The organism is Salmonella sp. 741265050_HSA, from assembly GCF_046569445.1.
In the GTDB taxonomy this organism is placed as follows: Bacteria; Pseudomonadota; Gammaproteobacteria; order Enterobacterales; family Enterobacteriaceae; genus Salmonella; species Salmonella enterica.
In genome coordinates this window covers 230,687-345,295 of sequence record NZ_JBKFSV010000002.1, presented here as the reverse complement: position 1 = coordinate 345,295, position 114,609 = coordinate 230,687, and the positions used below count along the sequence as shown (strand labels likewise).

Annotated in this window: 108 protein-coding genes, 1 tRNA gene and 2 pseudogenes (2 of these 111 only partly in view); 83 read left to right on the top strand and 28 right to left on the bottom strand. The window is 53.7% G+C overall.

All coding sequences use genetic code 11. The features are described 5' to 3' along the window. A protein-coding gene (locus ACLD4F_RS07290; protein ID WP_000468920.1) for an ion channel protein crosses the window boundary here: on the bottom strand, positions 1-540 show its 5' portion. Its footprint begins 696 nt before the window's first position; 540 of the gene's 1,236 nt are visible here — the first part of the coding sequence; its start codon is at positions 538-540; its stop codon lies beyond the left edge, outside the window. Positions 541-743: 203 nt separating this feature from the next. Between ACLD4F_RS07290 and glk the strand changes: the two genes are divergently transcribed. From glk to ACLD4F_RS07255, 7 genes and pseudogenes are all read left to right on the top strand, one after another. Continuing rightward, the gene (glk, locus tag ACLD4F_RS07285) at positions 744-1,709 is read left to right on the top strand and encodes a glucokinase (RefSeq protein ID WP_079944968.1); all 966 of its coding nucleotides are present in this window, start codon (positions 744-746) and stop codon (positions 1,707-1,709) included. 275 nt (positions 1,710-1,984) lie between these two features. Continuing rightward, entirely contained in the window at positions 1,985-2,311 is a 327-nt protein-coding gene (locus ACLD4F_RS07280; RefSeq protein WP_000162759.1) for a PTS fructose transporter subunit IIB, read from the top strand. A 20-nt stretch (positions 2,312-2,331) separates the two neighbouring features. Then, the gene (locus ACLD4F_RS07275; protein WP_001528423.1) at positions 2,332-3,579 is read left to right on the top strand and encodes a PTS fructose transporter subunit IIC; all 1,248 of its coding nucleotides are present in this window, start codon (positions 2,332-2,334) and stop codon (positions 3,577-3,579) included. 16 nt (positions 3,580-3,595) lie between these two features. Next, complete coding sequence (gene ypdF / locus ACLD4F_RS07270) at positions 3,596-4,678, top strand: aminopeptidase (RefSeq protein WP_172496999.1); 1,083 nt, start codon at positions 3,596-3,598, stop codon at positions 4,676-4,678. Next, a complete protein-coding gene (gene ypdE, locus ACLD4F_RS07265; protein WP_172497062.1) occupies positions 4,678-5,718 on the top strand; it encodes an aminopeptidase in 1,041 nt (346 codons plus the stop codon). The genes ypdF and ypdE overlap by 1 nt, the downstream gene beginning before the upstream one ends. A gap of 21 nt (positions 5,719-5,739) precedes the next feature. After that, positions 5,740-8,235 carry a phosphoenolpyruvate--protein phosphotransferase gene (ptsP, locus tag ACLD4F_RS07260; protein WP_411010752.1) on the top strand — a complete coding sequence of 832 codons (2,496 nt, stop codon included), beginning with the start codon at positions 5,740-5,742 and terminating at the stop codon, positions 8,233-8,235. Between the two features lie 13 nt (positions 8,236-8,248). Further along, positions 8,249-8,329, top strand: a pseudogene (locus tag ACLD4F_RS07255) (hypothetical protein); the annotation flags it as partial. Positions 8,330-8,336: 7 nt separating this feature from the next. Here the strand turns inward: ACLD4F_RS07255 and ACLD4F_RS07250 are convergent. Beyond that, the gene (locus ACLD4F_RS07250; protein ID WP_001528431.1) at positions 8,337-9,191 is read right to left on the bottom strand and encodes an AraC family transcriptional regulator; all 855 of its coding nucleotides are present in this window, start codon (positions 9,189-9,191) and stop codon (positions 8,337-8,339) included. 585 nt (positions 9,192-9,776) lie between these two features. Here ACLD4F_RS07250 and alaC point away from each other — a divergent pair. Next, on the top strand, positions 9,777-11,015 hold the full coding sequence (gene alaC / locus ACLD4F_RS07245) for an alanine transaminase (protein ID WP_000763118.1): 1,239 nt from the start codon (positions 9,777-9,779) through the stop codon (positions 11,013-11,015). Positions 11,016-11,064: 49 nt separating this feature from the next. On the opposite strand, the gene ypdK is transcribed toward alaC, so the two are convergent. Next, positions 11,065-11,136, bottom strand: a complete 72-nt coding sequence (ypdK, locus tag ACLD4F_RS07240; RefSeq protein WP_010723117.1) for a membrane protein YpdK — start codon at positions 11,134-11,136, stop codon at positions 11,065-11,067. 402 nt (positions 11,137-11,538) lie between these two features. Continuing rightward, the gene (lpxP, locus tag ACLD4F_RS07235) at positions 11,539-12,459 is read right to left on the bottom strand and encodes a kdo(2)-lipid IV(A) palmitoleoyltransferase (RefSeq protein ID WP_000484431.1); all 921 of its coding nucleotides are present in this window, start codon (positions 12,457-12,459) and stop codon (positions 11,539-11,541) included. 521 nt (positions 12,460-12,980) lie between these two features. On the opposite strand from lpxP, the gene ACLD4F_RS07230 reads away from it, so the two are divergent. After that, the gene (locus ACLD4F_RS07230) at positions 12,981-13,223 is read left to right on the top strand and encodes a YfdY family protein (protein WP_000639889.1); all 243 of its coding nucleotides are present in this window, start codon (positions 12,981-12,983) and stop codon (positions 13,221-13,223) included. A 274-nt stretch (positions 13,224-13,497) separates the two neighbouring features. Here the strand turns inward: ACLD4F_RS07230 and pgtP are convergent, their stop codons facing one another. After that, positions 13,498-14,889, bottom strand: a complete 1,392-nt coding sequence (pgtP, locus tag ACLD4F_RS07225) for a phosphoglycerate transporter PgtP (protein ID WP_000955747.1) — start codon at positions 14,887-14,889, stop codon at positions 13,498-13,500. A gap of 435 nt (positions 14,890-15,324) precedes the next feature. On the opposite strand from pgtP, the gene pgtC reads away from it, so the two are divergent. From pgtC to pgtE, 4 genes are all read left to right on the top strand, one after another. Further along, entirely contained in the window at positions 15,325-16,518 is a 1,194-nt protein-coding gene (gene pgtC, locus ACLD4F_RS07220; protein WP_000467983.1) for a phosphoglycerate transport regulator PgtC, read from the top strand. Next, positions 16,515-18,521, top strand: a complete 2,007-nt coding sequence (pgtB, locus tag ACLD4F_RS07215; protein ID WP_000678493.1) for a two-component system sensor histidine kinase PgtB — start codon at positions 16,515-16,517, stop codon at positions 18,519-18,521. Before pgtC ends, pgtB begins: the two co-directional genes overlap by 4 nt. Beyond that, on the top strand, positions 18,511-19,758 hold the full coding sequence (gene pgtA, locus ACLD4F_RS07210; RefSeq protein WP_000930836.1) for a two-component system response regulator PgtA: 1,248 nt from the start codon (positions 18,511-18,513) through the stop codon (positions 19,756-19,758). The genes pgtB and pgtA overlap by 11 nt, the downstream gene beginning before the upstream one ends. Positions 19,759-20,025: 267 nt before the next feature. Next, complete coding sequence (gene pgtE, locus ACLD4F_RS07205) at positions 20,026-20,964, top strand: omptin family outer membrane protease PgtE (protein WP_000716011.1); 939 nt, start codon at positions 20,026-20,028, stop codon at positions 20,962-20,964. A 156-nt stretch (positions 20,965-21,120) separates the two neighbouring features. Here pgtE and ACLD4F_RS07200 read toward each other — a convergent pair. Both ACLD4F_RS07200 and ACLD4F_RS07195 read right to left on the bottom strand, forming a co-directional pair. Next, positions 21,121-21,195 (bottom strand) — tRNA-Arg (locus ACLD4F_RS07200). A gap of 75 nt (positions 21,196-21,270) precedes the next feature. Then, the gene (locus ACLD4F_RS07195) at positions 21,271-22,212 is read right to left on the bottom strand and encodes a formate/nitrite transporter family protein (protein WP_000377772.1); all 942 of its coding nucleotides are present in this window, start codon (positions 22,210-22,212) and stop codon (positions 21,271-21,273) included. Positions 22,213-22,500: 288 nt separating this feature from the next. Between ACLD4F_RS07195 and mlaA the strand changes: the two genes are divergently transcribed. Continuing rightward, entirely contained in the window at positions 22,501-23,256 is a 756-nt protein-coding gene (mlaA, locus tag ACLD4F_RS07190; RefSeq protein ID WP_000776787.1) for a phospholipid-binding lipoprotein MlaA, read from the top strand. A 60-nt stretch (positions 23,257-23,316) separates the two neighbouring features. Here mlaA and fadL read toward each other — a convergent pair whose 3' ends face one another. After that, positions 23,317-24,624: a long-chain fatty acid transporter FadL gene (gene fadL / locus ACLD4F_RS07185; protein ID WP_111771840.1), complete on the bottom strand. Its 1,308-nt coding sequence runs from the start codon at positions 24,622-24,624 to the stop codon at positions 23,317-23,319. A gap of 370 nt (positions 24,625-24,994) precedes the next feature. Between fadL and ACLD4F_RS07180 the strand changes: the two genes are divergently transcribed. The 4 genes from ACLD4F_RS07180 to sixA all read left to right on the top strand — a co-directional run bounded on the left by ACLD4F_RS07180 (position 24,995) and on the right by sixA (position 29,608). Then, positions 24,995-25,279 (top strand): YfcZ/YiiS family protein, encoded by a 285-nt coding sequence (locus ACLD4F_RS07180; RefSeq protein WP_000030904.1) that lies wholly within the window; start codon positions 24,995-24,997, stop codon positions 25,277-25,279. 177 nt (positions 25,280-25,456) lie between these two features. Further along, a complete protein-coding gene (gene fadI / locus ACLD4F_RS07175; protein WP_076935002.1) occupies positions 25,457-26,767 on the top strand; it encodes an acetyl-CoA C-acyltransferase FadI in 1,311 nt (436 codons plus the stop codon). Further along, the gene (fadJ, locus tag ACLD4F_RS07170; RefSeq protein WP_079944056.1) at positions 26,767-28,914 is read left to right on the top strand and encodes a fatty acid oxidation complex subunit alpha FadJ; all 2,148 of its coding nucleotides are present in this window, start codon (positions 26,767-26,769) and stop codon (positions 28,912-28,914) included. The genes fadI and fadJ overlap by 1 nt, the downstream gene beginning before the upstream one ends. Positions 28,915-29,122: 208 nt before the next feature. After that, positions 29,123-29,608: a phosphohistidine phosphatase SixA gene (gene sixA / locus ACLD4F_RS07165; RefSeq protein ID WP_001195800.1), complete on the top strand. Its 486-nt coding sequence runs from the start codon at positions 29,123-29,125 to the stop codon at positions 29,606-29,608. Positions 29,609-29,707: 99 nt separating this feature from the next. Here the strand turns inward: sixA and smrB are convergent, their stop codons facing one another. Next, the gene (gene smrB / locus ACLD4F_RS07160) at positions 29,708-30,259 is read right to left on the bottom strand and encodes an endonuclease SmrB (protein ID WP_000730794.1); all 552 of its coding nucleotides are present in this window, start codon (positions 30,257-30,259) and stop codon (positions 29,708-29,710) included. A 165-nt stretch (positions 30,260-30,424) separates the two neighbouring features. Here smrB and prmB point away from each other — a divergent pair, with 165 nt between their 5' ends. Genes prmB through ACLD4F_RS07130 form a run of 6 tightly spaced genes read left to right on the top strand, consistent with a single transcriptional unit; the run spans position 30,425 to position 34,971 of the window. Further along, positions 30,425-31,357 carry a 50S ribosomal protein L3 N(5)-glutamine methyltransferase gene (gene prmB, locus ACLD4F_RS07155; protein WP_001542329.1) on the top strand — a complete coding sequence of 311 codons (933 nt, stop codon included), beginning with the start codon at positions 30,425-30,427 and terminating at the stop codon, positions 31,355-31,357. A gap of 35 nt (positions 31,358-31,392) precedes the next feature. Beyond that, a complete protein-coding gene (aroC, locus tag ACLD4F_RS07150; protein ID WP_000918457.1) occupies positions 31,393-32,478 on the top strand; it encodes a chorismate synthase in 1,086 nt (361 codons plus the stop codon). Between the two features lie 3 nt (positions 32,479-32,481). After that, positions 32,482-33,306, top strand: coding sequence for a penicillin-insensitive murein endopeptidase (gene mepA, locus ACLD4F_RS07145; protein WP_023206598.1), 825 nt, complete (start codon positions 32,482-32,484; stop codon positions 33,304-33,306). Then, the gene (locus ACLD4F_RS07140; RefSeq protein WP_000368599.1) at positions 33,306-34,115 is read left to right on the top strand and encodes a sulfite exporter TauE/SafE family protein; all 810 of its coding nucleotides are present in this window, start codon (positions 33,306-33,308) and stop codon (positions 34,113-34,115) included. The genes mepA and ACLD4F_RS07140 overlap by 1 nt, the downstream gene beginning before the upstream one ends. Further along, positions 34,115-34,663: an elongation factor P hydroxylase gene (locus ACLD4F_RS07135; protein ID WP_001066345.1), complete on the top strand. Its 549-nt coding sequence runs from the start codon at positions 34,115-34,117 to the stop codon at positions 34,661-34,663. Before ACLD4F_RS07140 ends, ACLD4F_RS07135 begins: the two co-directional genes overlap by 1 nt. Before the next feature lie 32 nt (positions 34,664-34,695). Continuing rightward, a complete protein-coding gene (locus ACLD4F_RS07130) occupies positions 34,696-34,971 on the top strand; it encodes a YfcL family protein (protein WP_000559749.1) in 276 nt (91 codons plus the stop codon). 51 nt (positions 34,972-35,022) lie between these two features. Here ACLD4F_RS07130 and mnmC read toward each other — a convergent pair whose 3' ends face one another. Further along, positions 35,023-37,023: a bifunctional tRNA (5-methylaminomethyl-2-thiouridine)(34)-methyltransferase MnmD/FAD-dependent 5-carboxymethylaminomethyl-2-thiouridine(34) oxidoreductase MnmC gene (mnmC, locus tag ACLD4F_RS07125; RefSeq protein ID WP_181388929.1), complete on the bottom strand. Its 2,001-nt coding sequence runs from the start codon at positions 37,021-37,023 to the stop codon at positions 35,023-35,025. A 159-nt stretch (positions 37,024-37,182) separates the two neighbouring features. On the opposite strand from mnmC, the gene fabB reads away from it, so the two are divergent. Beyond that, a complete protein-coding gene (gene fabB, locus ACLD4F_RS07120) occupies positions 37,183-38,397 on the top strand; it encodes a beta-ketoacyl-ACP synthase I (RefSeq protein ID WP_000817161.1) in 1,215 nt (404 codons plus the stop codon). A 97-nt stretch (positions 38,398-38,494) separates the two neighbouring features. Beyond that, positions 38,495-39,151: pseudogene (locus ACLD4F_RS07115) on the top strand (CPBP family intramembrane glutamic endopeptidase). Between the two features lie 66 nt (positions 39,152-39,217). On the opposite strand, the gene ACLD4F_RS07110 reads toward ACLD4F_RS07115, so the two are convergent. From ACLD4F_RS07110 to ACLD4F_RS07100, 3 genes are all read right to left on the bottom strand, one after another. Next, positions 39,218-39,736: a YbjP/YqhG family protein gene (locus tag ACLD4F_RS07110; RefSeq protein ID WP_023218363.1), complete on the bottom strand. Its 519-nt coding sequence runs from the start codon at positions 39,734-39,736 to the stop codon at positions 39,218-39,220. After that, on the bottom strand, positions 39,736-40,104 hold the full coding sequence (locus ACLD4F_RS07105) for an NlpC/P60 family protein (RefSeq protein WP_000118256.1): 369 nt from the start codon (positions 40,102-40,104) through the stop codon (positions 39,736-39,738). The genes ACLD4F_RS07110 and ACLD4F_RS07105 overlap by 1 nt, the downstream gene beginning before the upstream one ends. Before the next feature lie 168 nt (positions 40,105-40,272). Further along, complete coding sequence (locus tag ACLD4F_RS07100) at positions 40,273-40,521, bottom strand: transcriptional regulator (protein ID WP_076726948.1); 249 nt, start codon at positions 40,519-40,521, stop codon at positions 40,273-40,275. Between the two features lie 172 nt (positions 40,522-40,693). Between ACLD4F_RS07100 and ACLD4F_RS07095 the strand changes: the two genes are divergently transcribed. Continuing rightward, a complete protein-coding gene (locus tag ACLD4F_RS07095) occupies positions 40,694-41,068 on the top strand; it encodes a hypothetical protein (RefSeq protein WP_001051266.1) in 375 nt (124 codons plus the stop codon). A gap of 179 nt (positions 41,069-41,247) precedes the next feature. Beyond that, on the top strand, positions 41,248-42,426 hold the full coding sequence (locus ACLD4F_RS07090) for an MFS transporter (RefSeq protein ID WP_079944059.1): 1,179 nt from the start codon (positions 41,248-41,250) through the stop codon (positions 42,424-42,426). Here the strand turns inward: ACLD4F_RS07090 and flk are convergent. Further along, positions 42,423-43,424: a flagella biosynthesis regulator Flk gene (gene flk, locus ACLD4F_RS07085; protein ID WP_023219862.1), complete on the bottom strand. Its 1,002-nt coding sequence runs from the start codon at positions 43,422-43,424 to the stop codon at positions 42,423-42,425. The genes ACLD4F_RS07090 and flk overlap by 4 nt on opposite strands. A gap of 103 nt (positions 43,425-43,527) precedes the next feature. On the opposite strand from flk, the gene pdxB reads away from it, so the two are divergent. The 9 genes from pdxB (at position 43,528) to purF (ending at position 52,683) form a co-directional block, all read left to right on the top strand. Further along, on the top strand, positions 43,528-44,664 hold the full coding sequence (gene pdxB, locus ACLD4F_RS07080) for a 4-phosphoerythronate dehydrogenase PdxB (protein ID WP_000699176.1): 1,137 nt from the start codon (positions 43,528-43,530) through the stop codon (positions 44,662-44,664). A 67-nt stretch (positions 44,665-44,731) separates the two neighbouring features. Further along, positions 44,732-45,745, top strand: coding sequence for an aspartate-semialdehyde dehydrogenase (locus tag ACLD4F_RS07075; RefSeq protein ID WP_411010751.1), 1,014 nt, complete (start codon positions 44,732-44,734; stop codon positions 45,743-45,745). Then, positions 45,745-46,557 carry a tRNA pseudouridine(38-40) synthase TruA gene (gene truA, locus ACLD4F_RS07070; protein ID WP_079981406.1) on the top strand — a complete coding sequence of 271 codons (813 nt, stop codon included), beginning with the start codon at positions 45,745-45,747 and terminating at the stop codon, positions 46,555-46,557. The genes ACLD4F_RS07075 and truA overlap by 1 nt, the downstream gene beginning before the upstream one ends. A 48-nt stretch (positions 46,558-46,605) precedes the next feature. After that, positions 46,606-47,265, top strand: a complete 660-nt coding sequence (locus tag ACLD4F_RS07065; protein ID WP_000364317.1) for a DedA family protein — start codon at positions 46,606-46,608, stop codon at positions 47,263-47,265. 149 nt (positions 47,266-47,414) lie between these two features. Beyond that, positions 47,415-48,329, top strand: coding sequence for an acetyl-CoA carboxylase, carboxyltransferase subunit beta (gene accD, locus ACLD4F_RS07060; RefSeq protein WP_000118383.1), 915 nt, complete (start codon positions 47,415-47,417; stop codon positions 48,327-48,329). A gap of 67 nt (positions 48,330-48,396) precedes the next feature. Further along, complete coding sequence (gene folC / locus ACLD4F_RS07055) at positions 48,397-49,665, top strand: bifunctional tetrahydrofolate synthase/dihydrofolate synthase (protein WP_079944963.1); 1,269 nt, start codon at positions 48,397-48,399, stop codon at positions 49,663-49,665. Continuing rightward, complete coding sequence (gene dedD / locus ACLD4F_RS07050) at positions 49,655-50,329, top strand: cell division protein DedD (protein ID WP_000157037.1); 675 nt, start codon at positions 49,655-49,657, stop codon at positions 50,327-50,329. Before folC ends, dedD begins: the two co-directional genes overlap by 11 nt. Before the next feature lie 310 nt (positions 50,330-50,639). Then, positions 50,640-51,128, top strand: coding sequence for a colicin V production protein (cvpA, locus tag ACLD4F_RS07045; protein WP_000262102.1), 489 nt, complete (start codon positions 50,640-50,642; stop codon positions 51,126-51,128). A 37-nt stretch (positions 51,129-51,165) separates the two neighbouring features. Further along, positions 51,166-52,683 carry an amidophosphoribosyltransferase gene (purF, locus tag ACLD4F_RS07040; protein WP_000334205.1) on the top strand — a complete coding sequence of 506 codons (1,518 nt, stop codon included), beginning with the start codon at positions 51,166-51,168 and terminating at the stop codon, positions 52,681-52,683. Between the two features lie 35 nt (positions 52,684-52,718). On the opposite strand, the gene ACLD4F_RS07035 is transcribed toward purF, so the two are convergent. Next, positions 52,719-54,146, bottom strand: coding sequence for a sigma-54 interaction domain-containing protein (locus tag ACLD4F_RS07035; RefSeq protein WP_000168925.1), 1,428 nt, complete (start codon positions 54,144-54,146; stop codon positions 52,719-52,721). A gap of 210 nt (positions 54,147-54,356) precedes the next feature. Between ACLD4F_RS07035 and ACLD4F_RS07030 the strand changes: the two genes are divergently transcribed. The 10 genes from ACLD4F_RS07030 to hisP all read left to right on the top strand — a co-directional run bounded on the left by ACLD4F_RS07030 (position 54,357) and on the right by hisP (position 64,886). Further along, positions 54,357-55,754, top strand: coding sequence for a diaminopimelate decarboxylase family protein (locus ACLD4F_RS07030; RefSeq protein WP_000132306.1), 1,398 nt, complete (start codon positions 54,357-54,359; stop codon positions 55,752-55,754). Between the two features lie 90 nt (positions 55,755-55,844). Beyond that, positions 55,845-57,266 carry an APC family permease gene (locus tag ACLD4F_RS07025; RefSeq protein WP_000072512.1) on the top strand — a complete coding sequence of 474 codons (1,422 nt, stop codon included), beginning with the start codon at positions 55,845-55,847 and terminating at the stop codon, positions 57,264-57,266. A gap of 1 nt (position 57,267) precedes the next feature. Continuing rightward, entirely contained in the window at positions 57,268-58,371 is a 1,104-nt protein-coding gene (locus ACLD4F_RS07020) for an alanine/ornithine racemase family PLP-dependent enzyme (RefSeq protein WP_000281907.1), read from the top strand. A gap of 63 nt (positions 58,372-58,434) precedes the next feature. Continuing rightward, a complete protein-coding gene (locus ACLD4F_RS07015) occupies positions 58,435-59,841 on the top strand; it encodes an amino acid permease (protein WP_000380350.1) in 1,407 nt (468 codons plus the stop codon). Positions 59,842-59,867: 26 nt separating this feature from the next. Continuing rightward, positions 59,868-60,437, top strand: a complete 570-nt coding sequence (locus ACLD4F_RS07010) for a UbiX family flavin prenyltransferase (protein WP_000825682.1) — start codon at positions 59,868-59,870, stop codon at positions 60,435-60,437. A 288-nt stretch (positions 60,438-60,725) separates the two neighbouring features. Continuing rightward, entirely contained in the window at positions 60,726-61,508 is a 783-nt protein-coding gene (argT, locus tag ACLD4F_RS07005) for a lysine/arginine/ornithine ABC transporter substrate-binding protein ArgT (protein WP_000754423.1), read from the top strand. 237 nt (positions 61,509-61,745) lie between these two features. After that, complete coding sequence (gene hisJ / locus ACLD4F_RS07000) at positions 61,746-62,528, top strand: histidine ABC transporter substrate-binding protein HisJ (protein ID WP_000731868.1); 783 nt, start codon at positions 61,746-61,748, stop codon at positions 62,526-62,528. A gap of 180 nt (positions 62,529-62,708) precedes the next feature. After that, entirely contained in the window at positions 62,709-63,395 is a 687-nt protein-coding gene (locus ACLD4F_RS06995) for a histidine ABC transporter permease HisQ (RefSeq protein WP_000965498.1), read from the top strand. Then, positions 63,392-64,099 carry a histidine ABC transporter permease HisM gene (hisM, locus tag ACLD4F_RS06990; protein ID WP_000569771.1) on the top strand — a complete coding sequence of 236 codons (708 nt, stop codon included), beginning with the start codon at positions 63,392-63,394 and terminating at the stop codon, positions 64,097-64,099. Before ACLD4F_RS06995 ends, hisM begins: the two co-directional genes overlap by 4 nt. A 13-nt stretch (positions 64,100-64,112) precedes the next feature. After that, the gene (hisP, locus tag ACLD4F_RS06985) at positions 64,113-64,886 is read left to right on the top strand and encodes a histidine ABC transporter ATP-binding protein HisP (RefSeq protein WP_001293591.1); all 774 of its coding nucleotides are present in this window, start codon (positions 64,113-64,115) and stop codon (positions 64,884-64,886) included. A 51-nt stretch (positions 64,887-64,937) separates the two neighbouring features. Here the strand turns inward: hisP and ACLD4F_RS06980 are convergent, their stop codons facing one another. Continuing rightward, the gene (locus tag ACLD4F_RS06980; protein WP_001166274.1) at positions 64,938-65,831 is read right to left on the bottom strand and encodes a TIGR01777 family oxidoreductase; all 894 of its coding nucleotides are present in this window, start codon (positions 65,829-65,831) and stop codon (positions 64,938-64,940) included. A 125-nt stretch (positions 65,832-65,956) separates the two neighbouring features. Then, a complete protein-coding gene (gene yfcG / locus ACLD4F_RS06975) occupies positions 65,957-66,604 on the bottom strand; it encodes a GSH-dependent disulfide bond oxidoreductase (RefSeq protein WP_000566561.1) in 648 nt (215 codons plus the stop codon). A 142-nt stretch (positions 66,605-66,746) separates the two neighbouring features. On the opposite strand from yfcG, the gene yfcF reads away from it, so the two are divergent. From yfcF to yfcD, 3 genes are read left to right on the top strand one after another with little or no spacing between them, the layout of a single operon-like run. Further along, complete coding sequence (gene yfcF, locus ACLD4F_RS06970; RefSeq protein ID WP_000043010.1) at positions 66,747-67,391, top strand: glutathione transferase; 645 nt, start codon at positions 66,747-66,749, stop codon at positions 67,389-67,391. 55 nt (positions 67,392-67,446) lie between these two features. After that, positions 67,447-67,998, top strand: a complete 552-nt coding sequence (gene yfcE / locus ACLD4F_RS06965; RefSeq protein ID WP_000772458.1) for a phosphodiesterase — start codon at positions 67,447-67,449, stop codon at positions 67,996-67,998. Between the two features lie 56 nt (positions 67,999-68,054). Continuing rightward, positions 68,055-68,609 carry an NUDIX hydrolase YfcD gene (gene yfcD / locus ACLD4F_RS06960; RefSeq protein WP_000230215.1) on the top strand — a complete coding sequence of 185 codons (555 nt, stop codon included), beginning with the start codon at positions 68,055-68,057 and terminating at the stop codon, positions 68,607-68,609. A 5-nt stretch (positions 68,610-68,614) separates the two neighbouring features. Here the strand turns inward: yfcD and ACLD4F_RS06955 are convergent, their stop codons facing one another. Beyond that, complete coding sequence (locus ACLD4F_RS06955) at positions 68,615-69,634, bottom strand: LacI family DNA-binding transcriptional regulator (RefSeq protein ID WP_000026949.1); 1,020 nt, start codon at positions 69,632-69,634, stop codon at positions 68,615-68,617. A gap of 252 nt (positions 69,635-69,886) precedes the next feature. Between ACLD4F_RS06955 and ACLD4F_RS06950 the strand changes: the two genes are divergently transcribed. The 5 genes from ACLD4F_RS06950 to ACLD4F_RS06930 all read left to right on the top strand — a co-directional run bounded on the left by ACLD4F_RS06950 (position 69,887) and on the right by ACLD4F_RS06930 (position 73,868). Then, on the top strand, positions 69,887-70,330 hold the full coding sequence (locus ACLD4F_RS06950; protein WP_000901810.1) for a PTS sugar transporter subunit IIA: 444 nt from the start codon (positions 69,887-69,889) through the stop codon (positions 70,328-70,330). A gap of 80 nt (positions 70,331-70,410) precedes the next feature. Then, positions 70,411-70,683, top strand: coding sequence for a PTS sugar transporter subunit IIB (locus ACLD4F_RS06945; RefSeq protein ID WP_000699818.1), 273 nt, complete (start codon positions 70,411-70,413; stop codon positions 70,681-70,683). A 20-nt stretch (positions 70,684-70,703) separates the two neighbouring features. Further along, positions 70,704-72,095 (top strand): PTS ascorbate transporter subunit IIC, encoded by a 1,392-nt coding sequence (locus ACLD4F_RS06940; protein ID WP_001522266.1) that lies wholly within the window; start codon positions 70,704-70,706, stop codon positions 72,093-72,095. After that, positions 72,092-72,922, top strand: a complete 831-nt coding sequence (locus ACLD4F_RS06935) for a transketolase (RefSeq protein ID WP_350388249.1) — start codon at positions 72,092-72,094, stop codon at positions 72,920-72,922. Before ACLD4F_RS06940 ends, ACLD4F_RS06935 begins: the two co-directional genes overlap by 4 nt. Next, positions 72,915-73,868 carry a transketolase family protein gene (locus ACLD4F_RS06930; RefSeq protein ID WP_000593035.1) on the top strand — a complete coding sequence of 318 codons (954 nt, stop codon included), beginning with the start codon at positions 72,915-72,917 and terminating at the stop codon, positions 73,866-73,868. Before ACLD4F_RS06935 ends, ACLD4F_RS06930 begins: the two co-directional genes overlap by 8 nt. Before the next feature lie 48 nt (positions 73,869-73,916). On the opposite strand, the gene yfcC is transcribed toward ACLD4F_RS06930, so the two are convergent. The 3 genes from yfcC to ackA all read right to left on the bottom strand — a co-directional run bounded on the left by yfcC (position 73,917) and on the right by ackA (position 79,078). After that, positions 73,917-75,437, bottom strand: a complete 1,521-nt coding sequence (gene yfcC, locus ACLD4F_RS06925; protein ID WP_031607580.1) for a putative basic amino acid antiporter YfcC — start codon at positions 75,435-75,437, stop codon at positions 73,917-73,919. Between the two features lie 217 nt (positions 75,438-75,654). Beyond that, positions 75,655-77,799, bottom strand: a complete 2,145-nt coding sequence (gene pta, locus ACLD4F_RS06920; protein WP_000086692.1) for a phosphate acetyltransferase — start codon at positions 77,797-77,799, stop codon at positions 75,655-75,657. 76 nt (positions 77,800-77,875) lie between these two features. Next, positions 77,876-79,078, bottom strand: coding sequence for an acetate kinase (gene ackA, locus ACLD4F_RS06915; protein ID WP_000095689.1), 1,203 nt, complete (start codon positions 79,076-79,078; stop codon positions 77,876-77,878). 339 nt (positions 79,079-79,417) lie between these two features. On the opposite strand from ackA, the gene yfbV reads away from it, so the two are divergent. The 4 genes from yfbV to ACLD4F_RS06895 all read left to right on the top strand — a co-directional run bounded on the left by yfbV (position 79,418) and on the right by ACLD4F_RS06895 (position 83,023). Next, positions 79,418-79,873 (top strand): terminus macrodomain insulation protein YfbV, encoded by a 456-nt coding sequence (yfbV, locus tag ACLD4F_RS06910; RefSeq protein WP_000106617.1) that lies wholly within the window; start codon positions 79,418-79,420, stop codon positions 79,871-79,873. A gap of 82 nt (positions 79,874-79,955) precedes the next feature. Further along, complete coding sequence (locus tag ACLD4F_RS06905; RefSeq protein WP_000426135.1) at positions 79,956-80,450, top strand: YfbU family protein; 495 nt, start codon at positions 79,956-79,958, stop codon at positions 80,448-80,450. Next, positions 80,443-81,120, top strand: a complete 678-nt coding sequence (locus ACLD4F_RS06900; protein ID WP_001555201.1) for a sugar phosphatase — start codon at positions 80,443-80,445, stop codon at positions 81,118-81,120. The genes ACLD4F_RS06905 and ACLD4F_RS06900 overlap by 8 nt, the downstream gene beginning before the upstream one ends. 76 nt (positions 81,121-81,196) lie before the next feature. Then, complete coding sequence (locus ACLD4F_RS06895; RefSeq protein ID WP_080095243.1) at positions 81,197-83,023, top strand: SLC13 family permease; 1,827 nt, start codon at positions 81,197-81,199, stop codon at positions 83,021-83,023. Between the two features lie 90 nt (positions 83,024-83,113). Here the strand turns inward: ACLD4F_RS06895 and yfbR are convergent, their stop codons facing one another. Further along, a complete protein-coding gene (gene yfbR, locus ACLD4F_RS06890) occupies positions 83,114-83,713 on the bottom strand; it encodes a 5'-deoxynucleotidase (protein ID WP_000813882.1) in 600 nt (199 codons plus the stop codon). A 93-nt stretch (positions 83,714-83,806) separates the two neighbouring features. Continuing rightward, positions 83,807-85,021 carry an alanine transaminase AlaA gene (gene alaA / locus ACLD4F_RS06885; RefSeq protein WP_000074540.1) on the bottom strand — a complete coding sequence of 405 codons (1,215 nt, stop codon included), beginning with the start codon at positions 85,019-85,021 and terminating at the stop codon, positions 83,807-83,809. Between the two features lie 931 nt (positions 85,022-85,952). On the opposite strand from alaA, the gene lrhA reads away from it, so the two are divergent. The 15 genes from lrhA to nuoN all read left to right on the top strand — a co-directional run bounded on the left by lrhA (position 85,953) and on the right by nuoN (position 102,424). Next, positions 85,953-86,891: a transcriptional regulator LrhA gene (gene lrhA, locus ACLD4F_RS06880; protein ID WP_023210387.1), complete on the top strand. Its 939-nt coding sequence runs from the start codon at positions 85,953-85,955 to the stop codon at positions 86,889-86,891. Positions 86,892-86,970: 79 nt separating this feature from the next. Beyond that, positions 86,971-87,123, top strand: coding sequence for a hypothetical protein (locus ACLD4F_RS06875; RefSeq protein ID WP_080203483.1), 153 nt, complete (start codon positions 86,971-86,973; stop codon positions 87,121-87,123). 393 nt (positions 87,124-87,516) lie between these two features. Further along, complete coding sequence (gene nuoA / locus ACLD4F_RS06870; RefSeq protein WP_000062993.1) at positions 87,517-87,960, top strand: NADH-quinone oxidoreductase subunit NuoA; 444 nt, start codon at positions 87,517-87,519, stop codon at positions 87,958-87,960. Between the two features lie 15 nt (positions 87,961-87,975). Next, the gene (gene nuoB, locus ACLD4F_RS06865; protein ID WP_000386728.1) at positions 87,976-88,638 is read left to right on the top strand and encodes an NADH-quinone oxidoreductase subunit NuoB; all 663 of its coding nucleotides are present in this window, start codon (positions 87,976-87,978) and stop codon (positions 88,636-88,638) included. A gap of 86 nt (positions 88,639-88,724) precedes the next feature. Continuing rightward, positions 88,725-90,527 carry an NADH-quinone oxidoreductase subunit C/D gene (nuoC, locus tag ACLD4F_RS06860; RefSeq protein WP_000247855.1) on the top strand — a complete coding sequence of 601 codons (1,803 nt, stop codon included), beginning with the start codon at positions 88,725-88,727 and terminating at the stop codon, positions 90,525-90,527. Positions 90,528-90,529: 2 nt separating this feature from the next. Further along, complete coding sequence (gene nuoE / locus ACLD4F_RS06855) at positions 90,530-91,030, top strand: NADH-quinone oxidoreductase subunit NuoE (protein ID WP_000545038.1); 501 nt, start codon at positions 90,530-90,532, stop codon at positions 91,028-91,030. After that, entirely contained in the window at positions 91,027-92,364 is a 1,338-nt protein-coding gene (gene nuoF, locus ACLD4F_RS06850; RefSeq protein ID WP_023218371.1) for an NADH-quinone oxidoreductase subunit NuoF, read from the top strand. The genes nuoE and nuoF overlap by 4 nt, the downstream gene beginning before the upstream one ends. 30 nt (positions 92,365-92,394) lie before the next feature. Next, a complete protein-coding gene (gene nuoG / locus ACLD4F_RS06845) occupies positions 92,395-95,121 on the top strand; it encodes an NADH-quinone oxidoreductase subunit NuoG (protein ID WP_001518099.1) in 2,727 nt (908 codons plus the stop codon). Then, entirely contained in the window at positions 95,118-96,095 is a 978-nt protein-coding gene (gene nuoH, locus ACLD4F_RS06840) for an NADH-quinone oxidoreductase subunit NuoH (RefSeq protein WP_000118515.1), read from the top strand. The genes nuoG and nuoH overlap by 4 nt, the downstream gene beginning before the upstream one ends. A 14-nt stretch (positions 96,096-96,109) precedes the next feature. Then, complete coding sequence (gene nuoI / locus ACLD4F_RS06835; protein ID WP_000172747.1) at positions 96,110-96,652, top strand: NADH-quinone oxidoreductase subunit NuoI; 543 nt, start codon at positions 96,110-96,112, stop codon at positions 96,650-96,652. A 10-nt stretch (positions 96,653-96,662) separates the two neighbouring features. Continuing rightward, on the top strand, positions 96,663-97,217 hold the full coding sequence (gene nuoJ / locus ACLD4F_RS06830) for an NADH-quinone oxidoreductase subunit J (RefSeq protein ID WP_000393522.1): 555 nt from the start codon (positions 96,663-96,665) through the stop codon (positions 97,215-97,217). Then, positions 97,214-97,516, top strand: coding sequence for an NADH-quinone oxidoreductase subunit NuoK (gene nuoK, locus ACLD4F_RS06825; RefSeq protein ID WP_000612687.1), 303 nt, complete (start codon positions 97,214-97,216; stop codon positions 97,514-97,516). The genes nuoJ and nuoK overlap by 4 nt, the downstream gene beginning before the upstream one ends. Beyond that, positions 97,513-99,354: an NADH-quinone oxidoreductase subunit L gene (nuoL, locus tag ACLD4F_RS06820; RefSeq protein ID WP_001056577.1), complete on the top strand. Its 1,842-nt coding sequence runs from the start codon at positions 97,513-97,515 to the stop codon at positions 99,352-99,354. The genes nuoK and nuoL overlap by 4 nt, the downstream gene beginning before the upstream one ends. A 76-nt stretch (positions 99,355-99,430) precedes the next feature. Continuing rightward, the gene (nuoM, locus tag ACLD4F_RS06815) at positions 99,431-100,960 is read left to right on the top strand and encodes an NADH-quinone oxidoreductase subunit M (RefSeq protein ID WP_000926428.1); all 1,530 of its coding nucleotides are present in this window, start codon (positions 99,431-99,433) and stop codon (positions 100,958-100,960) included. Between the two features lie 6 nt (positions 100,961-100,966). Then, a complete protein-coding gene (gene nuoN, locus ACLD4F_RS06810) occupies positions 100,967-102,424 on the top strand; it encodes an NADH-quinone oxidoreductase subunit NuoN (RefSeq protein WP_411010750.1) in 1,458 nt (485 codons plus the stop codon). A 140-nt stretch (positions 102,425-102,564) separates the two neighbouring features. On the opposite strand, the gene ACLD4F_RS06805 is transcribed toward nuoN, so the two are convergent. Next, positions 102,565-103,569 carry a chemotaxis protein gene (locus ACLD4F_RS06805; protein ID WP_411010749.1) on the bottom strand — a complete coding sequence of 335 codons (1,005 nt, stop codon included), beginning with the start codon at positions 103,567-103,569 and terminating at the stop codon, positions 102,565-102,567. 65 nt (positions 103,570-103,634) lie between these two features. Then, complete coding sequence (rbn, locus tag ACLD4F_RS06800; RefSeq protein WP_411010748.1) at positions 103,635-104,552, bottom strand: ribonuclease BN; 918 nt, start codon at positions 104,550-104,552, stop codon at positions 103,635-103,637. 60 nt (positions 104,553-104,612) lie between these two features. On the opposite strand from rbn, the gene ACLD4F_RS06795 reads away from it, so the two are divergent. The 9 genes from ACLD4F_RS06795 (at position 104,613) to pmrD (ending at position 112,895) form a co-directional block, all read left to right on the top strand. Further along, positions 104,613-105,074: a GNAT family N-acetyltransferase gene (locus ACLD4F_RS06795; RefSeq protein WP_411010747.1), complete on the top strand. Its 462-nt coding sequence runs from the start codon at positions 104,613-104,615 to the stop codon at positions 105,072-105,074. A 54-nt stretch (positions 105,075-105,128) separates the two neighbouring features. Next, complete coding sequence (gene elaB, locus ACLD4F_RS06790; protein ID WP_411010746.1) at positions 105,129-105,434, top strand: stress response protein ElaB; 306 nt, start codon at positions 105,129-105,131, stop codon at positions 105,432-105,434. A 101-nt stretch (positions 105,435-105,535) separates the two neighbouring features. Further along, on the top strand, positions 105,536-106,831 hold the full coding sequence (menF, locus tag ACLD4F_RS06785) for an isochorismate synthase MenF (protein ID WP_000555675.1): 1,296 nt from the start codon (positions 105,536-105,538) through the stop codon (positions 106,829-106,831). An 85-nt stretch (positions 106,832-106,916) separates the two neighbouring features. After that, positions 106,917-108,587, top strand: a complete 1,671-nt coding sequence (menD, locus tag ACLD4F_RS06780) for a 2-succinyl-5-enolpyruvyl-6-hydroxy-3-cyclohexene-1-carboxylic-acid synthase (RefSeq protein ID WP_411010745.1) — start codon at positions 106,917-106,919, stop codon at positions 108,585-108,587. Beyond that, complete coding sequence (gene menH / locus ACLD4F_RS06775) at positions 108,584-109,342, top strand: 2-succinyl-6-hydroxy-2,4-cyclohexadiene-1-carboxylate synthase (protein ID WP_000979134.1); 759 nt, start codon at positions 108,584-108,586, stop codon at positions 109,340-109,342. Before menD ends, menH begins: the two co-directional genes overlap by 4 nt. Before the next feature lie 14 nt (positions 109,343-109,356). Then, on the top strand, positions 109,357-110,214 hold the full coding sequence (menB, locus tag ACLD4F_RS06770) for a 1,4-dihydroxy-2-naphthoyl-CoA synthase (RefSeq protein WP_000640013.1): 858 nt from the start codon (positions 109,357-109,359) through the stop codon (positions 110,212-110,214). Further along, positions 110,214-111,176 carry an o-succinylbenzoate synthase gene (gene menC, locus ACLD4F_RS06765; protein WP_411010744.1) on the top strand — a complete coding sequence of 321 codons (963 nt, stop codon included), beginning with the start codon at positions 110,214-110,216 and terminating at the stop codon, positions 111,174-111,176. The genes menB and menC overlap by 1 nt, the downstream gene beginning before the upstream one ends. After that, a complete protein-coding gene (gene menE / locus ACLD4F_RS06760; RefSeq protein ID WP_000144658.1) occupies positions 111,173-112,540 on the top strand; it encodes an o-succinylbenzoate--CoA ligase in 1,368 nt (455 codons plus the stop codon). The genes menC and menE overlap by 4 nt, the downstream gene beginning before the upstream one ends. A 97-nt stretch (positions 112,541-112,637) precedes the next feature. Then, a complete protein-coding gene (pmrD, locus tag ACLD4F_RS06755) occupies positions 112,638-112,895 on the top strand; it encodes a signal transduction protein PmrD (protein ID WP_000455132.1) in 258 nt (85 codons plus the stop codon). On the opposite strand, the gene arnF is transcribed toward pmrD, so the two are convergent. The 3 genes in view from arnF to arnT are tightly spaced (each overlapping or abutting the next) and all read right to left on the bottom strand, a layout consistent with a single transcriptional unit that may run on beyond the window. Then, on the bottom strand, positions 112,890-113,267 hold the full coding sequence (gene arnF, locus ACLD4F_RS06750; protein ID WP_000538692.1) for a 4-amino-4-deoxy-L-arabinose-phosphoundecaprenol flippase subunit ArnF: 378 nt from the start codon (positions 113,265-113,267) through the stop codon (positions 112,890-112,892). The two genes, pmrD and arnF, sit on opposite strands and share 6 nt — an antisense overlap. Continuing rightward, complete coding sequence (gene arnE, locus ACLD4F_RS06745) at positions 113,267-113,602, bottom strand: 4-amino-4-deoxy-L-arabinose-phosphoundecaprenol flippase subunit ArnE (RefSeq protein WP_001634832.1); 336 nt, start codon at positions 113,600-113,602, stop codon at positions 113,267-113,269. The genes arnF and arnE overlap by 1 nt, the downstream gene beginning before the upstream one ends. Continuing rightward, positions 113,599-114,609: the 3' portion of a lipid IV(A) 4-amino-4-deoxy-L-arabinosyltransferase gene (gene arnT, locus ACLD4F_RS06740; RefSeq protein WP_000978056.1), read on the bottom strand. It continues 636 nt past the right edge of the window; the window shows 1,011 of its 1,647 coding nt (coding positions 637-1,647); its start codon lies off the right edge, out of view; the stop codon is at positions 113,599-113,601. The genes arnE and arnT overlap by 4 nt, the downstream gene beginning before the upstream one ends.

Here is a 114,609-nt window from a genome sequence, read left to right as displayed (position 1 = left end):
AATATCGTTAGAGCCGCTAAGCGTTTGCGAAAAAATCAGCGCTGCGGCGACGGGCGTGCCGAATAGCGCGCCGATGGTGCCCGCTGAGGCCAGAATCGTCCAGTCTAACGCCGTGATACGCGGAAACAGGCGGGAGCCGAAAGCCGCCGCCAGCGCGATATTTATTGTCATTATCGGATGCTCTGGCCCCAAACTTACCCCACCAGCAAGGCCGATGATTAAGGCGAGAAGCAGCCCGGGCAGCGCAGATGGCGAGACCGGCATACTGATTAACGGTTCGATGGCCGGATCGGGGCCAGCGTGTCCGGGACTGTAACGGATAATCAAACCCACCACGATCCCGGTTAGCGTGAGCATACCCACTATCCAGAACGGCGAATCATAAGCGATGCCGATGCTGGTGGGCAGTCGTTGCCAAAGAAATTGCTGAAAAACCGACGCGACTTTCATCGCCGCGATTAAAACCAGGCTTGACGCTACGCCAATAATCAGCGCGGGGAGCGACAGCAGCAGCATCGTTCGGGCACGCGGGTGGAACATAATCTCTTCCTTACACGGGGTCGTATACCTATTTTGCACAGCCTGCCCGACGGCATTGCTGCAATTGGTGCTGAAACAAGAAAGTAATTCTGTGATGAAGATCTATATTTATAGGCAGTCAGCCTGATGGCCGTTGTTGTTATGCCCCCATGAATTTACAGTGTGACAAAGACTTATTTTGACTTTAGCGGAGCAGTAGAAGAATGACAAAGTATGCTTTAGTAGGAGATGTAGGCGGCACGAATGCGCGTCTTGCCCTGTGTGATATCGCCAGTGGAGAAATCTCGCAGGCCAAAACGTATTCCGGCCTGGATTATCCCAGTCTTGAGGCCGTGGTGCGCGTTTATCTTGATGAGCATAGCGTCAGAGTGGAAGATGGTTGTATCGCCATAGCCTGCCCGATTACCGGTGACTGGGTAGCGATGACTAACCATACCTGGGCTTTTTCTATTGCGGAAATGAAAAAAAATCTCGGCTTTAGCCATCTGGAAATCATCAACGATTTCACCGCCGTGTCGATGGCGATCCCGATGCTGAAAAAAGAGCATTTAATTCAGTTCGGCGGCGGCGAACCGGTAGACGGCAAACCTATTGCGGTGTATGGCGCGGGAACCGGCTTGGGCGTGGCGCATCTGGTGCATGTGGATAAGCGTTGGATTAGCCTTCCGGGCGAAGGCGGGCATGTCGATTTTGCGCCTAATAGCGAAGAAGAAGCTATGATTCTGGAAATATTGCGCGCCGAAATTGGCCACGTTTCCGCCGAGCGCGTGCTGTCTGGCCCGGGGCTGGTGAATCTTTACCGGGCGATTGTTAAGTCCGACAACCGTCTGCCGGAAAATCTGCGCCCGAAAGATATTACCGAACGCGCCCTGGCGGATAGCTGTATCGATTGTCGCCGCGCGTTGTCGCTCTTTTGCGTCATCATGGGGCGATTTGGCGGCGATCTGGCGTTAACCATGGGAACATTTGGCGGCGTTTATATCGCTGGCGGTATTGTCCCGCGCTTCCTGGAATTTTTTAAAGCGTCCGGCTTCCGTGGTGGCTTTGAAGATAAAGGCCGCTTTAAAGATTATGTACACGGTATTCCGGTCTATCTGATTGTCCATGATAACCCTGGCTTGTTAGGTTCCGGCGCGCATCTGCGCCAGACATTAGGTCATATTCTATAAGCCAGATGGTGGCATAAACGCCTTATCCGGCCTACAAAAGTGTGTCATCTGTAGGCCTGATAAGCGCAGCGTCATCAGGCAATTAATCATTCTCTTGCCAGTCTCAAACCGCGTGCCTCACGCGGTTTTTTTTCGCCTGTTACCGGCCATGCCGACACGCGTCACATTTCTGCTTAGCAGAATTACTTATCCAGTAAAAGCATTATTCATCTGGTAACAAGCGTAGGCTTCTCACCGTCATAATTTCCCTCGTTAACTATTACGAGGAAAACGTTATGACTAAAAAACTGATTGCCGTTTGTGCGTGTCCGATGGGCCTGGCTCACACCTTTATGGCGGCGCAGGCGCTGGAAGAGGCGGCGGTAGAAGCGGGATACGAAGTCAAAATCGAAACCCAGGGCGCTGATGGTATTCAAAACCGTCTCACGGCGCAGGACATTGCCGAAGCGACGTTAATTATCCATTCCGTAGCAGTAACGCCGGAGGATAACGAGCGTTTTGAATCACGCGATGTATACGAGATCACGCTTCAGGATGCCATTAAAAATGCTGCGGGCATTATCAAAGAAATTGAAGAGATGATTGCCGCCGAACAACCGTAATTCTCGACAGGGATACAGATATGGCCATTAAAAAACGCAGTGCGACTGTTGTACCCGGCGCATCCGGCGCGGCAGCGGCAGTCAAGAAACCGCAGGCCTCTGGTAATAGCTTCTGGGGCGAACTACCGCAGCATGTGATGTCCGGAATTTCACGCATGGTGCCGACGTTAATTATGGGCGGGGTGATCCTCGCTTTCTCGCAGTTGATTGCCTATAGCTGGCTGGACATTCCCGCGGATACCGGCATCATGGACGCGTTGAACAGCGGAAAATTCGCTGGTTTTAATCTCTCCTTGTTGAAGTTCGCCTGGTTATCGCAATCTTTCGGCGGCGTGTTATTTGGTTTCGCCATCCCGATGTTCGCTGCCTTTGTGGCGAACTCCATCGGCGGCAAACTGGCGTTTCCGGCTGGTTTTATCGGCGGTTTGATGTCCACTCAGCCAACGCAGGTGCTGAATTTTGATCCGGCCAGCCTGCATTGGGTGACCACCGCGCCAGTCCCGTCAACCTTTATCGGCGCGCTGATTATTTCTATCGTCGCGGGATATCTGGTGAAGTGGATGAACCAAAAAATCCAGTTGCCTGACTTTCTGCTGGCCTTTAAGACCACCTTTTTACTGCCGATTCTCTCCGCCATTTTTGTGATGCTGGCGATGTACTACGTGATTACGCCCTTTGGCGGCTGGATTAATGGCGGAATTCGCACGTTGCTCACCGCGGCGGGTGAAAAGGGGGCATTAATGTACGCGATGGGAATCGCCGCCGCGACTGCCATCGACCTCGGCGGTCCCATTAACAAAGCCGCAGGATTTGTTGCCTTTAGTTTTACCACTGACCATGTGTTGCCGGTGACGGCGCGTTCCATCGCGATTGTCATCCCGCCGATTGGTCTGGGGCTGGCGACGCTGCTCGACCGTCGTCTGACCGGTAAACGTCTGTTCAACGCGCAGCTTTATCCGCAGGGTAAGACGGCGATGTTCCTGGCGTTTATGGGGATCAGCGAAGGGGCGATTCCCTTTGCGCTGGAAAGCCCGATCACCGCCATCCCGTCTTACATGGTCGGCGCCATCGTGGGGTCGACGTTCGCCGTCTGGCTGGGCGCGGTGCAGTGGTTCCCGGAGTCGGCAATCTGGGCGTGGCCGCTGGTAAGCCATCTCGGCGTCTATATCGCGGGTATTTTACTGGGCGCGGTGATAACGGCGCTGATGGTGATCTTCTTGCGCCATATGATGTACCGCCGGGGTAAATTGCTGATTGAAAGTCTGTGAAATAAGGACTGATAACATGACGCGACTGACATCGCTTCGCCAATGGCTCACCGAGCGCCAATTAGATGCGGTACTGATCTCCTCGCGCCCGAACAAGCAGCCGCATCTGGGCATTTCCAGCAGCTCAGGATTTGTCCTGATCAGCCGCCAACATGCGCATATTTTGGTTGATGCCCGTTATTACGCCGATGTGAAAGCGCGCGCGAACGGATATTGCATACATCTGCTTGGCGGGCAACAGACGCTGGTGTCGCTGGTGAATCAGATTATCGCTGCGGAAAATCTGCAAACGCTTGGCTTTGAAGGCGCGCAGGTCAGTTGGGAGACGGCGCGTCGCTGGCAGACAGAACTGCAGGCCACCATGATCAGCGTCTCCATTGACGCGCTGCGGCAGGTTAAAACGGCGGTGGAAATCGACCGTATTCGTGAAGCATGTCGCATTGCTGATGCGGGTGCGGAACACATTCGCCGCTTTATCGCGCCAGGCCAGAGCGAGCGGGAAATCGCCGCTGAACTGGAGTGGTTTATGCGCCAGCGCGGCGCGGAGAAAGCCTCCTTCGATACTATTGTCGCCAGCGGCTGGCGTGGCGCGCTGCCGCACGGCAAAGCCAGCGATAAAATCGTGGCGGCGGGGGAATGGATAACTCTCGATTTCGGCGCGCTGTATCAGGGATATTGTTCCGATATGACCCGAACTTTTCTGGTGCCCGGCGCGGGCGCGCCGCAGGAGCATCCGCTGTTTCCCGTCTATCACATTGTCCTTGAGGCACAGCTTGCCGCCATTGCGGCTATTCGTCCGGGCGCGCGCTGTCTGACGGTGGATGCCGCCGCGCGCGACGTTATCGACCGGGCGGGATATGGCGAGTTTTTCGCTCATAACACCGGCCATTCTATCGGCATTGAGGTACATGAAGATCCCCGCTTTTCGCCTGATGACCACACAGTACTTGCACCGGGAATGCTACTGACCGTGGAGCCGGGCATTTATCTGCCGGAGCTGGGCGGGGTACGCATCGAAGATGTTGTACTGGTCACGTCGGAAGGCGCGGAAGTGCTCTATTCCATGCCGAAAATCGTATTACTGACAGGAGCCGCATGATGGATTTATCGCTACTGAAAGCGCTGTGCGAGGCGGATGCTATCGCCGCGTCAGAACAGGAGGTTCGCCAGATCTTACTCGACGAAGCGGATCGCCTGCATAAAGAGGTGCGCTTCGATGGCTTAGGATCGGTATTGATCCGACTTAATGCCTCGGATGGCCCGAAAGTCATGATCTGCGCGCACATGGATGAAGTGGGATTTATGGTGCGCAGTATTTCCGGCGAGGGGGCGATTGATGTGCTGCCGGTGGGCAATGTGCGAATGGCGGCGCGTCAGCTCCAGCCGGTCCGCATCACCACGCGGGAGGAATGTAAAATTCCCGGCCTGCTTGATGGTGAGCGCAGCGGCAACGAGGTGAGCGGACTGCGGGTCGATATTGGCGCGCGTTCTTATGACGAGGTGATACAGGCGGGGATTCGTCCCGGCGATCGTGTGACTTTTGATAGCGCGTTTCAGGTGTTGCCGCATCAGCGGGTGATGGGTAAAGCCTTTGATGATCGGCTCGGTTGCTATCTGCTGATAGCGTTGCTGCGTGAATGGCACGATGCGGAATTAGCGGCGGAAATCTGGCTGGTGGCCAGTTCCAGCGAAGAGGTGGGATTACGCGGCGGTCAAACGGCGGCCCGCGCCGTTGCGCCGGATTTAGCCATCGTACTGGATACCGCCTGCTGGGCGAAAAACTTTGATTATGGCGCGGCGAATCATCGGCAAATCGGTCAGGGACCGATGCTGGTGCTGAGCGATAAGTCGCTGATTGCGCCGCCAAAACTAACCGCCTGGGTTGAGAGCATCGCAGCGCAAGCGGAAATACCGCTACAGTTGGATATGTTCAGCAACGGCGGAACGGACGGCGGGGCGGTGCATCTGAGCGGAACGGGCATCCCGACGGTGGTGCTTGGTCCGGCAACCCGCCACGGACATTGTGCCGCCTCGATTGCCGACTGTCGCGACATTCTGCAGACACAGCAGTTGCTATCGGCGCTGATGACCGGTTTTACGCGCGATACTGTGGCTCGCCTGACGGATTTCAGGTGCTGATTTCGCGCTAAAGGAGTAGTTATGTTAACGATAGAGTTTCTCTGCCCGCTGCCTAACGGTATTCATGCGCGTCCCGCGTGGGAGCTGAAAGAACAGTGCAGCCAGTGGCAAAGTGATATTACTTTTATTAATCATCGTCAGAATACGCGGGCGGACGCGAAAAGTTCGCTGGCGCTTATCGGCACCAGTACGCTGTTCAATGATAGCTGCGTTCTGAATATCAGCGGGCGTGATGAAGAACAGGCTAAACGATCGCTGGAGGCCTGGCTTGCGCACCATTTTATCGACAGCGATAGCGTTCAGCCAGGGCCAGCCGAACTAGCGGCGCATCCGTTGCCGCGATCGCTGCTTCGCCTGAATCCGGATTTGCTGTACGGCGATGTGCTGGCAAGCGGCGTGGGCGAGGGGATTCTGACGCTGTGGCAGAGCGATAATCTGGAGGGCTACCGTACTATTCCCGCGAGCGCTGAAGATCTTACCCGCCTTGAAAATAGCCTGGCGACGCTGGCGGAACAGCTTAATCAACAGCTTCGCGAGCGTGACGGCGAGAGTAAAACTATTTTAAGCGCTCATCTGTCGCTGATTCAGGATGATGAGTTTGTGGGGAACATTCGTCGCTTAATGGTTGAACGCCATCTGGCGCTGGGAGCGGCGATTATTGCCAATATGGAACAGGTTTGTCGCCAGCTTTCAGCCTCGGCAAGTGATTATCTGCGCGAGCGGGTGAGCGATATTCGCGATATCACCGAGCAGTTGTTGCACATTACCTGGCCTGAAAAACAGCCGCGTAATGCGCTGGTGCTAACGCGTCCCACCCTTCTGGTGGCGGAAGACTTAACGCCCAGCCAGTTTTTAAGCCTCGATTTACAGTATCTGTCCGGTATGATCCTCGAAAAGACCGGGCGGACGTCACATACTTTGATTCTGGCGCGCGCTTCCGCGATCCCGGTGCTTAGCGGGCTCTCTGCCGAGGCCATTGGTCGTTATGCGACCCGGCCTGCGGTGCTGGACGCGCAGTGCGGCGTACTGGCGATTAGTCCGGATACCTCGGTGCGCGGCTATTATGCCGTGGCGCAGAAGCTGGCGGATAAACGACAACAGCGGCAGGCGTGCGATGCGGCGTTGCTTGCCTGTACGCAGGACAACCAGCGTATCGATATTGCGGCGAATATTGGCACCGCGCTGGAGGCGCCTGGCGCGTTTTCTAACGGCGCGGAAGGCATTGGCCTGTTTCGTACCGAAATGCTGTTTATGGATCGCGACAGCGCGCCGGATGAGCAGGAGCAGTTTGAAGCCTACCAACAGGTTTTGCTGGCGGCGGGCGAAAAGCCGGTGATTTTCCGCACCATGGATATTGGCGGCGATAAACATATCCGCTATTTCAATATTCCGCAGGAAGAGAACCCTTTTCTTGGCTACCGTGCGGTGCGCATCTACCCTGAGTTTGCCGGGCTTTTTCGCACCCAGCTTCGCGCAATTTTGCGGGCTGCTGTTTTCGGTCATGCGCAGTTGATGATTCCGATGGTGCATAGTCTTGACCAGATTTTATGGGTAAAAAGTGAGCTGAAAAAGGCGGTTGCGGAGCTGCATGGGGAAAGGCTGCGACACGCGCAGGATATTCCGTTGGGGATTATGGTTGAGGTGCCGTCGGTCTGTTACATCATCGATCATTTCTGCGATGAGGTGGATTTCTTTAGCATCGGTTCGAACGATATGACGCAATATCTGTACGCGGTCGATCGCAATAATCCGCGCGTCTCGCCGCTGTATAATCCGATTACGCCATCGTTTTTACGCATGTTGCGGCAGATTATCCACACTGCCCATGAGCGAGGTAAATGGGTCGGCATTTGCGGCGAACTGGGCGGAGAAAGCCGCTATTTACCGCTACTTTTGGGACTGGGGCTGGATGAGCTAAGTATGAGCAGTCCACGTATTCCGGCGGTAAAAAGTCAGTTACGTCATCTGGATAGTCAGGCGTGTCGGGCGCTGGCAAGTCAGGCTTGCGAGTGTCGCAGCGCCCAGGAGATAGAAGCTCTGCTGAATCAGTTCGCGCCAGAAAAAGAGGTACGACCGCTGTTGGCGCTGGAAAATATCTTTGTCGGCGAGCCGCTCAGTAATAAGGAACAGGTTATCCAGTTTCTGTGCGGTAATCTTGGCGTTAACGGGCGTACCGAACATCCGTTCGAACTGGAAGAGGACGTCTGGCAGCGTGAGGAGATTGTGACCACCGCCGTCGGTTTTGGCGTGGCGATCCCCCATACCAAATCGCAATGGATTCGCCACTCGTCGATCAGTATTGCGCGTCTCGCACAGCCCGTAGACTGGCAGTCGGAGATGGGTGACGTAGAGTTGGTGATTATGCTGACGCTTGGGGCGGATGAAGGGATAAATCATGTGAAGGTTTTTTCACAGCTCGCCCGTAAGCTGGTAAATAAAAACTTCCGTCAGTCGCTGTTTGCCGCCAATGATGCCGACAGTATTCTGGCGTTGCTGAAGGCGGAGTTAACGTTTTAGCATGGGATAACCGCCTGATGGCGCTGCGCTTATCAGGCCTACGTCCGTGAGTGATGGTAGGCCAGATAAGGCGTTTACGCCGCCATCGGGCGAGCGGTTTGTTACTGAAACCGCGCGCTGTAATCCCCTGGCGTCAGGCCAAACTGACGTCGGAACAGACGGCAAAAATAATCGCTATCCTGATACCCGCAACGCAGCGCGACTTCGTTAATCGGCAAGTGGTATTTCTGCAACATAATACGCGCTTTCGCCATTCGCACCCAGCGAACATACTCCACAAAACTCATGGTGCCATGCTGAGTAAATAGCCTGGACAGGTGGTTGGCGGTGATGTTAAAGAACTGTGCAACGCTTTCTCTGTTTAACGGCTGGGCGTAGTTATCCTGTACCCAGTTACAGATACTGTGATAGAGAAATTCAGTGCGTGGACGGCAGATATCGGGGGGCGTATTCACCACGTTCCGGCACAAATGCAGGAGGCTGAGCACCAGCGGCTGGATAATATTTTGTTCCTGAGGCGAACGGCTTAAATGGGTAAGCGCGGTCAGCATTGCTTCGCCTTCGCCACGTTGCAAATGTGGCAATTCGATACGGCGCGTCGGACGTAAAAGCGATGCTGTACGGTTTTCGTAAAACAATAAACCCAGCCAGGAGGGCGCGAATACCAGACTAAGCAGCATCACCGGTTTATCGCTAACCGCCAGGTTCGCCGCACGGGCAGGGATAAACAACATTTCGCCTTCCGTCAGCCGACGCTGCGTTTTTTCCAGTTGATTACCGTATTCTCCGCGCAAGACGATATCCAGCCGCGGGAGGTCGATACATAAGCTGCCGGAGGGCAGGGAGGGTGGTTGGCTGGCAAACCATACGCGTCCTAATCGGTGTGGATTCAGCACCAGGCCGCTAAACAGATCGGCAAAAAATTGTTGGTCTGCCGGTAAGTCTGTTTTTTTCATTGCCTTTCCTGTGCATGAATGCTTCAACTTTCTGAATTATTTCACTTTACTCTTGCTGAGCGAAAGGTCAAACACCAGTGCGTTGAGTCATCACGTCATGGCGGTTAGTCAGGCGAAAACAGGGATTTATTTTACTATACGTATCCGGTTCGCTGCCTTATTTACGCTTTCATCGCGGCAGCTTGCCGGAAAGGATCCTCATTTTCGGGGAAATGTCCCTGAAAAACACCGCAATATGACATGATCGAATACCATTATCATTAGTAAGGATTTTGGTTAAAGAGGAAAAACCACAAAATCAAAAGGGGATTATTTGAGATAAGGTTTATTGACAGGAAATTATCGTCGGCTGCGCCACGTTACGTAAATTCAATGATATCAATTTGTTAATAATATGATTTATTTGATGTTATAACTGACACGCTTAAAAAGTAAGTTTTTACGCTTGTTCCTCTTTTTTGTCGCTAAAAATATTTTCATTAGCCTCTCGACAGGAAGAAAATTTTCAGGCTATTTTCTAAAGGAGCCACCATCGTGGCAGCGTCGCTCGGACGGTCCGGGCGCTAACGTTAATCTGAGGATATTATGGCTGACTTCCGCCCTGAACGTCGCTTTACGCGTATCGATCGCCTTCCGCCCTATGTTTTTAACATCACCGCTGAACTCAAAATGGCTGCGCGTCGGCGCGGCGAAGATATTATTGATTTCAGTATGGGTAATCCTGATGGCGCAACCCCTCCCCACATTGTCGAAAAACTTTGCACCGTCGCGCAGCGTCCGGATACGCACGGTTATTCCACGTCTCGCGGCATACCGCGCTTACGCCGCGCGATTTCTCACTGGTATCAGGAACGTTATGATGTCGATATCGATCCGGAAACCGAAGCGATTGTGACCATCGGTTCCAAAGAGGGACTGGCGCATTTAATGCTGGCGACGCTGGATCATGGCGATACGGTTCTGGTGCCGAACCCCAGTTACCCGATTCATATCTATGGCGCCGTTATCGCCGGGGCGCAGGTGCGTTCGGTTCCACTGGTAGAGGGGGTGGATTTCTTCAACGAGCTGGAGCGCGCTATTCGCGAAAGTTATCCGAAACCGAAAATGATGATTTTGGGTTTTCCATCTAACCCTACGGCCCAGTGCGTCGAACTGGAATTTTTTGAAAAAGTGGTCGCTCTGGCTAAACGTTATGATGTGCTGGTGGTGCACGATCTGGCGTATGCCGATATCGTGTACGACGGCTGGAAAGCGCCATCCATTATGCAGGTGCCCGGCGCGCGCGACGTGGCGGTTGAATTTTTCACACTGTCGAAAAGCTATAATATGGCGGGCTGGCGTATTGGGTTTATGGTGGGCAATAAAACCCTGGTCAGCGCGCTGGCGCGCATTAAAAGTTATCACGATTATGGCACCTTTACCCCGCTTCAGGTGGCGGCTATCGCCGCTCTGGAAGGCGATCAGCAGTGCGTGCGCGATATCGCCGAGCAGTATAAACGTCGTCGCGATGTGCTGGTGAAGGGGCTGCATGAGGCGGGCTGGATGGTTGAAATGCCGAAAGCCTCAATGTACGTCTGGGCGAAAATCCCGGAGCAATATGCGGCGATGGGGTCGCTTGAGTTTGCCAAGAAGCTGCTGAATGAGGCGAAGGTTTGCGTTTCTCCAGGGATAGGCTTTGGTGATTATGGCGACACCCATGTACGCTTTGCATTAATAGAGAATCGCGACCGCATTCGCCAGGCCGTCAGAGGGATTAAAGCGATGTTCCGCGCCGATGGCGTGCTGCCGTCACATCCAAAACCCGTTGAGGCGAGCACGGAGTAGAAAAGCAAACAGGAGCCCCATGGCTCCTGTTTTTCTTTGCATTGTACTTTTAAATCATCAGGGCGAAAGTACCGGCCCAAACGATGACCATAAATGAAATGCCCATAAAGAAATATTTCACGTTTCATCTCTCCGCGTACCTGTCGTACGCCTAAATGAACTTACACTTACCTGATTATAGAGAGTTGATGCCGGACAATACGAAATTGAGAATTATTCGTGTTTCGACCGCCTGCATCACCTCAGAATTCTGCGCGTCATCGCTCCAGACGGCGCTAATGTACGCCTAAAAATGAGGTGAAACAAGAGGCATTTTCTTATTTACTTTTAGTAACTTACAAGTGTCGGGAATCGGCGACAGTTTAATTTCTGACAGTGATGAATCGCTATTGAGCGACGCCGCCGACACAGTAAAAAATCGCCTGTAAACAGGAGACTTATCGCTAAAAGCAGGAATGAGTAATTTACGATATGAATATTATGGCAATGCGAAATGACAAAATAAAAGGCCTTGCGGCCTTTTTCAGATGTAGAGTGACGCTTCCCCCAACGGGCGAGTCTTGAAACGGCGATGGATCCAGAGATATTGCTCCGGGGCGCGCATGATCTCTTTCTCTATAATTTTATTCATATAGGCAGCGGCTTGATTTTCATCTGCCGGGTAACCTTCCATTTCAGGGGTAATATACAGACGATAACCCGAATTATCGGATTTCCTGACCATTGTAACGGTCAACATGGCGGCGCCGGACAGCCTGGACAGTACATAGGTGCCGTTGGTGGTGGCGACGTTTTCAACCGCGAAAAATGGCGCAAAGGAGCTACCTTTAGGGCCGTAGTCCTGGTCGGGAGCAAACCAAACGGCTTCCCCTTTTTTTAGCGCGCCCACAATGCCGCGCAGATTGTTTCTGCCGATCATCGCTTTATTTGAGCGCATACGACCGCGCGTCTGCACCCACTCCATGAGCGGGTTGTTATGCGGACGATAGGTCGCCATCATCGGCTGGCAGAGACCCATTACCCGGCCTCCCAATTCCAGCGACATAAAATGCACGCCAACGACCATTACGCCGCGATTTTGCGCCTGCGCACGGGTAAGGTTGTCCAGCCCGTCCACATCAAACCATTTACGAACCCGGCTATCAGGCCAGAACCAGGCCATGCCCGTTTCAAGCAGCGCCATGCCAAGAGAGTGGAAATTCTCGGCGATCAGTTTTTCCCTTTCTTCCCGGGAGAGGGTCGGAAAACAGAGTTCAATATTTTTCTGGGCGATCGACTCACGTCGCTTCAGGAAGGGGCGCGCCAGCTTACCGGTGCGGGTGCCCAGAAAACGCAAAACCGGGTAGGGAAGCTGCACCAGTAACCAGAGGACGCCAACGCCAAACCACGTCAGCCAGTAGCGCGGGTGCAAAAACGCGCGTGAAAATTTGCTTTGAGGAAACATAAAATACCTTCTGTAGATACGAAAATAATGTATCGCAGAAGAGTCATTATCCGCAGCGGTACACTCTGAAATACGCATCATCCTTCAAGTTGCGTTCGCTTATCCGAAGCACTTACTTGAGTAAGCTCATCAGGGTAACTTGAATGATTTACGTATAGTTAGGCCATCATGTACGACAATGGTTCCCGTAAGGAGTGTAAAACTAAGTCAGTACTAAACCACGAGGGCATGAACGCCAGGCAGGCTAATGTACCACCAGTTATTTACTCGCGCCCAGAAATTCTTTATCAAGAAGCGTAAATATTTCTTCCGTAGCAAAAATAAGCTAATCATTATTTTTAATGCATTGTTTTTACAGTGATAATTTTATTTCAGACGAAGGTTATTGAAAAATGATTAGAAAAATAAAATGTGAGATAAATGTTATGGAAATGACGTGCTGATAAGGTTTATCTTAAAGGAGAAGTGAGAGGGACCGTAAGGCTATATGGAAGCCTTGCCATAGACAGGAGGTATTATAGATGATCTATTTATGGACATTTCTTGCAATAAGTATACTTGCCGTGAGTGGCTATATCGGTCAGGTGATGGGGGCTTTTTCTGCGGTTTCTTCTTTTACGGGAATGGTTATCCTTGCCGCGCTGATTTATTTACTTAATGTATGGCTGCAGGATGGCGATGACATCGTTAGCGGATTATTGCTTTTTCTCGCACCGGCATGTGGGTTAATTATTCGCTTTATGGTGGGATACGGTAAGCGTTAGTCAGTACATACCCTTCATACTTCAAGTTGCTGATGTGTTGGCTACGGATTACTCGGCCCATCGATGGGCCTCGCCCTGACGGGCCGTCGCACGCGACGTTCAAATCTGCTCCCGGCAGATTTGTTGTTCACCCCAGTCATATCGTTATCTATGCTCCTGGGACTCACTCCCTTGCCGCTTTTAAGCAACTCGAATTATTTTTGGTATACACGATGTCAGCGAATAGATAGCGCCGACAATGTCGGCGCTTCTGTTCCCCGGGAAGGCTAATCGTTTATTGCGCGTCCGCAAGCTGCAGTGAGTCCTGATTATGTAACGCATTCTGGCGCTGGCGTTCCAGTTCCAGCGCGCCGCGATGGGAGAGGTAACAGAATAGAATGCAGCACACGATGCCGCCCATCAGAAGATAAAATCCGCCGTACCAGCCCAGTTTATCCACCATGACGCCAAACAGGCTGGTGCCCAACGAGGCGCCGAAAATATAGCTCATGAACCCACGTAATCCGACGGCGGAACCTACGGCAAAGCTGGGGACTATCTCCATTGTCTGTACGGACGCGAGGAACTGCGGGACGTAAATCAGACAACCTACAATGGCGGCGAAAATCGTTACCATTAGCAAAGATTCACTTTTCCAGTATCCGATCAGACAGACAAAAATCAGCGCCATGCAAATCATGGCTAACGGCATTCTGCGGCCCTTAAACAGTTTATCTGACAGCCAGCCTGCCAGTAGCGTGGAGGGAATCGCCGCCCACTCGAAAAAGAGAAACGCGACGCTCATCTGTTCTTTTGAAAAGTGTTTTACTGTCAACAGATAGATAGGCAACCAGCTAATCATGCCAAACCGCACCATATAGACGAAGACATCCACCAGCGAAATATACCAGGCATTTTTATTGCGCAGCACATAAGTACAGAAGATTTGCCATGCGCTCATATTTTCCGGCGCTTTTGCCGTATTCTTCGTTTTCAGTACGACTTTTTCTTCCGGCATCATCTGTTCCAGGGAGGGAAGACCTTCTTCGCGCGGCGAACCTTTTCCCAAGACCAGAACAATTAAGGCAAAAATGACGGCGACGCAGGCCGGAACGATATAACTGGCGCTTTGCCAGTGTTCGCTGCCCAATATCGCAAAAGCCGCACCGACGATAGGCGCGACGATCCCGCCGCCAACGTTATGCGAGATATTCCAGAAGGCGCCTACGCGTCCGCGCTCCCGACGAGGGAACCAGTTTGCAATAGTAATAAACGAGGGGCCGACGCCCATGCCCTGAAAAAGGCCATTGAAGACCACCAGAGCGGCAAATATCCAGAATGCGCTACTGAATCCCAGCCCAACGTTAACAATCGCGCAGAGTACCAGACCGCACGCCATGAAGACTTTTGGGCTGGCTTTATCCGCCAGACTGCTCATTACGCCTTTACTGATTCCGTAAGCAATAAGCATACAGCTACTCAGCAGGCCGATTTGCGTAGCGCTGAGATCCAATTGCTCTTTTAAATAAGGCGTCGATAATGTGAAATTGTTTCTGACTATATAGTAAGCGAGATATCCCAGAAATACGCTTAACAATGCCTGTATACGATATCGACCATACGTAGCCTGGACTTTTTCCGGTGGGACTTTATGCGCCGATTGCCCTGTTTTTAATATTGTTAACATGGAGTCACCTGTATTTAATAGTGAGATGAACATCAGGAGGTTTTGTCGGTAGAGTGAAAGGAGTGACAATAAAATTCAAGTCGAAGAAATGTGTCAAAATTGACTCAATTGGGTGAATTTAAAGGTTATTTTTGACTCATCCTGAAGGGTGTGGTGAAACTTTAATTATTGGCATGGCCGTTTTATCGTTAGCATGTGCGGATATTAACAAATTTGCTGCCAGTGATCTGATACGCTTTATTGATGTTTTCGGGCGACGGACCCGTTATTATTCAAATAACGCTGTTCTGGATGCCAACAGAAATAAAAGGGTAAGTTTTGTCTCAATATTTTCTTTATGTGATATCGATATTTATGAACGGGATCACAAATCGACTTTTCTCATGCTGTAGTCGTTTCGCCAGAGTGGGCGCTTTTACGCTATGGCTGGCGGCGATGTTCGGTTCTTGCCAGGCGTACAGCCGCGAGCTGGTGATGGCAACGACCTTTTCACCCAGCGCGACCGCCTGGATTATCCAGCGCTGGCAGACGGAGCCGGGTTCCGTCATGATTCGTACGCTCAACCGTACCAGCGGTTCTTTAGAGCAATTACTTGATACGGCGAATGCGGAAAATGTCGATCTGATCCTGACGTCATCCCCCATGCTGTTGCAACACCTTCAGGAGCACCAAAAGCTGGCGCTATTGGATAGCGCGCCTGCCGCCAGCCAGAAGCTGGTGCCGCGTTCTATCCGCTCAACTTCAGTGGCGGTAGCGGTATCCGGATTTGGGCTATTGATCAATCGTTCAGCGCTCGCTGCGCGCCATCTTCCGCCGCCTGCCGACTGGCAGGATATGGGCCTGCCCAGTTACCAGGGCGCTCTATTAATGAGCAGTCCGTCACGCTCAGACACCAATCATTTGATGGTGGAGTCGCTGTTGCAGCAAAAAGGCTGGACGGCAGGGTGGGCGACGCTGCTGGCAATCTCGGGTAATCTGGTCACGATTTCCTCTCGCAGTTTCGGCGTAGCGGATAAAATCAAAAGCGGGCTTGGCGTTGCCGGGCCGGTCATTGATAACTATGCTAATTTGCTACTTAACGATCCTAATCTTGCTTTTACCTATTTCCCGTATTCTGCGGTGTCGCCCACTTACGTCGCGGTGTTGAAAAACAGCCGTCATGCAGACGAAGCGCGTGCTTTTATTCATTACTTATTAAGTCCGAAAGGGCAAAGGATACTGGCTGACGCGAATACCGGTAAGTATCCCGTCGCACCGCTTAGCGCCGATAATCCTCGCGCCGCGCAACAACAGCGTTTGATGGCCCAGCCGCCGTTGAACTATCGTCTGATCCTGAAGCGTCAGCAACTGGTACAACGCATGTTTGATACCGCGATCAGTTTTCGTCTCGCGCAGCTTAAAGATGCATGGCGAGCGTTGCACAGCGCAGAAACGCGGCTTAAACGCCCCTTACCTGAAATCAGAGCCTTATTGACCAGCGTCCCGGTGGATGCGGCAAGCAGCGAAGATGAAACCTGGCTGGCGCAGTTTGATAATAAAAGCTTTGCCGAACAAAAAATGATGGAGTGGCAGATCTGGTTTCTGAACAATCAGCGGCTGGCGATTCACAAACTGGAAGAGCTGAAATGAAGGGGAGATTATTGCAACGGCTTCGTCAGCTCAGTATCAGCAACAGTTTACGGGGTGCATTTTTAACGGGCGCATTACTGACGCTGATTGTCAGTATGGTCAGCCTTTATTCCTGGCATGAGCAAAGTTCGCAGGTTCGCTATTCGCTTGATGAATATTTTCCTCGCATCCACTCCGCTTTTTTAATTGAGGGGAACCTGAATCTGGCCGTGGATCAGCTCAATGAATTTTTGCTGGCGCCGAACACGACGGTACGTTTGCAGTTACGTACGCAGATTATTCAGCATCTGGATAAGATTGAGCGTCTCAGTCAGGGGCTTCAGCTTGCTGAACGCCGGCAACTGGCCGTCATTTTACAGGATAGCCGGACCTTGCTGGCGGAGCTGGACAACGCCCTCTACAACATGTTTTTGGTGCGGGAGAAAGTCAGCGAGCTTTCCGCTCGTATTGACTGGCTCCATGATGATTTCACCACGGAGCTAAATTCGCTGGTACAGGATTTTACCTGGCAGCAGGGGACACTGCTCGATCAAATTGAGGCGAATCAGGGCGATGCAGCGCAGTACTTGCAACGTTCGCGCGAGGTGCAGAACGAGCAGCAGCAGGTATATACCCTGGCGCGAATTGAAAATCAGATTGTTGACGACCTGCGCGACAGATTGAATGAGCTCAAGTCCGGCAATAATGACGGGATGCTGGTGGAGACCCATATTCGCTATCTGGAAAACCTAAAAAAAACGGCGGATGAGAATATTCGTGCGCTGGATGACTGGCCCAGTACAATCACGCTGCGGCAAACCATCGACGAACTATTGGAAATCGGGATGGTAAAAAATAAGATGCCCGATACCATGCGCGATTATGTTGCGGCGCAAAAAGCCTTACTGGACGCCAGCCGCGCCAGAGAGGCTACGCTAGGGCGCTTTCGCACGCTGCTTGAGGCGCAGTTAGGTAGTAGTCACCAGCAAATGCAGACGTTCAATCAACGCCTGGAACAGATTGTCCGCGTTAGCGGCGGGCTTATTTTAGTGGCGACGCTCCTGGCGTTGCTGCTGGCCTGGGGACTCAACCACTATTTTATCCGTTCCCGGCTGGTAAAGCGTTTTACCGCGCTTAATCAGGCTGTGGTACAGATAGGGCTGGGGAGAACCGACTCGACTATCCCGGTTTACGGGCGCGATGAGCTAGGACGGATAGCCCGTTTGCTACGTCATACGCTGGGCCAGCTCAATATGCAACGCAGACAGCTTGAACAAGAGGTTGCCGAGCGCAAAGAGATAGAAGCCGACCTGCGCGCCATGCAGGATGAGTTGATTCAGACGGCGAAACTGGCGGTAGTCGGCCAGACCATGACCACGCTGGCGCATGAAATTAACCAGCCGCTGAATGCGCTTTCAATGTATTTATTTACGGCGGGACGCGCGATTGAACAAGGTCAGAGCGGACAGGCGAGAAATACGCTCACCAAAGCGGAAGGGCTCATTAACCGGATTGACGCCATTATCCGTTCGCTGCGGCAGTTTACCCGTCGGGCGGAGCTGGAAACGCCATTGTATCCCGTTGATCTGCGCCAAACCTTTGTGGCGGCATGGGAGTTATTAGCCATGCGCCACCAATCCCGGCAGGGAGCGCTTTCACTGCCAACCGACACCGTATGGGTTAGCGGCGATGAAGTGCGTATTCAGCAGGTTCTGGTGAATGTGCTGGCGAATGCGCTTGACGCCTGTTCGCATGATGCGGCTATCGCGGTGACGTGGCAGACGCAGGGAGAGGCGCTGGAGGTTTATATTGCAGATAACGGCCCTGGCTGGCCTGTGGCGTTGTTGCCCTCTTTACTCAAGCCGTTTACCACCAGTAAAGCTGTCGGGTTGGGTATTGGGCTGTCGATTAGCGTGTCGCTGATGGCGCAAATGAAGGGCGATCTGCGTCTGGCGTCGACGCTGACGCGTAACGCTTGCGTAGTGCTGCAATTCTCGGTAACGGATGTCGATGATGTTGAATGATGAATGTTCTATTTTGCTGATTGATGATGACGTTGATGTACTTGACGCCTACACCCAAATGCTTGAGCAGGCAGGCTACCGCGTGCGTGGCTTTACCCATCCTTTCGAGGCCAAAGAGTGGGTAGAAGCGGATTGGGAGGGGATCGTTTTGAGCGATGTGTGTATGCCGGGGTGTTCCGGTATCGATCTTATGACGCTGTTTCATCAGGATGACGATCAACTGCCAATCTTATTGATTACCGGACATGGCGATGTACCGATGGCGGTTGATGCGGTGAAAAAGGGCGCCTGGGATTTTCTGCAAAAACCCGTCGATCCGGGCAAGCTGTTGATATTAATTGAAGACGCGCTACGCCAGCGCCGGTCGGTCATTGCACGGCGGCAATATTGCCAGCAGACGTTACAGGTTGAACTGATTGGGCGCAGCGAGTGGATGAATCAGTTTCGACAACGGTTACAACAACTGGCGGAAACGGACATTGCCGTATGGTTTTATGGTGAGCATGGCACTGGACGTATGACTGGCGCCCGTTATCTCCATCAACTGGGGCGTAACGCGAAAGGGCCGTTTGTACGCTATGAACTTACGCCGGAGAATGCCGGGCAGTTGGAGACATTCATCGACCAGGCGCAAGGAGGTACGCTGGTGTTGAGTCATCCCGAATATCTGACACGCGAACAGCAGCACCATCTGGCGCGTTTACAAAGCCTGGAGCATCGGCCTTTTCGTTTGGTGGGCGTTGGCAGCGCTTCGCTGGTGGAGCAGGCGGCAGCTAACCAGATTGCGGCCGAGCTTTACTACTGTTTCGCCATGACCCAAATCGCCTGCCAGTCTCTTTCTCAGCGACCGGATGATATCGAGCCGTTATTTCGCCATTATCTTCGAAAAGCCTGCCTGCGACTCAATCATCCAGTGCCGGAAATAGCGGGGGAATTACTGAAAGGAATAATGCGACGCGCCTGGCCAAGCAATGTGCGCGAACTGGCTAATGCGGCAGAGCTTTTTGCTGTTGGCGTGCTGCCGCTGGCGGAAACGGTCAACCCGCAGTTGCTTCTGCAGGAGCCGACCCCGCTTGACCGGCGCGTTGAAGAGTATGAGCGACAAATTATTACCGAAGCATTAAATATTCATCAGGGACGAATTAATGAAGTGGCGGAGTACCTGCAAATTCCCCGTAAAAAACTTTATCTGCGCATGAAAAAATATGGTCTAAGTAAAGAGCATTATAAATTCTGATATTACAGTTACTTTCAATCTGGCTGGCAACATCAGCAACGATGTCGTTAGCCAGATAACGTCGCATCACCGTAATGGTAAATCATTCCATCATGATTATAGATTGCTTATTATTCACCTGAGCATCAAATTCTATTTCTTAACTTCAATATAAGGTAAAAATGCGTCAAGTTCTCTGGCGTAATAAATGTACTCTTGTCCGACGATTTGACAAGATGAAAACTTCATCACCTCTCCAGATTACATCTGAATATGAGGACAAGAGAAATGAAAAAACATGCTATTGCAGTAATGATGATCGCCGTATTTTCTGAGTCGGTTTATGCGGAGTCTACCTTATTTATTCCGGACGTCTCTCCTGATAGCGTCACGACATCCCTTTCCGTGGGAGTGTTAAATGGTAAATCCAGGGAGCTGGTTTATGATACCGACACCGGGCGGAAGCTGAGTCAACTGGACTGGAAAATAAAAAATGTCGCCACGTTGCAGGGGGATTTATCATGGGAGCCCTATTCGTTCATGACGCTGGACGCCCGCGGCTGGACGTCTTTGGCGTCGGGATCGGGTCATATGGTTGACCATGACTGGATGAGCAGTGAGCAGCCAGGCTGGACCGATCGTTCAATTCATCCGGACACCAGCGCCAACTATGCTAATGAATACGATTTGAACGTGAAAGGTTGGTTATTGCAGGGCGATAACTACAAGGCGGGCGTGACAGCGGGCTATCAGGAAACCCGTTTTAGCTGGACGGCAAGAGGCGGGTCTTATATTTATGATAATGGTCGGTATATTGGTAACTTTCCTCATGGCGTGCGCGGCATAGGTTATAGCCAGCGTTTCGAAATGCCCTATATCGGGCTGGCGGGTGATTATCGTATTAATGACTTTGAGTGTAATGTACTGTTTAAATACAGCGACTGGGTAAATGCGCATGATAATGACGAACACTACATGCGCAAACTTACCTTCCGCGAAAAAACGGAAAATTCACGATATTATGGCGCTTCTATTGACGCCGGATATTATATTACCAGTAATGCAAAAATCTTTGCTGAGTTCGCTTACAGTAAATATGAAGAAGGTAAGGGCGGTACGCAAATCATAGATAAAACCAGCGGTGATACGGCGTATTTTGGTGGCGATGCCGCAGGTATAGCTAATAATAACTATACGGTTACCGCGGGGTTGCAGTACCGCTTCTAGACCACATCAGCATGTCATCGGTCATAACCGGCCGATGACGACTTTTTGCTGAACGTGTGGCATGTCCGGTGATATTGCATAGGGGCAATAAAAGCAACATGAAAGGGGAACCGCTCGAAAGACTATGCAGCAAGAAGAGAATTTCCTGGGTATCAATGGTGTCCCCTGCAGGAATCGAACCTGCAACTAGCCCTTAGGAGGGGCTCGTTATATCCATTTAACTAAGGGGACAACGCGGCGCCAGTATAGCGTTTTTTATTCGCCGGAGTAAGTGTAGCGCCGCCTGACTGGTTAAACCGTCGCCACTCAGCGCTGTTTTTCCGCTTTTTTCCGCTCCCGTTCCAGGCGCTCGCCGCGTAGCCTCGCTTCTTCCTTACGTTTATTGCTCATATCGTTGCGGATCTGCGCGTGGCTCATTAATGCGAAAATAAAGGTGCCGCCGCAGATATTTCCGGCAAGTGTGGGAAGGGCGAAGGGCCAGAGAAAGTCGCTCCAGGGCAGTGTGCCGTTGAAAACCAGATACAAAATTTCAACGGAACCGACGACAATATGGGTGGTATCGCCCAGCGCGATAAGCCAGGTCATCAAAATAATGACCACAATTTTTGCCCCGCCTGCAGCAGGAAACATCCATACCATTGTGGCGATGATCCAGCCAGAGATAATCGCGTTGGCAAACATCTCCGTTGGGCTATTTTTCATGACCTCCATACCAATTTTGACAAAGGCGTCGCGGGTCTCTTCATCAAATATAGGCATATATTCAAATGCCCACGCCGCAACCCCGGTGCCAATAAGGTTGCCCAATAAGACTACGCCCCATAAGCGCATCAGCAGGCCAACGTTACTCAGAGTGGGATTTTGCATTACCGGCAATACGGCGGTAACGGTATTTTCAGTAAATAATTGCTGGCGGGCCATGATGACAATGATAAAACCAAAGGTATAGCCGAGATTTTCCAGTAAAAAGCCGCCGGGAACGCCTTCAAGCTGCACGTGGAAAATCCCTTTCGCCAGGAGTGATGCCCCCATAGAAAGTCCTGCGGCAATGGCTGACCAGAGCAAAGCCATCGCATCGCGTTCCATCTCTTTTTCACCATCCTGGCGAATATGTTCATGAATCGCCATGGCGCGGGAAGGAAGACGATCTTCATCCACCTCAATCTCTTTACCGCTTTGTTTTTCTTCGCTTTCAACTTCCAGGTCACTGCTGTGCCGGTTAATTTTATCGTCGTTAAGGCTATCCATGATGATCCCTGCTGATTAACACATATTAATAAAGCGTAGCGGTTTTTCATTTACCCAGGCCGGGGCATTCTCCGAAAAAATAAAAATGATCACGCTCGTTTTTATCTGTTTCGTTAGAATAGGGCCGTCACGTTGTTGCGTTACCAGGCTATGCTCAGAGCAATGAGATCGCGCATATAGACATCGTTTGACGTGCTGTTAAAATCGCTCACACCTAAACAGGCGGATACGGTAGCGTTCCGTCATGGATGGCAATCAGCGATAGCCATAATTCACAGGGAGACATCTATGAAGCTTCGCCTGTCGGCGCTGGCGCTGGGAACCACACTGCTGGTCGGGTGTGCGAGTTCCGGTACAGAACAGCAGGGGCGTTCAGACCCATTTGAAGGGTTTAACCGCACCATGTACAACTTCAACTTTAATGTGCTGGACCCGTATGTTGTTCGGCCGGTCGCGGTCGCCTGGCGTGATTATGTTCCACAGCCTGCGCGTAACGGTTTAAGTAATTTCACCGGCAACCTCGAAGAACCGGCGATCATGGTGAACTATTTCCTGCAGGGCGATCCTTATCAGGGTATGGTGCATTTCACTCGTTTCTTCCTGAACACCTTATTAGGGATGGGCGGCTTTATTGACGTCGCGGGAATGGCGAATCCTAAGCTGCAGCGCGTTGAACCGCATCGCTTTGGCAGTACGCTGGGCCATTATGGCGTGGGGTATGGGCCTTATATGCAACTTCCGTTCTACGGCAGCTTCACGCTGCGTGAAGATGGCGGGGATATGGCGGATACCTTGTATCCGGTGCTCTCGTGGTTGACCTGGCCAATGTCCATAGGAAAATGGACTATCGAAGGGATAGAAACTCGCGCGCAGTTGCTGGACTCCGATGGTTTGCTGCGCCAGTCTTCCGATCCTTATATTATGGTGCGCGAGGCGTACTTCCAGCGTCATGACTTTATCGCCAATGGCGGAAAACTCAAGCCGCAGGAAAACCCGAACGCGCAGGCGATTCAGGACGAACTCAAAGAGATAGACTCAGAATAAACGGCAGTAAATAAAAAGGTGAGCGAAATGCTCACCTTTTTGATCCGTTTCAGAAAGAGATTAGAACGCGTAGTTAAAGTTAGTACCGAACAGCCAGGCTTTCCCTTCAGATTCAAACTGATAAGGGCCTTCATTAATTTTCACGCTCTGACCATGCATATAAGAGACGCCAACGTCGACAGACGCATCTTTGTTAAAGGCGTAAGTCGTACCGGCGCTCAGCCAGAAACGGTCCTGGTCCGGAATAGAGATAGAACGGTTTTGCGCTGGTACCGGGCTGTCATCGAAGGCGATACCGGTACGGAACGTCCAGTTGTCATCGTAGTAATAGGTGGTACCCAACGCAATGCGGTAAGCGTCTTTAAAGCCTTCATGCTTCTCAAAGAGCGTATCGCCGGCGGTCGATTTTGCCTTCAATTCCTGGAACTGACTCCAGCTGGTATAGGCCAGGCTATAGTGGATGGCCCACTGTGGCGCCACACGGTTATAACCGGACACTTCCCACATTTCCGGCAGATTCAGCGTCAGGTAGCCTGACTGCGTCGCGCCGCCGGTTGCCGTTGGGATAGGCAGATTAAATTGGTTTATAGCGATGGGAAGATCGCTACTGTAGTTGCCTTTAAAGTCAATTTTGACTTCCGAGCGGTAGGTCAGCGCGTAGCGGTTATTTTTATCCAGTTCATAAAGGATACCGGCATTCCAGCCAAAGCCCCACTGATTACCGTTCAGGTGGGCAATCTTGGTGTCGCTGGGAATCTGACCCGCGACCGGCGCCAGCGCCGGATTCTGTGCCGCGACCAACTGGCCTAAATCGCCCGCAAAACGTTCGATTTTCGCACGCGCGTATACCGCATCAAAGCCGAGGCCGAAGCTCCAGGCCTCATTTAAGCGATAAGCACCGCTTAAATTCAGGTTCATGGTTTCAAGATCGGTCGTACCGCCTACCGAGCCGCCGGCGTATGTGTCGTTAAACTCTGTCGCCAGACCATAGTTAGAGGTAATAGAAGCCCCCCAGCCAAACTGATCGTTAATCGGGGCGACAAAATGGACGTTCGGCACCCAGGCCGTCGGCGCGATGTTATCCGCATCTAACGTCCGACGAGATGGCGATGTCCCGCTAATATTAACATCAGGATCAATATAAACCGCGCCCGCTGAAAACGTCGGGCGGTCAAACATAGTAATTAACGCCGGGTTGCGGCTAACGTTACCCGCATCATCTGCGATTGCGCCTTCACCCGAATAGGCCCGGCCAAGGCCAGAGGAAGAAAATTCGTTTAACTGAAAGCCTGCAGACCAGGCTTGGGTGGAGATGATTGCCACTGCGACTGCGAGAGCAGACTTTGTAAACAGGGTTTTCTGGCTCATGACCATAACCTCATTGATTATTTTTATACAAACTATGTTACATGCTGTAACAGGAGCGCGAAGTGTAGGGTCTGCGGTACGACTTAGAAATCAGACCAGTGGCGAGAGTATAGGTCTGACCAGCTAGAATGTTGCAAGTATGTTTATAAGTTTTTTCAATTGTGATCTTAGAAACGAGATCTGGCTGGCAAAATCGGCGGGCTTAACGGTCTCCCGATCGCGCGATTTTTGTTTTAGATCATTTTTAAGTGTGATTTCGGTCACTTAACGCGTTTCCCACCATTAACGACTGGAGAGGCGAATGCCGGGAGCGTAAAATATCCCCATCGTTTATCTGGCACCCTGGGTGCAAATACAGAGGAAATCTACAATGAGTAAATGCAGTGCTGATGAAACCCCGGTTTGCTGCTGTATGGACGTTGGAACCATCATGGACAACTCCGATTGCACCGCGTCATACAGCCGCGTATTCGCTACCCGCGCAGAGGCTGAAGAGACGCTGGCGGCGTTAACCGAAAAAGCGCGTAGCGTGGAGTCTGAACCTTGCCAAATTACGCCAACCTTTACCGAGGAATCCGAAGGCGTTCGTCTGGATATTGATTTTGTTTTCGCCTGCGAAGCAGAAACGCTGATCTTCCAGCTCGGCCTGCGTTAATCCGTTCATTCACGACGCCTCCGTCATCATCTGGCGGAGGCGTTTTCTTTTTTTGTCGCTTCCCTTCACTGTGCCTTAGCTCCCACTTTCTTTTCTCTCTGCTTGGCTAAATGTAAAAAATTGGTTAAGACTGTGATCAGGTCAGACCACTAATTTATTTTTTTACAGGGGAGTACTATGCGTCAGGCTTTACCGTTGGTCACCCGCCAGGGCGATCGCATTGCTATTGTCAGTGGGTTACGAACCCCCTTCGCTCGTCAGGCCACTGCATTTCATGGTATTCCCGCTGTTGATCTCGGCAAGATGGTGGTAGGCGAGCTGCTGGCGCGCAGTGAAATTCCAGCCGATGCCATTGAGCAACTGGTTTTTGGTCAGGTAGTACAAATGCCGGAAGCCCCCAATATTGCGCGCGAAATTGTGCTGGGTACGGGAATGAATGTTCATACCGATGCCTATAGCGTAAGCCGCGCCTGCGCCACCAGTTTTCAGGCGGTAGCGAATGTGGCGGAAAGCCTGATGGCCGGCACGATACGCGCGGGTATCGCTGGCGGCGCAGATTCGTCGTCGGTACTGCCAATAGGCGTGAGTAAAGCCCTGGCGCGGGTACTGGTTGATGTCAATAAAGCCCGGACGACCCGCCAACGGCTGACGCTTTTTTCTCGTCTGCGCTTACGCGACCTGCTGCCCGTTCCTCCCGCCGTTGCTGAGTATTCCACCGGTCTGCGCATGGGCGATACCGCCGAACAGATGGCGAAAACGTATGGTATTACGCGTGAACAGCAGGACGCTCTGGCGCATCGTTCACATCAGCGCGCCGCGCAGGCATGGGCGGATGGCAAACTGGCGGAAGAAGTGATGACGACCTATGTGCCGCCGTATAAAAACCCCTTTGCAGAAGACAACAACATTCGCGGCACCTCCACGCTGGCGGACTACGCTAAACTGCGTCCCGCTTTTGACAGAAAACATGGCTCCGTGACCGCCGCCAATAGTACACCGCTGACCGACGGCGCTGCCGCCGTTATTCTGATGACCGAATCCCGCGCTAAAGAGCTGGGGCTGCACCCGCTTGGTTATCTGCGCAGCTACGCCTTTACCGCTATTGATGTCTGGCAGGACATGCTATTGGGGCCGGCCTGGTCAACGCCGCTGGCGCTGGAGCGGGCCGGGTTGACGATGGCCGATCTGACGCTTTTTGACATGCATGAAGCGTTTGCCGCTCAGACTCTGGCGAACTTACAACTGCTGGGCAGCGAACGATTTGCCCGTGAGGTGCTTGGTCGTGCGCAGGCGACAGGGGAGGTGGATGACGCTAAATTCAACGTGCTCGGCGGCTCAATCGCCTACGGGCATCCTTTTGCCGCAACGGGCGCGCGGATGATAACCCAAACGTTGCACGAATTACGGCGTCGGGGCGGAGGTTTTGGCCTGGTCACGGCCTGCGCGGCTGGCGGTCTTGGCGCGGCGATGGTTCTGGAGGCGGAATAATGACTACCACATCAGCTTTTATGCTTAACGTGCGTCTGGATAATGTCGCGGTTGTCGCTATTGATGTCCCTGGAGAAAAGGTGAACACCCTGAAAGCGGAGTTTGCCGCGCAGGTACGCGCCATCCTGAAGCAAATCCGGGAAAATAAAGCGTTGCAGGGCGTTGTTTTTATCTCAGCCAAAGCAGATAACTTTATTGCTGGCGCTGATATCAACATGATAGGCCACTGCCAAAACGCGCAGGAAGCGGAAACGCTGGCGCGTCAGGGGCAACAACTGATGGCGGAGATCCAGGCATTGCCTGTTCCGGTTATCGCCGCCATTCACGGCGCCTGTCTGGGGGGCGGCCTTGAAATGGCGCTGGCCTGCCATCGGCGCATCTGTACCGACGACGTTAAAACCGTTCTCGGACTGCCGGAGGTACAGTTAGGGCTTTTACCGGGATCGGGCGGAACGCAGCGACTTCCACGGCTGGTGGGGGTCAGTACCGCGCTGGATATGATCCTGACAGGTAAACAGCTTCGCGCCAGACAGGCGCTTAAAGCCGGGCTGGTTGATGATGTGGTGCCGCAAACTATTTTACTGGAAGCGGCTGTCGAGCTGGCTAAAAAAGAACGCCTGGCGCAACGGACATTGCCGGTCCGGGAACGTATCCTGGCGGGGCCGCTGGGGCGCGCGCTGTTATTTCGCCTGGTGCGTAAAAAGACGGCGCAAAAAACGCAGGGTAATTATCCGGCGACGGAGCGGATCATTGATGTGATTGAAACTGGACTGGCGCAGGGCAGCAGTAGCGGCTATGACGCGGAAGCGCGCGCTTTCGGCGAGCTGGCGATGACGCCTCAATCGCAGGCGCTGCGCGCTATTTTCTTTGCCAGTACCGAGGTGAAAAAAGATCCCGGTAGCGATGCGCCGCCCGGCCCGCTGAACAGCGTGGGCATCTTAGGCGGCGGGTTAATGGGTGGCGGTATCGCCTGGGTTACGGCCTGTAAAGGCGGATTGCCAGTACGAATTAAGGATATAAATACTCAGGGGATCAATCATGCTCTGAAGTACAGCTGGGATCTGCTTGAAACAAAAGTACGCCGCCGCCATATCAAAGCCAGCGAACGCGATAAACAATTGGCGTTGATATCAGGTTCGACAGATTATCGTGGTTTCAGTCATCGTGATCTGGTCATTGAAGCGGTGTTTGAAGATCTGCCGTTAAAACAACAGATGGTGGCGGAAGTGGAACAAAATTGCGCTGCTCACACCATTTTTGCCTCCAATACTTCTTCCCTGCCGATTGGCGATATTGCGGCGAATGCGGCCAGACCGGAACAGGTGATTGGATTGCACTTTTTTAGCCCGGTCGAGAAAATGCCGCTGGTTGAGGTCATTCCTCACGCGTCTACTTCCGCGCAGACCATCGCCACGACCGTTAAGCTGGCGAAAAAACAGGGTAAAACCCCGATAGTCGTCAGCGATAAAGCCGGGTTTTATGTTAACCGAATTCTTGCGCCATATATCAATGAGGCGATTCGGATGCTGACTGAAGGCGCACGTGTCGAACATATTGACGCCGCCCTGGTAAAATTTGGTTTTCCGGTGGGGCCAATCCAACTTTTGGATGAGGTAGGAATCGACACGGGCACTAAAATTATTCCTGTGCTTGAGGCGGCGTATGGAGAACGTTTTAGCGCGCCTGCAAATGTTGTCGCTTCAATTTTGAATGACGATCGCAAAGGTAGAAAAAATGGTCGCGGTTTCTATCTTTATGGCGAAAAAGGGCGTAAAAGCAAAAAACAGGTTGACCCTGCTATTTATAAGCTTATTGGCGTGCAAGGGCAGAGTCGACTGTCTGCGCAGCAGGTGGCAGAGCGCTGTGTCATGTTAATGCTTAACGAAGCGGCGCGCTGTTTCGACGAAAAAGTGATTCGCAGCGCGCGCGATGGCGATATCGGCGCCGTGTTTGGTATCGGTTTTCCGCCGTTTCTCGGTGGCCCGTTCCGCTATATGGATGCTCTCGGGCCGGGTGAAATGGTGGCGACATTACAGCGCCTGGCCGCACTTTACGGTCCTCGTTACGCGCCTTGTGAACAATTAGTGCGCATGGCGGAGCGCAGGGAGCATTTCTGGACGAATGGGGAAACTGACCAGGGAAATTGAGGTCAAAGAGAATATGAATCCGCACTGAATGCCTCCTTAGTGGCGAAATAATAATCAAGGATTGACTATACTTACGCCATTGAGGTAAAAAACAGCGTTTCATTCAGTGAATGGATAAGGCACAATGCCGGCCACCGCATTTTTGCCGCAGCCAATAGGGGCATGTGGTAAGCGTGTTGGTGAAACTGGTTAACAAAAGCGGTGCAATATGCAAGTTTTTATCATGCGTCACGGCGACGCAGCCCTCGATGCCGCCAGTGATTCGGTTCGTCCCTTGACCCCTTGTGGGTGTGACGAGTCTCGCCTGATGGCGAACTGGCTGAAAGGTCAAAAAGTGGATATCGAACGTGTTCTGGTGAGTCCGTTTCTTCGGGCCGAACAGACGTTAGATGTGGTCGGCGATTGTATGAATCTGCCGGCTCAGGTGGATGTCCTGCCGGAGCTAACGCCCTGTGGCGATGTCGGTCTGGTCAGCGCCTACCTCCAGGCGCTGGCCAATGAAGAGATCGGATCGGTGCTGGTGATCTCTCACTTACCTCTGGTCGGATACCTGGTATCTGAGCTTTGTCCGGGCGAAACGCCGCCGATGTTCACGACGTCCGCAATTGCCAACGTTACGCTTGATGAAAGCGGCAAGGGGACATTCAACTGGCAAATGAGTCCCTGCAATCTGAAAATGGCGAAAGCGATTTAATCTTTGCTGCCTGATGGCGCTTCGCTTATCAGGCCTACGACAGCGCTGGCTGTTCGTAGGCTGGATAAGGCGCTTGCGCCGCCATCCGGCAATTCCGCATCAGGGTAATTCGGGCGGTTGCCACTCTTCCACTTCAATCAACACCAGCAGCGCGGCGTCGCCGCCGTACTCTTTTGGTGCCTGATGAAAGGCCATCACATGCGGATGCTGCGCCAGCCATAACGGCGTTTGCTGTTTCAGAATATGTTTACCGTGTCCATGCATGACGCAGGCGCAAAAAATATGTTCCCGACGGCAGGCGGCAATCAGCGCCCCCAGTTCCTGCTTGGCCTGAAGCTGCGTTAAGCCGTGTAAATCCAGAAACAGTTCCGGCGAATAGTCGCCGCGGCGCATTTTTTTTAGCTCGAAATGGCTGACATCTTCACGGACATACTTTACCGGCCCTTCCGTATTGAGCAGCGGCTGGAACTCATCGGAAAAATAGTGGCTGGCGTCCGCCTGTTCCTGAATTAACCTTCGGGTAGGGACTTCCGTGATTTTCTTGCGCAGTGGCCGATGGACGATAGTATCCTGTTTAATCTTTCGGGTGCCGACCATCAGCTGACGGAACAGCGCCTGGTCCTCCTCGCTGAGCGATGTTTTCTTTTTCATTCGTGGGTCTCGTCTGATCTTTTGCCTTAGTTTACCCGACCCGGAGGATATCCGAACGGTCAAAACGGATTTTTCGTATTCTCCCGCCGCGTCAATGCTGATTTATCCCTGTCTTCGTGGCAAACTAGCCGCCGAATTTAATGCGAGCATGCCCTGGAGGAATACGTGGATAAAATTTTCGTCGATGAAGCAGTAAGTGAACTGCATACCATTCAGGACATGTTGCGCTGGGCGGTAAGCCGCTTTAGCGCGGCGAATATCTGGTATGGACACGGTACCGATAACCCGTGGGATGAAGCGGTACAACTGGTGTTGCCGTCTCTTTATCTGCCGCTGGATATTCCGGAAGATATGCGGACCGCGCGGCTGACGTCCAGCGAAAAACACCGCATTGTCGAGCGAGTGATTCGTCGCATTAACGAACGTATCCCGGTCGCCTACCTGACCAATAAAGCCTGGTTCTGCGGCCACGAATTTTATGTCGATGAGCGCGTGCTGGTGCCGCGTTCGCCCATTGGCGAGCTGATTAATAACCACTTCGCCGGCCTTATTAGCCAACAGCCGAAATATATTCTGGATATGTGTACCGGTAGCGGCTGCATCGCCATCGCCTGTGCTTATGCTTTCCCGGACGCAGAGGTTGATGCGGTCGATATTTCGCCGGATGCGCTGGCTGTCGCCGAGCATAACATTGAAGAACACGGTCTTATCCATCACGTGACGCCAATCCGTTCCGATCTGTTCCGCGATCTGCCGAAAGTTCAGTACGATCTGATTGTCACTAACCCGCCTTATGTCGATGCGGAGGATATGTCCGATCTGCCGAACGAATATCGCCACGAACCTGAGCTGGGGCTGGCGTCCGGCACTGACGGCCTCAAATTGACCCGCCGTATCCTGGGGAATGCGCCGGATTATCTGTCCGATGACGGCGTTCTGATTTGTGAAGTCGGAAACAGCATGGTACATCTGATGGAGCAGTATCCGGATGTGCCGTTCACCTGGCTGGAGTTTGACAACGGCGGCGATGGCGTCTTTATGTTGACCAAAGCGCAGTTGCTCGCGGCCCGTGAACATTTCAATATTTATAAAGATTAAAACACGCAAACGACAACAACGATAACGGAGCCGTGATGGCAGGAAACACAATTGGACAACTCTTTCGCGTAACCACTTTCGGCGAATCACACGGGCTGGCGCTTGGGTGTATCGTCGATGGCGTGCCGCCCGGCATCCCGTTGACGGAGGCCGATCTGCAGCACGATCTCGACAGACGTCGCCCCGGCACCTCGCGCTATACTACCCAGCGCCGCGAACCGGACCAGGTAAAAATTCTCTCCGGCGTGTTTGATGGCGTGACGACCGGCACCAGCATTGGCCTGCTGATTGAAAACACCGATCAGCGCTCGCAGGACTACAGCGCGATTAAAGATGTTTTTCGTCCGGGGCACGCGGATTACACCTATGAGCAGAAATACGGCCTGCGCGATTACCGTGGCGGTGGACGTTCTTCCGCGCGTGAAACCGCGATGCGCGTAGCGGCAGGGGCGATCGCCAAGAAATACCTGGCGGAAAAGTTCGGTATCGAAATCCGCGGCTGCCTGACCCAGATGGGCGACATTCCGCTGGAGATTAAAGACTGGCGTCAGGTTGAGCTTAATCCGTTCTTTTGTCCCGATGCGGACAAACTTGACGCGCTGGACGAACTGATGCGCGCGCTGAAAAAAGAGGGCGACTCCATCGGCGCGAAAGTGACGGTGATGGCGAGCGGCGTGCCGGCAGGGCTTGGCGAACCGGTATTTGACCGACTGGATGCGGACATCGCCCATGCGCTGATGAGCATCAATGCGGTGAAAGGCGTGGAGATCGGCGAAGGATTTAACGTGGTGGCGCTGCGCGGCAGCCAGAATCGCGATGAAATCACGGCGCAGGGTTTTCAGAGCAACCACGCTGGCGGCATCCTCGGTGGCATCAGTAGCGGGCAACACATTGTGGCGCATATGGCGCTGAAACCTACCTCCAGCATTACCGTGCCGGGACGTACGATCAACCGGATGGGTGAAGAAGTCGAGATGATCACCAAAGGGCGCCACGATCCGTGTGTGGGGATTCGCGCAGTGCCGATCGCAGAGGCCATGCTGGCGATCGTGCTGATGGATCACCTGCTGCGCCATCGGGCACAGAATGCGGATGTAAAGACAGAGATTCCACGCTGGTAAGAAATGAAAAAAACCGCGATTGCGCTGCTGGCATGGTTTGTCAGTAGCGCCAGCCTGGCGGCGACGCCGTGGCAGAAAATAACTCATCCTGTCCCCGGCGCAGCCCAGTCTATCGGTAGCTTTGCCAACGGATGCATCATTGGCGCCGACACGTTGCCGGTACAGTCCGATAATTATCAGGTGATGCGCACCGATCAGCGCCGTTATTTCGGCCACCCGGACTTGGTCATGTTTATCCAGCGGTTGAGTCATCAGGTGCAGCAACGGGGGCTCGGAACCGTCCTGATAGGCGACATGGGGATGCCTGCCGGAGGCCGCTTTAATGGCGGACACGCCAGTCATCAGACCGGGCTTGATGTGGATATTTTCTTGCAGTTGCCGAAAACGCGCTGGAGCCAGGCGCAGCTATTGCGCCCGCAGGCGTTAGATCTGGTGTCCCGCGACGGTAAACATGTCGTGCCGTCGCGCTGGTCGTCGGATATCGCCAGTCTGATCAAACTGGCGGCACAAGACAATGACGTCACCCGTATTTTCGTCAATCCGGCTATTAAACAACAGCTTTGCCTCGATGCCGGAAACGATCGTGACTGGCTACGTAAAGTACGCCCCTGGTTCCAGCATCGCGCACATATGCACGTGCGTTTACGCTGCCCTGCCGACAGCCTGGAGTGCGAAGATCAACCTTTACCCCCGCCGGGCGATGGATGCGGCGCTGAACTGCAAAGCTGGTTCGAACCGCCAAAACCTGGCACCACAAAGCCTGAGAAGAAGACACCGCCGCCGTTGCCGCCTTCCTGCCAGGCGCTACTGGATGAGCATGTACTCTGATGGACAATTTTTATGATCTGTTTATGGTCTCCCCGCTGCTGCTGGTGGTGCTGTTTTTTGTCGCCGTACTGGCAGGATTTATCGATTCTATCGCCGGGGGCGGAGGGCTGCTCACTATCCCTGCGCTGATGGCCGCCGGGATGTCGCCGGCAAACGCGCTGGCGACCAATAAATTACAGGCGTGCGGCGGCTCCCTCTCGTCTTCGCTCTATTTTATTCGCCGTAAAGTGGTAAACCTGGCCGAGCAAAAGCTCAATATTCTGATGACGTTCATTGGCTCGATGAGCGGCGCGCTGCTGGTGCAGCACGTGCAGGCGGATATTTTGCGTCAGATCTTGCCCATCCTGGTGATTTTCATCGGCCTCTATTTTTTATTGATGCCGAAGCTGGGCGAGGAAGATCGCCAGCGCCGCCTGTATGGATTACCGTTCGCGCTGATAGCCGGGGGATGCGTCGGGTTTTACGACGGCTTTTTCGGGCCTGCCGCCGGGTCGTTTTACGCTCTGGCGTTTGTCACCTTATGTGGCTATAACCTGGCGAAATCCACGGCACATGCCAAAGTGCTTAACGCTACCTCCAACGTTGGCGGCCTGCTGTTATTTATCATCGGCGGCAAAGTGATCTGGGCGACGGGCTTCGTGATGCTGGTTGGTCAGTTTTTAGGGGCGCGAATGGGGTCGCGTCTGGTGTTGAGCAAAGGCCAAAAACTTATCAGACCGATGATCGTTATTGTCTCGGCGGTAATGAGCGCCAGGTTACTTTATGATAGCCACGGACAGGAGATCCTCCACTGGTTGGGGATGAATTAATGAACAATACGCACCATTACGAACAGTTAATTGAGATTTTTAACGGCTGCTTTGCCGAAGAATTTAATACCCGTCTGATTAAAGGCGACGACGAACCGATCTATCTTCCTGCTGACGCGCAGGTACCGTACCACCGCATCGTCTTTGCGCATGGGTTTTACGCCAGCGCTCTGCATGAGATTTCTCACTGGTGTATCGCCGGCAAGGCACGCCGCGAACTGGTTGACTTTGGTTACTGGTACTGCCCGGACGGACGCGACGCGCAGACCCAAAGTCAATTCGAAGACGTTGAGGTGAAGCCACAGGCTTTCGACTGGTTGTTTTGCGTGGCGGCGGGGTATCCCTTTAACGTCAGTTGCGACAATCTGGAAGGCGATATTGAGCCGGATCGCGTGGCGTTTCAGCGCCGGGTTCATGCGCAGGTAATGGCGTATCTGGAGCAGGGCATTCCTGAACGTCCGGCCCGCTTCATCAAAGCGCTACAGAATTACTATCACACGCCCGAACTTAAGGCGGAACAGTTCCCGTGGCCGGAAGCGCTTAATTAAAGCCAGCGCCACGTTTACAATGAGGAAAGAAGATGATCGCGGAGTTTGAATCACGCATTCTGGCATTAATTGACGATATGGTAGAGCACGCCAGCGACGATGAGCTTTTTGCCAGTGGATACCTGCGTGGCCACCTGACGTTAGCCATTGCCGAGCTGGAGAGCGGTGATGACCACTCCGTCGAGGCGGTCTATGCCAACGTTAGCCAAAGTCTGGAAAAAGCGATCGGCGCCGGTGAACTGTCGCCGCGCGATCAGGCGTTAGTCAAAGCGATGTGGGACAATTTGTTCGACAAGGCAAAACAATAACGCCGAGGGCCGGAAGGCGACGCTTGCCGCCTTCCGCTATTGACTGGCCCATTACTTCACCGCTTTTCCCTTCAATAACTTTCTCACCCATAACCGATTCGGATTTAACGCCGCCAGCGTACTGGCATCCAGTGGAATCGGCTCGTTACTCATCTGCGCCGCCAGAATTTCTGCGCATAATGGCGCTGAGCACAAACCGCGCGATCCCAGCGCGCCGAGCATAAATAAACCCGGATACACAGGCGCAGGCGCCGCCGACGTTTTATTATCGGCTAAATCGGCGTAATGCGTCAGCGTGGCGTGGTAATCCGGGACATTGCCCACCATCGGCAGGTGGTCGCGGGTGGCGCAACGCACGCCGCAACGGGCGCTGTTGCCGCTAACGTCAACCTCTGTGGCCCATTTCGCATCCGGAAAACAGTCAAGCAGACGCTGTCGGTTCTGACGCTGATCTTCTTCGCGCCAGACGGTGCTTTCGTCGCCCCGGTGATAGCTGGCGCCAATACAGTGCTGCTGATTATGCGGATTTTGCGGCGTCAGATAGCCGTCGTAGCATAACACCTGACGCAACGCCGAGAGGGCGGGGGTGGTGGGAATATGACTGACCTGCCCCCCGACGGCATACACCGGCAGCGGCTGGGTCTGATCAAAACGGTTAATCTGATGGCCGTTCGCCAGAACGACGGTCTCATGGCTGGCGGTTTCACCTGACGTAAAGCGCAGTTGCCAGCGCGACTCCTGCGCAACGAGCGACGTGAGCGTATGGCGAAAGCGCGTTTGTAAACCCTGTTCGGTCGCCAGTGCGATGACTGCGCGAGTTAATTGTTCCGGGCACAGCCAGCCGCCTGCCGGATAGGTAATTCCTCCGCAGCGTGTCGTCACGCCAACCGCCTGTTCCGCCTCTTCGGCATTGAGCGCCGAGGCCAGTCCGGCGGGCAGCGCCAGGGACAGCATCTGGGCAATTTTCTGCTGGCTTTTCTCATCCCATCCGAGCTGCGTCACGCCGCACCAGCCATGATCAAAAGAGACGGGCAGGGCATCATACAGGCGACGGGCAAAGGTGAATGCGGTCGGGAAAAAGCGATTAATGGCGGCGTCATGTTTGCTAAGGAGCGGATAAAGCGCGCCCTGTCGATTACCGGAGGCGCCCTGGGCGGGCTGGTCGTCCGCGCAATAGAGCGTCACCTGCCAGCCGCGACGCAGTAACGCCAGTGATAACAGCGCGCTGGCGATGCCGCCGCCAATGATCGCCGTTTCACGTTTTTCGCTTCCGCTGCGGTAAAACCAGGGCGCGGAAAGGGTCGGCATGAGGTGTTGTTCCATCACTCCACAAAGCATCTCGCGTTTACGTCCGAAGCCTTTGCGTTTTTGCATGGTAAAACCGGCTTCCTGTAATCCCCGACGAACGAAACCCGCCGAGGTAAACGTCGCCAGCGTTGCGCCGGGCCGCGCCAGCCGCGCCATCGCGTTAAACAGGTTTGGCGTCCACATATCCGGATTTTTCGCCGGGGCAAAACCGTCGAGGAACCAGGCGTCGACTGTTTGATTCAGCGTGGCGTCCAGTTGGTCGGTCAGTTCATTAATATCGCCAAACCACAAATCCAGCGTCACCCGACCCCGATCCAGCAATAGGCGGTGGCATCCCGGGAGCGGCAGCGGCCATTGCGCCTGCAGCTGCTCTGCCCAGGGCGCGAGCTCCGGCCAGTGTTGGTGCGCCAGCGCCAGATCGCCGCGCGTTAACGGGAATTTCTCAAAACTGATGAAATGTAACCTTTGCAGCGTCGCCTGTGGATGCTCAGAACGAAAGCCGTCAAACGCCTGCCACAGCGTCAGGAAGTTGAGTCCGGTGCCAAAACCGCTTTCCGCGACTATAAATAATGGATGTGAATGTACGGGAAATCGCTCCGCAAGACGATTGCCGCCAAGAAAAACGTAGCGTGTCTCTTCGAGTCCATTGTCATTAGAAAAATAGACATCATCAAAATCTCGGGAAACAGGTGTACCCTCAGCGTTAAATTCGAGTGTGGCGGGTTGTATGGCGTATTGTTTCACGTAAGTTACTCGTCTGACGGGCGGTATCGCGATCTTAACGATGTGTGCCTGACGGCGCAAATTTCCGTACTAAATGGCTGATCGGACTTGTTCGGCGTACAAGTGTACGCTATTGTGCCAATCGAAACTTAAAAATAGTGCGAATTACAGAGGTATTGAATGAAACGTGCAGTGATTACTGGCCTGGGCATCGTTTCCAGCATCGGTAATAACCAGCAGGAAGTCCTGGCATCTCTGCGTGAAGGACGTTCAGGGATCACTTTCTCTCAGGAGCTGAAGGACGCCGGCATGCGTAGCCAGGTATGGGGCAACGTAAAACTGGATACCACTGGCCTCATTGACCGCAAAGTCGTGCGCTTTATGAGCGACGCCTCCATCTATGCTTATCTGTCTATGGAGCAGGCAGTGGCCGACGCCGGTCTGGCGCCGGAAGTCTATCAGAATAACCCGCGTGTCGGCCTGATTGCAGGTTCCGGCGGCGGCTCCCCGAAATTCCAGGTCTTTGGCGCAGACGCCATGCGTAGCCCGCGTGGTCTGAAAGCCGTGGGCCCGTATGTGGTGACGAAAGCAATGGCATCCGGCGTTTCCGCCTGCCTCGCTACGCCGTTTAAAATTTATGGCGTGAACTACTCCATTAGCTCCGCTTGCGCGACCTCCGCACACTGTATTGGCAATGCGGTTGAACAGATCCAACTGGGCAAACAGGACATCGTTTTTGCTGGCGGCGGCGAAGAGCTGTGCTGGGAAATGGCCTGTGAGTTCGACGCGATGGGGGCACTGTCCACCAAATATAACGATACGCCTGAAAAAGCGTCCCGTACCTATGATGCGCACCGTGATGGGTTTGTCATCGCGGGCGGTGGCGGTATGGTTGTTGTCGAAGAGCTGGAACACGCTCTGGCGCGCGGCGCGCATATCTATGCGGAAATCGTCGGTTACGGCGCAACATCCGATGGCGCAGACATGGTTGCTCCGTCTGGTGAAGGCGCAGTACGTTGCATGCAGATGGCGATGCACGGCGTAGACACGCCGATCGACTACCTGAACTCTCACGGTACCTCTACTCCGGTAGGCGACGTGAAAGAACTGGGTGCAATCCGTGAAGTGTTTGGCGATAACAGCCCGGCAATTTCTGCAACCAAAGCGATGACCGGCCACTCGCTGGGTGCCGCAGGCGTGCAGGAAGCTATCTACTCTCTGCTGATGCTGGAGCACGGTTTTATCGCGCCGAGTATCAACATCGAAGAGCTGGATGAGCAGGCTGCGGGTCTGAACATCGTGACCGAAACGACCGAGCGTGAACTGACTACCGTAATGTCTAACAGCTTCGGTTTTGGCGGCACCAACGCCACGCTGGTGATGCGTAAGTTGTAAGCCTGACTATTACGTTGTAGTATCAATAATGAAACAGGTCGCTAATGCGACCTGTTTTTTCATTCAGGGAACAACAAATTATATGGATATTCTATAAATGCCAACTAATACATTAGATAAAATTAGGCATAGTTTGAGTTGTGTGGCTGTTTTATTTGGTTTGCTTGGCATTTTTGTTTTTGCCTCATTTTCGCCTTCCTATGCCTGGCTTTATTTGGGAGGCCTGGCTGCGCCTTTTATATATAGTATTGTTTTTGTCTATGCGATTGCCGCCTAGAGTATTTATTCAAAGTATTATCCGTTTTTATCATTGGGCCGCTTATCATTTGTGGAATGTTTTTTTCCGGCGCTGGCCCTGGTGTGCCTTACCGTTCTCTACAATGCTTTTAGTGGCCCGGAACCCTGGATGGCCGAGTTATCAAGGCAATTTTTTCTTCATAAATTTCTTAACACGCTGGCGATGTGCTTTCTGGCTCCTGTGGCGGAGGAAATTATATTCAGAGGGTTTTTATTAAACAGCAGTATCGGTTGGGGTCGGTACTCAAGAGTTTCCGGTATTATTATTACCTCACTCGCTTTTGCATTTATGCATACACAATATCTCTTTGCGGTGACTTTTGTTTATCTGTTTGTTTTTTCATCTATATTATGCGTTGTTCGAATGAGAAGTCGTGGGTTAATGATACCGATAATACTTCATGTTTTAAATAATGCCTGGGTTATTTTCGGCTTACTGTTTTCAGCGACGGAATAAGCGCCTGATGCAATAGGCGCTTTAACCTCTTCGGTACGAACAAGAGACCGATGGCGGTTCCCTTTTTTAATGCTTCTTATATTCCGGCGCGACTTTCGCTGACCAGGCCTCAGCCTGGGTGATGGCGCCTGCGTCATAAATCGGCTGTTCATAACCCTTATCAGCATCCCGAACGCGGTAAATTTTCCAGCGTCCCTCTTCCCAACGGGTATAAACTTCCAGGTGGATGGGCGTTGACTCTGTAGCCAACAGAACATCCACTTTTTCTCCGCCGAGGAAAGGGTGTGCCTTCCCAACCCGTAACTGTGGAATCCACTCTGGCGCATAGTCCTGCGCATACATAAAATAATCAGCCCCCACAATCTCCTGTTCATAAAGGGACTGTATTAGCGCCAGGCGATGAATAACCTCTTTAGCGACGTAACGTTGCATTAAGGCGGTGGTGTCGTCAGGGGGATTCACATCGTTCGTGAACGTCGTCATCCATGAGGTATAGAACTGCTTCACGGCCTGCGTACTGTCGTAATGAGGCGCAGAGCAACTACAAAGCAACAGGATAAGCGCGACAAGGGAGAACGTTTTCATTAATTCTTCCTGTAGATGGTATATGAGGGCCTGGCTGCCCGGTAGCCCGGGCCGGCCCACATATCGCGTTGTTTAAAATCTGAATACCACTCTGTGCCATCATATATCGCCATGTGACCGCTCGGGTTTCCGCCAGCGTAAGGTTGAATAATGATGACGTCACCCTCGCGCGGCATTTCATAGGTACCAATAGCGGTGAATCCGGCGCTTCTTAACATTGGGCCATAATCTTTTGCATGATATGTATGCCCCAGCGTGATACCGCCCGCCTGAATTGCCTTTCGGGTAAATTCCGCACACCGGCCTTGAGAATGAGAACCTGCATGCGTTTTGGCATAATTAACCGCCATTCTTTTATCCCAACTCATAATGATTCCTGTTAATAAAATACGTAATAGCAATGACGTAATGCTTTAACAGTATTTGATTCGGGAAGCATGACAAATAGTGCTATTACTATTTTCAATAGAATAAGTTTAAATATTTATTAATTGTTGAGATTGATAAGTTAGGGCCAATTTATTCAACATTAACTATTATTCTGCGGTATTGGCATCATTTTTTATTTGCATATCGCCATAGCGCGACGGCCAGATCTCCTGCGGCGTGATGCTAAGCGCGTCCGCAATAATCCGTTCGGCTCTCGGCCAGGAGCGGGTAAAGACATTGCGTAGTGAATCAGGGGATAAACCGGCCTGACGAGAAAGATCTCTGAGCGTAATACCTCTTTTTTCCAGTGCACTTTTAATATCTGCACGATGCCAGTCTTGGCTTTTTGGTTCCATTCTGTAATCCTAAGAAGATGCGTTATCGGCGCCGATATTTTTAAGGTAAAAATTAGCGTGAGAAAAAGAAAGTTACTTTCTTTTTCACTCTAAGAATAGTGCCAGAAAGAAAGCAAAATTTCGCGCAAAAGAAGAAATATTTTTATTTCATCAGAGGAAAGGAAAGAAACCGATGGCAAAGGAATGGTTCACGGTTAAGGAATGTCTTGGCTTACCGGGGTTTCCGGGAAGCGAGCCTGCGGTTCGCGAACGTTTGTATAAGTACAGCGAAGGGAAAGAGGGTGTCAGGCGTAAGCGTGTTAAATCAAAGGCCGAGGAGTTTCATATATCTGTTTTCCCTCTTTATGTTCATCGTTATCTGGACGACAGCGGAGAGGAACCGACGCCAGAACCCATTTCCTTACAGGAAGCGGAGCCTGAAGATATCTGGGAGATGATGTTCAGGTTACTGACGCCAGAACAGCGCAAGCAGGTGACCGGACGGTTTAAGGTGAGAGGGATGAAAGCGGTCTTTCCCTTTCTGTTTGATGACACGCCGCCGCGTTGATACCCTGGCTGCAATTTCAAGGTTGACAAGTTTCGCGTCTCACAGGCAGACTTCACTCTCTACATTATCCTTCCGATAATGCGTAAGCGTTTAACGTTATCCAACGCACCTTAATCCTGACGTTCAGGTAGAGGGGGGCGTGGCATTTCCCCGCCTTACTCTGCATTCTGGAGTAATGCATGACAGCAGTTAGCCAAAAAACAACGACCCCGTCTGCGAATTTTTCGCTGTTCCGCATCGCCTTTGCGGTTTTTCTAACCTATATGACGGTCGGCCTGCCGTTACCCGTCATCCCGCTTTTTGTCCATCACGAACTGGGCTATAGCAATACGATGGTTGGGATCGCCGTGGGCATTCAGTTTTTTGCGACGGTACTGACGCGCGGCTATGCCGGACGGCTGGCGGATCAATATGGCGCTAAACGATCGGCGTTACAGGGGATGTTTGCCTGCGGGCTGGCGGGCGCCGCCTGGCTCCTGGCCGCGCTGTTGCCGGTTTCCGCGCCGGTAAAATTCGCGCTGCTTATTGTCGGGCGTTTGATCCTCGGATTTGGCGAAAGCCAGCTGCTGACCGGAACCCTGACCTGGGGATTGGGGCTGGTTGGCCCAACGCGTTCCGGTAAGGTGATGTCGTGGAACGGGATGGCGATTTACGGCGCGCTGGCGGCCGGTGCGCCGTTGGGCTTGCTGATCCATAGCCACTTTGGCTTCGCGGCGCTGGCGGGGACGACGATGGTTTTACCTCTGCTGGCCTGGGCATTCAACGGCACCGTGCGTAAAGTACCTGCGCATGAGGGGGAGCGACCTTCACTGTGGAGCGTGGTCGGGCTTATCTGGAAACCGGGCCTGGGTCTGGCATTGCAGGGCGTGGGTTTTGCCGTCATCGGTACGTTTATTTCACTTTATTTTGTCAGCAATGGCTGGACGATGGCGGGATTCACCCTGACCGCGTTTGGCGGTGCGTTTGTACTGATGCGCATAGTGTTCGGTTGGATGCCGGACCGCTTTGGCGGCGTGAAGGTCGCCGTTGTCTCATTGCTGGTTGAGACGGCAGGACTGCTGCTCTTGTGGCTGGCGCCGACGGCCTGGATAGCGCTGGTAGGCGCGGCGCTCACCGGGGCAGGGTGTTCATTGATTTTCCCGGCGCTGGGCGTGGAGGTTGTGAAACGCGTACCTGCACAGGTACGCGGTACGGCGCTCGGCGGCTACGCCGCGTTTCAGGATATCTCCTACGGTGTTACCGGCCCGCTGGCGGGCGTGCTGGCCACGTCATGCGGCTATCCTTCCGTATTCCTCGCGGGAGCGATCTCCGCGGTGGTTGGTATTCTGGTGACGATTTTATCGTTCCGGCGCGGCTAAGAAACCAGCCAGAAAAGCGCCAGTACAATCAACAGCGCAATAAACAACAGGCCTGGTCGCGCTGACAGATTTTTCACGGTTTCAATCATCGGCGCGAACGGGCGGTAGATGGGTTGAATGGAGAGCGGTTCCAGCTCATCAGCCTCCCGCTCTACGCGACGCAGGAAAATATGGTTAAGTAAATCCTGCACCTGGGCGGTTGTCAGCACCGTTTGCGGCTGAATTTGATAAGTGTGTTGGGCATACTCTTTGATCGCCGTGAGCTCGTCCGGCTCCAGCGGTTGTTTTAACGCAGCCTGCAGCGTATGTAGCGTAGGCGCGTGTTGTAGTGACAGCGTCTGCCGCGCCTGTAGCCATGTCGCCAGATGAGTAAACTGCTTTGCCGGAATGAGCTCGCCGCTTTTCACGCCGGAGAGTTCCAGCATTGATTGCCAGATAAGTTTGTTTGACTCGCCGGTCGCGGCCGCCAGCTTCGTCACCAACTGATTCAACGTATTATGTTCAGCAGGCAATAATGGCCGATCCGTTGCCGGACGTTGCTGCGGCTGCGGAATGGAAAGCTGTCCCTGTTGCAGGAGCGTCAGCACGTTTTTGAGTTGATCGGGCGTAAGCTGGCTAAGCGCGGTTTGACCGTATTGCTGACGGATAAAATCGCTGACGGCCTGACGATTATTCCCGACGCCAAGCAGCTCTGTTAGCTGTGAAAGCACCTGACGATTGGCGTGATTTTGCTGCGCTACGCCCAGACGCTGGGTAAGATTCTGTTCAGCGGCGGGGAAGTGGCGCGACAGTAGCGGCGCGTCATTTTTTATCCCCAGATCGTGTTTCATTCCGGCCCATACTTCCGCGCTTTGCTGCTGGGTCAGTGAAATCAGGCGCGTGATCAGCCTTTCCAGTACCGTACGCTGTTGCATGGAAAGCGGCTGCTCGCTCGCAGCGGAAAGAGGATTACGCCCTTCGCCTGGAGGCTGTGCGGGGGCGCCGGAGATGGGATGCATAATTAATTATCCTTTAACCATAAATCTGAGCAATATATGCCTGGCGGCCAGATTATGGCACACTTGTCCGGTTAACTCTCGTTCTCAAACAGGTACGACAGTCGTGAAAATTCTCGTTGATGAAAATATGCCTTACGCCCGCGAATTATTTAGCCGCCTGGGTGAGGTAAAGGCAGTGCCGGGTCGCCCGATCCCCGTTGAAGAATTGAACCATGCCGATGCGTTAATGGTGCGTTCGGTCACGAAAGTGAATGAATCGCTGCTGAGCGGCACGCCGATTAACTTCGTTGGTACTGCTACGGCAGGCACCGATCATGTGGATGAGGCATGGCTGAAGCAGGCGGGCATCGGTTTTTCAGCCGCGCCCGGCTGTAATGCTATCGCCGTGGTGGAGTATGTGTTTTCCGCGCTGTTGATGCTGGCCGAACGTGACGGCTTTTCGTTACGCGATCGCACTATAGGGATTGTCGGCGTGGGTAACGTCGGAAGCCGGCTACAGACCAGGCTTGAAGCGTTGGGTATCCGCACGTTGCTGTGCGATCCGCCACGCGCCGCACGCGGGGACGAGGGTGATTTTCGTACGCTGGATGAGCTGGTGCAGGAAGCGGATGTCCTGACTTTCCATACGCCGCTCTATAAAGACGGACCGTACAAAACGCTGCATCTGGCCGATGAGACGCTGATCCGTCGACTGAAACCCGGCGCCATTCTCATTAACGCCTGCCGCGGTCCGGTGGTGGATAACGCCGCGTTGCTGGCGCGACTTAATGCCGGGCAGCCGCTGAGCGTGGTGCTTGATGTGTGGGAGGGCGAACCGGATCTTAACGTCGCGCTACTGGAAGCCGTGGATATCGGCACGTCGCATATTGCCGGCTATACGCTGGAAGGCAAAGCGCGCGGCACCACCCAGGTCTTTGAGGCCTATAGCGCGTTTATCGGCCGCGAGCAGCATGTCGCGCTGGAGACATTACTGCCTGCGCCTGAGTTTGGTCGTATTACGCTTCATGGCCCGCTGGATCAACCGACGCTGAAAAGACTGGCGCATTTGGTGTATGATGTGCGCCGCGACGATGCGCCGCTGCGTAAAGTCGCTGGAATTCCGGGTGAATTTGATAAATTGCGTAAAAATTATCTTGAGCGCCGTGAATGGTCGTCTTTATACGTGATGTGTGACGACGAAACGGCAGCCGCCTTGCTGTGTAAGCTAGGTTTTAACGCTGTTCATCACCCGGCACATTAATGTCTTCTTAATGCTCCCTGTCGAATAATGCGACAGGGACGCTTATGTATTTCTGGAGTAAATCACCATGTCTGAAGGCTGGAACATTGCCATTCTGGGCGCAACGGGCGCCGTAGGCGAAGCCCTGCTTGAAACACTGGCTGAACGCCAGTTCCCGGTCGGTGAAATTTATGCGTTGGCGCGTCATGAAAGCGCGGGCGAGCACCTCCGTTTTGGTGGCAATTCGGTCATTGTCCAGGATGCCGCGGACTTTGACTGGACGCAGGCGCAGTTGGCGTTTTTCGTTGCCGGCGCAGAGGCATCGGCTGCCTGGATAGACGACGCGACCAATGCAGGCTGCCTGGTGATAGATTCCAGCGGTCTGTTCGCGCTGGAGCCTGATGTGCCGCTGGTCGTGCCGGAAGTTAACCCGTATGTACTGGCGGATTACCGTAACCGTAACGTGATTGCGGTCGCCGATAGTCTGACCAGTCAACTGCTCGCGGCGCTCAAGCCGTTAATCGATCAGGGGGGACTGTCGCGTATCGCCGTCACCAGTATGTTATCAGCGTCCGCACAGGGGAAAAAAGCGGTCGATGCGCTGGCCGGACAGAGTGCGAAGCTGCTTAACGGCATACCGATTGATGAAGATGATTTCTTTGGCCGCCAGTTGGCGTTCAATATGCTGCCGCTGCTGCCGGATCGTGAAGGCAGCGTGCGCCAGGAACGTCGTATCGTCGATGAAGTGCGTAAAATTTTGCAGGACGATGGCGTGATGATCTCCGCCAGTGTCGTGCAGTCGCCGGTGTTCTATGGCCATGCGCAGATGGTGAGCTTTGAAGCGCTCCGTCCGCTGGCGGCGGAAGAGGCGCGCGAGGCGTTTTCCCGCGGTGAAGATATCGTACTGTCAGAAGAGACGGATTACCCGACGCAGGTGGGCGACGCTTCCGGCAATCCACAGCTTTCTATTGGCTGCGTGCATAATGATTACGGTATGCCGGAACAAATTCAGTTCTGGTCAGTGGCGGACAACGTGCGTTTCGGCGGCGCGCTGATGGCCGTTAAAATTGCGGAGAAGCTGGTGCAGGAGTATCTGTACTGATGACCGGACAGCAATCATCGCCGGTCTATAAAATTGCGCTGGGTATTGAGTACGACGGCAGCAAGTATTATGGCTGGCAGCGTCAGAATGAAGTGCGCAGCGTGCAGGAAAAGCTGGAAAAAGCGCTCTCGCAGGTGGCAAATGAACCTATTAACGTGTTCTGCGCCGGGCGCACCGATGCCGGCGTTCACGGCACCGGGCAGGTTGTCCATTTCGAAACGACCGCATTGCGCAAAGATGCGGCATGGACGCTGGGGGTAAATGCGAATTTGCCTGGTGACATTGCCGTGCGCTGGGTGAAAACTGTACCGGATGATTTTCACGCGCGATTTAGCGCTACGGCTCGCCGTTATCGCTATATCATCTACAATCATCGACTGCGTCCTGCGGTATTAGCAAAAGGCGTGACGCATTACTATGAGCCGCTGGATGCAGAGCGGATGCATCGCGCGGCGCAGAGTCTGCTTGGCGAAAATGATTTTACCTCGTTTCGCGCGGTGCAGTGCCAGTCGCGCACGCCGTGGCGTAATGTGATGCACATCAACGTTACCCGCCACGGCCCTTATGTGGTGGTCGATATCAAAGCGAATGCCTTTGTTCATCATATGGTCAGGAATATTGTCGGCAGCCTGCTGGAAGTAGGCGCTCACAACCAGCCGGAGAGCTGGATCGCAGAGCTGTTAGCGGCCAGGGACAGAACGCTGGCGGCGGCAACGGCGAAGGCGGAGGGGCTATATTTGGTTGCGGTGGATTACCCTGACCGGTTTGACCTTCCAAAACCGCCAATGGGCCCGCTATTTCTGGCGGACTAATCCGAATCGTACACCCGAAACGTGTCGGGTAGAAAGGCAAAGACAAATATGGACCTGATCTACTTTATTATTGATTTTATTCTGCACATCGATGTGCATCTGGCGGAGCTGGTCGCGGAGTACGGCGTCTGGGTGTACGCTATTTTGTTTTTGATTCTGTTTTGTGAAACCGGCCTGGTCGTCACGCCGTTCCTGCCGGGCGACTCGCTGCTGTTTGTCGCCGGGGCGCTGGCTTCGCTGGAAACCAACGATCTCAATGTGCATGTCATGGTGGCGTTAATGCTGATCGCCGCAATTGTCGGCGATGCGGTAAATTACACGATTGGTCGACTGTTCGGCGAAAAACTGTTCAGTAATCCGAATTCGAAAATTTTCCGCCGCAGTTATCTGGATAAAACCCACCAGTTTTATGAAAAACACGGCGGTAAAACTATCATTCTCGCTCGCTTCGTGCCGATCGTCAGAACCTTTGCGCCGTTTGTGGCAGGGATGGGGCACATGTCCTATCGGCATTTTGCCGCCTATAACGTCATCGGCGCGCTGCTGTGGGTGCTGCTCTTTACCTACGCCGGTTATTTCTTCGGTACGATACCGTTGATTCAGGATAACCTTAAGCTGCTGATTGTGGGGATTATCGTGGTTTCGATATTACCTGGCGTCATCGAGATTATTCGGCATAAGCGCGCTGCGTCGCGTGCCGCAAAATAGAAAGTAACTCAGCGGTTCGACCACTTTTTTATCCAAAGTTTCGGGCTGTTATGTTTTAATGTGCAACATTCATGGTCTGTTGGGGGCAAAAATGGCATTATGCGCCCCTTATAATAAAGCTGACTAAGGTTCAGGCAGAAAGGTCACCAATGAGCTGGATTGAACGAATTAAAAGCAACATTACTCCCACCCGCAAGGCAAGCATTCCTGAAGGGGTGTGGACCAAGTGTGATAGCTGCGGTCAGGTTTTATACCGCGCTGAGCTGGAACGTAATCTTGAGGTCTGTCCTAAGTGTGACCATCATATGCGCATGTCGGCGCGCAATCGCCTGCATAGCCTGTTAGATGAAGGTTCCCTTGTGGAGTTGGGTAGCGAGCTGGAGCCAAAAGACGTGCTCAAGTTCCGCGACTCCAAAAAATATAAAGACAGACTGGCGTCCGCGCAGAAAGAAACCGGCGAGAAAGACGCGCTGGTGGTCATGAAAGGGACGCTTCACGGTATGCCGGTTGTCGCCGCCGCGTTTGAATTCGCGTTCATGGGCGGCTCAATGGGGTCTGTCGTTGGCGCACGCTTCGTTCGTGCCGTTGAACAGGCGCTGGAAGACAACTGTCCGTTAGTGTGTTTCTCTGCTTCCGGCGGCGCGCGTATGCAAGAAGCGCTGATGTCGCTGATGCAGATGGCGAAAACCTCGGCGGCGCTGGCTAAAATGCAGGAACGTGGTCTGCCCTACATCTCGGTATTGACCGATCCGACAATGGGCGGCGTTTCCGCCAGTTTTGCGATGCTGGGCGATCTCAACATCGCCGAGCCAAAAGCCCTGATTGGCTTCGCCGGCCCGCGCGTTATCGAACAAACCGTTCGCGAAAAACTGCCGCCGGGATTCCAGCGCAGTGAGTTCCTGATCGAAAAAGGCGCTATTGATATGATCGTCCGCCGCCCGGAAATGCGCCTGAAGCTGGCGAGCATTCTGGCGAAGCTGATGAATCTGCCCGCGCCGAACCCGGACGCCCCGCGTGAAGGCGTGGTGGTGCCTCCGGCGCCGGATCAGGAGTCTGAGGCCTGATAACTGAAAAGGGCAGGGCCGCAGGCTCTGCCCTTTTGCTTTTCACCGTAAAGAAGCAGCGGAATCAATGAAAAACAAATCTATACCTCAAGCTGCGTCGCCCCTGGCCTCGTGGCTTTCTTATCTGGAAAACCTGCACAGCAAGAGTATCGATTTAGGCCTTGAGCGCGTAAGCCAGGTGGCAGCGCGTCTGGACATCCTCAAGCCTGCGCCGTTCGTTTTTACCGTTGCGGGAACCAACGGTAAAGGTACGACCTGTCGAACGCTGGAGTCGGTGTTAATCGCGGCGGGATACCGTGTGGGCGTCTATAGTTCGCCTCATCTGGTACGTTACACCGAGCGCGTGCGCGTGCAGGGGAAAGAATTAGCGGAATCCGCGCATACCGCGTCCTTTGCGGAAATAGAAGCGGCGCGCGGCGATATTTCATTGACCTATTTTGAATATGGTACGTTGTCGGCATTGTGGCTGTTTAAACAGGCTAACCTTGACGTGGTGATTCTGGAGGTCGGGTTGGGCGGGCGCCTGGACGCCACGAACATTGTGGATGCCGATGTAGCGGTAATTACCAGCATCGCGCTTGACCATACTGACTGGCTGGGGCCGGATCGCGAAAGTATCGGCCGCGAGAAGGCCGGGATTTTTCGCGCGGAAAAACCCGCTATTGTCGGCGAACCGGAAATGCCGGCAACCATCGCGGATGTCGCGCAGGAGACCGGCGCGCTGTTGCGGCGTCGCGGCGTTGACTGGCGTTATGAGGTGACAGCGACCCACTGGGCGTTTACCGATGGCGACGGTACGCTTGCCGGACTGCCTTTGCCGCAGGTTCCCCAGCCGAATGCCGCCACCGCTCTGGCCGCGCTGCGCGCCAGCAGGTTGAACATTGACGAGCAGGCGATTCGCGACGGTATTGCGCAGGCTACTTTGCCGGGACGTTTTCAAATCGTGAGTGAGTTGCCGCGCGTTATCTTTGATGTCGCCCACAATCCCCACGCGGCGGAATACCTGACGGGTCGTCTGAAAATGTTGCCGAAACGCGGGCGCGTGCTTGCGGTGATTGGTATGCTGCATGATAAAGATATCGCTGGCACGTTAGCTTGGTTGAAAAGCGTGGTTGACGACTGGTATTGTGCTCCGTTAGAGGGGCCGCGCGGCGCGACGGCGGAACAACTTCTGGAACATCTGGGGAAAGGGAATGTCTATGATAGCGTCGCGCAGGCATGGCAGGCCGCTATCGACGCGGCGCAGCCAGAAGATACCGTGCTGGTGTGCGGATCGTTCCACACCGTCGCACATGTTATGGAAGTGATAGACGCGGGGAGAATCGGTGGCGAGTAAGTTTCAGAATCGTTTAGTCGGCACGATTGTGTTAGTCGCGCTGGGGGTTATTGTGCTTCCCGGTCTGTTGGACGGACAGAAAAAGCATTATCAGGATGAATTTGCTGCGATTCCACTGGTACCGAAGCCTGGCGACCGCGATGAGCCGGATATGATGCCTGCCGCAACGCAGGCGCTGCCGACACAGCCGCCGGAAGGGGCGGCTGAAGAGGTGCGGGCGGGAGATGCGGCAGCGCCATCGCTGGACCCGTCGCGCATGGCGTCTAACAATGTTGAGCTTGATCCGATACCGGTGGAGACGCCTAAACCGAAGCCGGTTGAAAAGCCGAAGCCGCAGCCTAAACCGCAACAGCCGGTTGTCGCCGCTTCCACGCCGACGCCAGCGCCGCAACCAGTCGCCGACGATAAACCTGCGCCGACCGGCAAAGCCTATGTCGTACAGTTGGGCGCGCTGAAAAACGCGGATAAAGTCAACGAGATAGTCGGCAAGCTTCGTTCCGCCGGGTTCCGGGTTTATACTTCCCCCTCAACGCCGGTACAGGGTAAAATAACCCGTATTCTCGTCGGGCCGGATGCGTCGAAAGATAAGATGAAAGGATCGCTTGGCGAGCTCAAGCAGATTTCCGGGTTAAGCGGCGTGGTGATGGGATATAGCCCGAACTAAGGCGCGTTTTGCCCGACTGCGCAGCGTTAAGGCCTACGGTGTTCATCTGGTAATAGCCGAAGTCCTGTAGGCTGGATAAGGCGTTTACGCCGCCATCCGGCAGAAGGAATAAACCTGGTATCCTGCGCTTATCAGGCCGATGGCAGCTCTTCTGGTCGTGCCCGAAGAGATAAAAAGTGTGATGGCGTTGAATATTTTTTCAGCGCCATTTTTATTTACGCGTGGGAAGGAAATCCCTACGCAAACGTTTTCTTTTTCTGTTAGAATGCGCCCCGAACAGGACGACAGGGCGTAAAATCGTGGGACATCTATGGTCTGGATTGATTACGCCATTATCGCGGTGATTGCTTTTTCCTGTCTGGTTAGCCTAATCCGCGGCTTTGTTCGTGAAGCGTTATCGCTGGTGACGTGGGGTTGTGCTTTCTTTGTCGCCAGTCACTACTACACTTACCTGTCTGTCTGGTTTACGGGCTTTGAAGACGAACTGGTTCGTAATGGGATTGCTATCGCGGTACTGTTTATCGCGACGCTTATCGTCGGCGCTATCGTGAATTTTGTGATAGGTCAGCTAGTAGAGAAGACCGGCCTGTCGGGAACTGACCGGGTGTTGGGGATCTGTTTCGGCGCACTGCGAGGCGCGCTGATTGTCGCCGCCATTCTGTTCTTCCTTGATACCTTTACCGGCTTGTCGAAAAGCGAAGACTGGAGCAAATCGCAGCTCATCCCGCAGTTCAGCTTCATCATCAGATGGTTCTTTGACTATCTGCAAAGCTCGTCGAGTTTCTTGCCCAGGACGTAACAGGTTCTGAGATGTGGCTTAACGAGGAAAATGACGTATGTGCGGTATTGTCGGTATCGCCGGTGTTATGCCGGTCAACCAGTCGATTTATGACGCGTTAACAGTGCTCCAGCATCGTGGTCAGGATGCTGCCGGTATCATCACCATTGATGCGAATAACTGCTTCCGCTTGCGTAAGGCAAACGGGCTGGTGAACGATATTTTTGAAGCTCGCCACATGCAGCGTTTGCAGGGCAACATGGGGATCGGCCATGTGCGCTACCCTACCGCAGGCAGCTCCAGCGCTTCCGAAGCGCAACCTTTTTACGTTAACTCGCCGTATGGCATCACGTTGGCCCATAATGGCAACCTGACTAACGCGCACGAGCTACGTAAAAAGCTGTTTGAAGAAAAGCGCCGTCATATCAACACCACCTCCGATTCCGAAATCCTGCTCAATATTTTCGCCAGCGAGCTCGACAACTTCCGTCACTATCCGCTGGAAGCCGACAATATTTTTGCCGCGATTGCCGCGACTAACCGTCAAATCCGCGGCGCCTATGCCTGCGTGGCGATGATTATCGGCCACGGCATGGTGGCTTTTCGCGATCCGCACGGCATTCGCCCGTTAGTGCTGGGCAAGCGTGACGTTGGCGATGGTCGTACGGAGTATATGGTCGCTTCTGAAAGCGTGGCGCTGGATACGCTGGGCTTTGAATTCCTGCGCGATGTCGCGCCGGGCGAAGCTATCTATATTACCGAAAAGGGGCAACTGTTCACGCGCCAGTGCGCGGATAACCCGGTCAGTAACCCCTGTCTGTTTGAGTACGTTTATTTTGCTCGCCCGGACTCCTTTATCGACAAGATCTCCGTCTACAGCGCTCGTGTGAATATGGGCACCAAACTTGGCGAAAAAATCGCTCGTGAATGGGAAGATCTGGACATCGACGTCGTGATCCCTATCCCGGAAACCTCCTGCGATATCGCACTGGAAATTGCCCGTATTCTCGGCAAGCCGTACCGCCAGGGATTTGTCAAAAATCGTTACGTGGGACGTACCTTTATCATGCCGGGCCAACAGCTACGCCGTAAATCCGTGCGCCGTAAGCTCAATGCTAATCGCGCGGAATTCCGCGATAAGAACGTCCTGCTGGTGGATGATTCCATCGTGCGTGGCACCACATCAGAGCAGATCATCGAGATGGCCCGGGAAGCCGGCGCGAAGAAGGTTTATCTGGCGTCCGCCGCGCCGGAAATTCGTTTCCCCAACGTCTATGGCATTGATATGCCGACCGCCAATGAGCTGATCGCGCATGGTCGCGAGGTGGATGAGATTCGTCAGATCATCGGCGCAGACGGGCTTATCTTCCAGGATCTGAACGATCTGATCGAAGCCGTGCGCGCGGAAAATCCGGATATCCAGCAGTTTGAGTGTTCGGTATTTAACGGGGTATATGTCACCAAAGACGTCGACCAGCAATACCTCGACTTCCTGGATTCATTACGTAATGACGACGCCAAAGCGGTGCTGTTCCAGAACGAAATGGAAAACCTGGAAATGCATAACGAAGGCTAATGGCTTTGCCAGCGGCGCAATGCCGCTGGCCGATGTCAATTACGCACCACGCCGAAGCGAATAGCGTATTTTTGTACTTTGTACTGTAACGTGGTGCGCGATACGTTAAGGCTGCGGGCCGCGGCGGCAATATTCCCCTGATGCGTATCCAGCGCGGTTTCTATTAAATGCCTTTCGTAGTTGGCAACCCGTACCTCCAGCGACCCTTCATACTGCGGATCGGGTGACGAGGGAAGGGGATTTTCCGGCGCGGTTTCCGGTACGCCTAAATTTAACTCGTCCTGTTCAAAAATGATGTGTTTGAGCAGCCCATCTTTTTCCTGCATGATCATGCTGCGTACAATCGCGTTTTCCAGCATCCTGACATTACCCGGCCAGGCGTGATTGAGCAGATCAGCACGCGCCGTCTCGCTTAGTCCGTGAATGTCCTGCGGCACGTCATTACGGTATTTATCAATAAAATAATTCGCCAGTAAGGGGATATCTTCCGGGCGGGCGCGCAGCGGCGGTAGCGTCAACATTCCGACGCTCAACCGATAAAAAAGATCTGCCCGCAGGCGTTCTTGTTGAATTAATTTGACGGGCGCTTCGTTCATGGCGGCAACGATCCTGACATCAGAGTGGAGTTGCTGTTGTCCGCCGAGCCGCCAGAAGGTTTTATCCTGCAAGAATCGCAGCAGCTTACTTTGCATCTCTATCGGCATGGCGTTCAGCTCATCAAGAAAGAGCGTTCCCCCGTTTGCCAGCTCCAGATAGCCCTGGCTATTTTCCGCGCCGGTATAGGCGCCGCGCACGGTGCCGAAAAGCGTACTTTCGATAAGCGTAGGCGGTAGAGCGCCGCAGTTCAGGGCGATAAATGGTTTATTCGCCCGCTTGCTGCATTGATGGATCAGGCGGGAAAATAGCTCCTTACCCGTACCCGTCTCCCCGACAATCGTCACCGGAATATTACTGGCGGCCAGCCGTTTGGCTTTGGCGATATTACTGAGCATTTCCGGGTTTTCGGTAATAATGGCATGGTGCTTCTCATGGTGATCGGCATACAGCAGTTGGTTCAGTTCTACCACCTGCTCCTGGAGCCGCCTGACGCCGGACATATTCCTGCCGATTTCGATAACGCCGACCATGCCGCCATCGCTTGCATAGAGCGGCGCGGTGGTGTGCTGATAGTCAACGGCCTGGCCTCGCGCATTGTAATAAATTTGATAATGGCCAATGTATTCCACGCCTTTTTTTAACGATGAAAGCATCGTACTTTGGGTCTCTTTCATGCCCGGATAGACATCCAGCATATGTTTTCCCATTGCCCGTTCAATACTGTAGCCGTCCAGATCCGCGCTTTCCTGATTGTAGTAAACGTATTCACCACGCTCATTAATGACGGCCAACGGCTGATGAATCAAATCGAAAAAGCGGGAAAACATCCTGAGCGCCGAGGCCAGTTCCTGATTGGTGGATGCCATACACGCATTCCTCATATCTATTGTTCATGTTGCCATTATAAAAGTGACGAATTTTCGTCGTTGTGATGAATAGTAAACTCAATGACGAAAATGAGAAATAGCTTATTTTTATAAGTAATTGATTATTTTTATAAAAAATAGTGGCATGCCTTTTGCTTTATCCCTGTAAAGAATGCGGATTTTTACCATAAACATTAAGCAGAGGGCGTTATGACTGACTCGATTATGCAGAATTACAACCAGCTACGTGAGCAGGTAATCAACGGCGATCGCCGTTTCCAGCACAAAGACGGTCATTTGTGTTTTGAAGGGGTCGATCTGGACGCTCTGGCGCGCCAGTACCCCACGCCGTTCTATGTGTTTTCTGAGCCGGAGATTATTCGTAACATTCATGAAATCCAGCAGGCATTTGCGGCGCATAAAAATACCAAAACCTTCTTTGCGTCAAAAACCTGCTCGGTCATGGGGGTGTTGAAAGCCATTCGTGACGCCGGAATTTGCGCGGAGGCAAACTCACAATATGAGGTTCGCAAGTGCCTGGAGATAGGCTTTCGTGGCGATCAGATCGTCTTCAACGGCGTGGTGAAAAAGCCTGCCGATCTGGAATATGCCATCGCCAACGATCTGTATCTTATTAATGTTGATAGCCTGTATGAGCTGGAACATATTGATGCCATCTCTCGCAAGCTGAAGAAAGTCGCCAATGTTTGCGTCCGCGTAGAGCCGAATGTTCCCTCGGCGACGCATGCGGAACTGGTTACCGCTTTCCATGCGAAGTCAGGTCTCGACCTGGAACAGGCGGAAGAAACCTGCCGCCGCATTCTGGCGATGCCTTATGTGCATTTGCGCGGCTTGCATATGCATGTGGGCGATCAGGTGCCGGAGTCAGAGCCTTTCGCAAAAGCGACTAAAGTGCTGGTGGATGAATCCCGTCGCCTGGAAGAGGTGCTCGGTATTAAATTTGATTTGATCAACGTAGGCGGCGGAATTCCGGTTCCCTATAAATATGACGATGAGAATGGCGACCCGTTAAAAGATAATATGTATGCCGGTATTACCGCCCAGGATTTTGCCGATGCGGTCATTCGCGAAGTGCATAAATGGCGTACCGATGTGGAAATATGTATTGAACCTGGACGTAAAGTGACCGGGTCGGCGGCGGTTTTACTGACGGAAGTCTCCTGCGAAAAACGTAAAACAAATTACGATCTTAACGGCAATGTGGAATGCCACGTTGAATGGAAATTTGTCGACGCTGGTTACAGCGTACTCTCTGACAGCCAGCATTTTGACTGGTTCTTTTACGTCTATAACGCCTCTCGCATGACGGCAGCGCACGACGCCTGGATAAAATTAGCCGGGCCGCTGTGTGATGGCGGAGATTATTTCCACATGGGAGTGAAAGGCGAAGAGTTTTTACTGCCGAAGGAGACTCATGTTGGCGATATTGTCGCGTTTCTTGATGCCGGGGCATACACCATTGAAAGTCAAACCGTTTATAACAACCGTCCGCGCACGGGCGTGGTGATGATCGATAAAAATGGTGAGACGCGTCTGATTCGTCGGGAAGACAGTTACGAAGACATGGTCAAGTACGACATTTATTAATACTGTTTTGGGCTTCAGTTTCATGCTGAAGCCCGTCGTCAGATGATAAGAAGAGGGCAGTGATGCCTGAATGCATAACAGGAGATGGCCATGAGTAACACGAATTCTGGCTTACTTGGCATCAAAGACATTGTCTTTATGAATGTCATCGCTATTCTGAGTTTGCGGCAAATCCCTAACGTGGCGCCTTACGGGGCATCGGCCATGTTGTTATGGGTGATCGCCGCATTCTGCTTGTTTTTTCCTTTAGCGATGGTATGCGGCGAGCTGTCAACCGGCTGGCCGAAAGATGGCGGGATATTTGTCTGGATTAAAGAGGCATTTGGTAAACGTATTGCATGGATTGTCGTGGTTTGTTTTCTCTTTTCCTGCGTACTGTTTTTCCCATTAATGCTGCAATTCGGCTTTACCGCGTTGGGCTATATGATCGGCGGCGGCCTGGCGGAAAATAAAGCATTTATCGGTATTGGTTCCGCGGTAATTTTCTGGCTATTAACGCTGATGAATATCCGCGGGATGGAATGGACAAAAATTATTAATAGCATCAGCGCCTGGTGCGGCGTATTTATTCCCTCCGCCATCCTCATTTTACTGGCGGTGGTATGGCTATGTACCGGACACCAGATGCAGACGGACTACACTACAGCGAAAAACTGGATTCCGGATCTCGGGCACTGGGATACGATCGTTTTCTTATCCAGCATGATGTTTGCGTTTGCCGGACTGGAGGTCGCCCCGATGATTGCCGGGCGTACCCGTAATCCACAGCGTGATTTTCCGCGAGCGATGGCCGTCTCCGCCGCCGTTATCGTTGGGATCTATATGGTCGGTACCTGGGCGCTAAACACGCTTTTACCCGCCGGGAAAACCGACATTGTGGCAGGCGTCATGCAGGCTATGCATGCTGCTGCGGACACGCTGCATATGCCGTGGTTAATTCCTGTTATGGCCATCTGTATGTTTTTTGGCGCTCTCGGCCAGATTAACTCCTGGCTGGTGGGGCCGATTTATATGCTCCAGGAAGCCTCGCGTGAAGATAATCTGCTGGGGGACCGAATCGGCAAATTACATCCGGTGTGGAAAACGCCCGCCTTTGCCTTGACTGTACAGGCGATTATTGTCACGGTCCTGTGTTTTTCGACTTTTATTTCGCCAAGCGTTGCGGCGGCTTACTGGATGTTAACGGCGCTAACGACCATCACCTATTTTATTCCTTATCTGGTGATGTTCCCGGCGTTCTGGCGTTTACGTAAGACTCAGCCGGATACGCCAAGAAGTTTTAAAATTCCGGGCAAGGTTTTACCGGCTATTTTACCCGCGCTGGGCTTTCTTTCTATCGCCTTTGCCGTTGCGCTGTTATTTATTCCGCCTTCTCAAATTGATATGGGCGGATATTTCCAGTACGCCGGGAAAATTATTGGCGGAGCCGTGCTGGCGGTTGTCGTCGCGGAGTACATTTACCATCGGGCGCAGAAACGTAATGCCCGTTTAAGCATGGCGGGAGGAAAATAAAATGTATATGCCAGTTCTGGAAATAAATCTACGCAAGCTGGAAGAAAACGCCCGCACGGAAAAAGCTCTGCTGGCAAGTAGCGGTATTGACGTGATGGCTGTCAATAAAGTTTTTGACGGCTGCGTGGAAACCGCGCAGGCGGTATTCAACGGCGGAATTACCGTTATTGCTGAATCACGAACCTATAATTTGAAAAAAATACGCGAGACAGGATGTACAACCTGCCTGTTACGCAGCCCGTGTCTGAGTGAAATCGAAGATGTGGTGCGCTACGCGGATATTAGTTTAAATAGCGAGCCGGTGGTATTACGGGCATTATCGCAAGAAGCCCAACGCCAGGGGAAAACGCATCAGGTATTACTGATGGTGGATATGGGCGATTTACGCGAGGGTATCTGGTTTGGTGAATATCAACGCATTCTTGAGACCGTGACTCTGATTACTGGTCTGCCCGGTCTGGAATTATATGGACTGGGCACCAACTTTAATTGTTACGGCACCGTGTTGCCAACGGTAAAAAATGGCGAGGATTTTCTGGCGCTGGCCGCCCGGCTGGAAGCCGACAGCGGTATTCCTGTCCGGCGGCTTTCTGCGGGAAACTGCACCAGCTATCACCTGCTGGATAAAGGTATCTGGCCGCAGGGGCTGAATCATCTGCGCATCGGCGGACTGCATGAATTCGGCATTGAATATGTGGACATGAAATACCTGAATGAATTTCACCACTCCGCAAAACCGGTCGATAAAGCCTGTTCCGATATGTATATCCTGGAAGCGGAAATCATCGAACTGAACAGTAAACCGACTGTCCCGGTCGGGGAGCTGGGCGTCGATGCCTTTTTGCAAAGTAAAACCTTTGTCGATCGTGGCATACGCCGACGCGCATTGCTGGCGTTTGGTCGTCAGGATGTGCCGTCGGATAACTGTGTGCCATGCGACGACGCTATCACTATCTTAGGGCAAACCAGCGATCATACGCTGGTGGATATTGAAGATTGTCGTCAGTCGCTAAAAGTAGGCGATGTGGTTCGCTTTGAGCTGGATTATACGGGCCTGTTAATGGCCTGCCAGACCAAAGGCGTCGCCTGGAGGTTTACGCGTTAACGCATAACCGCCGCGGCTATGTCGCGGCGGCATCTTTGACCTCATGAAAGACAGGGAGTAACGATGGATACCCTGCAACAATCTCCGCCAGCAGAGCCTGAAGGCGGTCTGCGGCGTAACCTGAAGAAGCGGCACCTGCTGATGATGTCGCTGGGCGGCACGATTGGCACCGGCTTATTTATCGGCATTGCCGAACCGTTAAGCAGCGTCGGGCCGGCGGGAACCTTACTGGCCTATCTGTTTGCCGGAACCATTATGCTGGCGACGATGATGTGTCTTGGCGAATTATCATGCGCCTTTCCTCACTCCGGTTCATTTCAACATTACGCGCTGATGTTTATGCCGTCACCTTGCTGGAGCTATACCATTGGCTGGCTTTACTGGTTTAGCTGGGTCTTTTCCCTAGCAGCCGACCTCACTGCCGCAGGGTTTATTGCTCACCAGTTTTTCCCCGCGGTTCCGGTATATATGTTCTGCCTGGCGATTCTGCTCATCCTGACGGCCATCAATCTTACCTCCGCAAAAAGTTTTGGCGAATGCGAATACTGGCTTTCGGCCATTAAGGTCTTCGCGATCGTGCTGTTTATCTGCGCGGGCGGGGTCATGATCTACTCGCTAATGGGCCATAGCGACTGGCACCCGACATTAAAAGCAGACGGAATGTGGTTTCCCCACGGTTGGGAGCAAATTGTGGTCTGTATGACGATCGTGATTTACTCCTTCCAGGGGGTGGAACTGGTAGGAAATGCGGCAGGGGAGACCGAATCGCCGCACATTATTTTACCGAAAGTGATCCTGGGGATCGGTCTCAGAATCATTTTGTTTTACGGCCTGGCGATTGCGGTGCTGGCGCTGGTCTATCCGCATGAACTGACGCCAAATGGACAAAGCCCCTTTGTATGGGTATTCTCCCACGCGGGCATTCCGGGGGCGGATACGCTGATGACGCTGGTGATCTTTTCCGCCGCGGTTTCTGCCGCTAACTCGGCCATTTACGCCAGTTCGCGTATGCTGTGGTCTATGGCGGGCGATCGCTTTGCGCCAGCCTGCTTTGGTAAAACGAACGGCGGCGGCGTGCCGGTGTATGCTATTTTAATCACGGCCTTGTTGGCGTTGGTGTCGTTGCTGACCCGCTATATTCCCGCACAGCAATTTTATTTATATCTGATCGCCAGTACCGGGCAGGTGGGTTGCCTGGCATGGATAACCATCGGATGGTGCCAGTATCGTTTCCGACAATCGGTGCGTAATGGAACGTACGCCAGCGATTTGCTACGCTATCGATCGCCGCTTTTCCCCTGGACGGCCCGATTTGTCATTATCACCAATTTTGCCATTATGGTCGGCACCTGGTTTAGTGAGCAAGGGGTAGTGATAATGTTGGTTGAGCTGGCTTTTATGATAGGGATTCTTTTGTCATGGTATCTCTTCAGACCCACTTTGAGCCGATTACGTAACACAGTGGGATGAACGGCGCTCGTAAACGGTAAGAGAACATGAAACGACTCATTGTAGGAATTAGCGGCGCCAGCGGAGCGATTTATGGCGTGCGCTTATTACAAATTTTGCGCGATGTCGATAGCGTGGAAACGCATCTGGTGATGAGCCAGGCGGCCCGGCAAACGCTGGCGCTGGAGACCCATTTTTCGCTGCGCGAGGTGCAGGCGCTGGCCGATGTGACACACGATGCGCGCGACATTGCCGCCAGCATTTCCTCGGGCTCTTACCCGACGGCGGGAATGGTTATCTTGCCCTGTTCGATTAAAACGCTGTCGGGGATTGTCCACAGTTATACTGACGGACTGCTTACCCGCGCGGCGGATGTGATATTAAAAGAGCGGCGACCTCTGGTGCTGTGTGTGCGTGAAACGCCGCTGCATATCGGGCATTTGCGTTTAATGACCCAGGCCGCTGAGATAGGCGCGGTGATTATGCCGCCGGTTCCGGCTTTTTACCATCTTCCTCAGACGTTAGATGATGTTATAAATCAAACGGTTAACCGAGTTTTGGATCAGTTTGATATCCCCCTTCCGCACGATCTTTTTGTTCGCTGGCAGGGCGCATAGCGTTGTCTGTTTAGCGTGCATTATTGTCCCTGTTGCCCTGTTTCAGGGCAATTTTGTAACCGCGATCATATCCTCAACATTTAATTCGTTAAAAGCCGCCGAAACGCTGCGGTTCAACCGTCATACCTGCTATCTTCAACATCAGGACAATATTGCAACGTTTTATTAACAAATTTAACGTCGAATCGTTTTGTTGACGTGAAAATGGCATAAGACCTGCATGAAAAAGTCTGCAAACACACAACACCACGTAAAACATAAGAAAATGACGCCACTTGAGGGGTATGTATGAAGAAGACCGTTCTCGCTTTGTCTTTGCTGATAGGTCTGGGCGCGACGGCGGCCAGTTACGCCGCGCTCCCGCAAACGGTTCGTATTGGAACAGATACCACCTACGCGCCTTTCTCATCAAAAGATGCCAAAGGCGAGTTTATTGGCTTTGATATCGATCTCGGTAATGAAATGTGTAAGCGTATGCAGGTGAAATGTACCTGGGTCGCCAGCGACTTTGATGCGCTTATTCCCTCACTAAAAGCAAAAAAAATTGATGCCATTATTTCATCGCTCTCTATCACCGATAAACGCCAGCAAGAAATTGCGTTTTCCGACAAACTTTACGCGGCGGATTCACGCCTGATTGCGGCAAAAGGGTCTCCCATTCAGCCGACGCTGGAATCGCTGAAAGGCAAGCATGTCGGCGTGCTGCAAGGGTCCACGCAAGAGGCTTACGCCAATGATAACTGGCGCACAAAAGGTGTGGATGTGGTGGCTTATGCCAACCAGGATCTTATCTATTCCGATTTAACTGCCGGTCGTCTGGATGCCGCATTACAGGATGAAGTCGCCGCCAGCGAAGGTTTCCTGAAGCAGCCAGCGGGCAAAGAGTATGCGTTTGCCGGTCCTTCCGTGAAGGATAAAAAATATTTTGGCGACGGGACGGGGGTTGGGCTGCGCAAAGACGATACCGAGCTAAAAGCCGCGTTTGATAAAGCGCTGACCGAACTGCGCCAGGACGGAACTTACGACAAAATGGCCAAAAAGTACTTCGATTTTAATGTCTACGGCGATTGAGGGAAGGGGATAACGCGCCGCGCCGGGGAACTATCACGGTGCAAAATAGATGTTTTGCACCTTTTTGGTGCATAAGCCGTTGCGGAACAGGCGCATAAATGCATACTTAATCGATTTTTATGCAAAATAAACCGGCTGACAAGGTAGAATGCTTTGCCTTGTCGGCCTGATTAATGGCACGATAGTCGCATCGGATCTGTAAAGATCTCCTGGAAAGACAGACTGTTGAGGATAGTTATGAAAAAACTGGCGTTATCCCTTTCTCTGGTGCTGGCATTTTCCAGCGCTACCGCAGCATTTGCCGCTATTCCACAAAAGATTCGTATCGGTACCGATCCTACATACGCACCGTTTGAATCCAAAAATGCACAAGGTGAATTGGTCGGCTTTGATATCGATCTGGCCAAAGAGCTGTGCAAACGTATCAACACACAGTGTACGTTCGTGGAAAACCCGCTGGATGCGCTGATTCCGTCTTTAAAAGCGAAGAAAATTGATGCCATCATGTCCTCGCTGTCCATCACTGAAAAGCGCCAGCAGGAAATCGCGTTTACCGACAAGCTTTACGCCGCTGATTCCCGTCTGGTGGTGGCGAAGAACTCTGATATTCAGCCAACCGTCGCGTCGCTGAAAGGCAAGCGCGTCGGCGTGCTACAGGGGACGACGCAGGAGACCTTCGGCAATGAGCACTGGGCGCCGAAAGGGATTGAGATCGTCTCTTACCAGGGGCAGGACAACATTTATTCCGATCTGACGGCGGGTCGTATTGATGCGGCGTTCCAGGATGAGGTCGCGGCCAGCGAAGGTTTCCTTAAACAGCCCGTCGGAAAAGACTATAAATTCGGCGGCCCGGCGGTGAAAGATGAGAAGTTATTCGGCGTAGGAACCGGTATGGGGCTGCGCAAAGAGGATAACGAGCTGCGCGAAGCGCTGAACAAAGCCTTTGCTGAAATGCGTGCTGACGGTACTTACGAAAAGCTGGCGAAAAAGTACTTTGATTTTGATGTTTATGGCGGTTAATCACCGTCGGTGCAGATAAAGCCCAAAGAATGTTGACTGTCTGCATTGCCTGATGGCGCTGTGCATGTCAGGCCTACGGAGCATCGTAGGCCTGACAAGGCATAGCCGCCATCCGGCGTGATGTGAGGCAAAAATGCAAAAGAGGCTTCTTACTTCACCATACACAACAGGACAGGCTGCATGTTGTACGGGTTTTCAGGCGTAATTTTACAGGGCGCGATCGTCACGCTGGAACTGGCGCTCAGTTCCGTGGTGCTGGCCGTGCTTATCGGTCTTGTCGGCGCGGGGGCGAAGCTTTCGCAAAACCGGGTAACGGGGCTTATTTTTGAAGGATACACCACCCTGATTCGCGGGGTGCCGGATCTGGTCTTAATGCTGCTGATATTTTACGGATTGCAAATCGCGCTTAACGTGGTGACCGATTCGCTGGGTATCGACCAGATAGATATTGATCCGATGGTGGCCGGTATTATCACCCTTGGTTTCATCTACGGCGCCTATTTTACCGAAACCTTTCGCGGCGCGTTTATGGCGGTGCCGAAAGGCCATATCGAGGCGGCGACGGCCTTTGGTTTTACCCACGGGCAAACCTTCCGGCGGATTATGTTCCCGGCGATGATGCGTTACGCCCTGCCGGGGATCGGCAATAACTGGCAGGTGATACTCAAAGCGACGGCGCTGGTGTCGCTGCTGGGCCTGGAAGATGTCGTCAAAGCCACGCAGCTTGCCGGTAAAAGCACCTGGGAGCCTTTCTATTTTGCCGTGGTCTGTGGACTTATCTACCTGGTATTTACCACCGTTTCCAATGGTGTGCTGCTCTTACTTGAGCGTCGCTATTCCGTGGGCGTGAAGAGGGCCGATTTGTGATTGAGATCATTCAGGAGTACTGGAAATCCCTGCTGTGGACGGATGGCTATCGTTTTACCGGCGTGGCGATTACGCTGTGGCTGTTAATTTCATCGGTGGTGATGGGCGGTCTTCTGGCGGTGATTCTGGCGGTAGGTCGCGTTTCCAGTAATAAATTCATCCGTTTTCCCATCTGGCTGTTTACGTATATTTTTCGCGGCACACCGCTGTACGTACAGCTACTGGTGTTCTATTCGGGGATGTATACGCTGGAGATAGTCAAAGGCACCGATCTTCTTAACGCGTTTTTCCGCAGCGGACTGAACTGTACCGTACTGGCGCTGACGCTGAATACCTGCGCGTACACCACGGAAATTTTCGCCGGGGCGATTCGCTCGGTGCCGCACGGTGAAATTGAAGCGGCACGGGCCTATGGCTTCTCGTCATTTAAAATGTATCGCTGCATTATTTTGCCGTCGGCATTACGCATCGCCTTGCCTGCCTACAGCAACGAAGTGATTTTAATGCTGCACTCTACGGCGCTGGCGTTTACCGCGACGGTGCCGGATTTGTTGAAAATCGCCCGCGATATTAACTCAGCGACTTACCAGCCGTTTACCGCGTTTGGCATTGCCGCCGTGTTGTATTTACTCATTTCGTATGTCCTGATAAGCCTGTTCCGTCGGGCGGAAAGACGCTGGTTGCAGCACGTGTCCTCTAAATAATTCGAGTAACATGATGTCAGAAAATAAATTACACGTTATCGATTTGCACAAACGCTACGGCGGTCATGAAGTGCTGAAAGGGGTATCGCTGCAGGCCCGCGCCGGAGATGTGATTAGCATCATCGGCTCGTCCGGCTCCGGTAAAAGCACTTTTTTGCGCTGTATTAACTTCCTCGAAAAACCGAGCGAAGGCGCGATTATCGTGAACGGTCAGAACATTAATCTGGTGCGCGACAAAGACGGGCAGCTCAAAGTGGCGGATAAAAATCAGCTACGCTTGTTGCGTACCCGCCTGACGATGGTGTTTCAGCACTTTAACCTCTGGAGCCACATGACGGTGCTGGAAAATGTGATGGAAGCGCCGATTCAGGTACTGGGATTAAGCAAGCACGACGCGCGCGAGCGGGCGTTGAAATATCTGGCGAAGGTGGGGATTGATGAGCGCGCTCAGGGCAAATATCCCGTCCATCTCTCCGGCGGCCAACAGCAGCGCGTTTCTATTGCGCGCGCGCTGGCGATGGAACCTGACGTTTTACTGTTCGATGAACCTACTTCGGCGCTCGATCCTGAACTGGTCGGCGAAGTGTTGCGCATCATGCAACAACTGGCGGAAGAAGGCAAAACGATGGTGGTGGTCACGCATGAAATGGGCTTCGCTCGCCATGTCTCTTCGCACGTTATTTTTCTGCATCAGGGGAAAATTGAAGAAGAGGGCGATCCGGAGCAGGTGTTCGGCAATCCGCAAAGCCCGCGTTTACAGCAATTCCTGAAAGGCTCGCTGAAATAAAAGAAGCCCGGCGGCGCATCGCTTACCGGGCAGGATACGGCGCTTTGGGAACTAGCGAATCACATCCGCCAGCGCCTCTTCTAAATCATACCAGCGAAATGCGAATCCGGCGGCTTCAAGCCGTTTTGGCAGCGCCCGCTGTCCGCCCAGCACCAGCACTGACGACTCTCCCATCAATAAGCGAATTGCCGTCGCCGGAATGCGAATAATCGCTGGACGGCGCAGCGCGCGACCCAGCGCATGAGCAAAATGCTCATTATGGACGGGATACGGCGAGACCATATTGAAGGGACCGCGAAGATCGTTATCCAGCAGCCACAGAATGCCGTTGACCATATCGTCGATGTGAATCCAGGCCAGATATTGCCGACCATTACCCACCGGACCGCCAAGTCCGAGGCGAAACGGCGGAACCATTTTCCCCAGAATCCCGCCTTGCGGCGCCAGGACAACGCCGGTACGCAGCAGGCAGACGCGGGTCTGGTCGCTCTGCGCACGACAGGCAATCTGTTCCCAGCGGGCGCAAAGTTTATGCGTAAATTCGTTGTGCGGCGGCTCATCTTCAGTGACGACAACGTCGCCCAGATCGCCGTAATAGCCCGTGGCGGAGCCGGATATCAACACCGAGGGCGGCGTTGCGCTGGCATGAATTAAATCCACCAACTTTTGCGTGATAGCCCAGCGGCTTTGGCACAACCGTTCTTTTTGTTGCGACGTCCAGCGCTTGTCGGCAATCGGTTCGCCCGCCAGATTGATGATGGCATCAATCTCATTGAGGTGCTCACGTTCCGCCAGCCCTTTCCATAATGTCACTCTGGAATCGAGAATCTGACGCGCGTTATCGGGATTGCGCGTAACGACCGTCACCTGGTGCCCCAGTGTTAACAGCCGGGGAATGAGATGACGCCCTATCAGGCCCGTACCGCCGGTAATCAGAATCTGCATATGACCTCCAGAGTAGGGAGGATTTCCTCTTCCCTAATGTCAGGTTTTTAATACGAATAAGGGTGCCGGACGCAGGTTTTTTCCGTGTATACACCTCTACATCATACATGATGTATGCTACCGCGTTACGCTTTCGTACTGTTACAGTGCAGTTGCGCTTGTAACAGTGCGCGCGCTGTCGCAGGACGCGTGCGAATGCGTTCAAACCAGTTATACACCGCCGGGTAGCTATCAAGATCGATTCGCTGACGCTGATGTGCGTTAACCCATGGCCAACTGGCGATATCCGCAATACTGTAGTGGTCGCCGCCCAGCCACGGGGAGGTTTCCAGGCGTTTATTCAGGACGTTGTATAAGCGTTGCGTTTCAACCTGATAGCGTTCAATCGCATAGGGGATGGCCTGCGGCGCAAAATGGTTAAAGTGATGATTCTGGCCCAGCATCGGCCCTAACCCGCCGACCTGCCAGAACAGCCATTGCAGCGTGGTATGGCGTTCACGCAGCTCCCCGCTAAGCAGTTTGCCGCTTTTTTCCGCCAGGTAGAGAAGAATTTCGCCGGATTCAAAAAGACTAAGCGGTTGACCGCCGTCTGCCGGGGCGTGATCGACGATGGCAGGAATTTTATTATTGGGAGAGATAGCCAAAAAATCAGGGCGAAACTGATTGCCCTTGCTGATATCTACTTTTAGCAAACGATACGCCAGCTCCGCCTCTTCCAGAAACAGCGTTATTTTATGCCCGTTGGGCGTGGGGGCGTAGTAAAGGTCAATCATTTTGGCTCCTGCATGTGCGTAAAGAGTCTGGGCTGAATTAAGTATAGAAAGCCTCCTGATGTGTGTGAGTTTTCATCAGGTGACAGCAGGCGAAAGACGCTATATTTTGGGAAGAAACTTAATACGCCCTCAAGAGGACATTATGAGTAAGCCTGTTATTGTGCTGTGGTCGGATGCGAACTTTTTCTCTCCCTACGTCTTGTCCGCCTGGGTGGCATTACAAGAAAAAGGGCTTTCCTTTACTCTGAAAACCCGCGATCTGGACCAGGGAGAACATCTGCAACCTGGCTGGCGGGGATATGCGCTGACGCAGCGCGTACCGGTGCTTGAGGCCGACAATTTTGAGTTGAGCGAGTCGTCCGCTATTGCGGAATACCTGGAGGAGCGTTTCGCGCCGCCGCAGTGGGAGCGTATCTACCCGCACGATTTACAAAAACGCGCCCGCGCGCGACAGATTCAGGCGTGGCTACGCAGCGATTTACTGCCGCTTCGCGAAGAACGGCCTACCGACGTGGTGTTTGCCGGGGCGAAAAAAGCGCCGCTAAGCGAGGCTGGAAAAGCCAGCGCGGCAAAACTGTTTGCGACGGCTGAAGCGCTATTGGGGCAGGGGACGCAAAATTTATTTGGTGAATGGTGCATTGCCGATACCGATCTGGCATTGATGATCAATCGTCTGGCGCTGCATGGCGATGACGTGCCGGCGTCGCTGGCGGCGTATGCGACATTCCAGTGGCAGCGTGCTTCCGTACAGCGTTTTATTGCGCTTTCCTCGAAGCGTTCAGGCTGAAAATCTATTCATATTCCAGTATCATAACGCCGTTTTTCACAACGAGGAGTGAGCGATGAAACTGATGTTCGCATCGGACATTCATGGTTCTTTACCCGCCACGGAACGCGTGCTTGAGCGGTTCGCGCAAAGCGGCGCGCGTTGGCTGGTGATATTAGGCGATGTCCTTAACCACGGGCCGCGAAATGCGCTGCCTGAAGGCTATGCGCCCGCCCAGGTCGCCGAACGCCTGAACGCGGTGGCGACGCAAATCATTGCCGTGCGCGGCAACTGCGATAGCGAAGTGGATCAGATGCTGCTGCATTTCCCGATAACTGCGCCGTGGCAGCAAATATTGACGCAAGAGAGGCGGCTATTTTTAACGCATGGGCACCTCTTCGGGCCGACGAATCTGCCCGCTCTGCATACTGGCGATGTGTTGGTTTATGGTCATACGCATCTGCCGGTGGCGCAACAGCAGGAAGGACTGTATCACTTTAATCCTGGGTCAGTGAGCATCCCAAAAGGCGGGTATGCAGCAAGCTACGGTATTCTGGATGATAATGTGTTGAGCGTAATCGCACTCAATGATCAAAGTATCATTGCGCAGGTTGCAATTAACTCGTAATTTACCTCACAAACGTAAATGCGCCGTAAGAGCGCCAGAAATAAGAAGGTTTCCTGATGGTGGAACAGCGTCGTTTGGCAAGTACGGAATGGGTGGATATTGTGAATGAAGACAATGAAGTCATTGCACAGTCCAGCCGGGAACAGATGCGTGCGCAACGCTTACGGCATCGTGCGACGTATATCGTCGTTCATGATGGTATGGGTAAAATTCTGGTGCAGCGTCGTACCGAAACAAAAGATTTTTTGCCCGGTATGTTAGATGCTACCGCAGGCGGCGTGGTCCAGGCTGATGAGCAGCTACTGGAATCTGCCCGCCGCGAAGCGGAAGAAGAGTTGGGTATTGCAGGCGTGCCGTTTGCCGAACACGGTCTGTTTTACTTTGAAGACCAACATTGCCGGGTTTGGGGCGCGCTGTTTAGCTGCGTTTCCCACGGGCCTTTCGCGCTTCAGGAAGATGAAGTCAGCGAAGTGTGTTGGCTGACTCCGGAGGAGATCACCGCGCGCTGTGATGAGTTTACGCCAGATTCGCTCAAAGCGCTGGCGCTGTGGATGACCCGCAACGCCAAAAACGAAGCCGCGCTCCAGGAGAAACCGGAAGAGACGGAATAAGCGTTTTAGCAGCTTTCCCGCATACATAAACTGGAGGCGATGGATTTTCGATCGCTCCAGTTTCCCTGATTTAACCTTTCCAACAGCGCCCGTCCGGCTTCACTGCCAATCTTACGGTGCGGTACGGCCATGGTGGTTAACGGCGGCTGGCAGACCCGGCTGACATCGCTATCGCCAAACCCGACCACCGCTAAATCGTCCGGAACTTTGATCCGCCGTCGTTGGCACTCGTATAACGCGCCGCAGGCCAGCTCATCCGATACGCATACCAGCGCGTCCAGCTCCGGCCACGCCAGTAAAAACTCCGGCAGTTGCGACGCGCCGGTAGAAAAATTGGGCGGCAAGGCGGCATTAATCACCCGGTTTGGCGACATATGGTGGCGAAGCATCGCTTTGTACCAGCCGTGCAGATGTTGCTGAAAAATCCACTGCTCCTGATTGGCGCATAGTAGCCCGATATTCTGATAACCGCGCTGAATCAGCATTTCCGTCAGCTCATACATTGCCGCAACGTTATCAATACCGATATTCATATCAATAGGATCGCTGCGAATCGCGCCCATCTCCATCACCGGGATAGAGGCATTTTTCAGCCACTGGCGCACGGTAGTGCTATGTTCGACGCTAAGCAGAATCGCCGCGGCAATGTTGGAGGCCAGCAGCGTTTCGAGCAGCTTCTCCTCTTGTTCCACGCGATGCTGCGATTCCGCCAGCATTATCTGGTAGCCTGCGGGCTGTAAAATTTGTTGCAGCCCGGCGAACATTTCAGAACACCCCGCTTCCGCAAGGTTCGGTACGACCATCGCGATGGTATGCGAGGAGGCAGACGCCAACGCGCTGGCGGCGAGATTAGGCATATAGCCCAGCTCATGCACTGCCGCTTCGATTTTTTCCCGGAGTTTATCAGAGACCTGTTCCGGCGTGCGTAAGGCTCGTGATACGGTCATCGTGCCTACACCGGCAAGTTGGGCTACATCGGCGATAGTCACTTTACCGGTACTGCGCCGTTTACGGGGTATCGACATACAAATTCCTGCGTCATTACAACATGTTGAGATGCTTTTTTATTGTCGTTCTTTGCTTCGCATGACTGGCAGTATACGCCTTAAATCCGCTTTTTTGCTGTGATTTCACACCATGATTTTAATTTGATAGCGCTATCACAATTCTGAGTAATAGTCGCTGGTAGCGCTATCTTTGTGATAACGATCGCAGCTAATATCGAATGGCTTGAATAAAGTTTGTTCATAATTTCATACACCGTGGGGGCGAATAACATGCTGGGAACCTGGTTATCTGACGCAACCATCACGCTACAGGAGAGCGTGGAAACGTGGCCGCAGGCGCTGGAAATTTGCGGCAAACCCCTGCTGGACGCAGGTGTTATCGCACCGGAATACATTACGGCGATTGTTCAGCAGCACCAAAAGCTTGGGCCGTATTATGTATTAGCGCCAGGGTTAGCGATGCCGCATGCGAGGCCGGAAGAGGGGGCGAAAGGGTTAGGTTTATCGTTACTGAAACTACAGCGCGGCGTTTCATTTGGCGCAGACGAATTTGATCCGGTTGACATCATTATTATGCTGGCGGCGCCTGATAAGCACAGTCATATCGAAATGATATCGGCGCTGGCGGAATTATTTTCCAGTGATGTAGATATGGAAAAATTACATCAGGCAAAAAACCTGGAGGACATTAAAACGATTATTGACCGTTTCTGATTTTACTCCATTTTCTTGCGGTAAATAACATTACGCCCGTGCGTGATGCAGACCAACTCTACTTTTAAAAGGTGACAATAATGAAAATCATGGCAATTTGCGGTTCCGGCCTGGGTAGTAGTTTTATGGTAGAAATGAACATTAAAAAAGTATTAAAGAAACTCAATATTGACGCTGAAGTGGAACACTCCGATCTCTCATCGGCCACGCCCGGGGCTGCCGATCTTTTTGTAATGGCCAAAGATATCGCGGCCAGCGCCAGCGTACCGGAAAGCCAACTGGTGGTGATCAATAACATCATCGACATCAACGAACTGGAAACGCAGCTGCGCGCATGGTTCGCTAAACAATAATTATTGCTGGCGAGGTGGATATGTTTATCCTTGAAACGCTGAATTTTGTTGTTGATATTTTAAAAGTGCCATCGGTGCTTGTAGGGTTAATTGCGCTGATTGGTCTGGTGGCGCAGAAAAAAGCGTTTTCCGATGTGGTAAAAGGCACGATTAAAACCATTTTAGGTTTTATTGTGCTTGGCGGCGGCGCAACCGTACTGGTGGGTTCATTAAATCCGCTAGGGGGTATGTTTGAACACGCTTTTAATATTCAGGGCATTATTCCTAATAATGAAGCGATAGTTTCAATCGCGCTGGAGAAATATGGCGCGTCCACGGCGTTAATTATGGCATTTGGTATGGTGGCCAATATTGTCGTGGCGCGCTTTACGCGTCTTAAATATATCTTTTTGACCGGGCATCACACCTTTTACATGGCCTGTATGATTGGCGTAATCCTGACCGTGGCGGGGTTTGAGGGCGTAGGGCTGGTCTTCACCGGATCGCTAATCCTGGGGCTGGTGATGGCCTTCTTCCCGGCGTTGGCCCAACGTTATATGAGGCGGATTACCGGTACCGATGACATTGCGTTTGGTCACTTCGGTACCCTGGGATATGTGCTTTCCGGCTGGATTGGCAGCCTGTGTGGTAAAGGCTCCCGCTCCACGGAAGAGATGAACCTGCCGAAAAACCTCAGTTTTTTACGCGACAGTTCTATCTCGATTTCGCTGACCATGATGATTATCTATCTGATCATGGCAGTCAGCGCAGGGCGTGAGTATGTCGAAGCGACGTTTAGCGGCGGGCAAAACTATCTGGTGTACGCCATCATCATGGCAATCACCTTCGCCGCCGGCGTATTCATCATTCTGCAAGGCGTCCGTCTGATTCTGGCGGAAATTGTTCCGGCCTTTACCGGATTTTCAGAAAAACTGGTGCCAAACGCGCGTCCGGCGCTGGACTGCCCGGTGGTGTATCCCTATGCCCCTAACGCGGTACTGATTGGCTTCCTGTTCAGTTTTCTCGGTGGGCTGGTGGGTCTGTTCCTGCTTGGACAGATGAAGCTTGTGTTGATCCTGCCAGGCGTTGTGCCGCACTTCTTTACCGGCGCGACCGCAGGCGTCTTTGGCAATGCCACCGGCGGTCGCCGCGGGGCGATGATCGGCGCATTTGCTAATGGTCTATTAATCACTTTCCTGCCAGTGCTTTTACTGCCGGTTCTCGGCGCGATCGGCTTCGCCAATACCACGTTCTCGGATGCTGACTTTGGCGTAATCGGTATTTTGCTGGGCAACCTGGCGCGTTATCTGTCGCCGATGGCTATCACGGGGCTGGTGGTGGCGCTATTCGCGCTACTGGTGGCGTACAACGTGTTGGCCAAAAACAAAAAAGCGACTGCCGAAGTGCAGGAAAATAGCGGAGCGAAAGAATGAACGTAACCGAAATCACCCAACTGGCGCGCGACATTCGCGTCGCCACGCTCAAATCCTTAAACCATCTTGGCTTTGGTCACTATGGCGGCAGCATGTCGGTAGTGGAAACTCTGGCGGTTCTGTACGGCGCGGTGATGAAAATCGACCCTGCCGACCCGGACTGGCCGGAGCGCGATTACTTCGTACTGTCGAAAGGCCATGCGGGCCCCGCGTTGTACAGTACCCTGGCGATTAAAGGCTATTTCCCGCGCGAAGAGCTGAATACGCTTAACCAGAACGGCACCCGTCTTCCCAGTCATCCGGATCGGCTAAAAACGCGCGGCGTGGACGCCACGACCGGCTCACTGGGACAGGGCATCTCTATTGCGGGCGGAATGGCGTTGTCGCATAAACTGGCGCGGCGACCCAACCGGGTATTTTGCATTGTCGGCGATGGGGAGCTGAATGAAGGGCAGTGCTGGGAGGCGTTTCAGTTTATTGCCCACCACCGCCTGAATAATCTGACCGTTTTCATTGACTGGAATAAACAGCAGCTTGACGGCGAGCTGAAGGAGATTATCAATCCGTTCGATCTGGAAGGGAAATTCCGCGCGTTTGGTTTCGATGTCGTCACCGTCAAAGGCGATGATATCGCCGGACTACTGGCGGTGGTTCAGCCTGTGCCGCCCGCCGATGCCCAGCCACGGGTAGTGATCCTTGACAGCATTAAAGGGCAGGGGGTGCCATGCCTGGAGCAGTTAACGAATTCTCACCACTTACGCCTGACGGATGGCATGAAGCAGACGCTCAATGAGGCCATTCATCAACTGGAGGTCATGCATGATTAAGCTTGCGCCCGCAGGGCTTAAAGACGATATCGAAATGCGCAAAGTTTACGCCGGTTTTGTCGCCGGGCAGATTGAGGCCGGAAGCCCAATTATTGCGCTTGAGGCTGATTTAATGAGCTCAATGGCGATGGACAGCGTGGCGCGTGACTACCCGCAGCATGTCATTAACTGCGGTATTATGGAGGCGAATGTGATTGGCACGGCGGCGGGACTGGCGCTGACCGGTCGCAAACCCTTTGTGCATACTTTTACCGCTTTTGCCAGCCGTCGCTGTTTTGATCAGCTCTTCATGGCGCTGGATTATCAGCGTAACAACGTCAAAGTGATCGCCTCCGATGCCGGAGTGACGGCGTGCCATAACGGCGGCACCCATATGTCTTTTGAAGATATGGGGATTGTTCGCGGGCTGGCGCACTCCGTAGTACTGGAGGTGACGGATGCGGTGATGTTCGCGGATATTTTACGCCAGCTAATGGACCTGGACGGTTTTTACTGGCTGCGTACCATCCGTAAGCAGGCGACGAGTATCTATGCGCCAGGCTCTACCTTTACCATTGGCAAGGGCAACGTACTGCGCGAGGGCGATGATATTACGCTTATCGCCAACGGCATTATGGTGGCGGAGGCGCTGGAGGCGGCGCGCCAACTGGAGCAGGAAGGCGTGAGCGCCGCGGTCATTGATATGTTCACCTTAAAGCCTATCGATCGCATGTTGGTGAAAAACTACGCGGAAAAAACGCGGCGTATCGTCACGTGTGAAAACCACAGCATCCATAATGGACTGGGGTCAGCGGTGGCGGAAGTGCTGGTGGAAAACTGCCCGGTGCCGATGCGCCGTGTTGGCGTCAAAGAGCGTTATGGGCAGGTAGGAACGCAGGATTTCTTACAACAAGAGTACGGACTCACCGCCGAAGCGATTGTAGAAGCCGCGAAATCACTGCTTTAATCATGGAGATATTGCCGGATGGCGCTGGTGCTCATCCGGCATTTTGGATCAATGATATCCCATCATCTGCGCGCCAATGACGACCACGCTGGACATAATAAACAGTAGTCCCAGCAGCGACGCCCCCACTTTCAGCCAGTTGCGAAAATCGACCCGGCACACGCCCAGCGTGGCCATCAGCGAGGCCGATGTCGGATAGATAATATGGCTGAAGCCATCGCCAAACTGGAAGGCCAGAACAGTCACCTGACGGTTAACGCCGACCAGATCGCCGAGCGGCGCCAGTAATGGCATGGTTAACGCCGCCTGGCCCGAACCGGACGTGACAAAGAAATTAAATACCGCCTGGAAGAGCAGCATAAACCAGGCGGCGATAGCATTATTAAGCCCGCTGATGCCATGCGCGATACTGTTAAGCAGCGTATTGAGCACGCTGGGTTCCCCGGCTTCGCCGTTGCCGACCAGCAGCAGAATGCCTTTGGCAAAACCCACCAGCAAGGCGGGCGCGATCATCATCCTCGCCCCTTCGGTGAATGAGGACGCCATCACGTTGACCGTCATACCGTTGAGGCGGAAGATAACGCCGATGAGGCCGATCACCACGCCCATGGTGAAAAACTGGCTGGCGATCTCCGGAATAAACCAGGCGTGGACAATCACACCCCAGACGACCCAAATCATTACGCCGGTCAGGACCAGCAGTACCAGCCAGTCACCGAAGGTGAAAGGGCGCTGGACGACTTCATCCTGCTGTTCGCGGAAATAGCGATCGGATTCGTGGACGCGGGAAAGCAGCGGATTCTTTTTCACGCGTGAGGCGTAGACCAGCGTAAAAACCAGCCCAATCAGCGTGGCGACAATCCAGACCACAATACGCAGCCCGGAGCCGGAAAGTACCGGCACGCCGGCAATCCCCTGGGCGACGACTACGCAGAAAGGGTTCATCCACGAACTGGCAAAGCCAATTTGGGTGGCGATATAGGTCACCAGGACGGTGGTAATGCTGTCATAGCCCAGCCTGACCATCAGCGGGGCTATGATAATTGCAAAGGCGACCGCCTCTTCGCCCATGCCAAATACGGCGCCCCCTAACGAAAAGAGGACAAATAGCACCGGAATAAACAGGACTTCGTTGCCCCGCGTGTGGCGAATAAGCGCCAGAATGCCGTTATCCACGGTGCCGGTACGCATCACGATGCCGAATGCGCCGCCAATCACCAACATAAACATAATAATGCCGACGGCAGTGCCGAATTTCGATCCGGATGTTAACCCTTCAAACGGAAAATTCATCAGCCCTGGTCTTTCATCGCCGGTAGTGAAAAATTGTACGCGATGATACTGCGCTTCCCCGGCCTCATTGGTCACAATGCGAAAAGAGTGCGGGTCGACGACTTTGCGGGTTTTTGTCTGGCCATCGATCTGATACTGCACTTCCTGGCTATCAAACATCCCAACGGGGACGACCCAGGTGGCGATACTGGTTAAAATGGCGACAAAAAAGATGATGACCAGCGTATCGGGCATTGCCCATTTTCTGGCTGTTTTTGATTCTGTAACGACAGACATGACAGACTATCCCTGTTGCAAAGCAAAGAGGCTAAGTATGAGAAGAAGGGAATAGTTATTCATTGATGCAGCGCAGTTAAGCAAAAAATTCCGCTTTGCAGGGTAAATAGCAGAATGCCGGATGGCGATGCTAACGCGTCTTATCCGGCCTACAACGGTATTTCACCTGTAGGCCGGACAAGGCGTTCACGCCGCCATCCGGCATTAGCTTTTACTGTTACTGCTGCTGTTGAGAAGCCTGGATTGCCGTCAGGGCGATGGTGTAGACGATATCGTCAACCAGCGCGCCACGGGACAGGTCGTTCACCGGCTTGCGCATACCCTGCAGCATCGGCCCGATGGAGATCAGGTCGGCAGAACGCTGTACCGCTTTGTAGGTGGTGTTACCGGTGTTCAGATCCGGGAAAATGAACACGGTAGCGCGACCCGCAACCGGCGAGTTCGGCGCTTTGGATTTCGCTACGTCAGCCATGACCGCGGCGTCGTACTGCAACGGACCGTCGATCATCAGGTCAGGACGTTTTTCCTGCGCCAGACGCGTCGCTTCACGTACTTTCTCTACGTCGCTGCCCGCGCCAGAGGTGCCGGTGGAGTAGGAGAGCATTGCCACACGCGGTTCGATGCCGAAGGCAATGGCGGAATCCGCAGACTGAATCGCGATTTCTGCCAGCTGCTCTGCAGTCGGGTCTGGGTTGATTGCGCAGTCGCCGTAAACGTAAACCTGCTCCGGCAGTAGCATAAAGAACACAGAAGAGACCAGGGAGCTACCTGGCGCCGTTTTAATAAGCTGCAGCGGCGGACGGATGGTGTTGGCGGTGGTATGAACCGCGCCGGAAACCAGGCCGTCGACTTCGTCTTGCTCCAGCATCAGCGTGCCGAGCACCACGTTGTCTTCCAGCTGCTCGCGGGCAACCGGTTCGGTCATGCCTTTGCTCTTACGCAGCTCAACCAGGCGAGCGACATAGCTTTCACGCACCACTTCCGGATCGACGATTTCAATACCTGCGCCCAGCTCAACGCCCTGAGATGCCGCGACACGGTTGATTTCATCCGGGTTGCCCAGCAGTACGCAAGTGGCGATGCCGCGTTCAGCGCAGATTGCCGCCGCTTTGACGGTACGCGGTTCGTCGCCTTCCGGCAGCACTACGCGTTTACCGGCTTTACGCGCCAGCTCGGTCAGTTGGTAGCGGAACGCCGGCGGAGAGAGACGACGGCTACGCTCGGAAGTGGCGGTCAGCGACTCGATCCACTCAGCATTAACGTAGTTCGCGACGTATTCCTGAACTTTCTCGATGCGCTCATGGTCATCAACCGGGACTTCCAGATTGAAGCTTTGCAGGCTCAGTGAAGTCTGCCAGGTGTTGGTGTTCACCATAAAGACCGGCAGACCGGTGGCGAATGCGCGTTCGCACAGTTTAGAAATGCGCGCGTCCATTTCATAGCCGCCGGTCAGCAGCAGGGCGCCGATTTCTACGCCGTTCATCGCGGCCAGGCAAGCTGCGACCAGTACGTCCGGACGGTCAGCGGAGGTCACTAACAACGATCCTGCGCGGAAATGTTCCAGCATATGCGGAATACTACGCGCGCAGAACGTGACGGATTTAACGCGGCGGGTTTTGATATCGCCTTCGTTAATGATGGTGGCGTTCAGGTGACGCGCCATATCGATAGCGCGGGTCGCAATCAGGTCGAAACTCCACGGCACCGCGCCCAGAACCGGCAGCGGGCTGGATTCCTGCAGTTTAGCAGGATCGATTTTGATCACCTGCGCTTTGGAAGAGTCGTCAAAGATCTCCGACAGATCCGGGCGAGTACGGCCTTGTTCATCAACCGGCGCATTCAGTTTGTTGATGATAACGCCGGTGATGTTGGTGTTTTTCGCGCCGCCGAAGCTGCTGCGCGTCAATTCGATACGCTCGTTCAGCTGTTCTGGCGTGTCGGTCCCCTGAGACATGACAAAAACGATTTCCGCATTCAGCGTTTTCGCGATTTCATAGTTCAGAGACTGAGCGAACTGATGTTTACGGGTCGGAACCAGACCTTCAACCAGCACCACTTCCGCGTCTTTGGTATTCGCATGGTAGTTCGCGATGATCTCTTCCATCAGCACGTCTTTCTGGTTGCTGGAGAGCAGAGATTCAACGTGGCTCATCTTCAGCGGTTCAGCCGCCGGCAGGGTAGAGTTCGCGCGAACGATAGTGGTGGTCTGGTCAGGCGCATCGCCGCCAGCGCGAGGCTGGGCGATAGGCTTAAAGACGCTCAGACGAACGCCTTTGCGTTCCATAGCACGGATGACGCCGAGGCTGACGCTGGTCAGGCCGACGCTGGTTCCGGTAGGGATCAGCATAATAATACGGGACACGGTTTATCCTCTTTCGTTACCGTCTTTTGGAGACGGGTTACAAAACAGCACCGCCAGCGAGGCTGGCGGTGTCAAATCAGGCAGTCAGACGGCTCGCGTCCTGCGCGATAACCAGTTCTTCGTTGGTTGGGATCACCACCGCTGGACGGGTACCTTCTTTGTTGATGAAACCAGATTTGCCGAAGCGGGCCGCCAGGTTACGTTCGTGGTCGACTTCAAAGCCCAGCACGCCCAGTTTACCCAGAGACAGTTCGCGAACCATCGCGGCGTTTTCACCGATACCGCCGGTGAACACGACTGCATCCAGACGACCGTCCATCAGAGCGGTGTAAGAACCGATGTACTTCGCCAGGCGGTGGCAGTAAACGTCCATCGCACGTTTAGCGTCTTCTTTGGTGGCGTAGTTGTCTTCAACATAACGGCAGTCGCTGGTCACTTCAGTCAGACCCAGCAGACCGGACTCTTTGGTCAGCATTTTGTTGATCTGATCCACGCTCATGCCCAGAGTGTCGTGCAGGTGGAAGATAATCGCAGGGTCGATATCGCCGGAACGGGTACCCATGACCAGGCCTTCCAGCGGGGTCAGACCCATAGAGGTATCCACGCATTTACCGTTACGGATAGCGGAAACAGAACCGCCGTTGCCCAGGTGGCAGGTGATAATGTTCAGTTCTTCTACCGGCTTGTTCAGCATTTTTGCCGCTTCCTGAGTTACATAGAAGTGGCTGGTGCCGTGTGCGCCATAGCGACGAACGCCGTGTTCTTTATACAGGCTGTACGGCAGGGCATACAGGTAAGATTCTTCCGGCATGGTCTGATGGAAGGCGGTGTCGAATACTGCAACGTTTTTATCTTTCAGCTGCGGGAAAGATTTCAGCGCTTCGGCGATACCAATCAGGTGAGCCGGGTTATGCAGCGGTGCGAAAGAGGCGGAATCTTTGATGCCCTGAATGACGGACTCATCAATGACTACGGAACTGGTATACTTCTCGCCGCCGTGTACGATACGGTGACCAATTGCAGTTAACTGCGCAGACAGTTCTGGTTTTTGTGCCAGAATAGTGTTAACGATAAAGTTCAGCGCTTCACTGTGAGCGGCGCCTGCACCTAAAGCCGCTTCTTGTTTACTGCCGTCCATTTTCCATTTGATGCGTGCTTCTGGCAGATGGAAACATTCGGCTAAACCAGAAAGGTATTCATCACCATTAACTGCATCAATAATTGCAAATTTCAGTGAAGAACTACCGCAGTTCAGAACCAGTACTAACTTACTCGACATGGAAGTACCTATTTATGATACGTGGCTAAAAAAACGTCAGTGAGCCATAGAGCGTAGCGCATGATAGCCCTGACATTTATGATTAACATCATGCGCAGGAGTTTTTTTGGGCATGATGGAAGAAATACCTTTGAGTCTATGCCATTTTGCGTATTTTTCAGCCAATGGCATACTATGTGTAATATTGACGACTCAATGATTTTAAACTACCGGCCTTTGACAGGCCGACACAGGATACCTGATAGTGGGTATCGAAGACAAAATGTTTTGAACGTTGTCCCTCGCAGTTGTTGTTTTGCACAAATTTTTTAAATTTTATATGTGAAGTTGAGGTAGGCCATGTCGACACCGGATAATCGCTCCGTAAATTTTTTTAGCTTATTTCGCCGGGGGCAACACTACGCGAAGACGTGGCCGATGGAAAAACGGCTGGCGCCCGTTTTCGTCGAAAACCGCGTCATTCGTATGACGCGCTATGCCATACGATTTATGCCGCCTGTCGCCGTCTTTACATTATGCTGGCAGATAGCGCTGGGCGGTCAGTTAGGTCCGGCCGTGGCGACCGCCCTGTTCGCCCTGAGCTTGCCTATGCAGGGATTATGGTGGTTAGGGAAACGTTCCGTGACGCCGTTGCCGCCTTCAATCCTTAACTGGTTTTACGAAGTTCGCGGTAAATTGCAGGAGGCTGGACAAGCGCTGGCGCCGGTAGAAGGAAAGCCGGATTACCAGGCATTAGCTGACACGCTTAAGCGCGCCTTCAAACAACTGGATAAAACTTTCCTGGATGATTTGTAATTGACCCCGGATTACGCATATAAAAGAAGGCATACCAATGCCTTCTTTTTTTCATCGCCATAGCGTGATACAGGAGTTCAAAATGGAAATGACCAACGCGCAACGTCTGATTTTGTCTAACCAGTACAAAATGATGACGATGCTCGATCCCACCAACGCCGAGCGTTACCGTCGCTTACAAACAATTATTGAACGCGGCTACGGCCTGCAGATGCGCGAGCTGGATCGCGAGTTTGGCGAGCTGACGGAAGAGACCTGTCGTACCATCATCGATATTATGGAGATGTACCATGCGCTGCACGTCTCCTGGACCAACCTCAAAGATACGCAAGCCATCGACGAACGTCGCGTCACCTTCCTGGGGTTTGACGCCGCGACGGAAGCGCGTTACCTCGGCTATGTCCGTTTTATGGTGAATATAGAAGGACGCTACACTCACTTTGACGCCGGGACGCACGGCTTTAATGCCCAGACGCCGATGTGGGAAAAATACCAGCGGATGTTGAATGTCTGGCATGCCTGCCCGCGTCAGTACCACCTGAGCGCGAATGAAATCAATCAAATCATTAATGCCTGAGGAGGCTCGCGTGCAGTGTAAAGGTTTTCTGTTTGATCTGGATGGAACGTTGGTTGACTCATTACCTGCCGTCGAACGCGCGTGGTGTAGCTGGGCCGATCGTTTTAACCTTGCTCATGATGAGGTGCTGGGCTTTATTCATGGCAAACAGGCGATCACCTCGTTGCGGCATTTTATGGCGGGTAAATCGGAGGCGGAAATTGCCGCTGAGTTTACGCGCCTGGAGCAAATAGAAGCCACTGAAACCGCAGGGATCACCGCGTTGCCGGGGGCAGTCGATTTACTCAATCACCTGAATAAAGCGGGCATTCCGTGGGCTATCGTCACCTCCGGTTCAATGCCGGTCGCGCGTGCGCGCCATCAGGTCGCGGGCCTTCCAGCGCCAGAGGTGTTTGTCACCGCCGAACGAGTCAAACGCGGCAAACCGGAGCCGGATGCGTATTTGCTGGGCGCACAACTGCTTGGCCTGGCCCCTCAGGAGTGCGTCGTAGTAGAAGATGCCCCGGCTGGCGTGCTGTCCGGACTGGCTGCGGGCTGCCACGTCATTGCGGTCAATGCGCCGGCCGACACGCCGCGTCTGGCGGATGTTGATTTTGCGTTGGATAGCCTGACGCAATTATCGGTCGCTAAACAACCAAACGGCGATGTGGTGGTGTTAAGAAAGACCTGATCATGATATCGCCCCGCTTTGGCGGGGCATATTTATGGCAGAATCTCGTTATCTTCTCATCTGACAAGGATATGTTGTGAACGGTGAATTGATTTGGGTTCTCTCTTTACTGGCGATTGCCGTCGTGTTGTTTGCGACGGGCAAAGTACGTATGGATGCGGTGGCTTTATTCGTCATTGTTGCTTTTGTCCTTAGCGGTACCTTGACCCTTCCGGAAGCCTTCTCCGGCTTTAGCGATCCGAATGTCATTCTTATCGCCGCCTTATTTATTATTGGCGACGGCCTCGTGCGCACCGGCGTTGCTACGGTGGTCGGTACCTGGCTGGTTAAAATGGCGGGCAGCAGTGAAATCAAAATGCTGGTTTTACTGATGATCACTGTCGCCGGACTTGGCGCTTTCATGAGTTCAACCGGAGTGGTGGCGATTTTTATCCCCGTTGTTCTTAGCGTTTCTATGCATATGCAAACCTCGCCTTCGCGCCTGATGATGCCGCTGAGTTTTGCCGGGCTTATCAGCGGAATGATGACGCTGGTGGCGACGCCGCCGAACCTGGTGGTTAACAGTGAACTGCTGCGTGAAGGCCTGCACGGGTTCAACTTTTTTAGCGTGACGCCGCTGGGGATAGTGGTGTTGGCGCTCGGCATTGTTTATATGCTGGTGATGCGCTTCATGCTAAAAGGCGATGCGCCCGGACAACAGGCCGGTAAGCGGCGCACTTTCCGCGATCTTATCCGCGAGTACCGTCTGACGGGGCGCGCTCGCCGTCTGGCGATTCGCCCCGGTTCGCCAATGGTGGGACAGCGGCTGGACGACCTTAAACTGCGCGAACGTTACGGCGCCAATGTCATCGGCGTTGAACGCTGGCGGCGCTTTCGGCGGGTTATCGTCAATGTGAACGGCGTATCGGAGTTTCGCGCTCGCGACGTTCTGCTGATTGATATGTCGGCGGCGGAGGTTGACCTCAGAGAGTTCTGCGCCGAGCAACTGCTGGAACCGATGGTATTGCGTGGAGAATATTTTTCCGATCAGGCGTTGGATGTCGGGATGGCGGAAATTTCGCTTATTCCGGAGTCTGAACTGATTGGCAAGTCGGTGCGTGAAATCGCTTTCCGTACACGTTACGGGCTGAATGTGGTCGGCCTGAAACGCGACGGCGTCGCTCTGGAAGGGTCGCTGGCCGATGAGCCGTTATTGATGGGCGATATCATTCTGGTCGTGGGGAACTGGAAGTTAATCAGCCTGCTGGGGCAAAAAGGCCGCGACTTTGTGGTGCTGAATATGCCGGTCGAGGTCAGCGAAGCCTCGCCGGCGCACAGCCAGGCGCCGCACGCCATTTTCTGCCTGGTACTGATGGTGGCGCTGATGTTGACCGATGAAATTCCCAACCCGATCGCGGCGATTATCGCCTGCTTGCTGATGGGAAAATTTCGCTGTATTGATGCTGAAAGCGCGTATAAAGCGATCCACTGGCCGAGTATTATCTTGATTGTGGGTATGATGCCGTTTGCGCTGGCGTTGCAAAAAACCGGCGGCGTCTCTCTGGTCGTGCAAGGGTTAATGAATATCGGCGGTGGCTATGGGCCGTATATGATGCTGGGATGCCTGTTTGTGCTGTGCGCCGTCATAGGACTGTTCATTTCTAACACGGCAACGGCGGTGCTGATGGCGCCGATTGCGCTGGCGGCGGCGAAATCGATGGAGGTGTCGCCCTATCCGTTTGCGATGGCGGTGGCGATGGCGGCATCCGCCGCCTTTATGACGCCGGTTTCATCGCCGGTGAATACTCTGGTTCTGGGGCCGGGAAACTATAGCTTTAGCGATTTTGTGAAGCTTGGCGTGCCGTTCACGCTTATTGTGATGGCGGTTTGTATTGTGATGATTCCGATGTTGTTTCCGTTTTAACCCAGGCTGGAAAAGGCCTGATGGCGCTACGCTTATCAGGCCTACGGGAAGAACGGTAGGCCGGATAAGGCGTTAGCCGCCATCCGGCAACTAAAGCGGTGAATCCTGGCTAATTTCATCCAGAGAAAGATGGAAGCTCGGGACAAACACCGCCATAAAATAGTCCATCTCCTGGCTGCGACGTAATTCCAGCGTTTTTTCCAGCCGCGTTTTTGCCAGTCCAAACTCATTGTTTCCCGCCGATAGCTCCTCCAGGCATTTCAGGTAGGCGCAAAGCGCATCGGCCTGTTTTACGATTGCCTGTTCTTCTTCGCTCCAGGCATTCTCATCAATAAGCGGTGCGAAAATATCGCGTAATTCATCCGGCGCCATATCAACCAGCTTTTGCTGGGCGATTTTTTCGATCGCTTTATATTCCTGAGCTATCTGGGAATTAAAATATTTTACCGGCGTCGGTAGATCGCCGGTCAGTACTTCCGAGGCATCATGATACATCGCCAGAAGCGCGATGCGTTCAGCATTGAGCTGACCGCCAAATTTACGGTTTTTTATCGCCGCCAACGCATGGGCGACCATCGCCACCTGCAGACTATGTTCGGAGACGTTTTCCGTACGCACGTTACGCATCAGCGGCCAGCGGTTAATCAACTTCATGCGGGAGAGATGGGCGAAAAAATGGCTCTGCTTCATAGATTACCTTTTGTTTTCACTGCGGCAGACTTCATTGTGCGGGGAGGGAGATGAAGATGCAATTCAGGCTACCGAAGTAGCCTGAATTTAAGATTATTGATGGTAACCTGAGAGGAAACGCCCAAAACGGTTGATGGCCATCTCCAGGTCATCTTCACGCGGTAGCGTCACAATGCGGAAGTGATCCGGCCACGGCCAGTTAAAGGCGGTACCTTGCACCAGCAGCACCTTTTCCTGTAGCAGGAAGTCCAGCACCATCTTCTGGTCGTCGTGAATATTAAAACGTTTAGCGTCGATCCTGGGGAACATGTACAACGCGCCGCGCGGTTTTACGCAGGAAACGCCGGGAATATCGTTAATCAACTCCCAGGCGCGGTTACGCTGTTCATACAGTCGACCGCCCGGCAGAATAAATTCGCTAATGCTTTGATAGCCGCCGAGCGCGGTCTGAATAGCATGTTGCGCCGGGACGTTGGCGCACAGGCGCATTGAGGCTAACATCTCCAGCCCTTCAATATAGCCCTTCGCATGTTTTTTCGGTCCGTTCAGCACCATCCAGCCCTGGCGGAAGCCGGCGACGCGATAGGTTTTAGACAACCCATTAAAGGTGATGGTCAGCAGATCAGGCGCCAGTGCGGCGATAGAGTGATGCTCGGCATCGTCATAGAGAATCTTGTCATAAATTTCATCGGCGAAGATGATGAGATTATGCTCGCGCGCAATGTTGACAATTTCCATCAACAATTCTTTAGAATAGACGGCACCAGTAGGGTTGTTTGGATTAATAATGACAATACCACGCGTACGTGGGGTGATTTTGGCGCGGATATCGTCAAGGTCCGGGAACCAGTCGGAAGATTCATCGCAAAGATAATGTACCGCCTTGCCGCTGGAGAGCGATACCGCCGCTGTCCATAACGGATAATCGGGCGCGGGAACCAGCATTTCATCGCCACTGTTAAGCAACGCCTGCATCGCCTGAACGATCAGCTCGGAAACGCCGTTACCGATATAGATATCTTCCACGGTTACATCGCGCATTCCACGGGCCTGATAATGCTGCATAATCGCTTTACGGGCGGAATAAAGCCCTTTCGAGTCGCAATATCCTTGCGCCGTCGGCAAATTACGAATGACATCGACCAGAATTTCGTCCGGCGCTTCGAATCCGAAGGGGGCGGGGTTGCCGATATTCAGTTTAAGAACTTTATTACCTTCTTCCTCAAGGCGTTTCGCTTCTTTCAGAACGGGGCCACGAATGTCATAACAGACATTTTCGAGTTTGCTGGATTTTTCAATGGGGGACATGAATCTTGACCTTTTAGCTGTTATTGCCACTCCCTGCCGTGGAAGTCAGCACGAAACAATGTACTCCCACGACGGTGAGTTTTGAAGAGTGAACAGAAGAAGATTTTGTTTATTTTTAACGCGCTTTCGTGCTGTTTAAAACTTCATAAAATCATTTGGTTAGATGCATTTTCTATTTTTGTCTGTATGTATAGTGTTTTATTCTATATGATTGCGCGTAATGTGGTTTTTTATGTTGTCAGAAATTATCTGTTTTATGAGAGATAAGCATTCATCATTAGTGTCGCGCTGGCTATTTCGGAAATACTGAGTATTAAAGGTAAAATGAGAAGGTTAGACCTTTCCGGCGGCGGGGGGTGTGAAACTATTGTTAAGTATAATTAATGAATGGTAGAAATCTTAATTAATTATTATTTAATATTTAAAAAGCATTTACTAAAGTCGTAATAATATCTTTCTGATCCGATTAGTATAACATATCCAAGGTTAAGATTATTCGTAATAATACTTATAAATATAGCGGTTTTAGGTTAAGATAATGATCCGAAACGGGGGCGTAGTCTGCGTTGTCTGCTAATTATCATGACGCGATTTTATACATAACCTATTGTTCAATATATTGTTTTTGTATCTGTGCGTCTCGGTAAACTATTTGACGCTGTTACAGGATTTACACGTCCATCATTAGCAGAAATCTGTAGACGCCTAAAGGTATGACACATTCTCTTTGATATATCCCGATCAGTTGCATTTGGTATTATATCAGTAAGTAAGAGAAGTGTTTTGGTCGTATTTTCAATTACATTCTAACATTTACCTGGGTAACCAGGCGGTACTGCGAAGGATGCACATTACAAATGGAATTGCTTGTTTCTGAATGCACAGCATTAACCAGGTCAGCCCGATATGACCCGCCAGTAAGTGAAAAATTATGATAAATGCAAATCGTCCGATAATTAACCTCGATCTCGATCTGCTGAGAACGTTCGTGGCCGTTGCCGATCTGAACACCTTCGCCGCGGCGGCGGCGGCGGTATGTCGTACTCAGTCTGCGGTCAGTCAGCAAATGCAGCGTCTTGAGCAACTCGTGGGAAAGGAATTGTTCGCCCGCCATGGCCGTAACAAACTTTTGACCGAACACGGTATCCAGCTTCTGGGGTACGCCAGAAAAATCCTGCGTTTTAATGATGAGGCGTGTTCATCATTAATGTTCAGTAATCTTCAGGGAGTGTTAACAATTGGCGCTTCTGATGAATCAGCTGACACTATCCTGCCTTTTTTGCTTAGCCGAATCAGCTCGGTTTATCCGAAACTCGCGCTTGATGTACGGGTAAAACGCAACGCCTATATAGTGGACATGGTTAAATCGCAGGAAGTAGATTTGGTGGTGACGACTAACCAACCTCATTCGCTGGACTGTCTGAATTTGCGGACCTCGCCCACCCATTGGTATTGTGCGGCTGAGTATGTTTTGCAAAGGGGAGAGCCCGTACCATTAGTCCTGCTGGACGATCCCAGCCCATTCCGCGATATGGTGCTGGAGACGCTAAATGCAGCGGGTATTCCCTGGCGGCTGGCCTATGTGGCGTCTACTTTACCGGCGGTACGCGCGGCCGTTAAAGCCGGTCTTGGCGTAACGGCTCGACCTGTCGAAATGATGAGTCCCGACCTTCGCGTGCTGGGCGCCGCAGACGGATTACCGCCTTTGCCGGATACGGAATATCTGTTGTGCCGCGATCCCAATAGCCAGAACGAGCTGGCGATGGTGATTTTCCATGCGATGGAAAGCTATCAAAACCCATGGCATTACAACCAGTTTTCTGCAGAGGGCGGAGATGATCCGCTGATGGTGGAAGGGGGTTTTGAGTAGCTCGCAGGCAAAAGGCGCTAAGTCGTAAATGTAAAAAAGAGCCGCTGGCGATGAAAAAACGCTCAGTGGCTCTTTTTTTGTGCCCATCTGTACGCGCTTAACCGCACAAATTGTAAAAGTTGCGGTAAATCAGCCAGTAGCGATTCGCAGTTCAATGTGGGTAAAAAGTAACCAGAACATCCATTTTATGAATTTGCATGTTAAAAAACTAGAGAAATTGTTGCTGTTTTAGGGGGTGAATTAACAAAAGCGTGTCACAGATCAAGAAAATACTCCCATTTAGGGGGAGGCATCTTCACAAATTCCTGTCAAAATAGGTGTGTGTTATTTCTTTTGCTTCACAACGGACACGATTCAACAACATAAAATCCCCCTGGTCGAAGAGTCATTTTCTCCAGGATGGCACTTAATGTTAATGATGATGAATTGATGTAAATTAATGTGAAGGAACTTTTGTTAAAGTTGACAAAAGGTTATAGAAAGGAGTAAAAAACCACATCAATTAGCTGTTTTTATCATTTTCTACAGTAATTGTAGGGTTTTTTTTATTCCTCCCCATGAATCGATGTGGCGCCCATCTGCCGTAAAGAGCAGAGAAACTGGCGCTACTTTTGATGAGTAAGCAATGAGTATGTCAACATCCACTGAAGTCATCGCTCATCACTGGGCATTCGCTATCTTTCTTATCGTTGCCATTGGCCTGTGCTGCCTGATGCTGGTAGGCGGTTGGTTTTTGGGCGGTCGCGCACGCGCGAGGCACAAGAACGTTCCGTTTGAATCAGGTATTGACTCGGTCGGCACCGCCCGCTTACGCCTGTCTGCCAAGTTTTACCTGGTAGCCATGTTCTTCGTTATCTTCGACGTTGAAGCGCTGTATCTGTTCGCATGGTCAACTTCTATCCGCGAAAGCGGCTGGGTTGGCTTTGTGGAAGCTGCAATTTTTATTTTTGTGTTACTGGCTGGTCTGGTTTATCTGGCGCGTATTGGCGCGTTGGACTGGACGCCCGCGCGTTCACGCCGCGAGCGTATGAACCCGGAAACGAACAGTATCGCTAATCGTCAACGCTAACCGCGAGGCATTAAGATGGATTATACGCTCACCCGCATAGATCCTAACGGTGAGAATGACCGTTACCCCCTGCAAAAACAGGAGATCGTAACTGACCCCCTGGAGCAGGAAGTTAACAAAAACGTGTTCATGGGCAAACTGCATGACATGGTTAACTGGGGCCGTAAAAACTCAATTTGGCCCTACAACTTCGGCCTTTCTTGCTGCTATGTAGAGATGGTGACCTCTTTTACCGCAGTGCATGACGTTGCCCGTTTCGGCGCGGAAGTGCTGCGTGCGTCGCCACGTCAGGCTGACCTGATGGTGGTGGCCGGTACCTGCTTTACCAAAATGGCCCCGGTTATTCAGCGTCTGTATGACCAAATGCTGGAGCCAAAATGGGTCATTTCTATGGGTGCCTGCGCCAACTCCGGCGGCATGTACGATATTTATTCGGTAGTGCAGGGCGTTGATAAGTTCATCCCGGTGGATGTGTATATCCCTGGCTGTCCGCCGCGTCCGGAAGCGTATATGCAGGCGTTGATGCTGCTGCAAGAATCGATTGGCAAAGAGCGCCGTCCGCTCTCATGGGTGGTGGGCGATCAGGGCGTGTATCGCGCCAATATGCAGCCAGAACGCGAACGTAAACGCGGCGAGCGTATTGCCGTCACGAACCTGCGTACCCCGGACGAGATTTAATTTGCGCCTGTCGGCAGCAGCACTTCACTTCGCTAACCACTATTTTAATAGCGCGAAGCACTGCCGACCACCACGGACCATTTGCAATGGTGAACAATATGACCGACTTAACCGCGCAAGACGCTGCATGGAGTACCCGCGATCATCTTGATGATCCGGTTATCGGCGAACTGCGCAACCGTTTTGGGCCGGATGCCTTTACCGTTCAGGCGACCCGCACCGGTATCCCCGTTGTTTGGGTCAAGCGTGAACAACTACTGGAGGTTGGCGATTTCTTAAAGAAACTGCCGAAACCTTACGTCATGCTGTTTGACTTACACGGCATGGATGAACGCCTGCGTACGCACCGTGACGGGTTACCCGCCGCGGATTTTTCCGTTTTCTACCACCTGATTTCCATTGAGCGTAATCGCGATATCATGCTCAAGGTGGCGTTGTCTGAAAACGACCTGCGCGTGCCGACCTTCACTAAACTTTTCCCTAACGCCAACTGGTACGAGCGTGAGACCTGGGAGATGTTTGGTATTGATATCGAAGGCCACCCGCACCTGACGCGCATCATGATGCCGCAAACCTGGGAAGGCCATCCGTTGCGTAAAGATTATCCGGCGCGCGCGACCGAATTCGACCCGTTTGAGCTGACCAAAGCCAAGCAGGATCTGGAGATGGAAGCGCTGACCTTTAAGCCGGAAGACTGGGGGATGAAGCGCGGGACTGACAACGAGGACTTTATGTTCCTCAACCTCGGCCCGAACCACCCGTCTGCGCACGGTGCGTTTCGTATTATCCTGCAACTTGACGGTGAAGAAATCGTCGACTGCGTGCCGGATATCGGCTATCACCACCGCGGCGCCGAAAAAATGGGCGAGCGCCAGTCCTGGCATAGCTACATTCCCTATACCGACCGTATCGAATACCTCGGTGGTTGCGTCAATGAAATGCCGTACGTGCTGGCGGTAGAAAAGTTGGCAGGGATCACCGTCCCGGATCGTGTGAACGTCATCCGCGTGATGCTCTCCGAACTGTTCCGCATTAACAGTCATCTGCTGTACATCTCGACCTTTATTCAGGACGTCGGCGCGATGACGCCGGTCTTCTTTGCCTTTACCGACCGGCAGAAAATTTATGACCTGGTGGAAGCCATTACCGGTTTCCGTATGCACCCGGCCTGGTTCCGTATCGGCGGCGTCGCGCACGACTTGCCGCGCGGTTGGGATCGCCTGCTGCGAGAGTTCCTTGAGTGGATGCCGAAGCGTCTGGATTCTTACGAGAAAGCCGCGCTGCGTAACACCATTCTGAAAGGGCGTTCGCAGGGCGTTGCCGCTTACGGCGCGAAAGAGGCGCTGGAGTGGGGCACCACCGGCGCAGGGCTGCGCGCGACCGGGATCGACTTCGACGTACGTAAATGGCGTCCATACTCTGGCTACGAAAACTTTGACTTTGAAGTGCCGGTGGGCGGCGGTGTTTCCGACTGCTATACCCGCGTGATGCTGAAAGTGGAAGAGCTGCGCCAGAGTCTGCGCATTCTTCAGCAGTGCCTCGATAACATGCCGGAAGGCCCGTTCAAAGCGGATCACCCGCTGACCACGCCGCCGCCGAAAGAGCGCACGCTGCAACATATCGAAACCCTGATCACCCACTTCCTGCAGGTCTCCTGGGGCCCGGTGATGCCGGCGCAGGAGTCCTTCCAGATGGTGGAAGCGACGAAGGGGATTAACAGTTACTACCTGACCAGCGACGGTAGCACTATGAGCTACCGTACCCGCGTGCGCACGCCGAGCTTTGCGCACCTGCAGCAGATTCCCTCGGCGATCCGCGGTAGCCTGGTCTCCGACCTGATTGTCTATCTGGGTAGTATCGATTTTGTTATGTCAGATGTGGACCGCTAATTATGCACGAGAATCAACAACCACAAACCGAGGCTTTTGAGCTGAGTGCGGCAGAGCGTGAAGCGATAGAGCACGAGAAGCACCACTACGAAGACCCGCGTGCGGCGTCCATTGAAGCGCTGAAAATCGTTCAGAAGCAGCGTGGCTGGGTGCCGGACGGCGCGATCTACGCTATTGCCGATGTGCTGGGTATTCCGGCGAGCGACGTCGAAGGCGTCGCCACATTCTACAGCCAGATTTTCCGTCAGCCGGTCGGTCGCCACGTGATTCGCTACTGCGACAGCGTGGTGTGCCATATCACCGGCTATCAGGGGATTCAGGCCGCGCTGGAAAAAAATCTCAACATCAAACCGGGGCAGACGACCTTTGATGGTCGCTTTACGCTGCTGCCGACCTGCTGCTTGGGGAATTGCGATAAAGGGCCGAACATGATGATTGATGAGGATACTCACAGCCATCTGACCCCGGAAGCCATTCCTGAACTACTGGAGCGGTATAAATGAAAAACGTTATCCGTACTCCCGAAACCCATCCGCTGACCTGGCGTCTGCGCGATGACAAACAGCCGGTCTGGCTGGATGAATATCGTAGCAAAAACGGCTACGAAGGCGCGCGTAAGGCGCTGACCGGCCTGTCTCCGGATGAAATCGTCAGCCAGGTAAAAGACGCCGGTCTGAAAGGGCGTGGCGGCGCGGGCTTTTCCACCGGTCTGAAGTGGAGCCTGATGCCGAAAGATGAATCCATGAACATCCGTTACCTGCTGTGTAACGCCGATGAAATGGAACCGGGCACCTATAAAGACCGTCTGCTGATGGAACAGCTGCCGCACCTGCTGGTGGAAGGTATGTTGATCTCCGCGTTCGCGCTGAAAGCGTATCGTGGTTACATCTTCCTGCGCGGCGAATATATCGAAGCGGCTGTACATTTGCGCCGTGCGATTGCCGAAGCCACCGAGGCGGGCCTGTTGGGGAAAAATATCCTTGGCACCGGGTTCGACTTTGAACTGTTTGTCCACACCGGGGCAGGGCGTTACATCTGTGGTGAAGAAACGGCGCTGATTAACTCCCTCGAAGGCCGCCGCGCGAACCCGCGCTCCAAGCCGCCCTTCCCGGCGACCTCCGGCGTATGGGGCAAGCCGACCTGTGTGAATAACGTCGAAACGTTGTGCAACGTCCCGGCAATCCTCGCCAACGGCGTGGAGTGGTACCAGAACATTTCGAAAAGCAAAGATGCGGGTACCAAGCTGATGGGCTTCTCAGGCCGCGTGAAGAATCCGGGCCTGTGGGAATTACCGTTCGGCACCACCGCGCGCGAGATCCTCGAAGACTACGCGGGCGGTATGCGCGATGGCCTGAAATTCAAAGCCTGGCAGCCGGGCGGGGCGGGAACCGACTTCCTGACCGAGGCGCATCTTGACCTGCCGATGGAGTTCGAAAGCATCGGTAAAGCAGGCAGCCGTCTGGGCACCGCGCTGGCGATGGCGGTAGACCACGAAATCGGCATGGTATCGCTGGTGCGTAACCTGGAAGAGTTCTTTGCCCGCGAATCCTGCGGCTGGTGTACGCCATGCCGCGACGGGTTGCCGTGGAGCGTGAAAATTCTGCGCGCGCTGGAGCGTGGCGAAGGCCAGCCGGGGGATATCGAGACACTTGAGCAACTGTGTCGTTTCCTCGGACCGGGTAAAACCTTCTGCGCGCATGCGCCGGGCGCGGTTGAGCCACTGCAAAGCGCAATTAAGTATTTCCGCGAAGAATTCGAAGCTGGCATCAAGCAGCCGTTCAGCAATACCCATTTAATCAATGGTATTCAGCCGAACCTGCTCAAAGAGCGCTGGTGAGTTAACGATTTTTAATTTGGAAGCATGCTAATGGCTACGATTCATGTAGACGGCAAAGAATACGAGGTCAACGGCGCGGACAACCTGCTACAGGCATGTCTGTCCCTCGGCCTTGATATTCCGTATTTTTGCTGGCACCCGGCGCTGGGAAGCGTCGGTGCTTGCCGCCAGTGTGCGGTGAAGCAATACCAAAACGCGGAAGATACGCGTGGTCGCCTGGTGATGTCCTGTATGACGCCAGCCACCGACGGTACCTTTATCTCTATTGACGACGAAGAAGCGAAACAGTTCCGTGAAAGCGTGGTGGAGTGGCTGATGACTAACCACCCGCACGACTGTCCGGTTTGTGAAGAGGGCGGTAACTGCCATCTTCAGGATATGACCGTGATGACGGGTCACAGTTTCCGTCGCTACCGTTTCACCAAACGTACCCACCGCAACCAGGATCTGGGGCCGTTCATCTCGCACGAAATGAACCGCTGCATCGCCTGCTACCGTTGTGTGCGTTACTACAAAGATTATGCCGACGGCACCGATCTGGGCGTCTATGGCGCGCATGACAACGTCTACTTCGGGCGTCCGGAAGATGGTACGCTGGAAAGCGAATTCTCCGGTAACCTGGTCGAGATTTGCCCGACCGGCGTCTTCACCGATAAAACGCATTCCGAGCGTTACAACCGTAAATGGGACATGCAGTTTGCGCCGAGCATCTGCCAGCAGTGTTCCATCGGCTGTAACATCAGCCCGGGCGAGCGCTATGGCGAATTACGCCGTATCGAAAACCGTTACAACGGTACCGTTAACCACTACTTCCTCTGCGACCGCGGTCGTTTCGGCTATGGCTATGTGAACCTGAAAGACCGTCCGCGTCAGCCGGTTCAGCGCCGTGGCGATGACTTTATTACTCTCAACGCCGAGCAGGCGATGCAGGGCGCGGCGGATATTCTGCGCCAGTCGAAGAAAGTGATCGGTATCGGTTCGCCACGCGCCAGCATTGAGAGCAACTTTGCGCTGCGTGAGCTGGTTGGTGCGGAAAACTTCTACACCGGTATCGCGCGCGGCGAGCAGGAACGTCTGCAACTGGCGCTGAAAGTGTTGCGTGAAGGCGGAATTTACACCCCGGCGCTGCGGGAAATCGAATCTTATGACGCGGTACTGGTACTGGGCGAAGACGTTACCCAGACCGGCGCGCGCGTTGCGCTGGCGGTACGCCAGGCGGTGAAAGGTAAAGCGCGTGAAATGGCGGCGGCGCAGAAAGTAGCCGACTGGCAGATTGCGGCCATCCTTAACATCGGCCAGCGTGCCAAACATCCGCTGTTCGTGACCAACGTGGACGACACCCGTCTGGATGATATCGCCGCCTGGACCTATCGCGCGCCGGTGGAAGATCAGGCGCGCCTGGGCTTTGCGATTGCTCATGCGCTGGACAATACAGCGCCTGCGGTTGACGGTATCGACAGCGACTTACAAAACAAAATTGATGTCATTGTGCAGGCGTTGGCCGGCGCGAAAAAACCGCTGATTATCTCCGGCACTAACGCCGGTAGCAGTGAGGTGATTCAGGCGGCCGCCAACGTGGCGAAAGCGCTGAAAGGCCGTGGCGCCGACGTCGGTATTACTATGATTGCCCGCTCCGTGAACAGCATGGGGCTGGGTATGATGGGCGGCGGTTCGCTTGATGATGCGTTGGGCGAGCTGGAAACCGGCAGTGCGGACGCGGTGGTGGTGCTGGAAAACGATCTCCACCGTCATGCAAGCGCTACGCGCGTGAACGCTGCGCTCGCCAAAGCGCCGCTGGTGATGGTGGTTGACCATCAGCGCACGGCGATTATGGAAAACGCGCATCTGGTGCTTTCCGCGGCAAGCTTCGCCGAAAGCGATGGTACGGTCATCAACAACGAAGGCCGCGCGCAGCGCTTCTTCCAGGTTTATGACCCGGCCTACTACGATAACAAGACGATTATGCTGGAAAGCTGGCGCTGGCTGCATTCGCTGCACAGCACCGTCGAAAACCGCGAAGTGGACTGGACACAGCTTGACCATGTGATCGACGCGGTCATTGCCGCCATGCCGCAATTTGCCGGCATTAAAGACGCCGCGCCGGATGCGACCTTCCGCATTCGTGGGCAGAAGCTGGCGCGCGAACCGCATCGTTACAGTGGCCGTACGGCGATGCGCGCCAATATCAGCGTGCATGAACCACGTCAGCCGCAGGATAAAGACACCATGTTCGCCTTCTCAATGGAAGGGAATAACCAACCGACTGCCCCGCGATCTGAAATTCCGTTCGCCTGGGCACCGGGCTGGAACTCCCCGCAGGCGTGGAACAAATTCCAGGATGAAGTGGGCGGCAAACTGCGTCACGGCGATCCGGGCGTGCGTCTGATTGAAGCGACTGAGGGCGGTCTGGATTATTTCACTACCGTGCCGGCAAGCTTCCAGGCGCAGGACGGTCAGTGGCGTATTGCGCCGTATTACCACCTGTTTGGCAGCGACGAATTGTCTCAGCGTTCTCCGGTCTTCCAGAGCCGTATGCCGCAGCCGTATATCAAACTTAACCCGGCGGATGCCGCGAAGTTGGGCGTTAATGCCGGGACGCGCGTCTCCTTTAGCTACGATGGCAATACGGTGACGCTGCCGGTTGAAATCTCTGAAGGGTTAGCGGCAGGGCAGGTAGGGCTGCCGATGGGTATGCCTGGCATCGCGCCGGTTCTGGCTGGCGCGCGTCTTGAGGATCTGCGGGAGGCGCAACAATGAGTTGGATTACACCGGATCTGATTGAGATCCTGCTGAGCATTCTCAAAGCGGTGGTGATTCTGCTGGTGGTCGTCACCTGCGGGGCCTTCATGAGCTTTGGCGAACGTCGTCTGCTGGGTCTGTTCCAGAACCGTTATGGACCAAACCGCGTTGGCTGGGGCGGCTCGCTCCAGCTGGTCGCGGACATGATCAAGATGTTCTTTAAAGAAGACTGGATCCCGAAATTCTCGGATCGCGTCATCTTTACCCTGGCGCCGATGATCGCGTTTACTTCGCTGCTGCTCTCCTTCGCCATTGTGCCGGTTAGCCCTAATTGGGTGGTGGCCGATTTAAACATCGGGATTCTGTTCTTCCTGATGATGGCCGGTCTGGCGGTTTACGCGGTGCTGTTCGCCGGTTGGTCGAGCAACAACAAATACTCGCTGCTGGGCGCGATGCGTGCGTCTGCCCAGACGGTGAGCTACGAAGTGTTTCTTGGTCTTTCCCTGATGGGCGTGGTGGCGCAGGCCGGTTCATTTAATATGACCGATATCGTCAATAACCAGGCGCATCTGTGGAACGTGATTCCGCAATTCTTTGGGTTTGTTACTTTCGCCATCGCGGGCGTAGCGGTCTGTCACCGTCACCCGTTTGACCAGCCGGAAGCCGAGCAGGAACTGGCGGACGGTTACCACATCGAATATTCCGGTATGAAATTCGGTCTGTTCTTCGTGGGGGAGTACATCGGTATCGTCACCGTTTCCGCGCTGATGGTAACGCTGTTCTTCGGTGGCTGGCATGGCCCGTTCTTACCGCCATTCGTCTGGTTCGCGCTGAAAACCGCGTTCTTCATGATGATGTTCATTTTGATTCGTGCGTCGTTACCGCGTCCGCGTTATGACCAGGTAATGTCCTTCGGCTGGAAAGTTTGCCTGCCGCTGACGCTCATCAACTTGCTGGTAACGGCGGCTGTCATTCTGTGGCAGGCGCAATAAGGGACACAAAGACCATGACCTTAAAAGAATTATTAGTAGGTTTCGGCACTCAGGTACGCAGTATCTGGATGATCGGCCTGCATGCGTTCGCCAAACGCGAAACGCGGATGTATCCGGAAGAGCCGGTCTATTTACCGCCCCGTTACCGTGGCCGTATCGTGCTCACGCGCGACCCGGACGGTGAAGAGCGCTGCGTTGCCTGTAACCTGTGTGCGGTAGCCTGTCCGGTAGGCTGTATCTCTCTGCAAAAAGCGGAGACCAAAGATGGCCGCTGGTATCCGGAATTTTTCCGCATTAACTTCTCACGCTGCATCTTCTGCGGCCTGTGCGAAGAAGCGTGCCCGACCACGGCGATTCAGTTGACCCCGGACTTCGAACTGGGCGAATACAAACGTCAGGATCTGGTGTACGAAAAAGAGGATCTGCTGATTTCCGGTCCGGGCAAATACCCGGAATATAACTTCTACCGGATGGCGGGTATGGCAATCGACGGCAAAGATAAAGGCGAAGCAGAGAACGAAGCCAAGCCTATCGACGTCAAGAGCCTGTTACCGTAAGGAGAGGGCAATGGAATTCGCTTTTTATATCTGTGGCCTGATAGCCATCCTCGCGACCCTGCGAGTGATCACCCATACCAATCCGGTACACGCGCTGTTGTATCTGGTGATATCGCTACTGGCGATTTCCGGGGTGTTCTTTTCGCTGGGCGCTTATTTTGCCGGTGCGCTGGAAATTATCGTCTACGCAGGCGCCATCATGGTGCTGTTTGTGTTCGTGGTGATGATGCTCAACCTCGGCGGCAGCGAAATCGAACAGGAACGCCAGTGGCTGAAGCCGCAGGTGTGGATTGGTCCGGCGGTTTTGTCGGCCATTATGCTGGCGGTCATTGTGTACGCCATTCTGGGCGTTAACGACCAGGGCATCGACGGCACGCCGATTAGCGCGAAAGCGGTGGGCATCACGCTGTTCGGGCCTTATGTTCTGGCGGTCGAACTGGCGTCTATGCTGCTGCTGGCAGGCCTGGTGGTGGCGTTCCACGTCGGTCGTGAAGAGCGTGCGGGCGAAGTGCTAAGCAACCGCGCCGATGACCGCGCGAAAAGAAAAACGGAGGAGCGCGCATGATCCCCTTAACACACGGACTGATCCTCGCTGCGATTTTATTCGTCCTGGGTTTAACCGGTCTGGTTATCCGCCGCAATCTGCTGTTTATGCTGATCGGGCTGGAAATCATGATTAACGCCTCCGCGCTGGCCTTTGTGGTCGCCGGGAGCTACTGGGGCCAGACCGATGGTCAGGTGATGTACATTCTCGCCATCAGCCTTGCGGCTGCGGAAGCGAGTATTGGACTTGCGCTGTTGCTGCAACTCCATCGCCGTCGCCAGAACCTGAACATCGATTCAGTAAGTGAGATGCGTGGATGAACATGCTTGCCTTAACCATTATTCTGCCATTGATTGGCTTTGTACTGCTGGCGTTCTCTCGCGGACGCTGGTCGGAAAATCTCTCCGCGACCATTGGCGTGGGCTCCGTTGGTCTGGCGGCGTTGGTGACAGCGTTTGTCGGGATGGATTTCTTCGCCAACGGCAAACAGGCGTTCAGCCAGCCGCTGTGGACGTGGATGTCGGTCGGTAACTTCAACATCGGTTTTAACCTGGTGCTGGACGGCCTGTCGCTGACCATGCTCTCAGTGGTCACCGGCGTCGGCTTCCTGATCCACATGTTCGCGTCCTGGTACATGCGTGGGGAAGAGGGCTACTCCCGCTTCTTCGCTTATACCAACCTGTTTATCGCCAGCATGGTGGTTCTGGTGCTGTCCGATAACCTGCTGTTGATGTACCTCGGCTGGGAAGGCGTGGGCCTGTGCTCTTATCTGTTGATCGGCTTCTATTACAGCGATCCGAAGAATGGCGCGGCGGCAATGAAAGCCTTCGTGGTGACCCGTGTCGGTGACGTATTCCTCGCCTTCGCGCTGTTCATCCTCTACAACGAACTGGGCACGCTGAACTTCCGCGAAATGGTCGAGCTGGCGCCAGCGCACTTTGCTGACGGCAACAACATGCTGATGTGGGCGACGCTGATGCTGCTGGGCGGCGCGGTCGGTAAATCTGCGCAGCTGCCGTTGCAGACCTGGCTTGCCGACGCGATGGCCGGCCCGACGCCGGTCTCCGCGCTGATCCACGCCGCTACCATGGTGACCGCCGGTGTCTACCTGATCGCTCGTACCCATGGTTTGTTCCTGATGACCCCGGAGATTCTGCATCTGGTGGGCATTATCGGGGCGATTACGCTGGTCATGGCAGGTTTCGCCGCGCTGGTGCAGACCGACATCAAACGCGTGCTGGCCTATTCCACCATGAGCCAGATTGGCTACATGTTCCTGGCGCTGGGCGTACAGGCGTGGGATGCGGCAATTTTCCACCTGATGACGCACGCCTTCTTTAAAGCGCTGCTGTTCCTGGCGTCCGGCTCGGTAATTCTGGCCTGCCATCACGAACAGAACATCTTTAAGATGGGCGGTCTGCGTAAGTCGATTCCACTGGTGTATGCCTGCTTCCTGGTGGGGGGCGCGGCGCTGTCGGCGCTGCCGCTGGTCACTGCAGGCTTCTTCAGTAAGGATGAGATCCTGGCTGGCGCGATGGCGAACGGTCATATCAATCTGATGGTGGCGGGTCTGGTCGGCGCGTTCATGACCTCGCTGTACACCTTCCGGATGATTTTCATCGTATTCCACGGTAAAGAACAAATTCATGCTCATGCCGGGAAGGGGATTACCCACCATCTGCCGCTGATTGTCCTGATGATTCTGTCTACCTTTGTTGGCGCGCTGATTGTGCCGCCATTGCAGGGGGTGCTGCCGCAGACAACTGAACTGGCGCATGGTCGTGTGTTGACCCTGGAAATTACCTCTGGCGTAGTGGCGATTGCCGGCATCCTGATTGCCGCATGGCTGTGGCTGGGTAAACGCACGCTGGTGACGTCGATCGCCAACAGCGCGCCGGGCCGTCTGCTGGGGACCTGGTGGTATAACGCCTGGGGCTTTGACTGGCTGTACGACAAAGTATTCGTCAAGCCATTCCTCGGTATCGCCTGGCTGCTGAAGCGCGACCCGCTTAATGCGTTGATGAACATTCCGGCTATCCTTTCCCGTTTTGCAGGCAAAGGCCTGGTACTGAGCGAGAACGGTTATTTGCGCTGGTATGTGGCATCCATGAGCATCGGCGCGGTTGTGGTGCTGGCGCTGCTGATGGTACTGCGTTGATCGTAAAGTGAATTTTATCCAAATTCGTTGAAAATCAGGCCTCTGTCAGAGGCCTTAAAAAGGAATAAAAATCGCCATGTTACTACCCTGGCTAATATTGATTCCCTTTATTGGCGGCTTCCTGTGCTGGCAGACCGAACGCTTTGGCGTGAAGGTGCCGCGCTGGATAGCGCTGATTACCATGGGACTGACGCTGGCGCTCGGTCTGCAATTGTGGTTGCAGGGCGGCTATTCACTGACGCAATCCGCCGGTATTCCACAGTGGCAATCTGAATTTGTCCTGCCGTGGATCCCGCGTTTTGGCATCTCTATCCATCTGGCGCTCGACGGACTGTCGCTGCTAATGGTGGTGCTGACCGGCCTGCTCGGCGTTCTGGCGGTGCTTTGCTCCTGGCGAGAAATCGAAAAATATCAGGGCTTCTTCCACCTGAACCTGATGTGGATCTTGGGCGGCGTTATCGGCGTGTTCCTGGCCATCGACATGTTCCTGTTCTTCTTCTTCTGGGAAATGATGCTGGTGCCGATGTACTTCCTGATAGCGCTGTGGGGCCACAAAGCTTCTGACGGGAAAACGCGTATCACGGCGGCGACCAAGTTCTTCATCTACACCCAGGCGAGTGGTCTGGTGATGCTGATTGCCATCCTGGCGCTGGTCTTTGTGCACTACAACGCGACCGGCGTGTGGACCTTCAACTATGAAGAGCTGCTGAACACGCCGATGTCCCACGGTGTGGAATATCTGCTGATGCTGGGCTTCTTCATCGCCTTCGCGGTGAAAATGCCGGTGGTGCCGCTGCACGGCTGGCTACCGGATGCGCACTCCCAGGCGCCGACCGCCGGTTCCGTCGACCTGGCCGGTATCTTGCTGAAAACCGCCGCTTACGGTCTGCTGCGTTTCTCCCTGCCATTGTTCCCGAACGCGTCGGCGGAGTTTGCGCCTATTGCCATGTGGCTGGGCGTTATCGGCATTTTCTACGGCGCGTGGATGGCCTTTACCCAGTACGACATCAAGCGCCTGATCGCTTATACCTCCGTTTCCCACATGGGCTTCGTGCTGATCGCTATCTACACCGGCAGTCAACTAGCGTACCAGGGCGCGGTGATTCAGATGATTGCGCACGGTTTGTCCGCAGCCGGTCTGTTCATTCTGTGTGGCCAGTTGTACGAACGTCTGCATACGCGTGACATGCGTATGATGGGCGGCCTGTGGGGCAAAATGAAATGGTTGCCTGCGCTGTCCATGTTCTTTGCGGTGGCGACGCTCGGGATGCCGGGCACCGGTAACTTTGTCGGCGAATTTATGATTCTGTTCGGCAGCTACCAGGTGGTGCCGATGATTACCGTGATCTCCACCTTTGGGCTGGTATTCGCCTCTGTATACTCGCTGGCGATGCTGCATCGCGCTTACTTTGGTAAAGCGAAGAGCCAGATTGCCAGCCAGGAACTGCCAGGGATGTCGCTGCGCGAGCTGTTTATCATTCTGTTGCTGGTGGTGCTTCTGGTACTGCTTGGCTTCTATCCGCAGCCGATTCTGGATACCTCGCATTCTGCGATGAGCAACATCCAGCAGTGGTTTGTTAATTCCGTTACTACTACAAGGCCGTAAATCGCCATGACAATAACTCCACAACACCTGATTGCGCTGCTACCGCTGCTGATCGTCGGCTTGACGGTGGTGGTTGTGATGCTCTCCATTGCGTGGCGACGCAATCACTTCCTCAATGCCACGCTGTCGGTCATTGGGCTTAACGCTGCTCTGGTTTCGCTTTGGTTTGTCGGCCAGGCCGGGGCAATGGACGTCACGCCGCTGATGCGCGTTGACGGCTTTGCGATGCTCTACACCGGGCTGGTGCTGCTGGCGAGCCTCGCCACCTGCACCTTTGCCTACCCGTGGCTGGAAGGCTATAACGATAACCAGGAAGAGTTCTACCTGCTGGTGTTAATCGCCAGCCTGGGCGGAATTCTGCTGGCGAACGCCAACCACCTGGCGGCGCTGTTCCTCGGTATTGAACTGATCTCGCTGCCGCTGTTCGGCCTGATTGGTTATGCTTTCCGCCAGAAACGCTCGCTGGAAGCCAGTATCAAATACACCATCCTCTCCGCCGCCGCCTCGTCTTTCCTGCTGTTCGGGATGGCGCTGGTCTATGCGCAGTCCGGCAACCTGTCTTTCGAAGCGCTCGGTAAGAGCCTCGGCGATGGTATGCTGCACGAGCCGTTGCTGCTGGCGGGCTTTGGCCTGATGATTGTTGGTCTGGGCTTTAAACTCTCTCTGGTGCCGTTCCACCTGTGGACGCCAGACGTTTACCAGGGCGCGCCTGCGCCGGTTTCCACCTTCCTGGCGACGGCGAGCAAAATTGCTATCTTCGGCGTGGTGATGCGTCTGTTCCTCTATGCGCCGGTAGGCGACAGCGAAGCGGTACGCGTGGTGCTGGGCATTATCGCCTTTGCCTCTATCATCTTCGGTAACCTGATGGCGCTGAGCCAGACCAACATCAAACGTCTGCTCGGTTACTCTTCTATCTCTCACCTCGGCTATCTGCTGGTGGCGCTGATTGCCCTGCAGAGCGGCGAGATGTCGATGGAAGCGGTTGGCGTTTACCTGGCCGGTTATCTGTTCAGCAGCCTCGGCGCGTTTGGCGTGGTCAGCCTGATGTCCAGCCCGTTCCGCGGCCCGGATGCCGATTCCCTGTACTCTTACCGTGGTCTGTTCTGGCACCGTCCGGTTCTTGCCGCGGTGATGACGGTGATGATGCTGTCGCTGGCAGGTATCCCGATGACGCTGGGCTTTATCGGCAAATTCTACGTGCTGGCGGTCGGCGTTCAGGCCAGCCTGTGGTGGCTGGTCGCCGCCGTGGTGGTGGGTTCCGCGATTGGTTTGTACTACTACCTGCGTGTTGCGGTGAGTCTCTACCTGAACGCGCCGCAGCAACCGGGACGCGATGCGCCGACAAACTGGCAGTACAGCGCAGGCGGTATCGTGGTGCTGATCTCCGCGTTGCTGGTGTTGGTACTGGGCGTCTGGCCGCAGCCGCTGATTAGCCTTGTACAGTTAGCGACGCCGTTGATGTAAGCAATAAGTAAAAACGAAAAACCCGCTTCACGAAGCGGGTTTTTTATTACCTGATGTAATGCGTTGAAATAACTATGGATTGTAGGCCGGATAAAGCGCTTGCGCCGCCATCCGGCAGGTAAGGTCTCAGCGACCGGAATTTAACTTAGCAACTGCCGGCTTACCAACGGGCCGCTGATGTTTTGCGCCGCGCGCTCCATCACTTCCTGTATCACTGAAGAGAGTTCATTGATTTCAAACTTGGCGACGTAGCCGTCGGCCTTCACCTTACGCACATGATCTTCGTTGGCGCTGCCGGAAAGGGAAGAGTGAATAACGACCGGGATCTTTTTCAGCCGTTCATCGGTTTTAATTTTACGTGTTAACGTAAAGCCATCCATCTCCGGCATCTCAAGATCTGTCAGGACCAGCGCGATTTTCTCGCTAATTGGCTTACCTTCGGCCTCCGCTTCCTGCGCCAGTTGCTGGATTCTCTCCCATGCATCCTTGCCGGTTACATGCATCTGGTGCGGAATTCCCATCGCGTTCAGCCCTTTTTCCAGCATCGCGCGGGCGACTTTGGAGTCTTCCGCCACAATGGCTACCGCGCCAGGGGTAATATAAAATTTATTGGTCTTCAGATTGGTGGCGCGCAGATCGTGGCTGGAGGGGACAATATCATAAAGGATCTGTTCGACATCAAGCACCAGCGCCAGATTATTGGTTTCTTTGTCCTCGTCCAGGCAGGCAATACTGGTAATATAACGTCCGTTGACGGCTTTCTCGGCGGTATGTACCTGCTTCCAGTCAAGACGCATAATATTTTCCACCGACTCGACGGCAAATGCCTGTACGCTGCGCGCATATTCGGTGATCAGCAAAATATTCAGCCCGGTTTCCGGCTTGCAGCCCGCTACCGCTGGCAAATCAATCACCGGAATGACCTGATCCCGAATATTGACCATGCCCAATAGCGGCGCTTTCATGCCTGCCGGGCGCGTAAAGGCGGGCATTGGTACGATTTCGCGCAGCTTAAATACATTGATGCCGAACAGCTCTGACTTCTGTTCATGCAGCGATGTACCAAGACGGAATAACAGCAGCTCAAAACGGTTGGACAGGGTTAAATTGGCCCTGTCATCAATATCTTTCTGAAAATTGTCCATCCTCACCTCATTATGAAAGCCTGCCTTTTTTAGTGTTATCGGCAATGAGGACAAAAAATGGAGCGCTAAACCGGGAAAATAGAAAAATCGTAAGCCAGTTCCGTCGCCGGGAAAATAGCGCGGCATTCCGCCAGTAAGCGCTGACAGCCTTTATCGTCATAGCGTGAGCTAATATGGGTCATGATCAGCCGACCGACGGCAGCTTCCCGCGCCAGCGTCGCGGTTTGACGGGTGGAGCTGTGTCCGCGAGCGTTGGCTTTCTCCTCCATTGACGTATCCAGCGTGGTTTCATGGACCATCACATCCACGCCCTGCGCCAGCGCGAGGGCGGCCTCGCAGGGCGCGGTATCGCCGAAAATCGCCACTGATTTCCCAGCCACGGCGGGAGCAAGGTAGTCGGCGCCATTGATCTGCCTTCCATCGGCAAGCGTGACGGTTTTTCCTGCCTTCAACGCCTGAAACAGCGGGCCGGGCGTAATGCCTGCGGCTTTTAACGCCCTGGCATTCAGCGCGCCAGGCTTGTCATGTTCAACAACGCGATATCCGTAGCACTCCAGTGGATGCTCCAGCCTGAACGCGGTCACTTTACGCAGACCATCGTCAAGAATATCGCCTGCGCTAATTTCTTCAATTTGCAACGGAAAATCGGTCCATGAACCGCTAAGGCGCAGTGTGGTTGCAATAAACTCACGCACGCCTTGAGGTCCGTATACGGTTAGCGGATGGGGATTCCCCGCCATCGACCGGCTGCATAGCAGACCCGGCAGGCCAAACAGATGATCTCCGTGAAGATGGCTGATAAAAATGCGCTCAAGCTTACCGGGATGAAACGCGGTATTAAGCATTTGATGCTGTGTCCCTTCGCCGCAATCAAAAAGCCACACTCCCGGCTGCGTTGGATGTTGCAGATGTAATAAAATTGCCGTTACATTGCGTGAGCGCGTGGGAACGCCTGCGGACGTACCTAAAAAAATTAATTCCATCTTGTCCATACACGTTTGGTTATCGTTTAACCCAAGATTACCACAACACAGGAGCGCATCATGATTGACTGGCAGGATCTCCACCATAGCGAACTTACCGTTCCTCAACTTTACGCATTACTCAAATTGCGCTGCGCGGTCTTTGTGGTAGAACAGCGCTGTCCTTACCTGGATGTGGATGGCGATGATTTAGTCGGTGACAATCGGCATATTCTGGGCTGGCATCAGGATGAGCTGGTGGCGTATGCGAGGATTCTGAAAAGCGATAACGAATCAGACCCGGTTGTCATTGGCCGGGTGATCGTCAGCAATGCCTGGCGAGGGGCGAAACTGGGCCAGCAATTAATGGCGAAAACGCTGGAATCTTGTGGGCGGCACTGGCCGGATAAGCCGCTATATCTGGGGGCGCAGGCGCATCTGCAATCTTTTTATGCGCAGTTCGGTTTTATTCCCGTCACCGATGTTTATGATGAAGACGGCATTCCGCACCGGGGAATGGCGCGGGAGGTTCATCAGGCATAAACCGAAACCGTTGACTATAGTTAGGAGCAGGTGTTAACACAACGGAGAATGAGAATGTCATATCAATTTGGTGAATCACGTGTTGATGATGATCTGACTTTGCTCAGCGAAACGCTGGAAGAGATTTTACGTTCCTCAGGCGATCCCGCCGATCAAAAATACATTGAGCTGAAAGCCCGCGCGGAACAAGCGCTGGAAGAGGTGAAAAACCGCGTAAGCCATGCGTCGGATAGCTATTATTACCGGGCAAAGCAGGCCGTTTATAAAGCGGATGACTACGTTCATGAAAAACCCTGGCAGGGTATTGGCGTAGGCGCGACGGTAGGACTGGTACTTGGGCTGCTGTTGGCGCGGCGCTAAATCCCTCCCACTGAACAGAATTGCAACCCTCCCTAAATGAGGTACTGCTTTTTTAGGGCAGTACCCCGTATAATGTGGGGTTTTTAACAGGGAGGGTCCGCGTGCATTCTATTACTACTGCGCTGGAAAATCTGACGCGTCAGCTATCGCAAGAGATACCGGCGACGCCAGGGCTTTGCGTTTTCGATGCGCCTTTCCCTTTAAACGATGCCTTCGATGCATTGAGCTGGCTGGCCAGCCAGTCATCCTTTCCGCAATTCTACTGGCAACAGCGTAATGGCGACGAAGAAGCTGCCGTTCTCGGGGCAATCACCGTTTTTTCATCGCTCGATCTGGCGCAACGGTTTTTACGTCAGCACGCGCAGCCTGACCTGCGTATTTGGGGGCTGAATGCGTTCGAGCCGAAAGAGGGCTACTTATTGCTGCCGCGGCTGGAGTGGCGACGTAGCGGGGGTACGGCGACCTTACGCTTACATCTGCACAGTGACGTTTCGCTACGCGATGATGCGCGCCAGGCGAAAGCGTTTCTCGCTTCTCTGGTCGGTATTAAGCCTGTTCCGGCGCTGCGCCTTTCGCTCACGAGCGAACAGCACTGGCCGGACAAAGACGGTTGGGTGAAGCTAATTCAGCAGGCCACCCACACCATTGCGCAAGAGGCGTTTGATAAAGTTGTGCTGGCGCGGGCCACCGACTTACAATTCTCCCGTCCGGTCAATGCCGCCGCGATGATGGCGTCCAGTCGTCGTTTAAATCTCAACTGCTACCACTTTTTTATGGCTTTTTCCGCCGATACCGCCTTTCTGGGATCATCGCCGGAGCGGCTCTGGCGGCGGCGTGAAACGGCGCTGCGTACCGAAGCGCTGGCCGGGACGGTGGCGAACCATCCGGATAACCATAAAGCCTGGCAGCTTGGCGAATGGTTAATGAAAGACGATAAAAACCAGCGAGAAAATATGCTGGTTGTCGAAGACATCTGCCAGCGACTGCAAAACTGCACCCACTCGCTGGATGTGCTGCCGCCGCAGGTGCTCAGACTGCGCAAGGTACAGCATTTGCGCCGCTGTATCTGGACGGCGCTTAATCAGGCGGACGACACGCTCTGCCTGCACCAGTTACAGCCTACCGCGGCGGTCGCCGGGATCCCTCGTGAACCCGCGCGTTGTTTTATAGAACAACATGAGCCGTTCGAACGTGAATGGTATGCCGGGTCGGCAGGCTATCTCTCCACGCGGCAAAGTGAGTTTTGCGTGACATTACGTTCAGCCAAAGTGACGGCCAATGTGGTGCGATTGTATGCCGGCGCGGGAATCGTCCGCGGCTCCGATCCGGAACAGGAATGGCAGGAAATAGATAATAAAGCGGCCGGGTTACGTACCTTATTGCAGATGGATGTGTAATGAGTCACATATTCCCGACCCATATCAATAATCCATTTTTGCGGCTCTTTATACTTAGTCCCAATGATTGATACCGGACAAACTCATGTCAGTAAGTGCATTTAACCGGCGCTGGGCGGCGGTCATCCTGGAAGCCTTAACCCGTCATGGCGTCAGGCATGTTTGTATCGCCCCTGGCTCCCGTTCCACGCCGCTCACGTTGGCGGCGGCAGAGAATCCTGCTTTTATTCACCATACGCACTTTGATGAGCGTGGGCTTGGTCATCTGGCGTTAGGGCTGGCGAAAGTCAGCCAACAGCCGGTTGCCGTTATTGTCACTTCAGGTACCGCCGTGGCGAACCTTTATCCGGCGCTGATTGAGGCGGGTCTGACGGGCGAGAAGCTCATTTTACTTACCGCCGATCGCCCGCCGGAGCTGATTGACTGCGGCGCCAACCAGGCGATCCGTCAGGCGGGGATGTTTGCCTCACACCCCTCCCAAACGCTGTCGTTGCCGCGTCCCACGCAGGATATTCCGGCGCGCTGGCTGGTGTCGACCATCGACAATGCGCTCGCCATGCTTCATGCGGGCGCGCTGCACATTAACTGTCCTTTTGCCGAACCGCTGTATGGCGATATGAATGACACCGGTCTGGTCTGGCAGCAGCGTCTCGGCGACTGGTGGCAGGATGAAAAACCCTGGCTGCGCGAAGCGCGTCGACTGGAAAGCGACAAACAGCGCGACTGGTTCTTCTGGCGACAAAAACGCGGCGTCGTCGTCGCCGGGCGTATGAGCGCGGAAGAAGGCAAAAAAGTGGCGCAGTGGGCGCAAACTCTGGGATGGCCATTAATTGGCGACGTATTGTCGCAAACCGGGCAGCCGCTGCCGTGCGCCGACCTGTGGCTCGGCAACGCCAAAGCGGTGACCGAACTGCAGCAGGCGCAGATTGTCGTCCAGCTTGGCAGTAGCCTTACCGGAAAACGCTTACTGCAATGGCAGGCAACCTGCGAGCCAGAAGAGTACTGGGTAATCGACAATATTGAAGGTCGTCTGGACCCGGCGCACCATCGTGGACGCAGACTGGTAGCGAAAATCGCCGACTGGCTGGAACTGCATCCGGCGGAAAAACGTAAACCGTGGTGTGTAGAGATCCCGCGTCTGGCGGAACTGGCGTGGCAACGGGTGGTCGCGCAGCGAGACACCTTTGGCGAAGCGCAACTGGCGCACCGTATCCGCGACTATCTGCCGGAGCAGGGGCAATTGTTCGTGGGCAATAGTCTGGTGGTACGTCTGATCGACGCGCTGTCACAGTTGCCGGCCGGCTATCCGGTATACAGCAATCGCGGGGCAAGCGGCATTGACGGCCTGCTTTCCACGGCGGCGGGTGTGCAGCGCGCCAGCGCCAAATCGACGCTGGCTATCGTCGGCGATTTATCCGCGCTGTACGATCTTAACGCGCTGGCGTTACTACGTCAGGTATCCGCGCCGTTTGTGTTGATTGTGGTCAACAATAACGGCGGGCAGATCTTTTCCCTGCTGCCGACGCCGCAAAGCAAACGTGAGCGCTTTTATTTGATGCCGCAAAACGTCCATTTTGACCATGCGGCCGCCATGTTTAACCTGCGCTATCATCGCCCGGAAAATTGGGAAGAGCTGGAGTCTGCGCTGGCTGGCGCGTGGCGAACCCCGGTGACGACGGTGATTGAGCTGGTGGTAAACGATACGGACGGCGCGCAGACGTTGCAGCAACTTTTGGCTCAGGTAAGCCATCTATGATGTTGCACGCGCAGCACATGCCCGGACAGCCTGGGGCGCCCTCGCTGGTTTTCCTGCACGGTTTTTCTGGCGATTGCCGCGAATGGCAGCCGGTTGGCGAACAGTTTCACGGCTGTTCGCGGCTTTATATTGACTTACCGGGACATGGCGGATCTGCGGCTATTCCGGTCGGCGGATTTGCCGATGTCATCAGATTACTGCGCGCTACGTTAATTAGTTACAACATACTAAAGTTTTGGTTGGTGGGATACTCCCTTGGCGGCCGGGTGGCGATGATGGCAGCCTGCCAGGGAATACCAGGCCTGTGCGGCCTGGTGGTTGAAGGCGGTCATCCGGGGCTGCAAAATGAACAGGCGCGCGCTGAAAGACGATTGTCCGACGGGCGCTGGGCAGAGCGTTTTCGTCGTGAACCCCTGACTGAGGTTTTTCACGACTGGTATCAGCAGCCGGTGTTCGCCTCGCTGACGGCGCAGCAAAGGCAGGCGCTGACGGCGCTGCGTAGCCAGAATAACGGCGAAACGCTGGCTGCGATGCTGGAGGCGACATCGCTTGCCGCCCAGCCGGATTTACGCGAGGCGCTCAACGCGCTGGCATTTCCGTTTTATTATTTATGTGGCGAACGCGACAGCAAATTCCGCGCCCTGGCGCAGGAAGTGGCGGCGACATGCCATGTTATTCGTAACGCCGGACACAACGCGCATCGGGAAAACCCCGCTGGCGTGGTAGACAGTCTGGCTCAGATTCTGCGTCTCTGACTAAAGGACACACTATGATCTATCCTGATGAAACAATGCTTTACGCACCGGTAGAATGGCACGACTGCTCGGAGGGTTACACCGACATTCGTTATGAAAAATCCACCGACGGTATTGCAAAAATCACCATTAATCGTCCGCAGGTGCGCAATGCATTTCGTCCGTTGACCGTCAAAGAGATGATTCAGGCGCTGGCGGATGCCCGTTACGACGACAACGTGGGCGTGATTATTCTGACCGGCGAAGGCGATAAAGCGTTTTGCGCGGGCGGCGACCAGAAGGTGCGCGGCGATTACGGCGGTTATCAGGATGACTCCGGCGTGCATCACCTGAACGTGCTGGATTTCCAGCGCCAGATTCGCACCTGTCCAAAACCGGTTGTCGCGATGGTCGCGGGGTATTCTATCGGCGGTGGTCATGTGCTGCACATGATGTGCGACCTCACCATCGCGGCGGAAAACGCCATCTTCGGCCAGACCGGTCCGAAAGTTGGCTCCTTTGACGGCGGCTGGGGCGCTTCGTATATGGCGCGTATCGTTGGTCAGAAGAAAGCGCGTGAAATCTGGTTCCTGTGCCGCCAGTACGATGCGCAACAGGCGCTGGACATGGGGCTGGTTAACACCGTTGTGCCGCTGGCGGATCTGGAAAAAGAGACCGTGCGCTGGTGCCGCGAAATGTTGCAAAACAGTCCGATGGCGCTGCGTTGCCTGAAAGCGGCGCTGAATGCCGATTGTGACGGTCAGGCCGGGCTGCAGGAGCTGGCCGGCAACGCCACCATGCTGTTCTACATGACTGAAGAAGGGCAGGAAGGCCGTAACGCCTTTAACCAGAAGCGTCAGCCTGACTTCAGCAAATTCAAACGGAACCCATAATGCGTAGCGCGCAGGTATACCGCTGGCAGATCCCCATGGACGCGGGGGTGGTTCTGCGCGACAGGCGGTTAAAAACTCGCGACGGGCTGTATGTTTGTCTGCGTGACGGCGAGCGTGAAGGGTGGGGAGAGATCTCCCCGCTGCCGGGCTTCAGTCAGGAAACGTGGGAAGAGGCGCAGACGGCGTTACTAACATGGGTGAACGGCTGGCTTCAGAGGAGCGAGGGATTACCGGAGATGCCTTCGGTCGCGTTTGGCGCAAGCTGCGCGCTGGCGGAACTGACTGGCGTCTTGCCGGAGGCGGCGGACTATCGCGCCGCGCCGTTATGCACTGGCGATCCTGACGATTTGGTGCTGCGGCTTGCCGATATGCCCGGCGAGAAAATCGCTAAGGTCAAAGTGGGTCTCTATGAAGCGGTACGTGACGGCATGGTGGTTAATTTGCTGCTGGAGGCGATCCCGGATCTGCATCTGCGTCTGGATGCGAATCGCGCCTGGACGCCGCTAAAAGCCCAACAGTTCGCAAAGTACGTTAATCCGGACTACCGCGCTCGTATCGCCTTTCTCGAAGAACCGTGTAAGACGCGGGATGATTCCCGCGCCTTTGCCCGTGAAACCGGCATCGCGATTGCTTGGGACGAAAGTCTGCGCGAAGCGGATTTCACCTTTGAAGCCGAAGAGGGCGTCAGGGCTGTGGTTATCAAACCTACGCTGACCGGATCGCTTGATAAAGTGCGTGAGCAAGTCGCTGCCGCCCATGCGTTGGGACTGACGGCGGTCATCAGCTCTTCGATCGAGTCCAGCCTCGGCCTGACGCAACTGGCGCGGATTGCCGCCTGGTTGACGCCGGGAACGCTGCCCGGACTGGATACCTTGCATCTGATGCAGGCGCAACAGATTCGCCCCTGGCCTAGTAACGCGTTGCCTTGTCTGAAGCGTGATGAGCTGGAACGACTGTTATGACATTCACGGACTGGCCGTGGCGCCACTGGCGTCAGGTTCGCAGTCAGGCGCCCGCTCTGCGCCTGAACGATGAAGTGCTAAGCTGGCGCGCCCTCTGTGAGCGTATTGATGCGCTGGCGGGCGGATTTGCCGCGCAGGGCGTACGCGAGGGCGATGGTGTCCTGCTGCGCGCCGGGAATCAGCCGCGCACTCTGTTGGCATGGCTTGCGCTGATGCAGTGCGGCGCGCGGGTTCTGCCCGTCAACCCGCAGTTGCCCCAGACATTGCTGGAGGCGCTGGTGCCGAAGTTAACGCTGCGTTTTGCGCTGACACTGGAAGGCGAAAACGCGTTTTCCGGATTAACCGCGTTGCAGATACAAAAGAGCACAGCGGCGTATGCTGTGGCCTGGCAACCGCAGCGTCTGGTTTCCATGACGCTGACATCGGGTTCCACAGGATTGCCAAAAGCGGCCGTACATACGTGCCAGGCGCATCTTGCCAGCGCGCAGGGGGTGCTTTCGCTAATGCCGTTTGGCCCTCAGGATGACTGGCTGCTATCGCTGCCGCTGTTTCATGTATCCGGGCAGGGTATTATGTGGCGTTGGCTCTTCGCTGGGGCGCGCATGACGGTACGTGATAAGCAACCGCTGGAGCAGATGCTGGCAGGGTGTACTCATGCTTCGCTGGTGCCGACGCAGCTATGGCGGCTGCTGGCGAATCGGGCGGCGGTGACGCTGAAAGCCGTTTTGCTCGGCGGCGCGGTGATTCCGGTTGAACTCACCGACCAGGCCAGCAAACAAGGGATTCGTTGCTGGTGCGGGTATGGGCTCACGGAGTTCGCGTCTACGGTATGCGCCAAAGAGGCCGATGGTTCGGATGATGTGGGCGCGCCGCTCCCCGGCAGAGAGATCAGAATCGTCGATAATGAAGTCTGGCTGCGCGCCGCCAGTATGGCAGAAGGTTACTGGCGTGATGGCAAACTGATCCCGCTGGTTAATGACGAGGGCTGGTTTGCCACGCGCGATCGCGGCGAGCTGAACCACGGCAGGCTAACCATCGCCGGGCGGCTGGACAACCTGTTCTTTAGCGGCGGCGAAGGCATTCAGCCGGAGGAAGTCGAACGCGTTATTAACGCGCATCCGCTGGTGCAACAAGCCTTCGTCGTGCCGGTAGAAGATAAAGAGTTTGGCCATCGTCCCGTTGCGGTTGTGGAGTATGCATCGCAGGCCGGAGACGTGAACCTCGCTGAATGGGTTCGCGATAAGCTGGCGCGTTTTCAGCAGCCAGTTCGCTGGTTGACGCTGCCGTCAGAACTGAAAAACGGAGGGATTAAAATATCTCGCCGTGCGCTCCAGCAGTGGGTGTGTGAGAACTGTAAAAATTAATGTTAGGTTAATATACAACCATTCCATCGCTATTGCCGTTTTGTTTATCCGTTGATGTGTAACGTGTTATGAACAATCAGCGTGAAACGGGGGCGCTATGGAATGGTTGGTTAAGAAATCGCATTATGTCAAAAAGAGGGCGTGCCATGTTCTGGTGCTGTGCGATAGCGGCGGTTCGCTAAAAATGATCGCCGAGGCGAATTCCATGATATTACTGAGTCCCGGCGATATCCTGTCGCCTTTACAGGATGCGCAGTATTGTATTAATCGGGAAAAACACCAGACCTTAAAAATCGTTGATGCACGCTGTTATTCCTGCGACGAATGGCAGAGGTTGACGCGCAAGCCTTCATGATCTGGCGGGCAGAAAAATCAGCATTACCCCCGCCATAATACACAATACGCCGAGCATCGCTTTTAGGCTGAAAGCGCCTTGTAAACCGGGTAACAGCATTGAGGCTACCCAGACAAGCACATAGCTGAGACTCAGTAGCGCATAGGCTTTGCTGAGCGCGAGCGTGTGTAATGTTTTATGCCAGCAGAAGACGGAAACCAGATACCCCGCCAAACCGGCGAATAGCGCCAGGGTCGCGGCATTAAATGCGCCCAGCCCGGAAATAAACGCCAGTGGATGCGCTATCGATGGCAGCCGCATCATGGCGAATCCTAAACTCAACTGGGCGAGGGAGGCAATCGCAACGCTTATCAGTCCCCACATTACGCCCATTATGCCGCACTCCCCAGAATGATAATGCCGCTGATAATCAATACGACGCCCAACCAGTGGCGGGGCGGAACCTGTTCATGCCAGATTTTCCATGCCGCCAACGTGACCCAGACAAAATTCAGACTCAACATCGGGTAAGCAATTCCCACCGGCAGGGTTTGTAGCACCAGCAGCCACAGCACCATCGCTGCACCCATGCATATCAGCGCCAGGCCCAGCCACAGCATCAGGTGGCGGCGGCGTCCGCCTGTCGTCAATGGCCGTGTCGCTTGCTTCTGGCAGAGCTGACCGCCAACGCTGAGCAGACTGGCAAGCACCAGAACGACGCCGATCATTTAGGCCGATACTGAATTAACACCAGACGCCCCTGATAATCAATATTGTCCGCAGGGGGAAGGGAAAGAGCGCTGATGTCTTCATCTTTGGCTATTGAAAGTACTAGCGTAATAATGCCCTCCTGACGATGCTGGTTGAGCCAGGCGTTAAAATCGTCGGCTTTAACGAATTTATCCTGCACATCAGGATAGCTAAGACCATACCTGAGTTCGCCCGCGTGTCCGTAGAGCATAATATCGTCTCGTTTCAGACTCCAGGCCAGCCCGGCGGCGACGCCGACGTTGTCGACAAGAATATAGCGGCTTGATGCCAAAGGCGCCTGGGTCATTTCGACAAAAAACTGTGGCTGTTTGGACTCCATCACCCTGTCGGGGACGGAAAAGCCGAACAGCAGCGCCAGTCCCAGCGGACAAAACGCGGGTAATAGGTATTTTTGGCTATGACAGAGGCTATACCAGCCCACAAACGCCCAAACAGTAAAGACGCCCCAGACGCAAAAAACTTTATAGGTTTCGATATGCGTCCACACCGGCGATTTCAGCGGGCCCCATGAGGAGACGACAAACGCTGCGACGATCCCGACTAACCCGAACACCAGGTTGATCCCGCCGTTGACACGCAGCGCGGCGACGCCTTCTTTTACGTTATGCAGGACGAAGCGCGCCATGAGTATCGCTATCGGTGCGAAACAGGAAAGAACATAGGTGGGCAGTTTCCCTTTCGCAATACTGAAAAAGAGAAGCGGCATGATCGTCCATCCGAGCAAATAGAATGCGCCGTTTCGCTCGCGCCAGCCCAGTTTAAGCGCGCCAGGCAGTAACCCCAGCCACGGTAAACTTCCCGCGAGCAGTACCGGCAGATAGTACCAGAAAGGGGCTTTATGCTGGGCATCGCTCATGGCGAATCGCTGGATATGCTCCACCCAGAAAAAGTAATGCCAGAAATCGGCTTCGCGTCGCGCAATGGCGATCGCCCAGGGAAGGACAACCACAAAGCAGCTCAAGAC

Excerpts from the sequence above, each read along its gene's own strand:
- glk (WP_079944968.1), top strand. The coding sequence starts at position 744 with ATGACAAAGTATGCTTTAGTAGGAGATGTAGGCGGCACGAATGCGCGT.
- ACLD4F_RS07280 (WP_000162759.1), top strand. The coding sequence starts at position 1,985 with ATGACTAAAAAACTGATTGCCGTTTGTGCGTGTCCGATGGGCCTGGCT.
- ACLD4F_RS07275 (WP_001528423.1), top strand. The coding sequence starts at position 2,332 with ATGGCCATTAAAAAACGCAGTGCGACTGTTGTACCCGGCGCATCCGGC.
- ypdF (WP_172496999.1), top strand. The coding sequence starts at position 3,596 with ATGACGCGACTGACATCGCTTCGCCAATGGCTCACCGAGCGCCAATTA.
- ypdE (WP_172497062.1), top strand. The coding sequence starts at position 4,678 with ATGGATTTATCGCTACTGAAAGCGCTGTGCGAGGCGGATGCTATCGCC.
- ptsP (WP_411010752.1), top strand. The coding sequence starts at position 5,740 with ATGTTAACGATAGAGTTTCTCTGCCCGCTGCCTAACGGTATTCATGCG.
- ACLD4F_RS07250 (WP_001528431.1), bottom strand. The coding sequence starts at position 9,191 with ATGAAAAAAACAGACTTACCGGCAGACCAACAATTTTTTGCCGATCTG.
- alaC (WP_000763118.1), top strand. The coding sequence starts at position 9,777 with ATGGCTGACTTCCGCCCTGAACGTCGCTTTACGCGTATCGATCGCCTT.
- lpxP (WP_000484431.1), bottom strand. The coding sequence starts at position 12,459 with ATGTTTCCTCAAAGCAAATTTTCACGCGCGTTTTTGCACCCGCGCTAC.
- ACLD4F_RS07230 (WP_000639889.1), top strand. The coding sequence starts at position 12,981 with ATGATCTATTTATGGACATTTCTTGCAATAAGTATACTTGCCGTGAGT.
- pgtP (WP_000955747.1), bottom strand. The coding sequence starts at position 14,889 with ATGTTAACAATATTAAAAACAGGGCAATCGGCGCATAAAGTCCCACCG.
- pgtC (WP_000467983.1), top strand. The coding sequence starts at position 15,325 with ATGTTCGGTTCTTGCCAGGCGTACAGCCGCGAGCTGGTGATGGCAACG.
- pgtB (WP_000678493.1), top strand. The coding sequence starts at position 16,515 with ATGAAGGGGAGATTATTGCAACGGCTTCGTCAGCTCAGTATCAGCAAC.
- pgtA (WP_000930836.1), top strand. The coding sequence starts at position 18,511 with ATGTTGAATGATGAATGTTCTATTTTGCTGATTGATGATGACGTTGAT.
- pgtE (WP_000716011.1), top strand. The coding sequence starts at position 20,026 with ATGAAAAAACATGCTATTGCAGTAATGATGATCGCCGTATTTTCTGAG.
- ACLD4F_RS07195 (WP_000377772.1), bottom strand. The coding sequence starts at position 22,212 with ATGGATAGCCTTAACGACGATAAAATTAACCGGCACAGCAGTGACCTG.
- mlaA (WP_000776787.1), top strand. The coding sequence starts at position 22,501 with ATGAAGCTTCGCCTGTCGGCGCTGGCGCTGGGAACCACACTGCTGGTC.
- fadL (WP_111771840.1), bottom strand. The coding sequence starts at position 24,624 with ATGAGCCAGAAAACCCTGTTTACAAAGTCTGCTCTCGCAGTCGCAGTG.
- ACLD4F_RS07180 (WP_000030904.1), top strand. The coding sequence starts at position 24,995 with ATGAGTAAATGCAGTGCTGATGAAACCCCGGTTTGCTGCTGTATGGAC.
- fadI (WP_076935002.1), top strand. The coding sequence starts at position 25,457 with ATGCGTCAGGCTTTACCGTTGGTCACCCGCCAGGGCGATCGCATTGCT.
- fadJ (WP_079944056.1), top strand. The coding sequence starts at position 26,767 with ATGACTACCACATCAGCTTTTATGCTTAACGTGCGTCTGGATAATGTC.
- sixA (WP_001195800.1), top strand. The coding sequence starts at position 29,123 with ATGCAAGTTTTTATCATGCGTCACGGCGACGCAGCCCTCGATGCCGCC.
- smrB (WP_000730794.1), bottom strand. The coding sequence starts at position 30,259 with ATGAAAAAGAAAACATCGCTCAGCGAGGAGGACCAGGCGCTGTTCCGT.
- aroC (WP_000918457.1), top strand. The coding sequence starts at position 31,393 with ATGGCAGGAAACACAATTGGACAACTCTTTCGCGTAACCACTTTCGGC.
- mepA (WP_023206598.1), top strand. The coding sequence starts at position 32,482 with ATGAAAAAAACCGCGATTGCGCTGCTGGCATGGTTTGTCAGTAGCGCC.
- ACLD4F_RS07140 (WP_000368599.1), top strand. The coding sequence starts at position 33,306 with ATGGACAATTTTTATGATCTGTTTATGGTCTCCCCGCTGCTGCTGGTG.
- ACLD4F_RS07135 (WP_001066345.1), top strand. The coding sequence starts at position 34,115 with ATGAACAATACGCACCATTACGAACAGTTAATTGAGATTTTTAACGGC.
- ACLD4F_RS07130 (WP_000559749.1), top strand. The coding sequence starts at position 34,696 with ATGATCGCGGAGTTTGAATCACGCATTCTGGCATTAATTGACGATATG.
- fabB (WP_000817161.1), top strand. The coding sequence starts at position 37,183 with ATGAAACGTGCAGTGATTACTGGCCTGGGCATCGTTTCCAGCATCGGT.
- ACLD4F_RS07110 (WP_023218363.1), bottom strand. The coding sequence starts at position 39,736 with ATGAAAACGTTCTCCCTTGTCGCGCTTATCCTGTTGCTTTGTAGTTGC.
- ACLD4F_RS07105 (WP_000118256.1), bottom strand. The coding sequence starts at position 40,104 with ATGAGTTGGGATAAAAGAATGGCGGTTAATTATGCCAAAACGCATGCA.
- ACLD4F_RS07100 (WP_076726948.1), bottom strand. The coding sequence starts at position 40,521 with ATGGAACCAAAAAGCCAAGACTGGCATCGTGCAGATATTAAAAGTGCA.
- ACLD4F_RS07095 (WP_001051266.1), top strand. The coding sequence starts at position 40,694 with ATGGCAAAGGAATGGTTCACGGTTAAGGAATGTCTTGGCTTACCGGGG.
- ACLD4F_RS07090 (WP_079944059.1), top strand. The coding sequence starts at position 41,248 with ATGACAGCAGTTAGCCAAAAAACAACGACCCCGTCTGCGAATTTTTCG.
- flk (WP_023219862.1), bottom strand. The coding sequence starts at position 43,424 with ATGCATCCCATCTCCGGCGCCCCCGCACAGCCTCCAGGCGAAGGGCGT.
- ACLD4F_RS07075 (WP_411010751.1), top strand. The coding sequence starts at position 44,732 with ATGTCTGAAGGCTGGAACATTGCCATTCTGGGCGCAACGGGCGCCGTA.
- truA (WP_079981406.1), top strand. The coding sequence starts at position 45,745 with ATGACCGGACAGCAATCATCGCCGGTCTATAAAATTGCGCTGGGTATT.
- ACLD4F_RS07065 (WP_000364317.1), top strand. The coding sequence starts at position 46,606 with ATGGACCTGATCTACTTTATTATTGATTTTATTCTGCACATCGATGTG.
- accD (WP_000118383.1), top strand. The coding sequence starts at position 47,415 with ATGAGCTGGATTGAACGAATTAAAAGCAACATTACTCCCACCCGCAAG.
- folC (WP_079944963.1), top strand. The coding sequence starts at position 48,397 with ATGAAAAACAAATCTATACCTCAAGCTGCGTCGCCCCTGGCCTCGTGG.
- cvpA (WP_000262102.1), top strand. The coding sequence starts at position 50,640 with ATGGTCTGGATTGATTACGCCATTATCGCGGTGATTGCTTTTTCCTGT.
- purF (WP_000334205.1), top strand. The coding sequence starts at position 51,166 with ATGTGCGGTATTGTCGGTATCGCCGGTGTTATGCCGGTCAACCAGTCG.
- ACLD4F_RS07035 (WP_000168925.1), bottom strand. The coding sequence starts at position 54,146 with ATGGCATCCACCAATCAGGAACTGGCCTCGGCGCTCAGGATGTTTTCC.
- ACLD4F_RS07030 (WP_000132306.1), top strand. The coding sequence starts at position 54,357 with ATGACTGACTCGATTATGCAGAATTACAACCAGCTACGTGAGCAGGTA.
- ACLD4F_RS07025 (WP_000072512.1), top strand. The coding sequence starts at position 55,845 with ATGAGTAACACGAATTCTGGCTTACTTGGCATCAAAGACATTGTCTTT.
- ACLD4F_RS07020 (WP_000281907.1), top strand. The coding sequence starts at position 57,268 with ATGTATATGCCAGTTCTGGAAATAAATCTACGCAAGCTGGAAGAAAAC.
- ACLD4F_RS07015 (WP_000380350.1), top strand. The coding sequence starts at position 58,435 with ATGGATACCCTGCAACAATCTCCGCCAGCAGAGCCTGAAGGCGGTCTG.
- ACLD4F_RS07010 (WP_000825682.1), top strand. The coding sequence starts at position 59,868 with ATGAAACGACTCATTGTAGGAATTAGCGGCGCCAGCGGAGCGATTTAT.
- argT (WP_000754423.1), top strand. The coding sequence starts at position 60,726 with ATGAAGAAGACCGTTCTCGCTTTGTCTTTGCTGATAGGTCTGGGCGCG.
- hisJ (WP_000731868.1), top strand. The coding sequence starts at position 61,746 with ATGAAAAAACTGGCGTTATCCCTTTCTCTGGTGCTGGCATTTTCCAGC.
- ACLD4F_RS06995 (WP_000965498.1), top strand. The coding sequence starts at position 62,709 with ATGTTGTACGGGTTTTCAGGCGTAATTTTACAGGGCGCGATCGTCACG.
- hisP (WP_001293591.1), top strand. The coding sequence starts at position 64,113 with ATGTCAGAAAATAAATTACACGTTATCGATTTGCACAAACGCTACGGC.
- ACLD4F_RS06980 (WP_001166274.1), bottom strand. The coding sequence starts at position 65,831 with ATGCAGATTCTGATTACCGGCGGTACGGGCCTGATAGGGCGTCATCTC.
- yfcG (WP_000566561.1), bottom strand. The coding sequence starts at position 66,604 with ATGATTGACCTTTACTACGCCCCCACGCCCAACGGGCATAAAATAACG.
- yfcF (WP_000043010.1), top strand. The coding sequence starts at position 66,747 with ATGAGTAAGCCTGTTATTGTGCTGTGGTCGGATGCGAACTTTTTCTCT.
- yfcE (WP_000772458.1), top strand. The coding sequence starts at position 67,447 with ATGAAACTGATGTTCGCATCGGACATTCATGGTTCTTTACCCGCCACG.
- yfcD (WP_000230215.1), top strand. The coding sequence starts at position 68,055 with ATGGTGGAACAGCGTCGTTTGGCAAGTACGGAATGGGTGGATATTGTG.
- ACLD4F_RS06955 (WP_000026949.1), bottom strand. The coding sequence starts at position 69,634 with ATGTCGATACCCCGTAAACGGCGCAGTACCGGTAAAGTGACTATCGCC.
- ACLD4F_RS06950 (WP_000901810.1), top strand. The coding sequence starts at position 69,887 with ATGCTGGGAACCTGGTTATCTGACGCAACCATCACGCTACAGGAGAGC.
- ACLD4F_RS06945 (WP_000699818.1), top strand. The coding sequence starts at position 70,411 with ATGAAAATCATGGCAATTTGCGGTTCCGGCCTGGGTAGTAGTTTTATG.
- ACLD4F_RS06940 (WP_001522266.1), top strand. The coding sequence starts at position 70,704 with ATGTTTATCCTTGAAACGCTGAATTTTGTTGTTGATATTTTAAAAGTG.
- ACLD4F_RS06935 (WP_350388249.1), top strand. The coding sequence starts at position 72,092 with ATGAACGTAACCGAAATCACCCAACTGGCGCGCGACATTCGCGTCGCC.
- ACLD4F_RS06930 (WP_000593035.1), top strand. The coding sequence starts at position 72,915 with ATGATTAAGCTTGCGCCCGCAGGGCTTAAAGACGATATCGAAATGCGC.
- yfcC (WP_031607580.1), bottom strand. The coding sequence starts at position 75,437 with ATGTCTGTCGTTACAGAATCAAAAACAGCCAGAAAATGGGCAATGCCC.
- ackA (WP_000095689.1), bottom strand. The coding sequence starts at position 79,078 with ATGTCGAGTAAGTTAGTACTGGTTCTGAACTGCGGTAGTTCTTCACTG.
- yfbV (WP_000106617.1), top strand. The coding sequence starts at position 79,418 with ATGTCGACACCGGATAATCGCTCCGTAAATTTTTTTAGCTTATTTCGC.
- ACLD4F_RS06905 (WP_000426135.1), top strand. The coding sequence starts at position 79,956 with ATGGAAATGACCAACGCGCAACGTCTGATTTTGTCTAACCAGTACAAA.
- ACLD4F_RS06900 (WP_001555201.1), top strand. The coding sequence starts at position 80,443 with ATGCCTGAGGAGGCTCGCGTGCAGTGTAAAGGTTTTCTGTTTGATCTG.
- yfbR (WP_000813882.1), bottom strand. The coding sequence starts at position 83,713 with ATGAAGCAGAGCCATTTTTTCGCCCATCTCTCCCGCATGAAGTTGATT.
- alaA (WP_000074540.1), bottom strand. The coding sequence starts at position 85,021 with ATGTCCCCCATTGAAAAATCCAGCAAACTCGAAAATGTCTGTTATGAC.
- lrhA (WP_023210387.1), top strand. The coding sequence starts at position 85,953 with ATGATAAATGCAAATCGTCCGATAATTAACCTCGATCTCGATCTGCTG.
- nuoA (WP_000062993.1), top strand. The coding sequence starts at position 87,517 with ATGAGTATGTCAACATCCACTGAAGTCATCGCTCATCACTGGGCATTC.
- nuoB (WP_000386728.1), top strand. The coding sequence starts at position 87,976 with ATGGATTATACGCTCACCCGCATAGATCCTAACGGTGAGAATGACCGT.
- nuoC (WP_000247855.1), top strand. The coding sequence starts at position 88,725 with ATGGTGAACAATATGACCGACTTAACCGCGCAAGACGCTGCATGGAGT.
- nuoE (WP_000545038.1), top strand. The coding sequence starts at position 90,530 with ATGCACGAGAATCAACAACCACAAACCGAGGCTTTTGAGCTGAGTGCG.
- nuoF (WP_023218371.1), top strand. The coding sequence starts at position 91,027 with ATGAAAAACGTTATCCGTACTCCCGAAACCCATCCGCTGACCTGGCGT.
- nuoG (WP_001518099.1), top strand. The coding sequence starts at position 92,395 with ATGGCTACGATTCATGTAGACGGCAAAGAATACGAGGTCAACGGCGCG.
- nuoH (WP_000118515.1), top strand. The coding sequence starts at position 95,118 with ATGAGTTGGATTACACCGGATCTGATTGAGATCCTGCTGAGCATTCTC.
- nuoI (WP_000172747.1), top strand. The coding sequence starts at position 96,110 with ATGACCTTAAAAGAATTATTAGTAGGTTTCGGCACTCAGGTACGCAGT.
- nuoJ (WP_000393522.1), top strand. The coding sequence starts at position 96,663 with ATGGAATTCGCTTTTTATATCTGTGGCCTGATAGCCATCCTCGCGACC.
- nuoK (WP_000612687.1), top strand. The coding sequence starts at position 97,214 with ATGATCCCCTTAACACACGGACTGATCCTCGCTGCGATTTTATTCGTC.
- nuoL (WP_001056577.1), top strand. The coding sequence starts at position 97,513 with ATGAACATGCTTGCCTTAACCATTATTCTGCCATTGATTGGCTTTGTA.
- nuoM (WP_000926428.1), top strand. The coding sequence starts at position 99,431 with ATGTTACTACCCTGGCTAATATTGATTCCCTTTATTGGCGGCTTCCTG.
- nuoN (WP_411010750.1), top strand. The coding sequence starts at position 100,967 with ATGACAATAACTCCACAACACCTGATTGCGCTGCTACCGCTGCTGATC.
- ACLD4F_RS06805 (WP_411010749.1), bottom strand. The coding sequence starts at position 103,569 with ATGGACAATTTTCAGAAAGATATTGATGACAGGGCCAATTTAACCCTG.
- rbn (WP_411010748.1), bottom strand. The coding sequence starts at position 104,552 with ATGGAATTAATTTTTTTAGGTACGTCCGCAGGCGTTCCCACGCGCTCA.
- ACLD4F_RS06795 (WP_411010747.1), top strand. The coding sequence starts at position 104,613 with ATGATTGACTGGCAGGATCTCCACCATAGCGAACTTACCGTTCCTCAA.
- elaB (WP_411010746.1), top strand. The coding sequence starts at position 105,129 with ATGTCATATCAATTTGGTGAATCACGTGTTGATGATGATCTGACTTTG.
- menD (WP_411010745.1), top strand. The coding sequence starts at position 106,917 with ATGTCAGTAAGTGCATTTAACCGGCGCTGGGCGGCGGTCATCCTGGAA.
- menH (WP_000979134.1), top strand. The coding sequence starts at position 108,584 with ATGATGTTGCACGCGCAGCACATGCCCGGACAGCCTGGGGCGCCCTCG.
- menB (WP_000640013.1), top strand. The coding sequence starts at position 109,357 with ATGATCTATCCTGATGAAACAATGCTTTACGCACCGGTAGAATGGCAC.
- menC (WP_411010744.1), top strand. The coding sequence starts at position 110,214 with ATGCGTAGCGCGCAGGTATACCGCTGGCAGATCCCCATGGACGCGGGG.
- menE (WP_000144658.1), top strand. The coding sequence starts at position 111,173 with ATGACATTCACGGACTGGCCGTGGCGCCACTGGCGTCAGGTTCGCAGT.
- pmrD (WP_000455132.1), top strand. The coding sequence starts at position 112,638 with ATGGAATGGTTGGTTAAGAAATCGCATTATGTCAAAAAGAGGGCGTGC.
- arnF (WP_000538692.1), bottom strand. The coding sequence starts at position 113,267 with ATGGGCGTAATGTGGGGACTGATAAGCGTTGCGATTGCCTCCCTCGCC.
- arnE (WP_001634832.1), bottom strand. The coding sequence starts at position 113,602 with ATGATCGGCGTCGTTCTGGTGCTTGCCAGTCTGCTCAGCGTTGGCGGT.